Consider the following 109,186-nt stretch of genomic DNA (forward strand, 5'->3'; position numbering starts at 1 on the left):
AATCTTTTCAACCCGACGACGCCGGCCCAGGTCTTCGACCAGATCCGGATTTCGATCGCGTCGCCGGAGAAGATTCTGTCGTGGTCCTACGGCGAAATCAAAAAGCCGGAAACCATCAACTACCGCACGTTCAAGCCTGAGCGTGATGGCCTGTTCTGCGCCCGCATCTTCGGGCCGATCAAGGACTATGAGTGCTTGTGCGGCAAGTACAAGCGGATGAAGTACAAGGGCATCATCTGCGAAAAGTGCTCCGTCGAAGTCACGCTGTCGCGCGTCCGTCGCGAGCGCATGGGCCACATCGAGCTCGCCGCTCCGGTCGCGCACATCTGGTTCCTGAAGTCGCTGCCGAGCCGCATCGGCCTTCTGCTCGATATGACGCTGAAGGATCTCGAGCGGATTCTGTACTTCGAATACTACGTCGTGCTTGAGCCGGGCCTCACCGCGCTCAAGGACCGTCAGCTGCTGTCCGAAGAAGAGTATCTGAAGGCGCAGGACGAGTACGGTCAGGATTCGTTCACCGCTATGATCGGTGCGGAAGCGATCCGAGAGCTGCTGCGGGGTCTCGACCTCGAGAAGCTCGAGGCGCAGCTGCGCGCCGACATGGCGGAGACCGACTCCGACATCAAGCACAAGAAGTTCGCCAAGCGTCTGAAGATCGTCGAGGCCTTCCGCAATTCCGGCAACAAGCCGGAGTGGATGATCATGACGGTTGTGCCGGTGATTCCGCCGGATCTGCGCCCGCTGGTGCCGCTCGACGGCGGCCGCTTCGCGACCTCCGATCTCAACGATCTGTACCGCCGCGTCATCAACCGCAACAACCGTTTGAAGCGGCTGATGGAGCTGCGTGCGCCGGACATCATCATCCGCAACGAAAAGCGCATGCTGCAGGAAGCTGTGGACGCGCTATTCGACAACGGCCGTCGCGGTCGCGTCATCACCGGTGCCAACAAGCGTCCGTTGAAGTCGCTCGCCGACATGCTGAAGGGTAAGCAGGGCCGCTTCCGTCAGAACCTGCTCGGCAAGCGCGTCGACTACTCGGGCCGTTCGGTCATCGTGGTCGGTCCCGAGCTGAAGCTGCATCAGTGCGGTCTGCCGAAGAAGATGGCGCTCGAACTGTTCAAGCCGTTCATCTACTCGCGGCTCGACGCCAAGGGTCTGTCCACCACCGTGAAGCAGGCGAAGAAGCTCGTCGAGAAGGAGCGTCCCGAGGTTTGGGATATCCTCGACGAGGTGATCCGCGAGCATCCGGTGCTGCTCAACCGCGCGCCGACGCTGCATCGTCTCGGCATTCAGGCGTTCGAGCCGACGCTGATCGAGGGTAAGGCGATCCAGCTTCACCCGCTTGTCTGCGCCGCGTTCAACGCCGACTTCGACGGCGACCAGATGGCCGTGCACGTTCCGCTGTCGCTTGAAGCGCAGTTGGAAGCGCGCGTTCTGATGATGTCGACCAACAACATCCTGCATCCGGCGAACGGTCAGCCGATCATCGTGCCGTCGCAGGACATCGTGCTTGGTCTTTATTACCTTTCGATCCTGCGCGAAGGCCTCGCGGGTGAAGGCAAGGTCTACCGCGATATGGCGGAGATCGAGCACGCGCTGTTCTCGAAGGTCATCCACCTGCATACCAAGATCAAGTATCGGTGGACTGGCGTCGGCGAGGGCAACAAGCCGATCTCGAAGATCTACGAGACCACTGCCGGCCGCGTCATGCTCGGCCAGGTTCTGCCGAAGCATCCGAAGGTTCCGTTCGACGCCGTCAACAAGCTGATGACGAAGCGCGAAATCTCGGGCGTGATCGACACGGTGTATCGCCACTGCGGTCAGAAGGAGACGGTGATCTTCTGCGACCGCATCATGGCGCTCGGCTTCCACAACGCCTTCAAGGCGGGCATTTCGTTCGGCAAGGACGACATGGTCGTGCCGCACGGCAAGTGGAAGGTCGTGGACGACACCCGCTCGATGGCGAAGGAATTCGAGCAGCAATACAATGACGGCCTGATCACTCAGGGCGAAAAGTACAACAAGGTTGTCGACGCCTGGTCTAAGGCCACGGAGAAGATCGCTGACGAGATGATGAAGGAAATCTCGTCGGTGAAGAAGAATCCGAAGGGCGGCGAGGCTCAGATCAACTCGATCTACATGATGGCTCACTCCGGTGCGCGTGGTTCGCCGGCGCAGATGCGCCAGCTTGCCGGCATGCGCGGCCTGATGGCCAAGCCGTCGGGCGAGATCATCGAGACGCCGATCATCTCGAACTTCAAGGAAGGCCTGTCGGTTCTCGAATACTTCAACTCGACCCACGGTGCCCGTAAGGGCCTCGCGGACACCGCGTTGAAGACCGCGAACTCCGGTTACCTCACCCGTCGTCTGGTCGACGTGGCGCAGGACTGCATCATCAATGCATCCGACTGCGGCACCACGCTCGGCATCAAGATGCGGGCGATCGTGGACGCCGGCACCGTGGTGGCTTCGCTCGGTTCGCGCATCCTCGGCCGTACGGCATGTGAGGACATCCGCGATCCGGCGACCAACACCGTTGTCGTCAAGCGCGATACGTTGATGGAAGAAAGCCACGTGGATGCGATCCAGAAGGCTGGCATCCAGGAGGTGAAGATCCGTTCGGCGCTCACTTGCGAGCTCGTCAATGGCATCTGCGCCATGTGCTACGGCCGCGACCTCGCGCGCGGTACGCCGGTCAACCACGGTGAAGCTGTCGGCGTCATTGCCGCGCAGTCGATCGGTGAGCCGGGCACGCAGCTCACGATGCGTACGTTCCACATCGGCGGCGCTGCGCAGATCAACCAGCAGTCGTTCGTCGAGTCGAACTTCGATGGCAAGGTCGTCATCAGGAACCGTGCGATCGCTCACAACTCGGAAGGCGCCAACGTCGCGATGGTCCGCAACATGGTCGTTGCGATCGTCGATGCCGACGGCACCGAGCGTGCGACCCACCGCATCCAGTACGGCTCGCGCATGTGGGTCGACGAAGGCGATATGGTGAAGCGCGGCCAGCGCATCGCGGAGTGGGATCCGTACACCCGGCCCATTCTCACCGAAGTCGAAGGCACCATCGGGTTCGAGGATCTGGTCGAAGGCCAGTCGATCTCCGAGACGCTCGACGAGTCGACCGGTATTGCCAAGCGTATCGTCATCGACTGGCGCTCGACCGGCCGTGGTGCCGATCTGCGCCCAGCGATCGTGGTCAAGGGCAAGGACGGCAAGGTGCTGAAGCTCGCGCGTGGCGGCGATGCCCGCTACATGCTGTCCGTTGACGCCATCCTGTCGGTGGACGTCGGCGCGACGGTGAAGCCGGGCGACATTCTTGCGCGTATCTCGACCGAGAGCGCCAAGACCCGCGACATCACGGGCGGTCTGCCGCGCGTGGCCGAACTGTTCGAAGCCCGTAAGCCGAAGGATGCCGCGATCATCGCGGAGATCGCCGGCACGATCCGCTTCGGACGGGATTACAAGAACAAGCGCCGTATCTCGATCGAGCCGACCGACACGACCGAGGAGCCGCGTGAGTATCTGATCCCGAAGGGCAAGCACATCCACCTGCAGGACGGCGACATCGTCGAAAAGGGCGATTTCATCGTCGAAGGCAATCCGGCGCCGCACGACATTCTGGCGATCAAGGGCATCGAAGAACTCGCTGCCTATCTGGTCAACGAAATCCAGGAAGTTTATCGGCTCCAGGGCGTGCTCATCAACGACAAGCACATCGAAGTGATTGTCCGTCAGATGCTGCAGAAGGTGGAGGTCACCGACCAGGGCGATACCGACCTGATCTCGGGCGAACAGGTCGACAAGATCGAGTTCGACCAGACCAACGACAAGGCGAAGGAAGAGGGCAAGAAGCCCGCGACCGGAACCCCTGTGCTGCTCGGCATCACTAAGGCCTCGCTGCAGACCCGGTCGTTCTTCTCGGCCGCATCGTTCCAGGAGACCACGCGCGTGCTCACCGAAGCTGCCGTCAACGGCAAGGTGGACCCGCTCGAGGGACTCAAGGAGAACGTCATCGTTGGCCGCCTGATCCCGGCGGGCACCGGCGCCTCGATGGCCAAGATCCGCGAAGTCGCGACCAAGCGCGACAAGCTGATTCTGGACGAGCGCGAGAAGCAGGCCGCGATCGCCACGCCTCCGGCTGCGCCGGAAAGCGAGCCGCTGGCCTTGCCGCCGGTGGAGTAAGGTTCGCTCCCAACTGCATCTTGAAAAGGCCGCCTTCGGGCGGCCTTTTTGCTGCGGCCGGATGTCTCAGGTTCCCACTGGCGCGGGCGGAAGCGGGCCCATCCATTGTCCATGCGCAAGGACGGCTTTGAAAAAGGGCCTATTCTTTCGACGAAACGGGACGGGTTTTGATTGCCGAGCCGGGTTTTGTTCATCTACCTTTCAGGGGAAAAAGGCTTTGTACTTTTTGATGTTAGGCTGGCATACGACCAGCCGGTGACGGGGCGAACAGCGCGGAAATGATTAATCTTGCGATTATCGGGGGCGGGCCCGGCGGCTTGATGTCGGCCTGGTACCTCAAGAAGAAGCTTGGCCCGTTGTGCCGGGTTTCGATCTTCGAGGCCTCTGACCGCCTCGGCGGAAAGATCATGACGCGCCAGTTCGATTCCGCGCCCGCGATGTACGAGGCGGGGGTCGCGGAAATCTACGACTACTCGATGACGGGTCCAGATCCGCTGCGCGAACTGATTCAGCATTTCGGACTGCAGACCGTGCCGATGGACGCCGAGCAGGTTCAGCTCGACGGTGAACTGCTCGACGACGTTCCCGGCATGCGCCGCAAATACGGTCCCGAAACCGCGAACGCGATCGCGGACTTCCGCAAGCGCTGCACCAGCCTGGTCTCGCCGATCGAATATTATGAGGGTGTGGGCGCACACGACAACGAACATCCCTGGGCGCTCAAGAGCGCCGAGGATGTGCTTGACGAGGAGATCGCTGACCCTATCGCCAAGCGCTTCATCAAGGTGATGGCGCGCTCCGACATTGCGACCGAGAGCCACAACACCAACGGCCTCAATGCGCTGAAGAACTACGTGATGGATGTCGAAGGCTATATCAGCCTGTACTCGATCCAGAACGGCAACGAGCAGTTGATCCATAGCCTGCGCAGCGAGATCGACGCCGAGATCAATCTCAATCACCGCGTGCTGAAGGTCGGCAGGAACGATTCCGGCAAATACGCCGTCGAGATGATGAACGGCAAGGCGCCGGTGACCAAGGAATTCGATCTGGTGCTGATGTGCCTGCCGCATTCGTGGCTGGCGACGATGCGCTGGGAAGGTGAGTTGCTGCGCCACTCGATGGTGCGGCATATCGCCTATTTCGATCGTCCGGCGCACTACCTGCGCGTGTCGATCCTGTTCGACGAACCGTTCTGGGGCGACAAGGTACCGGGCGCGTGGTGGATGTCGGAAGCCTTCGGCGGCTGCTGCGTCTATGTCGAGGGTGCGCGCCACGACGTCGGCCGCAATGGCGTTCTGAACTGGCTGATCGCGGGCTCGGATGCGCTCGCTTATGCCAATCTGTCCGACGAGGAATTGATCGACGCCGCGTTGAAGTCGCTGCCGGCCTCGTTCGGCAAGGTTCGCCCGCATTTCATCGAAGGCAAGATCCATCGCTGGCTGTCGTCAGTGAACTGCATTCCGGGTGGCCTGCCGGTGCGCGACGTGATGACCAATCATCGCCCCGAGCCTTACGAGCATCCGGGTTTTGTCGTGGTCGGTGACTATCTGTTCGACTCGACGCTCAACGGTCTGCTCGACTCCTCCGATGCCGCGACTGACATCATCACCACCGAGATGATGAAGCTGCGCTACGAGCGCGGCGAGACTGGCAATGTGCCGTCCGACAAGATCGACCGCGCCTATTTCGAGAACTACCGCAATGCCGGGCCTTATTCGGATGTCTGGCAGAACTTCACCAATCCTGATTACCTGATGGAGATGATCCGGATCGTTTGGCGGCCGAAGAAGGGCTACCGGCTTCTGGTTGCGGGTTCGGCGAGCGGCGAACTGGTCGGTGCGCTGCGCGAGCGTGGCGTCGATGCCTGGGGCGTGGAGAACAACCGTTCCATCCATGCCAGGACGCCGAAGGCGCTGCGGAAATACAATAAGCTCGGCTCCGTCACAAAACTGCCGTTCAAGGACGACTCGTTCGACTTCGTGTTCGAGACAAGCCTGTGCCATCTCTCGCCCAAGCAGGTCGTGAAGGGCATCCGCGAAATCAACCGCGTGGTGAAGACCGGATTCGTGTTCGGTTCGGTGACGAGCGACATGGCGCCCGCGCTGATCGACCGCTACGACCTGTTGCGTGGGGTGAAGAAGCTCGGCACCTGGTGGGAATGGTCGGAGCTGTTTTTCGGCAACGGCTTCGATCTGTCCGCGCACCGCGACGACCGGACTGATCAGGTCTGGGAGGCCACCCTCAAAGCGGGCAAGGGACCGGGCGAATGGTACGCGGACGCCGACAGCCTGCGTTATTCCTTCTTCGACAAGATTGCGGACGACGACTGATCGCGTAGCATGGTCTTTGATGGCGGGCGGCTGAGGCGGCCGGCCGTCGCTTTATCGTCCGTTTCGAAACCGCGCACAAAAACCGCGCACCTGGGCAAGCCCTCCTGATGTCGTCACCGCCGGATAGTACAGACCCGGACGTCACCGTCGACAAGCGCGTTGCCGACGAGGCAGGGCGCCCCGAACCCATTCCGGAGCCGGTTGCGGTCGAACTCGACGACGATGACGACGACGAGGACCTCGTCGCCTTTACCGCGAGCGAAGCTGCGGGCGCATTCGTCACGATCTATCGTTTCACATGGCCATTGATGCGCAACTACAAGCGCTGGCTTGTGTTCGTCGGCATCGGGCTGTTCGTCGAGACGTTGTTCAACGTCATCATGCCTCTCAGCCTGAAATACCTGATCGACGATGCGCTCGGGGAGGAAGACTTCCACGCGCTCTATGTGATCCTCATTGTGCTGGCGACCGCAGGCATTCTCACCTCGATCGTGGCGGTCTGGTACGAGCTATGGGACGCGCGGCTGTCCGCGGCGGTGATCTCCGACGTCCGCACCCGGCTGTTCAATCATCTGCAGAGTCTTCCGGCCTCGTTTTTTGGCCGTACCAAGCGCGGCGAAATCCTGTCGCGTTTCTCGGTGGACATGGCCGGCTATGAAAGCTCGGTCAAATCGCTCGCCAACAGCGCGCTGCTGCCGCTGCTCGAACTGATCGCGGGCATCGGCCTGATGATCTGGCTGAACTGGCAGCTTGCCGTCGTGGCGCTTCTGATTTTCCCGGTGACGCTGGTCGGCCCGCGAATCCTGACGCCGAAGGCGGTGCAGGCCAATTATGATCAGAAGGTCAATGAGGCCGCGATCCTCGGCGTGGTGCAGGAAAACATCGGCACCCAACTCGTGGTGAAGGCATTCGGCCTGCAGCGCAAGGCGTTCGGCTGGTTCACGTTCCGCAATCTCAATGCGCGCCGTTCGATTGCCGACGCCACCTTCCTGTCCTCGATGGTGGAACGCACTGTCACCGTGTCCGTGTTGCTGCTGCATCTCGTCGTGCTCGGCATCGGCGCGTATCTCGCCACCAAGGGTCAGATCACGGTCGGCACCTTCGTCACCTTCGAGAGCGCGTTCTGGGAAATTTCCTACAACATCGCGCATCTGATGCATTTCATTCCGCTCGCGATCTCCTCGGCGGCTTCCGTGCAGCACATGCAGGAACTGCTCGACGAGCCGGTGCGGGGCGCGGACCGTCCGGATGCTCCGGACATGCCGCCGGTGCGGCATGACATTTCTTTCGAACGCGTCAGCTTCAGCTATGAGGGCACCGACACCAATGTGCTCGACGGCCTGTCCTTGAAACTCGACGCTGGCAAGAACATTGCCATCGTCGGTCCGAGCGGCTCGGGCAAGAGCACGCTGCTCAATTTGATCTTGCGACTTTACGAGCCGACGGAAGGACGTGTCGCCATCGACGGCGTCGACATCCGCAAGGTGACGCGGGATTCGCTGCGCTCCCACATGGCCGTGGTCTTTCAGGAAAATATGCTGTTCAACATGTCGATCCGCGAGAACATCCGGCTCGGCAAGCAGAATGCGACCGACGCCGAGGTGGAAGCTGCGGCGAAGACGGCGGAAATCCATCGTCATATCGTCTCGTTGCCGGATGGCTACGACACGCTTGTCGGCGAGCGCGGTGACACCCTGTCCGGCGGGCAGCGCCAGCGCATCGCGATCGCGCGCGCCATGGTGAGAAACCCCTCGGTGCTGTTGCTGGACGAGGCGACCTCGGCGCTGGACCAGACCACGGAAGCCGCGATCAATCGCACGCTGCTCAAGGCGGCGGAGGGCCGCACCATGATCTGGTCGACCCATCGCCTGACCTCGGTGGTCGAGATGGACGAGATCATCGTGGTGAGCGGCGGCCGGGTGGTCGAGCGTGGCTCGCATGAGGAATTGATCGAGAAGGACGGCCTCTATCGTCAGCTCTGGGACGACCAGATGCACCATCCGCATCGTGATGCGGATGACGATGATGAAGATGACGAGGACGATGAGGAGGACGACGAGTGATCGGGTTTCTCATCGACAGGGACGTGTGGAGTCCGTCATGACCCGTCGCCCCAGGGTCGCTGCTCTTGTGGCGGCCTATAATGCAGAACGGACGATCCGCGACGCGATCGCGCCCTTGCTGGCCGCAACGGACTGCCAAGTTTATGTCGTCGACGATTGCAGCCGCATCCCGGTCAGCGAGTATCTTCAAAACACGGATGGCCGCATCACGGTGATCCGTCTTGAGAAGAATGCCGGACCGGCTGCGGCGCGCAACGTCGCGTTGGCGGAAATTCTCGCCGCCGGTTTCGACTATGTCGCAATTGCCGACGCGGACGATATTTCCGCACCAGATCGCATTGCAAAGCAGGTGGCCTTCATGGAGGCCAACCCCATGGTGGGGGCGTGCGGGACATGGGTGCGTAATTTCCAGGACGGCATCCCGGACGCTACCTACATCAAGCGCCGGCCGGGCGATCCGCGCGCGGTCCGCGATCTCATGTTTTTCAACATCGGCGTGTCGCATGCGAGCGCGATGATCCGGTGTGACGCGTTTCGGCGCGTCGGGCTTTATTCGCAGGATTATCCGGCTGCCGAGGATTACGATCTGTTGTGCCGGATCGGCAAAGCCTACGACGTTGCGAACATTGAGGAGTGCCTGCTGGATTATCGCCTTTCGCCGGGCGGACAGTCGATGTCGCGCCGGCGGCGGCAATTATACGATCGGCTGCGGATTCAGCTCAAATATTTCGAGGCAGGAGCCTGGCGGGCGTGGGCGGGTGTGGCGCGCACGCTGGCGATATTGCTGATGCCGGCCGGTCTGTTTGACATGCTCAGGTCGAATTTGCGCGCGAGGAGCAGCGGCAATTCAATCGACTGATGGATGGGATGTGCGCCGGGCGTTCAGTCTGTAGCCCGCTATCAAGGTGCCCCAGATCGTGCCCACCAGCAGGAAGTAATGCCGCCAGTGATCGGTGTCGATGATGAAGCTCTCGCACATGGTCACAAAGAAAGTCGCGAACACGATGATATACAGCGATCGCCACGGCGTGCGCAGAAACAGCCCGCGCACAGCGTAAATCACGGTGGAGAAAATCAGCGCGGGGTAAACGACGCCGCTGAGCCAGCCTCCCGACATGAACGCGTTCAGGAACGAATTGTGCGTGTCTTCGGGGAAGAACGTGCGAAACTGAAGCGGCCCGATCCCGAACGGGTAATCCAGCGCCATGATCGCGCCGAGAATATGCCGTCCGAACCGTCCGAACCGGCCGCTGTCATAGGGCTGATGCAGGCTCGCGCGTTCACTGAACAGTTCGGCTGTCGAACTGAACGACAGCATGAAGACGACCGCCAGCGCGGCCAATATTGCAGCGGCCAGCACCAGCGCGACAATCTTCATGCGTCGCTGACGCGTTGTCGCCGTCAGGTACAGAAGCACGCATGTGATGATGCTCGCACCCACGAAAGTCGCCCAGGCGGCGCGCGAGAACGCGAGGAAAATCGCGAGGCTGATGATGCAGAGGGGAATGGCGTTGCGGACGGCTTTCCAGAACGGGCTTTCGATGATCTGGAGCATGCAATAGACGGCGGGATACACCAGAAACGCGCCGAGAACGTTCGGATCCTTGAACGTGCCGCGCGCGCGATGGCCGAAGGTGAGAAGGTCGGTGGCGCCAGGAATGAGATTGAAATAACCGGCAATGCCTGCAAGAGAGGCGATCACGGCGCCGATGACATAGCCGCGGCTCAGGGCGTCGAGACGTTCTTTCGTATCCTCGAGCATCACGAGGGCAAAGAAGACCGCCGTGACCGCCATATAACAGGACGTGAAAATCCAGAAGACAACGTCTTGTTCGTTCATCAACGGGACGGCGCCGATCGCGTAACCCGCGTTCAGAACGATCAGAAGTGCGCACGGCACCAGCAGCGGCGGCGAAAACTTCAGGCCGGTGACGACGAAGAAGATCATCGTCAGAAAGATTGCAGCCTCATAGGGGCTTGGCTCGATGAAGACGATCGAGCCGCTGATGCCTACCAGCCAGAGCGCGCGCCGTTGCCATGCCCGGATGATGGGGCGCTCGATGTCTGCGGTGAGATGGGAGGAGGCCGCGGTGGTCAGGCTTGTCATCGCATCAGCCGCCGTCGCCCGTTTTTCGGAATGACTTTCAGCGTCGGCGCCGATCGCGCGACACGTTGCGGGCCATACCGCCTAAGGGCAGGTACGCGCTGCAATCTTATTCAGCGAATTTAGGCAGGCGGCATTAATGGCCGGTTAAACCTGCGGTAACGCCGCTGCCGGCGGATCTCCTGCTTACATTGCCGTTAGTTCATTTTAAGGAACGCCGTTTAGGGTTGCCGCGATTGACTGCGCGTCTGGAGACGTGCGTCGAGGGCTATAATGGTTGTCCAGGTTGTATCGTAAGGCGTCGTTTTGCTCGGGGGAGCCCACGGCGCTCTATCCGCCGCGCGCAGCTTTGGCCGGAAAGGCATTCCCGTCTTTCTTGTGACCGACGACCATCCGCTTCCAAAACTGTCCCGTTACATCACGCGCCGGTTCGACTGGCCGGGCACCAGGTCGCCGGAGATCGTCGACTGGCTGCTGCGGTTCGCAGATGAACAGGGCGCCCGGAAATGGTTGCTGCTGCCATGTGGCGATCCGGAAGTTCGGCTGGTAGCGGAAAACGTGTCACGTCTGCGGGCGGTTTTCGATGTCGCGAGCCTCGATTGGGCGACATTGCAAAAGGTATGCGACAAGCAGCAGCTTGCAGAAACGGCGACCGCAGCCGGGGTGGCTGTTCCCAAAAACTATCGTGTGCGTTCCGCCGAAGACGCAGCGTCGACCGAGATTCGTTTTCCGGTGGTGCTGAAGCCGGCGATGCGGCTCGAGCGAAACCCGTTCACCGCAGCCAAGGCCTGGCGCGCCGATTCCCGAGACGAATTCGTTCGTCTGTACCGCGACGCCGCCAGCTATGTCGGGGCTGCGAATGTGGTGGTGCAGGAACTGATCCCCGGGGGCGGGGAGGCGCAACTGTCCTATGTCGGGGCGTGGCTCGAAGGCCGTCCGCTTGCGGAAATGACCGCGCGCCGCAGTCGTCAGTACCCGGTCGATTTCAGCTTCAGTTCCACCTTTGTCGAAGCGGTCGATAACGAACGGGTCAAAGCTGCCGCAAAGCAGCTTCTTGCGGCGACCGGCTTTGAAGGACTGGTCGAGGTCGAATTCAAATACGACGCCCGTGACGACGCCTATAAGGTTCTGGACGTCAATCCGCGCACCTGGTCCTGGCTCGAGCTTGCTCCGTTCTGTGGCTTCGATTTTGCCGTGCTGCTGAAGGAGGCCATGAACGGTACGGTGGCCGGGCGGTCGCAGAATCAGCCGGTGCCGAAGCCGGGTTCCCGCGCCTGGCTCCATCTGTCGCGTGATCTGGTGGTTGCGATGCAGCTCATTCGCCGTGGCGAACTCACCCCGGCAGGTTATCTGCGTTCACTCGGCCAACGGCTGACCTTTGCGGCTTTCGCATGGGACGATCCGCTGCCAGGGCTGCTGGAATTGCCGCTGACGGGGACCCGCGTGATGACGCGGAAGCTTCGGCGTTGAAGAAACCTCAACTGCCGCTCCCGAACAGATTCCCATAAGTATCTGTTTTTCATAGATAAAATAAGAAGTTGCAGCAAGGGCCGCTCCGGAGGAGTGTGGGCGGATCGTCTCCATGAGCGACCGGGAGGGAAGACGTTTGGCCGAGTGAGCGATTCTCGCAGGATCGGACTCCGTCGTTCGTTTGTGACGTGCGTGGATGACAGAAGTGCCGGAATGGCGCGGACTTTTTGCATTACCTTTCGTCTTGACTTGAGGCTGCATGGCTTATACAAACCGGCCACTTCACGACAGGCGGTGAGCTTCCCTGTGTCGGAACGGACCACCTTTCATCTCGCGGCTTCGGCCTCGGCATGAAACGGCACCAACCTCGACCCATGACGCTCAGACGCTGTCGGTACTAACCAGGCAATGCCAAGACGAAAATCAGTCTCTCGGGCCTTTTGCTTCTGAGATTGGCTTTGGATGCATGACCTAGGTGGACTTCAGGCGAACGCCTGAAGCGAGCTTTGGTCCTCTGTGGCGTTTCAGCGCTTTCCGGTCAGTGATGATCGGTTGGCGCGATTTCGTTTTGTGCGAATGGCTGGTGCCGTGGTGAAGCGAGTGGGGCGGTTGCCCCGAACGAATTTGCGGGGCCGCAAGCTCCGCGCGAACAAGGGTGAAGGCGAATATGCCGACGATCAACCAGCTGATCGCAAATCCGCGCGAAGCGCAGAAGTCGCGCAAGAAGGTGCCAGCACTGCAGCAGTCGCCGCAGAAGCGTGGCGTTTGCACGCGCGTCTACACGACCACGCCGAAGAAGCCGAACTCGGCGCTTCGTAAGGTTGCCAAGGTGCGCCTGACCAACGGCTTCGAGGTCATCGGCTACATCCCGGGTGAAGGCCATAACCTTCAGGAGCACTCGGTGGTCATGATCCGCGGCGGCCGCGTCAAGGATTTGCCCGGCGTTCGCTACCACATCCTCCGCGGCGTCCTCGATACGCAGGGCGTCAAGAACCGTAAGCAGCGCCGTTCGAAGTACGGCGCGAAGCGTCCGAAGTAAGCAGGAGCGGAAACCATGTCTCGTCGCCACTCCGCCGAAAAGCGCGAAGTCAATCCGGATCCGAAGTTCGGGAACGTTATCGTTTCGAAGTTCATGAACTCGATCATGTACGACGGCAAGAAGTCGGCCGCCGAAAGCATCGTCTACGGTGCGTTCGACATCATTGAGAGCAAGACCAAGCAGGCTCCGCTGACCGTGTTCGAGCAGGCGCTCGACAACGTGATGCCGACCATCGAAGTGCGTTCGCGCCGCGTTGGTGGTGCGACGTATCAGGTGCCGGTCGAAGTCCGCTCGACCCGTCGTCAGGCTCTCGGCCTGCGCTGGATCATTACGGCCGCTCGCGGCCGCAACGAGAAGACCATGACCGAGCGTCTTTCGGCAGAGTTGCTCGATGCAGCCAACAACCGCGGCAACGCCGTGAAGAAGCGTGAAGACGTGCACAAGATGGCGGAAGCCAACCGCGCCTTCTCGCACTATCGCTGGTAACGGCGACTCGAACGGAAATTTAAGGACAGGCCCATGCCCCGCCAACATGCCATCGAGGACTACCGTAACTTCGGTATCATGGCGCACATCGACGCTGGCAAGACCACGACGACTGAGCGTATCCTCTATTATACTGGCAAGAGCCACAAGATCGGCGAAGTGCACGAAGGTGCCGCGACGATGGACTGGATGACGCAGGAGCAGGAGCGGGGCATCACGATCACCTCGGCTGCGACCACCGCGTTCTGGGACGGCAAGCGCCTGAACATCATCGACACCCCCGGCCACGTCGACTTCACCATTGAAGTCGAGCGTTCGCTGCGCGTGCTCGACGGTGCCGTGTGCGTTCTCGATTCCAACCAGGGCGTCGAGCCGCAGACCGAGACCGTCTGGCGCCAGGGCGACAAGTACAAGGTTCCGCGCATCGTCTTCTGCAACAAGATGGATAAGACGGGCGCCGACTTCTACAAGTGCCTGCAGGACATCGTTGATCGTCTCGGCGCGAAGCCGGTTGCGATCCAGCTGCCGATCGGCTCCGAGAATAACTTCAAGGGCATGATCGATCTCGTCCGCATGCAGGCGCTCGTCTACAACCAGGACGCGCTTGGTTCCATGTACGACGTAGAGCCGATTCCTGCTGACCTTGCCGACAAGGCGAAGGAATATCGCGAGAAGCTGATTGAAGCCGCCGTCGAGCTCGATGACGACGCGCTGACGAAGTTCCTCGACGGCGTGGAGCCGGACGAAGCGACCCTCAAGCGCCTGATCCGCAAGGCCGTTCTCACTGGTGCCTTCTATCCGGTTCTCTGCGGCACTGCGTTCAAGAACAAGGGCGTGCAGCCGTTGCTCGATGCCGTGGTTGCCTATCTGCCGTCGCCGCTCGACGTGCCTGCGATCAAGGGCACCGACGAGGATGGAAACGAAATTCTGCGCCATGCGGACGACAAGGAGCCGATGTCGCTCCTCGCGTTCAAGATCATGGACGATCCGTTCGTCGGCACCATCACTTTCTGCCGCATCTATTCGGGCGTCCTGACCAGCGGCACCGGCGTCATCAACTCGACCCGCGAGAAGAAAGAGCGCATCGGCCGCATGCTGCTGATGCATGCGAACAACCGCGAAGACATCAAGGAAGCCTATGCCGGCGACATCGTCGCGCTGGCTGGCCTCAAGGAAGCCCGTACCGGCGACACGCTGTGCGACCCGGATCATCCGGTCATCCTTGAAAAGATGGAATTCCCCGAGCCGGTCATCGAAATCGCGATCGAGCCGAAGTCGAAGGCCGATCAGGAAAAGCTCGGCGTCGCTCTGGCGAAGCTCGCTGCGGAGGATCCGTCCTTCCGCGTGTCGACCGACCACGAGTCCGGCCAGACCATTCTCAAGGGCATGGGCGAACTTCATCTCGACATCAAGGTCGACATTCTCAAGCGTACCTACAAGGTCGACGCCAACATCGGCGCGCCGCAGGTGGCGTTCCGCGAGAAGATCACCAAGTCGGCGGAAGTCGATTACACCCACAAGAAGCAGACCGGCGGCACGGGCCAGTTCGCCCGCGTCAAGTTCGTCGTCGAGCCGACGGAGCCGGGCGCCGGCTTCCAGTTCGAATCGAAGATCGTCGGTGGCGCGGTGCCGAAGGAATACATCCCCGGCGTCGAAAAGGGCCTCAACAGCGTGATGACCTCGGGCGTGGTCGCCGGCTTCCCGGTTGTCGACGTCAAGGTGACGTTGATCGACGGTGCCTACCACGACGTCGACTCGTCGGCGCTGGCCTTCGAAATCGCATCGCGCGCGGCCTTCCGCGACGCGCTGCAGAAGGGCAAGTCCGTCCTCCTCGAGCCGATCATGAAGGTCGAGGTGGTGACGCCTGAAGATTACACCGGATCGGTGATCGGCGACCTCAACTCCCGCCGTGGCCAGATCCAGGGTCAGGACATGCGCGGCAACGCCAACGTCATCAACGCGATGGTGCCGCTCATGAACATGTTTGGTTACGTGAACAACCTGCGCTCGATGAGCCAGGGTCGCGCGACCTTCACAATGCAATTCGATCACTACGCTGAAGCGCCGGCCAACGTGTCGGCTGAAGTCCAGAAGAAGTTTGCCTGATTGTCTTTGGTGAAAGCCAAAGTCTGAACGGAGAGTGTCATGGCTAAAGAGAAATTCGAACGTAAGAAACCCCACTGCAACATCGGCACCATCGGTCACGTCGACCATGGCAAGACGTCGCTGACTGCGGCGATTACGAAGGTTCTGGCCGAGGCTGGTGGCGCTACGTTCACGGCCTACGATCAGATCGACAAGGCGCCGGAAGAGAAGGCCCGCGGCATCACCATCTCGACCGCTCACGTCGAGTACGAGACGCCGAACCGCCACTACGCGCACGTCGACTGCCCCGGCCACGCCGACTACGTGAAGAACATGATCACCGGCGCAGCCCAGATGGACGGCGCGATCCTCGTCGTGTCGGCTGCTGACGGCCCGATGCCGCAGACCCGTGAGCACATCCTGCTCGCCCGCCAGGTCGGCGTTCCGGCGCTCGTCGTATTCCTCAACAAGTGCGACATGGTTGACGATCCGGAGCTTCTTGAGCTCGTCGAGCTCGAAGTTCGCGAACTGCTCTCGAAGTACAACTTCCCGGGCGACAAGATTCCGATCGTCAAGGGCTCGGCTCTCGCCGCTCTCGAGAACTCGGATCCGAAGCTCGGCCACGACGCTATCCTTGAGCTGATGAAGAATGTCGACGAGTACATTCCGCAGCCGGAGCGTCCGATCGACCAGCCGTTCCTGATGCCGGTTGAAGACGTGTTCTCGATCTCGGGTCGCGGCACCGTCGTGACCGGCCGTGTCGAGCGCGGCGTCGTCAAGGTCGGCGAGGAAATCGAAATCGTCGGTCTGAAGGCGACCCAGAAGACCACCGTCACCGGTGTCGAAATGTTCCGCAAGCTGCTCGACCAGGGCCAGGCAGGCGACAACATCGGCGCGCTGCTGCGCGGCACCAAGCGCGAGGACGTCGAGCGCGGTCAGGTTCTGTGCAAGCCGGGTTCGGTCAAGCCGCACACCAAGTTCAAGGCTGAGGCCTACATCCTCACCAAGGAAGAGGGCGGCCGTCACACCCCGTTCTTCACCAACTACCGTCCGCAGTTCTACTTCCGTACGACCGACGTGACGGGCGTGGTTCATCTGCCGGAAGGCACCGAGATGGTGATGCCGGGCGACAACATCGCGATGGAAGTGCACCTGATCGTGCCGATCGCGATGGAAGAGAAGCTTCGCTTCGCGATCCGCGAAGGCGGCCGCACCGTCGGTGCAGGCGTCGTCGCGAGCATCATCGAGTAAGAAACGATCCGTCGTCATGCCCGGCCTCGCGGCCGGGCATTCACGACCCCTTTGAATACCGACGTGGATGACCGGACTGACCGGTCGTGACGGACAAGAAAGAAACGGCAATGAACGGCCAGAATATTCGCATTCGTCTCAAGGCGTTCGACCATCGGATTCTCGATACGTCGACCCGGGAGATCGTGAACACGGCAAAACGCACCGGTGCTCAGGTTCGCGGACCCATTCCGCTGCCGACCCGCATCGAGAAGTTCACCGTGAACCGTTCGCCTCACGTGGATAAGAAAAGCCGCGAGCAGTTCGAGATGCGCACTCACAAGCGCCTTCTCGATATCGTCGATCCGACGCCGCAGACGGTCGATGCTTTGATGAAGCTCGACCTCGCCGCTGGCGTTGACGTCGAGATCAAGCTCTAAAACTTTTACGTTAGTCCGCTCGCCGGACAGAAAGAATAGGAAGCACGCCGATGCGCTCCGGAGTGATCGCACAGAAGGTCGGGATGACGCGGGTCTTTACAGAGGCCGGCGAACATATTCCTGTGACCGTGCTGAAGCTGGGCAACTGTCAGGTTGTCGGCCACCGCACCAAGGACAAGAACGGCTACACCGCGCTGCAGCTCGGTTCGGGCGCTCGCAAGTCCGTTTACATGCCAAAGGCAGAGCGCGGGCAATTCGCGGTCGCCAAGGTCGAGCCCAAGCGCAAGGTCGTGGAATTCCGCGTCAGCGACGATGCGATGATCCCGGTTGGTGCCGAGATCACCGCCGATCATTTCGTCGCGGGCCAGTTCGTCGACGTTACCGGCACCTCGGTCGGTAAGGGTTTCGCGGGCGGCATGAAGCGCTGGAACTTCGGCGGTCTGCGCGCCACGCACGGCGTGTCGGTCTCGCACCGTTCGATCGGTTCGACCGGTGGTCGTCAGGATCCCGGCAAGACCTTCAAGAACAAGAAGATGCCTGGTCACATGGGTGTCGATCGTATCACCACGCTGAACCTGCGCGTGGTCCAGACCGACGTCGAGCGCGGCCTGCTGCTCGTCGAGGGCGCCGTTCCCGGCTCCAAGGGTGGCTGGATCACCGTGCGCGATGCCGTGAAGAAGCCGCTTCCGAAGGAAGCTGCGAAGCCGGGCAAGTTCAAGCTCGCCGACGGTGGCGAGAAGGCTGCTCCTGCTGCAGAAGCGACTGCCGGGGAGGGCGCGTGATGGAACTGAACGTCACAACTCTTGAGGGCAAGGCTGCTGGCTCGGTGAGCCTGTCGGACGAGATCTTCGGTCTCGAGCCGCGCAAGGACATCATTCAGCGCGTCGTCAACTGGCAGCTCGCCAAGCGCCAGGCCGGTACGCACAAGACCAAGGGTCGTGCGGAAGTCTGGCGCACCGGCAAGAAGATGTACAAGCAGAAGGGCACCGGCGGTGCTCGTCACGGCTCGGCCCGCGTGCCGCAGTTCCGTGGCGGCGGTCGCGCGTTCGGTCCCGTCGTGCGCAGCCACGCGCATGACCTGCCGAAGAAGGTTCGTGCTCTCGGCCTGCGTCACGCCCTGTCGGCGAAGGCGAAGGACGGCAGCCTTGTCGTGCTCGACAACGCCGAGCTGAAGGACGCCAAGACCAAGGCGCTGATCGGTCACTTCTCGGGTCTCGGCCTGACCAGTGCACTGATCGTCGACGGCGCCGAGGTGAGCAACGGCTTTGCACAGGCCGCCCGCAACATTCCGCACATCGACGTGCTGCCGATCCAGGGCATCAACGTCTATGACATCCTGCGCCGTCAGAAGCTGGTGCTGACGAAGGCCGCGGTGGACGCGTTGGAGGCGCGCTTCAAATGAGCACTCAGGACTCGCGCCATTACGACATCATCGTCTCTCCGGTGATCACCGAGAAGGCGACGACGGCGTCCGAGCACAACAAGGTTGTGTTCAAGGTTGCCGCGAAGGCGACCAAGCCGCAGATCAAGGAAGCGATTGAGAAGCTGTTCGACGTCAAGGTGAAGGGCGTCAACACGCTGGTCCGCAAAGGCAAGACCAAGGTCTTCCGCGGTCAGTTCGGCTCTCAGTCGGATACCAAGCGCGCTGTCGTGACCCTCGAAGAGGGCCACCGCATCGACGTGACCACCGGACTGTAAGGTTTTACGACGATGGCATTGAAAACATTCAACCCCACGACGCCCGGCCAGCGCCAATTGGTGATGGTCGACCGCTCGGCGCTCTACAAGGGCAAGCCGGTCAAGGTGCTCACCGAGGGTAAGCATTCGAACGGTGGCCGCGGCAACACCGGCCGCATCACCGTGCGCTTCCGTGGCGGCGGTCACAAGAAGACCTATCGTCTGGTCGACTTCAAGCGCACCAAGGTTGATGTCGCCGCGACCGTGGAACGGCTCGAGTATGATCCGAACCGCACCGCGTTCATCGCGCTGATCAAGTACGCCGACGGCGAGCAGTCCTACATCCTGGCGCCGCAGCGTCTGGCTGTTGGCGACACGGTGATTGCCGGCGCTTACGTCGACGTGAAGCCCGGCAACGTCATGCCAATGGGCAACATGCCGGTCGGCACGATCGTCCACAACGTCGAGATGAAGATCGGCAAGGGCGGTCAGATGGCGCGTTCGGCGGGCACCTATGCCCAGATCGTCGGCCGCGACCACGACTACGTCATTCTGCGCCTGAACTCGGGCGAGCAGCGTATGGTCCATGGCCGCTGCACCGCGACCATCGGTGCGGTGTCGAACCCGGACCACATGAACACCTCGATCGGCAAGGCGGGTCGCAAGCGTTGGATGGGCCGTCGCCCGCACAACCGCGGCGTTGTCATGAACCCGATCGATCACCCGCACGGCGGCGGCGAAGGCCGCACCTCGGGCGGCCGTCACCCGGTCACTCCGTGGGGCAAGCCGACCAAGGGCAAGAAGACCCGTTCGAACAAGTCGACCAACAAGTTCATTCTCATCAGCCGCCACAAGCGGAAGAAGAAGTAAGGATCGCCGGACATGGTACGTTCAGTCTGGAAAGGCCCGTTCGTTGAAGGCTCTCTGCTCAAGAAGGCAGATGTAGCGCGCGCGTCCGGCCGTCACGACGTCATCAAGATCTGGAGCCGTCGCTCGACGATCCTGCCGCAGTTCGTGGGTCTGACCTTCGGCGTTTACAACGGCCAGAAGCACGTTCCGGTCGCCGTGAACGAGGAAATGGTGGGCCACAAGTTCGGCGAGTTTTCGCCGACCCGCACCTTCCACGGCCATGCTGGCGATAAGAAAGCCAAGAAGGCTTGAGGACTAAGTCATGAGCAAACCAAAGCGCGAACGCGCCCTTTCAGAGAATGAAGCCAAGGCGGTCGCCCGCATGCTTCGCGTGAGCCCGCAGAAGCTCAATCTCGTCGCGCAGTTGATCCGCGGCAAGAAGGCGGCTTCGGCGCTCGCGGATCTTCAGTTCTCGCGCAAGCGGATCGCGGTCGACGTCAAGAAGTGCCTTGAGTCCGCGATCGCCAACGCCGAAAACAACCATGACCTCGATGTCGACGCGCTTGTCGTCTCCGAGGCGCATGTCGGCAACGGCATGGTCATGAAGCGTTTCGCACCGCGCGGCCGTGGCCGTTCGGGCCGTATCTACAAACCGTTCTCGCAGCTGACGATCGTTGTTCGTCAGGTCGAGGCCGAGGCGAGCGCTTAAAGAAGGCGCAGGAGAAAACGATGGGTCAGAAGATCAATCCAATCGGGCTGCGTCTCGGCATCAACCGGACCTGGGATTCCCGTTGGTTCGCCGGCAAGGGCGAATACGCGAAGCTCCTCCATGAGGACGTGCGCATTCGCGAAGTGCTGATGAAGGAACTGAAGCAGGCGGCTGTGGCGCGCATCGTGATCGAGCGCCCGCACAAGAAGTGCCGCGTTTCGGTTTACTCGGCGCGCCCTGGCGTGGTGATCGGCAAGAAGGGCGCCGACATCGACAAGCTGAAGAAGAAGGTCGCGGAGATCACCGAGTCCGACGTCGTCATCAACATCGTCGAAATCCGCAAGCCGGAACTCGACGCGACGCTGGTGGCGGAATCGATCGCCCAGCAGCTCGAGCGCCGCGTGGCTTTCCGCCGTGCGATGAAGCGCGCGGTTCAGTCGGCGATGCGTCTCGGAGCCCAGGGCATTCGTATCAACTGCTCGGGCCGTCTCGGCGGCGCGGAAATCGCGCGCATGGAATGGTATCGTGAAGGCCGCGTGCCGCTGCACACGCTGCGCGCGGACGTCGATTACGGCGTGGCGACCGCGTTCACCACGTTCGGCACCTGCGGCGTCAAGGTCTGGCTCTTCAAGGGCGAGATCCTCGAGCACGATCCGATGGCGCAGGACAAGCGCCTGAACGACACCAGCGGCGGTGACAGCCGTCCGCGTCGCGATGCTGCTTGATCGCATTAAGAAGAAGGTTTGAGGGCGTAAAGCCATGATGCAACCCAAGAAGACGAAGTTCCGCAAGGCGCATAAGGGCCGTATCCACGGCGTCGCCTCGTCGGGCGCGACGTTGTCCTTCGGCCAGTTCGGCCTGAAGGCGATGGCGCCGGAGCGCATCACTGCGCGCCAGATCGAAGCCGCGCGTCGCGCGCTGACCCGTCACATGAAGCGTGTCGGTCGCGTGTGGATCCGCGTGTTCCCCGATCTTCCGGTGTCGAAGAAGCCTGCCGAAGTCCGCATGGGCTCGGGCAAGGGGTCGCCGGAATTGTGGGTGGCGCGGGTGAAGCCGGGCCGCATCCTGTTCGAAATCGACGGTGTCAACGATCAGGTCGCCCGTGAGGCGCTGACGCTGGCTGCCGCCAAGCTTCCGATCAAGACGCGCTTCGTTGCGCGCATCGCGGAGTAACGAGATGGCACACAAAGCTGAAGACGTCCGTGCGATGAGCGCCGACCAGATGGAGGATGCGATCCTCAATCTGAAGAAGGAGCGCTTCAATCTGCGCTTCCAGCGGGCCACCGGCCAGCTCGAGAACACCTCGCGCCTGCGCGAAGCCCGTCGCGAGATCGCACGCATCAAGACCATCGCTGCGCAGAAACGCGCCGCGGACAGCAAGAAGAAGTAAGGGGCGAGCCAGATGCCGAAGCGTACTCTCCAGGGCGTCGTCGTCAGCGACAAGCAGGACAAGACCATTGTCGTGCGCGTCGATCGCCGCTTCACCCATCCGATCTACAAGAAGACCATTCGTCGGTCCAAGAACTACCACGCGCACGACGAGAACAACGAGTTCAAGGCGGGCGACACGGTCTGGATCGAGGAGAGCAAGCCGCTCTCGAAGTTGAAGCGCTGGACGGTTGTCCGGGGCGACGAGAAGAAAACCGCTTGAGGGAAGTCCGGCAGCTGCCGGGTGACTTTCGGGCAAACCGTTTGAAATAGGTACGATCCTTCGAAACCCGATTTCGGGATCGTGCTGTTAAGCGCTCTAGCGCATAGAAAGAGGACGAGGTGCATCAATGATTCAGATGCAGACCAACCTCGACGTGGCCGATAATTCCGGCGCGCGCCGTGTCATGTGCATCAAGGTGCTTGGAGGCTCCAAGCGCCGTTACGCCACCGTTGGCGACATCATCGTCGTGTCCATCAAGGAAGCCATTCCGCGCGGAAAGGTGAAGAAGGGCGACGTGATGAAGGCCGTGGTCGTGCGCGTTGCGAAGGACATTCGCCGCGCCGACGGTTCGGTGATCCGTTTCGACCGCAACGCTGCCGTGCTGGTGAACAACCAGTCCGAGCCGGTCGGCACCCGTATTTTCGGGCCCGTGCCGCGCGAGCTGCGCGCCAAGAACCACATGAAGATCATCTCGCTTGCGCCGGAGGTGCTGTGATGGCTGCCAAGATCCGCAAGGGTGACAAGGTCATCGTGCTGACCGGCCGTGACAAGGGCCGCACCGGCGAAGTGTTCGAAGTGCGTCCGTCGGAAAGCCGTGCGCTCGTTCGCGGCGTCAACATGGTGAAGCGTCACCAGAAGCAGACGCAGCAGCAGGAAGGCGGCATCATCTCCAAGGAGAGCCCGATCCACCTGTCGAACATCGCGCTCGTCGGCAAGGACGGCAAGCCGACCCGCGTCGGTTTCAAGATTCAGAAGGATGGCACCAAGGTGCGCATCGCCAAGAGCTCGGGAGCTGAGATCGATGGCTGAGAATGCTTACATTCCGCGCCTGCGCACGGAGTATGACCGCGACATCCGCGGCAAGCTGACCGAGCAGTTCGGCCTCACCAACGCGATGCAGGTTCCGCGTCTGGACAAGGTCGTGCTCAACATGGGCATCGGCGAGGCCGTGAACGACCGCAAGAAGGTCGAGCTGGCTGCGGCTGATCTCGCGCTGATCGCCGGTCAGAAGCCGATCGTCACCCATTCGCGTAAGGCGATCGCGACCTTCAAGCTGCGCGAAGGCCAGGCCATCGGCGCCAAGGTCACGCTGCGCAAGGCGAAGATGTACGAATTCATCGACCGCCTCATCAACGTGGCGCTGCCGCGCGTGCGCGACTTCCGCGGCCTCAACCCCAAGAGCTTCGACGGCCGTGGTAACTATTCGCTCGGCCTGAAAGAGCACATCGTGTTCCCGGAAATCGACTACGACAAGTCGGGCGAGACCTGGGGCATGGACATCACGGTTTGCACCACCGCCGCCAACGACGAGCAGGCGAAGGCGCTGTTGACCGCATTCAATTTCCCGTTCCGGCAGTGAGACGCTGAGCCAGGCGTTTCAAACGCGGAAAGGTATGGAGACTATCGAATGGCTAAGAAAAGTTCGATCGAGAAGAATAACCGGCGTCAGAAGATGACGAAGAATGCCGCCGCCAAGCGCGCGCGGTTGAAGGCGGTCATCTCCGACAAGACGAAGCCGATGGAAGAGCGTTTCGCTGCGACCATCAAGCTTGCCGAGATGCCGCGCAATTCGTCGGCGACCCGCATCAAAAACCGTTGCGAGATCAGCGGTCGTCCTCACGCGGTCTATCGCAAGACCAAGATGAGCCGCATCGCGATCCGTGACTTCGGTTCCCGGGGATTGATCCCGGGTCTCGTGAAGTCGAGCTGGTAAGGAGGGGCGCATGTCAACGCACGATCCGATCAGCGATCTCATCACTCGCATCCGCAACGCGCAGATGCGCTCCAAGTCCAAGGTTTCGACCCCGGGCTCGAAGATGCGCGCCAACGTTCTCGAAGTGCTGAAGTCCGAGGGTTACATCCGCGGCTACGCCAGCGTCGAGCACGCCAGCGGTCATAACGAGCTCGAAATCGAGCTGAAATATTTCGACGGCGAGCCGGTCATCAAGGAGATCGAGCGCGTGTCGAAGCCGGGCCGCCGGGTTTACGCGTCGGTGAAGAACCTGCCGCGTGTCCGCAACGGTCTTGGCATTTCGGTGCTGTCGACCCCGAAGGGAATCATGGCTGACCACGCCGCGCGTGACGCGAACGTGGGTGGCGAAATTCTCTTCACGGTATTCTGAGGAAGGACGAACCATGTCACGCGTAGGCAAACGGCCCGTCGCGATCGCCTCGGGCGTTACCGCGAATGTCGAGGGTCAGACTGTCAAGGTGAAGGGCCCGAAGGGCACCCTTCAGTTCATCGTGCACGACGACGTGTCGGTGGAGTTGAAGGACAATGTGATCCGCGTCGCGCCGCGCTTCGAAACCAAGCGTGCGCAGTCGCTGTACGGCACCGCGCGTGCCCAGATCGCGAACCTTGTCGAGGGCGTCACCAAGGGCTTCGAGAAGAAGCTGGAAATCACCGGCGTCGGCTACCGCGCGGCCTTGCAGGGCAAGAACCTGCAGCTCTCGCTCGGCTACAGCCACGATGTGGTTTATCCGATCCCGGAAGGCATCACCATCACGGTGCCGAAGCCGACGGAAATCACCATCGCCGGCAATGACAGCCAGCGCGTCGGTCAGGTCGCGGCAGAGATCCGCGGCTATCGTCCGCCCGAGCCGTACAAGGGCAAGGGCGTGAAGTACGCCAATGAATTCATCTTCCGCAAGGAAGGCAAGAAGAAGTAACGGAGCCGGTCATGTCGAAACTCAAGGTCACGAATGCCCGGCGCAAGCAGCGCGTGCGCAATTCCCTGCGCCGCTCGGCTGGCGGCCGTCCGCGCCTGTCGGTGTTCCGTTCCTCGAAGCACATCTACGCCCAGGTCATCGACGATCAGAAGGGCGAGACGCTCGCTTCGGCTTCGTCGCTGGAAAAGACGATGCGCGACGCCGGCAAGACCGGCGCCGATATCGATGCGGCGAAGGCTGTCGGCAAGCTCCTCGCGGAGCGCGCGGTGAAGAACGGCGTCAAGGAAGTCATTTTCGATCGTGGTGGCTATCTCTACCACGGTCGCGTCAAGGCTCTGGCGGATGCGGCGCGCGAAAGCGGGCTGAGCTTCTAATTTTGGATTTAAGGAACAGAGGCTCAAGCCTCTCAAGGATTGGACAGAACAATGGCAGCTGAACGCGAACGCGGTAACCGCGAACGGGGCGGTCGGGATCGGGAAGAGCGCGACAGCGAGTTCGTGGACAAGCTCGTCCACATCAATCGCGTCGCCAAGGTGGTGAAGGGCGGCAAGCGCTTCGGTTTCGCTGCGCTCGTCGTCATCGGTGACCAGAAGGGCCGCGTCGGCTTCGGCCACGGCAAGGCTCGCGAAGTCCCGGAAGCGATCCGCAAGGCGACCGACTCGGCCAAGCGCAACCTGACCCGCGTCGCTCTGCGCGAGGGTCGCACGCTGCATCACGACATCGCCGGCCGTCACGGCGCGGGTCGCGTCTATCTGCGTGCTGCTCCGGCTGGTACCGGCATCATCGCCGGCGGCCCGATGCGCGCGGTGTTCGAGACGCTCGGCATCCAGGACGTCGTCGCGAAGTCGGTTGGCTCGTCGAACCCGTACAACATGGTTCGCGCCACCTTCGACGCGCTGAAGCACCAGGATTCGCCGCGCTCGGTGGCTAACCGCCGCAACATCAAGGTTTCCGCGCTTCAGGCGCGTCGCGTTGGCGGCGATGCCGAGGCGGCTGCGGACTAACCGGACGCTGATTGGAGTTCAGGACAATGGCCAAGGCCGCTAAAACCATCAAGGTCGAACAGACCGCCAGCGCGATCCGCCGTCAAAAGGCACAGCGCGAGACCCTGATCGGTCTGCGCCTCAACAAGATCGGTCGTGTCTCCGAGTTGCAGGACACGCCGTCGGTGCGTGGCATGATCGCGAAGGTTCAGCACCTCGTTCGCATCGTCGACGAGAAGTAAGGAACAAGACAATGAAGCTCAATGAGATCGCCGACAACGAAGGCTCGCGCAAGAAGCGCATGCGCGTCGGCCGTGGCATTGGCTCCGGCAAGGGCAAGCAATCCGGCCGCGGCGGCAAGGGCCAGACCGCGCGTTCGGGCGTGCGCATCAAGGGTTTCGAAGGCGGCCAGATGCCGCTGCATCGTCGCCTGCCGAAGCGCGGATTCAACAACATCTTCCGTATCGAACTGTCGGAAGTGAATCTGGACCGTCTGCAGGAAGCCATCGACAACAAGAAGATCGATGCCAAGGGGACCATCAACGCCGAGTCGCTGGTGAAGTCCGGCGTGCTGCGCCGTTCCAAGGGCGGCGTCCGCCTGCTGGGTCGCGGCGAGTTGAAGTCCAAGATCACCGTCGAGGTTCACGGCGCCACCAAGTCGGCGATCGAGGCGGTCGAGAAGGCTGGCGGTTCGGTGAAGATCCTCGCTCCGGCGAAGGACGAAGCTGCCCAGAAGGCTGCTGCCAAGAAGGGTAAGAAGGCGTCTTAAAGAATCATGCCCGGCATTGCGCCGGGCATTTGCGTTGCTACCTCTTGACTGACCTCAAGATGGCGATGGCGGGCGGAAGCCCGCCATGAAGTGAAAGGACCGGCACTCAATGGTCTCCGCAGCGGAACAGCTCGCAGCCAATCTCAATTTCTCCTCGTTTGCAAAAGCCGACGAACTCAAGAAGCGCATCTGGTTCACGCTGGGTGCGCTCGTTGTTTATCGGCTGGGCACTTACATTCCGCTGCCGGGCATCGATCCGAACGTCTGGGAGCAGGTGTTCAAGTCGCAGGCAGGCGGCATCCTCGGCGTGTTCAACATGTTCTCCGGCGGCGGCATTAACCGCATGGCGGTGTTCGCGCTGAACATCATGCCCTACATCTCGGCCTCAATTATCATTCAGCTCCTGCAGACGGTTTCGCCGCAGCTCGAGGCGCTGAAGAAGGAAGGCGAGGCCGGCCGCAAGATTATCAACCAGTACACACGCTATCTCACGGTGGTGCTGGCTGCGTTCCAGGCCTACGGCATCGCGGTCGGCCTGCAGGGCGCGGGCAATGTCGTCTCCCATCCCGGATATTTCTTCCTCATTTCGACCGCAGTGACGCTGACGGGCGGCACCATGTTCCTGATGTGGCTCGGCGAGCAGGTGACCTCGCGCGGCATCGGCAACGGCATCTCGCTCATCATTATGGCGGGCATCGTCGCGGAATTGCCGTCGGCGATCGCCAACACCCTTGAACTCGGCCGCCAGGGCGCCCTGTCGACGGTGCTGATTCTCGCGATCCTGATTATGGCTGTGGTCGTCATCGCCGTGATCGTGTTCGTCGAGCGCGCACAGCGCCGTCTGCTGATCCAGTATCCGAAGCGTCAGGTCGGCAACCGCATGTTCGAGGGCCAGTCCTCGCACCTGCCGCTCAAGCTCAACACCTCGGGCGTGATTCCGCCGATCTTCGCGTCGTCGCTGCTGCTGCTGCCGACCACGATCGCGAGCTTCAACGCGGGTAAGGGGCCGGAGTGGTTTCAGTGGCTCAACACACAGCTCGGCCATGGCCGGCCGCTGTTCCTGATCCTGTATCTGGCGCTGATCGTCTTCTTCACGTTCTTCTACACGGCCATCGTGTTCAACCCGACCGAGACGGCCGATAATCTGAAGAAGCACGGCGGCTTCATTCCGGGTATCCGCCCGGGTGAGCGCACGGCAGAATATATCGATTACGTTCTGTCCCGCATCACGGTGATCGGCGCGATCTATCTCGCCGCCGTCTGTCTCGTGCCCGAAATTCTGATCTCGTATGCGTCGGTGCCGTTCTATCTTGGCGGCACCTCGCTCCTGATCGTTGTCAGCGTGACGATGGATACGGTCGCGCAGGTGCAAGGCTACATGCTGGCTCACCAGTATGAAGGTCTGATCCGCAAATCGAAGCTGAGGGGCCGCCGTAAATGAGACTTATCCTTCTCGGGCCGCCGGGGGCGGGCAAGGGAACACAGGCACAACGACTGGTTCAAAACCACGGTATCGTTCAACTCTCCACCGGAGACATGCTGCGCGCTGCTGTCGCCGCCCAGACCCCGACGGGCCTGATCGCGAAAGACATCATGGCAAGCGGCGGGCTGGTCCCCGACGAGGTGGTGGTGAGCATCATTGCCGACCGGATTGAGCAGGGCGACGCCAGGAACGGATTTATTCTCGACGGCTTCCCGCGCACCGTGCCGCAGGCGGAAGCGCTCGACGCTCTCCTGAAGAAGAAGAAGCTCAAGCTCGACGCTGTGATTGAACTGCGTGTCAACGAGAGCGCGTTGCTCGCGCGCGTCGAAAAGCGCGTCGCTGAGATGCTGGAGCGTGGCGAAAGCGTTCGTGCCGACGATACGCCGGAGGTGTTGTCGAAACGGCTTTCGAACTACCGCGCGCAGACCGAACCGCTGGTTCATCACTATTCCGATAAGCGCAAGCTCATCACCATCGATGGCATGATGCCGATCGAGGGTGTGACAGCCGAGATCGAGCGCGTGCTCGCGGCGGTCACCAAGGCCGACGAGACCACCCAGGCAGCGAAGCACAAGGTTGCGACCAAGCGCGCCGCAGGCCCCTCCAAACGCGCCGCGAGTCCTTCCAAGGCCCGGAAGGCCGCGAAAGGTGCCAAGAAGGCAGCTAAGGGAACCGCCAAGAAGGCCAAATCCAAGCGGGTGGTGAAGAAGGCGGCCAAAAAAGCGACCAAGAAGGTCGCCAAAAAGGCAGTCAAGAAGGGCACCAAAAAGGTATCCAAATCCTCCTCCGTGACTCGCGGAGCCAGCCGGAAGAAGGCGGTCAAGGCTGCCGGGAACCGGACCGGGCGGGCCGTCAAGGCGGCCGCGGGACGGGGCCGGAAGGCGGCGAAAAAGGTCGCCAAACGCCCATCCAAGGCCGCCAAACGGTTGACGAAACGGCGGTGAATCCTTTAATACCCGTGCATCCAGTCGGATAGGTTTCAGACGATGCCGGGCCCCAAAATCGAAAAGGGCAGGGCGTCGTGTTTGCTTTTGGGAATTCGTTTGCACGAATGCAAACGGCAAACAGGCGCCCCGACTAAATAAGAAAGCAGCCGCCCCGTCGGGTGGCGACAGGAGTGAAGACCGTGGCCCGTATTGCAGGCGTCAATATCCCGACCAACAAGCGCGTTATCATTGCGCTTCAGTATATCCATGGCATCGGCCAGAAGAACGCCGCCGACATCATGGAGAAGGTCAAGATTCCGCTCGACCGTCGTGTGTCGCAGCTGACCGACCAGGAAGTTCTGCAGATTCGCGAAATGATCGACCGCGACTATCTCGTTGAGGGCGACCTTCGCCGCGAAGTCGGCATGAACATCAAGCGCTTGATGGACCTCGGCTGCTATCGCGGCCTGCGTCATCGCCGCGGCCTGCCGGTGCGTGGCCAGCGCACCCACACCAACGCCCGCACCCGCAAGGGTCCGGCGAAGGCGATCGCTGGCAAGAAGAAGTAAGCAAACGAATCTGCGGCGTGAGGGTTTCTCGCCTCGCGCCGTTCGGTGTAGCCGCTGGCATTACGGCGGCGTTGAGATCATGAAAAGGAACTGCAATGGCTAAAGAAGCTACGCGCGTCCGCCGTCGTGAGCGCAAGAACATCGCCTCCGGCATCGCGCACGTGAACTCCTCGTTCAATAACACCACGATCACCATCACCGACGCGCAGGGCAACACGATTGCCTGGTCGTCGGCCGGAACGATGGGTTTCAAGGGCTCGCGCAAGTCGACCCCGTATGCGGCGCAGGTGGCCGCGGAGGACGTCTCGAAGAAGGCGCAGGAACACGGTATGCGCACGCTCGAAGTCGAGGTCGCTGGTCCGGGTTCGGGTCGTGAGTCGGCGCTGCGCGCGCTGCAGGCGGCGGGCTTCACCGTCACCTCGATTCGGGACGTGACGACGATCCCGCACAATGGTTGCCGGCCGCGCAAGCGCCGCCGCGTCTGATTTTATTTTCCGGTCGCGGGCTTTCAGTCCGCGACCGTCTTGAATTGATGCCGCGCGGAATAAGCCGCGCTCTCCAACGCCGAGGCTAGAGCCTCGGAATGTCAGGGGTGAAAACGTGACGATCCAGAAAAATTGGCAAGAACTTATCCGTCCGAACAAGCTCCAGGTCATGCCGGGCGCCGACGCGACCCGTTTCGCCACGGTGGTGGCTGAACCGCTGGAGCGTGGCTTCGGCCAGACGCTCGGCAACGCGCTGCGCCGCGTGCTGCTGTCCTCGCTGCAGGGTGCGGCGGTGCAGTCGGTGCACATCGACGGCGTGCTGCACGAGTTCTCCTCGATCGCCGGCGTGCGTGAGGATGTCACCGACATCGTGCTGAACATCAAGGACATCTCGGTCAAGATGCAGGGCGAAGGCCCGAAGCGCATGGTGATCAAGAAGCAGGGTCCGGGCGTTGTCACCGCTGGCGACATCCAGACCGTGGGCGACGTCGTCGTCCTCAATCCCGAGCTTCAGCTTTGCACGCTGGACGATGGCGCTGAAATCCGCATGGAATTCACCATCAACACCGGCAAGGGCTATGTCGCCGCCGACCGCAACCGTCCGGAAGACGCGCCGATCGGTCTGATCCCGGTCGACAGCCTGTTCTCGCCGGTCCGCAAGGTGTCCTACAAGGTCGAGAACACCCGCGAAGGGCAGATCCTCGACTACGACAAGCTGACGCTGACCATCGAGACCAACGGCGCGATTTCGCCGGAGGACGCGCTCGCTTATTCCGCGCGCATCCTGCAGGACCAGCTCAACGTGTTCGTCAACTTCGAAGAGCCGCGCAAGGAAGTTGTGCAGGAGATCATTCCGGATCTCGCCTTCAACCCGGCCTTCCTCAAGAAGGTGGACGAGCTCGAGCTTTCGGTTCGCTCGGCGAACTGCCTGAAGAACGACAACATCGTCTACATCGGCGACCTCGTGCAGAAGTCGGAAGCGGAAATGCTTCGCACCCCGAACTTCGGCCGCAAGTCGCTGAATGAGATCAAGGAAGTGCTGGCCCAGATGGGTCTGCACCTCGGCATGGAAGTGCCCGGTTGGCCGCCGGAGAATATCGACGAGCTGGCCAAGCGCTTCGAAGACCATTACTGAGCATCTGCCTCATGGCCGGCTCAACCCGGCCATGATTTTCACGGGCGAACGCAGGAAGCCCACCTGAGCAACACGTCCGACTGCGGTCGGTATAGAGATTGAGGATCGAGAAATGCGTCACGGAAAAGTTCACCGCAAGCTCAACCGCACCGCCGAGCATCGCAAGGCGATGTTCGCCAATATGTCGGCTGCGCTCATCAAGCACGAGCAGATCGTCACCACGCTGCCGAAGGCGAAGGAGCTTCGCCCGATCGTCGAGAAGCTCGTGACGCTGGGCAAGAAGGGCGGCCTCGCGCTGCGCCGCCAGGCCATCAGCGAACTGCGCGACCATGATCAGGTCAAGAAGCTGTTCGACGTGCTGGCGGCCCGCTACAAGGACCGTCAGGGTGGCTACACCCGCATCATCAAGGCGGGCTTCCGCTACGGCGACAACGCCCCGATGGCGGTGATCGAATTCGTTGATCGCGACGTCGATGCCAAGGGTCAGGATTCCGGCCCGGTGCAGAACAAGGACGAGTCCGAGGCGGCGTGATCCATCAAATCGCTGCGAATTTTTCACGAGCGGCGCATTGCGCCGCTCGTTTTATTTTGGCCGGTTGTTTCGTGCTCGGCTTGAGTGGAGGGTGCATGGCGGCTGCAGGTGCAACGGTCAACTCGCAGCTCCTCGAGGCCGCCGCGCGGGGTGATGCGCTACGGGTCGGTGCGTTGTTGTCCGAGGGGGCCGATCTCGAGGCGCGCGATCGCTCCGGCCGAACAGCGCTGTTGCTCGCCACTCATGGCGATCATGCAGAGGTCGCGCGGCTGCTGATCGCCGCGGGTGCCGACGTCAACGCGAAGGATTCGATCTCCGATACGCCTTATCTCTATGCCGGTGCGGAGGGACGCAACGAAATCCTGAAGATGACGCTGGCGGCGGGCGCCGATCTCACCAGCACCAACCGCTATGGCGGCGTCGCGCTGATTCCCGCCGCGCATCATGGCCATCCGGAGACGGTGAAGATCCTGCTCGGCACCGCCATCAATATCAATCATATCAATCGGCTTGGCTGGACGGCGCTGATCGAGGCGGTGATTCTCAGCGACGGCGGCCCGGTCCATACCGAGATCGTGCGCCTGTTGGTCGATGCCGGGGCGGACGTCAATATTCCGGACCGCGAGGGCGTCACGCCGCTCGCGCACGCCCGCAGCCGCGGCTACACGCAGATGGTCGCGATTCTGGATAAAGCCGGCGCGAAATAAGCGTCTTTTCTCGTGATGAAATCCGAAGATGCTGACAGCGTTTGCGACATCGTGAACGCTTCTTTTCTGCTGCCTTATGGCAAGCGCGCCTGCGCACGCCATATGAGAAAGCGCAGCAAAGGAGACAGCGATGAAGATCGATCTTTCAGGCACCACAGCTCTCGTGACCGGCTCGACCGGCGGAATCGGCTACGCGATCGCGAAAGGCCTCGCAGGGGCGGGCGCAGATGTCATCGTCAACGGCCGCGGCCAGGCGAAGGTCGATCAGGCCATCGCTTCCATCGGAAAAGCAGTGCCGTCGACGAAGGTGCGCGGCGTGGCCGCCGATGTGTCGACGGCGGAGGGCTGCGCCGCGCTGGTGAAGGCCGTGCCGCAGGTTGATATTCTCATCAACAATACCGGCATCTTCGAGCCCAAGCCGTTCTTCGATATTCCCGACGCCGACTGGCACCGCTTCTTCGACGTCAACGTGATGTCAGGCATCCGGCTGTCGCGGGCCTACATGCCGGGGATGCTGAAGAAAAACTGGGGGCGCATCGTGTTCATCGCGTCCGAGTCAGCGATCATGATTCCGAAAGAGATGATCCACTACGGGATGACCAAGACCGCGCAACTATCTGTCTCGCGCGGATTGGCCGAGTTGACCAAGGGCACTGCCGTGACGGTGAATTCCGTAATGCCCGGTCCCACCATGTCCGAAGGCGTCGAGACCTTCGTAAGCGATCTTGCTAAACAGAATGGTCAGTCAGTCGAGACGGCGGCGGCAAACTTCATCAAGGAACACCGGCCGTCCTCGCTGATCCAGCGCTTTGCGACTGTAGATGAGATCGCCAACATGGTGGTCTATGTTTCATCGCGCGAAGCCGCCGTGACCAACGGCGCAGCGCTGCGCGCCGAAGGCGGGCTGGTGCCGACGATCGCATGATCGGCGGGATTCGCTGGATCTCAGCGGCCCGAAAGTTGTTTCATGAATATTCCGGTTGCGGGCGCGCCGGCGAAGGGCGCGCCAGCTCATGGCCAAGCCTGTTGAAGCGGCGCTCGATCAGCGGTTCTGTAATGAAATAGCTGACGCCCAGCGACAGGCCCATCACGAGCGCAAACATCAGGGTGAGGTCCAGCGATGTCGTTCTCAGCATCCAGACGAAGGTGAAGTGAATGAGGTAGATGGCGTAGGAGTGGCGCCCGAAAAAGCCGGCGAGAGGGTTCTCGATATTCAGAGCCAGAACGGCAAAGGCGAGGAGGGCGAGAATGGCGACCTCGCATGTCCAGAGCGAGACGAGGCAGGCGCCGAGCAACAGAAGCGTACCCTTGGTTGGGTGCCTCTTAAGCTCGACGTAGTCGTAGAGCAGGATACCGAATCCAAAACAGATCAGCTGGTGTGGTAGCCATGCGTAATAGAAGGCATGAGCCAGATAGTTTTGGTTCGCTGGAAGCGAGGCAGCCAGATGTGGCTCAAGCACGTGATCGGCAACCAGCCTGGCGATAACGGTGAAGACGGCAATGAATGCGTAACAAATTAGCGGCCCGTGCCGCTTTCTGAAAACGCAGAGAAGAAGCGGAAACAGCAGATAGAACTGCATTTCGACGGCAATGCTCCACCCGCCGGGTACGACGGAGTTGAACGCTGTGATGCTTATCCAATGCAGAAACAGGAACGTCAGAATAATTTCGTGCGTGCCAATGCCATCGGGAGCCCACATTTTTTGATCCGGGTTGGTCGGCATCATCAGATAAAAAGCGATGGCGGCCCAGAACAGCGGGGCGATCCTGAATATGCGTCGGATATAGAACGAGCGCGTTGACGCCGAATCGACCTTATCCCCGAACGTCAGCATCATCGTGTAGCCGCTGACGATGAAGAATAGCTGGACGCCCAGTTCGCCATAATGCGAGGAGAAGAACCGGAGGCCGGGAATGACGCTGGCTGCTGTCTGACTACAGTGAGTCAGAACGACCATCGCGATAGCCAATCCGCGTAACAGATCGAGTGACGGATTGCGCCGGATCATTTGCGATGCGTGCCTGATAATGTTGGCCAGACGGGGAGAGTATCGGTCCGGTCATAATTTCAGGTAAATTGCATAGCGCGTGTTTGATCGATCCAACGCCTAACGGGTTGTCAGCATGACGAAATTCGTGTCGTGGGACGATCTGTGCGGACAGGGTCGCTCTCCCGATTGATGGACGACCCGGTTTAAGGGGCCGCCTTCAGGAAACGGTCGTCGAACGTGTTCTCGAGCTTGATCGCGGAGGCCTTGAACCCGGGCTCGGTCTTGGCGATCAGGTCAAGCGATGTCGCCATGTCTTTCGGCGACATCGAACCGTCGAGCGAATAGCTCTCGCGCGAGTTCTCAAGAGCCTTGATGTAGAGCGCCTTGTCGCCAAGCCAGTATTCGTGCGGCACGACTTCGGCGATCTGCTCGGGCGTCGCCTTGGACAGCCACGTCAGCGTCTTCTTGAAGACGTTGACCAGCGCCTGAACCGTCTTCGGATTTTTGTCGATGAAGTCTTTCTTCATGTAGAGAACGGCCGCGGGGTTGGTGGCGCCGAACACGTCCATGGTGCCCTTGGTCGTCCGCGTGTCGACGATCACCTTGATGTCGCCGGTCTGCTCCAGCTTGGTGATGACCGGATCGAGATGCGAAATGGCATCGACCTGCTTGTTCTGAACGGCCGCGACAGCCTGCGCGCCGCTGCCCACTCCGATGAAGGATGCATCATGCGGGCCGAGGCCGTTCTTGATCATCAGATACTGGACGAGGCTGTGCGTCGATGAACCCGGCGCGGTGATGCCGATATTCATGCCCTTCAAATCGGCGATCGACTTGAAATTCGCGGCCTTGTCCTTGCGGACGGCGAGCACGATGCCCGGATAGCGGCCGAGGACGATGACGGCGCGGACATCCTGTCCCTTCGCCTGCATGCGGATGGTGTGTTCGTAGGCGCCGGTGACCACGTCGAGCGAGCCGCCGATCAGCGCCTGCAGCGATTTGGCGCCGCCGCCGAAATCGTTGATCTGGACGTCGAGGCCCGCTTCCTTGAAGTAGCCTAGCCGCTCGGCCAGCGTCAGCGGCAGATAGTAGAGCAGGGGCTTGCCGCCGACGCCCAGCGCGATGCTTTTCTTTTCCAGCGCCTGCGCGAACGAAGCGGATGCGGAGAGTGCGAGAAGTGCCGCGGCTGCGACCAGCTTTGCGATTTTCATGAAGCCCCCGTTGTGGCGTCTACCAGCCCTCCAGCACGATCTTACCGATAGACTTGCCGCTTTCAATGGTGGCGTGGGCGGTCCGCAGGTTGGCGGCGTTGATTTTGCCGAACACCTTGTCGAGCGTGGTTCTGATCTCGCCCGCATCGATCATGTCGGCGACGCGGTTGAGCAGGCGGTGCTGCGCGATCATGTCGGGCGTCTGGTAGGTCGAGCGCGTGAACATCGATTCCCAGCGCAGCGAACCGGCCTTGAATTTGATGAGGGTGATGTCGAGCGGCGGCGGATCGTCGATCAGGCCGATCGCGCCCTGCGGCGCGAGGATATCGGCCATGGCCTTGAAGTGCTGGTCGGTCGCGGTCAGCGACGCGATCCACGCGACCGGCGGGAGGTTCAGCTTGTCGATCTGCTCCTTCATCGGCCTGGAATGATCGACGACATGGTGCGCACCGAGATCGAGGCACCACTCAATCGTCTCCGGGCGAGAGGCGGTGGCAATCACGGTGAGGCCCGTCAGCTTGCGCGCGAGCTGAATCATGATCGAACCGACACCACCGGCGCCGCCGACGATCAGCAGCGTGCGGGTGTCGTCCTTGCCCTGCGTGATGCTCATCCGGTCGAACATCAATTCCCATGCGGTGATCGAGGTCAGCGGCAGGGCAGCCGCTTCCGCGAAGGACAGCGTGCGCGGTTTGCGCCCGACAATGCGCTCGTCGACCAGATGAAATTCGGCATCGGTACCCTGACGGACCAGCGAACCGGCATAGAACACCTCGTCGCCCGGCTGAAACAGCGTCACCTCGGAGCCAACCGCATCGACTACGCCGGCAGCGTCATAACCCAGAACCTTGTATTCACCTGCCGGTGGTGTGGCGCGCATGCGCACCTTGGTGTCTATCGGATTGACCGACACGGCCTTCACCGCGACGCGGATATCACGCGGCCCGGGCTCGGGTTTCGGCAAATCGAAGTCGAGCAGGGCACGCTCGTCCTCGATCGGCAAGGATTGCTGGTATCCGACGGCCTTCATGCGCGCTCCCCTTGATGCTGGATGGCCCATAGAGCGGCGTGGTGACAATATTTGCAAGTACTGTCGAAAATGTGAGATAGTACCATAATTGATACCATGGAGTTCGCGCCAATGCAGACGGTTAGGCGCGGAAAGGATCGTGATGAAGCGCAAGAACGGTCATGGCGAAGCGGGATGCGCGGTTGAGATCACGCTCGGCCTCATCGATGGCAAGTGGAAAGGCGTCATTCTGTTCCACCTTCAGGAGGGCCTGCTGCGGTTCGGCGAGCTGCGCCGCAAGATGCCGGGCATCACCCAGCGGATGCTGACCAAGCAATTGCGGGCGCTGGAAGAGGACGGCCTGATTACCCGCACCGTCTATCCGGAAGTCCCGCCGCGGGTGGAATATGCGCTGTCGCAGACCGGCCAGCGGCTCCGTCCGGTGATCGACGCGCTGCGGGCTTGGGGCATCGAACACAGGGCGCGGCTGGAGGCGGCGGACACAGCCTCGCAAAAACCCAAAATCGCCCGCAAACGGGCGGCGTGACGGCTTCTCCGGCACGCGCAGCTTCATTATATCGGACTCATTCACAGCGGAATTCATGCATGACCTTTTCTCGTTGTCTCGGTTTGGCTGCCCTGTCGTTCGCAATTGTCAGCGCCGCGCCTGCTGTCGCGCAGGATCGGACGGTGCCATCCTCCCTCAACCAGTTGCGGCTGTCCTATGCGCCGATCGTGCAGCATGTGCAGCCCGCGGTGGTGAACGTCTATGCCGCCAAGATCGTGCAGAACCGCAATCCGCTGCTGGACGATCCGATCTTCCGCCGCTTCTTTGGCGTGCCCGGCGGCCAGCAGGAGCAGATGCAGCGTTCGCTCGGCTCGGGCGTGCTGGTGGATTCATCCGGCCTCGTGGTGACGAACAATCACGTCATCGAGGGGGCGGATCAGGTGAAGGTCTCGCTTGCTGACAAGCGCGAGTTTGAGGCCGAGATCGTGCTGAAGGATAGCCGCACCGATCTCGCGGTGCTGCGGCTCAAGGATGCGCACGAGAAATTCCCGACCCTCGATCTCGCTAACTCGGATGAACTGCAGGTCGGCGACGTGGTGCTCGCGATCGGCAATCCGTTCGGCGTCGGCCAGACGGTGACGCACGGCATCGTGTCGGCGCTGGCGCGCACGCAGGTCGGCATCACCGATTATCAGTTCTTCATCCAGACCGATGCCGCGATCAATCCAGGCAATTCCGGCGGCGCGCTGGTCGACATGAACGGCAAGCTCGTCGGCCTCAACACCGCGATCTTCTCGCGCTCGGGCGGCTCGCAGGGCATCGGCTTCGCCATTCCGGCCAACATGGTGCGGGTGGTGGTGGCCTCCGCCAAGAGCGGCGGCAAGGCCGTGCGGCGTCCGTGGCTCGGCGCCCGGTTGCAAGCCGTGACGCCCGAGATCGCCGAGACGCTCGGCCTGCCGCGCCCGGCAGGCGCGTTGGTGACCAGCGTCGCGCCGAACAGCCCGGCCGCGAAGGCGGGCATGAAGGTCTCCGATCTGATCGTGTCGATCGACGGTCAGGACGTCGATGATCCGAACGGCTTCGATTATCGCTTCGCCACGCGGCCGCTGGGCGGCGCGGCGGAGGTCAGCGTGCGGCGGCAGAACGTCGTCATCAAGCTCAAGGTTCCGCTCGAGGTTGCTCCCGATACGGGCCGCGACGAGATCGAATTGAAGTCGCGTTCGCCGTTCCAGGGCGCGCGGGTGGCCAATATCTCTCCGGCGCTGGCCGATGAACTGCGGCTCGATTCCAATGTCGAAGGCGTCGTCGTCGTTTCAGTGGGCGAGAATGGGCTGGCGTCCAATGTGGGCTTCCAGAAGGGCGACGTCATCGTTGCGGTGAATGGCAAAACCATCTCGAAAACAAGCGACCTTGAGCGTGCGACCAGCGAACCGGCTCGGCTCTGGCGCATTACCATCATTCGGGGCGGCCAGCGCATCAACGTTACGCTGGGCGGCTGACGGCGGAATGCCGGGAGAGCAGGCACATTCATGAGCGCCAAGCAGGCCGCCCCATCTGCGAATCTGTTCGCCGCCGCAGGGCTGGAGCAGGACGCGCCGCGTCCACTGCCGGAGAAGCTGCGTCCGCGCACGCTCGCCGATGTCGTGGGTCAGGATCACGTTCTCGGTCCTGACGGCGCGCTGACGCGCATGCTGGAGACGCGCACGCTTGGCTCGCTGGTGTTCTGGGGTCCGCCGGGCACCGGCAAGACCACGGTGGCGCGGCTGCTGGCGGATGCGACCGAACTGCATTTCGAGCAGATCTCGGCGGTGTTTTCCGGTGTTGCTGATCTGAAAAAAGTATTCGATGCCGCCCGCGATCGCCGCGAGATGGGCAAGGGCACGCTGCTGTTCGTCGACGAGGTCCATCGCTTCAACCGCGCGCAGCAGGATTCGTTTCTGCCGGTGATGGAAGACGGCACGGTGGTACTCGTCGGTGCGACCACGGAAAATCCGTCGTTCGAACTCAACGCGGCGCTTCTGTCGCGGGCGCGCGTGCTGGTGTTCCATTCGCTCGATGGAGCGGCAGTCGAGAAGCTTTACGCGCGGGCGGAGGAAGTCGAGGGCAGGCCATTGCCGCTCGATGCGGAAGCGCGCGCCGTGCTGGTGCGGATGGCGGATGGCGATGGCCGTGCGGCGCTGACGCTTGCCGAGGAGGTCTGGCGCGCTGCCCGCGCCAATGAAGTCTTCGATGCCGCGCAGTTGCAGGACATCCTGCAGCGGCGCGCGCCGATCTACGACAAGTCGGCGGATGGGCACTACAATCTGATCTCGGCGCTGCATAAGTCGGTACGCGGCTCCGACCCGGACGCGGCGCTGTATTATCTCGCGCGCATGCTTGATGCGGGCGAGGACCCGCTCTTTCTGGCGCGGCGCGTGGTGCGGATGGCGGTGGAAGACATCGGTATGGCGGATCCGCAGGCGCTGGTCGTCGCCAATGCGGCGAAGGATGCCTATGATTTTCTGGGTTCGCCCGAGGGTGAACTCGCTATCGCGCAGGCCGTCGTCTATGTCGCGACCGCGCCGAAATCTAATGCCGCCTACAGGGCTTTCAGCGCAGCTATGCGTACGGCAAAGCAGGCAGGCTCGCTGCTGCCGCCCAAGCACATCCTCAACGCGCCGACCAAACTGATGAAGGCCGAGAATTACGGCGACGGCTACGAATACGATCACGACACGCCGGAAGGCTTTTCGGGGCAGGACTATTTCCCCGAAGCGCTGGGCCGCCAGACCTTCTACAATCCACCCGAGCGCGGTTTTGAGCGCGAGATTCGCAAGCGCCTCGATTACTGGGCGAAACTGAGAAAAGACAAATCGTCATGAGCCGCCGTTTCCGCAAACCCCTCGAAAAGAAATCGGTGCGCGAGGCCAAGAAAGGCGAGAAGCGCGGCGACAAGCGTAGCAAGCCGTCCTTCGCCAAAAAGTCCTCCGACAAGCGCGGGCCGACCCAGCGTTCGTTCGACAAGCCGGATGCACGGTTTGGCGACGAGAGGCCGCGCCGCCCGGCGAAGCCTGCGCGTGAGGCATTTCCGGAGGTGCGGGAGGAGAAGAAGCCTGCGCCGCCTCTGCCGACCAAGGTGCAGACCGTTGTCGTCACCGCGGACGAGAACAACATGCGCGTCGATCGTTTTCTCGAAGCGCGGTTTCCGGGCCTGTCGTTCTCCCACATCCAGCGGATCGTCCGGAAAGGCGAGCTGCGCGTCAACGGCAAGCGCGCCGACAGCAAGGATCGCCTGAACGAGGGCGACAGCGTGCGCATTCCGCCGCTCAAGCTCGACGCGCCGAAGGCCACCGCGCATCTCACCGAGACCGAAGCGAAGATCCGGGACGAACTGCGCAAGATGGTGCTGTTCGAGGACGACGACGTGATGGTGCTGAACAAGCCAGCGGGGCTTGCGGTGCAGGGCGGCTCCGGCCTTACGCGCCACGTCGACGGCATGCTCGAGGTGATGCGCGATGCCAAGGGCCAGCGCCCGCGCCTCGTCCACCGGCTCGACCGCGAAACCTCTGGCTGTCTGCTGATCGCCAAGACCCGTTTTGCCGCCTCGACGCTGACCGGATCGTTCCGCCATCGTTCGGCACGCAAGATCTACTGGGCGCTGGTGGCAGGCGTGCCGAAGCCGAAGCAGGGGCGCATCTCGACCTATCTCGCCAAGGAAGAGAATGAGGAAGACTCGATCATGCGCGTTGCGGCACATGGCGACGAGGGCGCGGCGCATGCCGTGACCTATTACGCGGTGGTCGAGGCTTCGGCCCAGAAGCTCGCCTGGGTGTCGCTCAAGCCCGTCACCGGCCGCACCCATCAGTTGCGTGCGCACATGGCACATATCGATCACGCCATCGTGGGCGATCCGAAATATTTCAACAAGGAGAACTGGCAGCTTCCCGGCGGGTTACAGAACAGGCTGCATCTTCTGGCGCGCCGCATCGTCATCCCGCATCCGCGCGGCGGCGTGATCGATGTCACCGCGCCGCTGCCGCCGCATATGCTGCAATCGTGGAATCTGCTCGGGCTCGAGGCCGACAGGTTCGATCCGATCGAGGAAGCGCCGGAAGAATAGGGTCGTCCCATGCGCAAGCTGGCCGCCATCTGTCTGTTGTGCATCCTGCCGCTCAGTGCCGCGTTTGCGCAAATTTATACGACGCCATCCGGGAGAGCGGTGCTTCCGCCACCGCCGGCCCCGCCGCCGCCTCCGGCCATCACGGTGCCGCAGGTGCCAAAGATGGATTCGCCGCCGCCTTTCGAACTGCAGAACACGACGCCGGGTTACGTGCAGCCCGGTAAGCCGCCGAAGCAGGTTCTCAAGCCGCAGAGGCGGGAATCCTTCGATCGGCGGATTTCGCGCTGTCTCGATGAGGCGGCTGCGATGGGGCTTGGCCCCGGCGAGCGCTCGTCCTATTCCCGCAACTGCGCCCACCAGCGATAAAAGAGAAGATTGCGATATGCGTGAACTGTTCGACGAGGCCCTTGGCCATTCGCCGCTCGATCCGCGGGAAGCCTCGCGCAAATCCTCGACAACGCCGTTGCGCAAGCGCTTCTATGAGAGCGCGGGGGTTGCCGAGACGCCGGAAGGGTTCGCTGTCACGCTCGACGGCAAGCCCGTGCGCACGCCCGGCAAGCGGTTTCTCGGCGCGCCGGTGCGCGAGCTTGCCGAGGCCATGGCGACGGAGTGGGGCGCGCAGGCGGAGATGATCGATCCGCTGTCGATGCCGATGACACGGCTCGCCAACAGCACGGTCGATGGCGTCGCGGACGACGTCGTGGCGGTACGCGACGACATCGCAAAATATTTCGACACCGATCTGCTGTTCTATCGCGCGAGCTTTCCCGAAGAACTCATTGCCCTGCAAGCCGAACATTGGGATCCGGTGTTGCGCTGGCTGGCGGACGAACTGGGCGCACACTTCATCCTCGCCGAGGGCGTGATGCACGTGAAGCAGCCCGAGCCCGCCGTTCATGCAGTACGTCAGGCTTTGCCGGAAACGCCCTGGGCGGTCGCGGCTTTGCACGTGGTGACGACGATCACCGGCTCGGCATTGCTGGCGCTGGCGCTGCATCGCAAGGCACTGACGGCGGATCAGGTCTGGGCCGCGGCGCATGTCGATGAAGACTGGAACAGCCAGCAGTGGGGCGCGGACGAGGAAGTGATGCGGCGCCGTGCCCAGCGGCGGCGGGATTTCGATGCCGCCGTGCGGGTGCTGGCGGCGGTTCCGCGCTAGGCCCATCGCGTGGGTTAAGAAGAGATTAACGACGCGGGGATACCGTGGGCGCGAATTCGCGGAGCGCCCATGGCCATCAGCATCAACCCAATCACGCCGGTCATTGCCGCCGATGCAGCCTCGCCTTCGGTGACGCTGCAGCCTGGCAGCGTGATCGACGCCAAGGTGCTGCAGGTGCTGGCGAACGACTTCGTGCGCATCGCGGTCGCCTCGCTGTCGATCGAGGTGGCCTCGGAAGTGCCGTTGCAGGTCGGGCAGGCGCTGCAGCTCGCGGTGTCGCAAACGCCGGACGGCGTGCGGCTGCAGATCGTGCCGCAGACGACTGACACATCATCTCAGGCACAACCTGCGACACTTGTCAGTCCGTCCATCGCGCCAAATGCGTCTTCCGCCACGAGCGATGCACAGGGTGCCTCCGTGACCCGGCCGTTGACACCGCTCGAGGTCGTCGCGGTGGCGAAAGCGTTGCAGACCGCCGCGGGGCAACAGGGCAGTCTGTCGCCGTTGTTTGCCAATCTCACGGTGGCCGCGACGTCTGGTCATGTGCCCGACGTGTTGCAGCAGGCGGCGCATTCGCTGCTTGCGGGGCGTCCGGCGCTGACCGAGAAACTGAGTGGCGAAGACATTGCGACCGCATTCCGGCAGTCCGGCCTGTTTTACGAACAATCGCAGAAGCAGGCGGCGGCAACGCCTGCACCGGCTTTATCGAATGCAGCGGCGGCGCCAGATCTCAAGGCCGCGCTGATCGTGTTCAGGCAAATTCTTGGCTCGTGGCTCGGTGGAGCAACACAGCCGCCGCCCGACGATGCCGCCGTGCCCGGACAATTCGCGCAGCAGGGTCAGGCGCGTGCGCAGGCCGAAATCGCTGCGCCATCGATTGCGCCCGCAGCGATGCCGGCGGCGGAGGTCGAGGAAATCATGCTGCCGGGCGCGGTGGTGGAGATGACGAGCGAAGTTGAGGTTGAGGATCTGGGCGATCCCGTTTTTGCCACGCGCGATACACCGTCATCTCTGCTTCTCGGCAAGAGCGGCACGGCATCGTCCGCCGAGACCCTGCAGATGATATTGCGGGCGTTTCCGAAAGGCGTGCAAGATGCGGTGATCTCGCAGCTCGCGGAAGAGGGCGTGACGCTCGCACAGTCCGCAGCGGCAAGCCATGGTGTTGCGGCGGACACCGATGGCGTGCCGCCGCCATTTCGTGGTGCCGCGACCTCGGCGCAACCTGCCGTGCCGCCGACGATCGATCATCGCACGCCGCCCGATGCGGTGGCGCATCGTCTGCTCGACGACACCGACGCCGCGCTTGCGCGCCAGACCTTGTTGCAGATTGCGTCGCTGCCGGAGCAGGCCACGCACGCCAAATTCGATCCGACGGCGCGCTGGAATTTCGAAATTCCGTTCGCGACGCCGCAAGGCACGGCTGTCGCACAATTTGAAATCTCGCGCGATGGCGGTGGTGAGGCGGCCTCGGCTGAGGCGGCGAGCCGTGTCTGGCGTGCGCGCTTCTCCATCAATCTTGAACCGGCCGGGCCGGTGCATGCGCAGGTCTCGCTCGCGGGAGAGCGTACGTCGGTGCGGATGTGGGCGGAGCGCAGCGCGACTGTCGCACGGCTGCAGGCCGAAGCGCCGCAACTCTCGCAGGCTTTGCGTGAAGCGGAACTCACGCCGGGCGATATCGTGATCGGAAGCGGTGCGCCATCCGCGCAGCCCGCGCCAAGCGGACATTTTCTGGATCGCGCGCTATGACGACGACAACGACTCCGATCCAGAACACGCTTGCCGTTGCGCTGCATTATGATCGCAAGGGTGCACCGCGGGTCGTCGCCAAGGGCAAGGGCGAGATCGCGAAGAAAATCATCGAAGTCGCGAACGAGCATAATGTCGCAGTTCAGGAGAACGAGGTGCTCGCGGGCGCGCTCTCCAATGTCGAGATCGGCGATGAAATTCCGGCCGAATTGTACAAAGCCGTGGCGGAAGTGTTGATTTTTGTCATGAGACTCTCGGGCAAGATCCGCTAGCCCTGGAACTTATTCAATTCAGGCGACGTTCATCCCGCAGCGGCGAGGCTTGGCTGCTGGAGGTAACGAAAGGGATTGAATATGGAAAGACGAGACTTCCTGAAAATCGCTTTTGGTATGGCCGCCGGTGCGGTCGTCACCGTGCGCGCGGCGCAAGCGATGACGCCGACGCCATCTCCGCTCGCGAGAGAGCCGTCAGTCCCCGATACAGAGGCCAAGCCTGCGCTTGCAACATCGGAGGATGTCGAGAAGGCGAAGGTCGAGAAAGTGCGGTGGCGTCATCATCGCGGGTACCACGGTCATTGGCACCGCCATCACTGGCGCCGTCATCACTGGCATCGCCGCCACTGGGGCTGGCGGAGGCGGCATTGGCGCCATCGTCACTGGCGCCGCCGCTACTATTATTGAGGTGAAAGGGGCGGGATATCCCGCCCCGATCATTTCGTCGCCAGGAAATCCAGCATCAATTTATCGAACTGGTCCGGCTTTTCGAGAAAAGCCAGATGCCCGGCGTTGGGGATAATCTCCGCGCGGCCGTGCGGCATCTTCGCTGCGAGGTCGCGGGCGAGATCGGCGTTGTGGCCCATCTTCGGCTTCAGTGCCTCCGGCGCATTCGGCTTGCCCGGCGCGTTGTGGTCATCCTCGCCCATGATGAACAGCGTCGGCTCGGTAATGAGCGGAATCTCGTGCGCCACCGGCTCGCGATAGATCATCTGCGCCGAACTGGCGAAGGCGCGCAGCCAGCGCGGATATTCTGGGCTTCCTTTGATGCCGTAACGCGCATCGATGAACGGGGTGATCTGCTCGGGCGGCAGCTTCAACGAGTAGTTGTTGACGAGCTGCTTGCGGTACGCTTCGGCCGTCAGTTTGTCCTCCTGCGCGAGAATTTTCTCGGTTGGAGTTGGCGGCACATAGAGCCGGTAATCCTCAAGTCCGATCGGGTTTGTGAGAATGAGGTGGTCGACGCGGTCGGGATAGGCGCGTGAGATACGCACCGCCAGCATGCCGCCGAGCGAATGGGCGACGATATCAGCTTTCGGGATTTGCAGATGATCGAGCAGCGCGATGGTATTGCGCGCGAGCGTATCGAAATGCAGATCGAAAGTGGGTTTGGAGGATTTTCCGAAGCCGATCTGATCCGGCACGATGACGCGGTAGCCGTTGCTGCTCAGTGTTTTGATGACCGGCGCCCAGTAGCTCGATGGAAAGTTGCGGCCGTGCAGAAGGACGACGGTGCGGCCATTCGGGCTGGCTGCCGCGACATCCATATAGGCCATCCGCACCTGCTCGCCTTCATTGACCAGCGGGAGTTGGTGGACGGGGTAGGGATATGGATAACCCTCGAGTCCGATGCCGTAAGGCTCCTTCTGTGGCGTGTCATTCGTGGCGGCAGTCTGCGCGTGGGCGGCGCTCAGCGAGGCGAGCAGCAGGACGACAGCAGAGGTGTGCTTCATGATAATCTCCCGGATGAGATGCCATCATAGAAAATCGCGCGGTCGTCGCGAAGGCGGCGGCCGCGTATCGTGCATCACATCCTGCTGATGATTGTCGCGCTCAGAGCCTCGGCGACGTACCGGAGGAGGTCTTCTGCGGGGTGTTTCCGGAGGCGAGCGCTTCGTTGTCGATCTTTGCCGCGCTCGCGATGCGCTTCAAGTCGATCAGGGTGAAGACGGCCTTGCCGATGCGATCCTTCGCGCTGCCGGGAGATAATGCGATATCGACAAGCCCGTCGCAGTTGGCGCCCTTCGCATCCTGCGCGAGACGGGTGAGCGATTTTTCCGTTTCGGCCTGAACGTGCTTCAGCACCGCGACGCAACTGCCGCGGCCGTTGGCGTCGTTCAGAGCGACGGCTGCCTTCGGGCTGATCGGCTCGTTGAGAGCGGTCACGGCGCTCTCGGGCGTGTACTTCTGCTTCACCGAAACGATTTTCCCGCCCTTGTAGAAATAATACAGCCGGCCGTCGCCGATCGCGGTGGGTTTGCCGTACTTTTCGGTGACGCGCTGGATCATATCCTGCTGCGTCGGCTGCTTGTCCTTGGCGAAGCCGAGGTCGCGGGTGATGTAATAGGCGAAGTTGCCACTTGCGGGCGAGGTGAAATGCACCTCCATCGACTCCGCGCCGTGGTCCTTGGCAGCGGGCGTGTCGAATTTCATCAAGGTGGCGTAGGTCACATCGGTCTTGCCGAACTTCTGCTGGGTTGCCTGTGGCTTGGCGTTCGGAAACTCTTTCAGGTAGGCTTCAAACGTGCCGCCGACCTTTGCGGCGTCGTCGTCGCTGGAAATACCGATGATGTCGGGGCGCAGTTTTCCGGAGAAGGCGGTGTCCGGCGTTTTCGGCTTGAGTTCATTACCCGTCGCCAGGGAAGCCGCCGAGATCAGCGTCACACCAGCCAGCATCATCGATCGCAACATGAACCGCGCCCCAAATCCTGAATCTTTGCCGAAAGTGCTGCGATTACGCCGAATATTGCCAGCGGATGTCAACTGCACATTCGCCGTGATATAGGCTGGAGGGTCAGGGAGAGAACCAAAAATGCCGATTTCGCTGGACCGCAAACGCACCATTTTCCGCCGCCTGCATGACAGCGGCTGTTTCGTCTTGCCCAATCCGTGGGATGTCGGCAGCGCGCGGCTGTTCGCCGCAATGGGCTTCAAGGCGCTGGCCTCGACCAGCTCTGGCTATGCGTGGTCGCAGGGGCGGCCAGATAATAAGGTCACCTGCGAGGATGTCCTGTCGCATCTCGCGGAATTATGCGCGGCGACCGATTTGCCCGTGAACGCCGATTTCGAAAGCGGGTTTGCCGAGACCGCGCAGGGCGTCGCAACCAATGTGCGCCGTTGCATCGAAACAGGCGTTGCCGGTCTGTCGATCGAGGATGCGACCGGGGACGCCCGCATGCCGCTCTATGATTTTCATGAGGCGGTCGAGCGCATCGCGGCTGCGCGCAGCGCGATCGATGCCAGCGGAGCCGACGTCATGCTGATCGGCCGCTGCGAGGGCTTTCTTACGGGCGAGACTGATCTTGCCAAGGTGATCCGCCGGCTCGTGGCTTATTCCGAAGCCGGCGCGGAATGCCTTTACGCGCCCGGCGTGACCAAGCGCGAACAGGTGGCCGAAGTGGTGAAAGCGGTTGCGCCCAAGCCGGTGAATATCCTGATGGGCGCGCCCGGCCTGAGCGTGATGGAATTGGCGGAGCTTGGTGTGCGGCGCATCAGCGTCGGCGGAGCAATGGCACGCGCAGCCTGGGGCGCGGTGCAACGCGCCGCGCACGAAATTCTGGAGAAGGGCGAGTTCAACGAGTTCGCGCATGCGGCGAAGTACGCCGAGCTCAACCGTATCTTCGACGAAAACTAGACCCTCGCCCAAGAGGGCGAGGGTCATGGTCGTTACTGGTTGCCCGATGCACCGGCAGGCGCAGTGCTGCCGGATGCAGCGCTGCCCGGCGACGGGTTAGCCGCAGGCGGCGGCGGTGACATCTGCGGAGACGGAGCAGGCGCCGAGCCGGTGGTCTGTCCCGGATTGGTGTTCGGAGACATCTTGCCCGGTGCCGTCGTGCCGCTGGCCGTCGTTTGTGCCGGCGGATTGCTCGCCGTATCGGTCGGCGAGGTGCTGTTCAGCCCGTAAAGCACGACGCCCAGAATCGCGATCACGGCAATCGCAAACAGGGCCATCCGGCCACCACCCGCAGGGCCTTCCGCCAACTCCGGGTCAGCCTGCAGCTCGTTCTCCAGTGCCTGCCGACGGCGCCATTCCTCTTGATTCCGCGCCAGATCTTTCGGATCCCGGTCAACAATCATGTCTAATCCTCCTCATTTATGTCTTGAGAAGGCAACCGCTCGGGAGGACGCCAGTTCCTGATGTTTCGAGCTTTCCACCGCCCGGATATGCGCTCGTGCGGGGTTCCCGCCGAGGCCAAATATGCTAACGCTTGGGAACACTTCCTCCCTTTCGAGCTCTACCGAGATCATCATGAAACTGACCCCTGCCGCGAGCGGCACGTTCACCATTGCACCGACGCCCTTCCACGACGACGGCCGGATCGACGAAGGCTCGATCGACCGCCTCAGTGATTTCTATGGTGAAGTCGGCTGCTCAGGCGTCACCGTTCTTGGCATTCTCGGCGAAGCGCCGAAACTCGATGGTGAAGAGTCGCTTGCGGTGGCGTCGCGCTTCATCAAGCGCGCGGGAAACAGGCAGGTGATCGTCGGCGTTTCCGCGCCGGGATTTGCCGCGATGCGCTCGCTCGCGCGCGGTGCGATGGATGCCGGTGCGGCGGCGGTGATGATCGCGCCCGTGCCGTCGCTGCGCACCGACGATCAGATCACCAACTACTTCCGTCAGGCGGTCGAGGCGATCGGCGCGGATGTGCCGTGGGTGTTGCAGGATTATCCGTTGACGCTGTCGGTGGTGATGACGCCTTCCGTCATCAAGCGCATCGTGTCGGAGAATCCGTCCTGCGTCATGCTCAAGCATGAGGACTGGCCGGGACTGGAGAAAATCACGGCGCTGCGCAATTTCCAGAAGGACGGATCGCTGGCACCGCTGTCGATCCTGACCGGAAACGGCGGGCTGTTCCTCGATTTCGAAATGGAGCGAGGCGCGGATGGCGCGATGACGGGCTATGCGTTCCCCGACATGCTGGTCGATGTCGTCCGGTTGTCGAAGGAAGGCAAGCGCGATGCCGCGCATGATCTGTTCGACGCGCATCTGCCGCTGATGCGCTACGAGCAGCAGCAGGGCGTCGGCCTCGCGGTACGCAAATATGTTCTGAAGAAGCGTGGTCTTTTGTCCTCCGACGCGCAGCGCAAGCCGTCGGCTGGAATGACAGCCACGGCACGGGCCGAAGTCGATTATCTGCTGTCGCGTGTGGCGAAGTTCGACAAGCGCGCGGCGCTGTAAGCAGGCCGCGGTGGCGTTTAGGTGCTGAGGTGCCGCCGGATGGCGGCGACCGAGGGGCCGACCTTCTCGATCGCGGCGGCGAGATTCTGCGGCGACACATTGAGCCGGTAGGCCCAATAGTTCGCGGACTCCTTGTCGTTCATGTCGATCGTTGCGGGCGCACGCACGCCGATATTGGCGGCGAGCACGTCGGCGACCTTGACGAGATGGATCATGAACAACCTCCGCCGGCAGATTATGCCGACGAACCGCGCTTCTGAACCGTGAATTGCCAGTGGCGTTAAGGAACCGTTGCGTCTTTACCCGTGGTTTACGGTCAGTTCACTCCTGAGGTGCAATCAAGGCGCTGCCGGGCTGAGGACCTCCACTTTTCGCCCGTAGATCAGCAGGGTGGCCGCAAGACCGCACACGGCGGCCGCCGTCATCCACATCGCGGGCGCAGCCTTGTCTCCGGTGTATTCGATCAGTGCGGTGGACACGGCAGGTGTGAAGCCGCCGAACAGCGCCGTCGCAAGGCTGTAGCACAGCGAGAAGCTGACCGTGCGCACGCTCGCCGGCACCACTTCCGTCAACGCCACCACCATCGCTCCATTGTAGCAGCCGTAAAGGAACGACAGCCACAGTTCCACTTCCAGCATGCGGACGAAGGATGGATTCGCGACAAGCCACGACATTGCCGGGTAGGCGGTCAGGATTGTCAGGATGGTGATGCCGGCGAGGATGGGCTTTCGCCCGATCCGATCCGACAGCGCGCCTGACACCGGCAACCAGAACAGGTTCGAAAGCGCGATCGCGAAAGTGACGATCAGCGAGTCCGTGATCGAGAGTTTCAGCACGCTCTTGCCGAAGGTCGGCGTGTAAACGGTGATGAGATAGAACGACACCGTCGTCATCACCGCGAGCATCATGCCGAGAATGACGATGCGCCAGTTCGATACTAGCGAGGCGAGAATTTCCCCCATGGTCGGGTGATGCTTGCGGGCGAGGAATTCTCCGGTTTCCTCCAGCTTGCGCCGGATCACGAAGATGAACGGCACGATCAGCGAGCCGATCAGGAAGGGAATGCGCCAGCCCCAGTCATGGATCGCCTGCGTCGCCAGCGTGCGGTTTAGCGTGTAGCCGATCAGTGCCGCGACGATGATGGCGACCTGCTGGCTGCCGGACTGCCAAGCGACATAGAATCCCTTCTGGTTGGGTGGCGCGATCTCGGCCAGATAGACCGAGACGCCGCCGAGTTCGACGCCGGCGGAGAAGCCCTGCAGCAACCGGCCGATCAGAACGAGAATGGGTGCAAGGATGCCGATGGTGGCGTAGCTCGGCGTGAAGGCAAGCAGCACGGTGCCGACCGCCATGATCGACAGCGTCACGATCAGGCCGATGCGGCGGCCGACCTTGTCGATATAGGCGCCGAGCACGACGGCGCCGAGCGGACGCATCAGGAAGCCCGCGCCGAAGGTCATGAAGGTCGCGAGCAGGGAGGTGAATTCGTTATGGGAGGGAAAGAAGGCAGCCGCGATGTAGGTGGCGTAAAATCCGAACAGGAAGAAATCGAACATCTCAAGGAAGTTGCCGCTGGTCACGCGAAGGACGGCGACGGCCTTGGATGATGTGGGGTGATCCGCGTGGGACATGGGAGGAATCCTGAACGTGAAGCGGGCGTAAAGTCTGCGCCGGTTCATGACGTCCCACAAGCGGGATGGTGTTCACGCCTGGCTGAACGGCGGGGACAATTCTATCGTTTCGGGGTGGGGAAATAGCGGTACCGCTCGCCCGTTATCGCTCGTGCCTCCCGCGATTGCATACGGGTCATCCAGGGCGATCCAAGGGGCTCCTCACGGGTTCCCGGTTCGGTGCAGGGGTGCTGGCCGAAGGATTGGCGCCTGTTCGGACCAAGAGTCCAGGCCCGCATGAAGAAGTGGCTTTTTGTTTTGGCGCAAAGAATTTCCCATCGATGATGTGTATCTTTTCATCAGAAAGGTTTGTCTGGCTTCTAGCCAGTCGGCTTTTCTCCCTTCGCTGATGAGTAGCCATCAGCGCACCTCTAAGCCGCCCTGGATATTCCGAGGGCGGTTTTTTTTAATCCTTGCGTTCTCAGCGTGAGAATCTTGCCCCCAAGTGGACCCCGGCATCTCAGGTCTTGTGGCGGGAACGTAATGCAGCAGCCAAACGCTCATCGAATTCTTTTCGCTGCTCGGCAAGCGGTCGGTCGAAGATGTTGTCCTTCGATAGGATACCGCGCTCTTCATCCGAGCCGATCTGATCGATGTTGCAATCTTTGAAGGTGCACCCGGTAAAGGAGACTTGCTCGGTCTCGGGGTCGATCAAGAGCGTGCACCGGATAAAGGTGCACTCATCGAAGCGGCAGAAATTGACCCGGCCCCTGAAGTCCAGCGTCTCCGCGTGGAACGTTTTGGCCCAAAAGACGCGTTCCTCATAGCCGGAGGTCATGCTGCTTTGCTTGTTTGACTCAATCGCTCTCATGGCCGGCTGAGCCTGCGCTGCCAGCAATCCGAGGAATAACCAGCAGGGTGGACCTCAGTTCCTGACTAATCCACCATAATTGCGACGAGCGATATATCCTGTGAGTTTAGCAGCATCGATTGTGCGGATCAGAATCCCGTCGGGGCGGGGGTTTTACGTGCTCGGCAAGCTTCCCGACTTGATCAGATGATCAAGGTCGGTTGCCATTCCGCGGTAGGTGACCGCCAGTCTCTGGAAGGCGTCGCGCTTGGCCCGGAGAGTGGTGAGATTAGCGGTCATTTCGCATTCCGCTGCGTCGGTGCGAAGCTTTTCAAGGCGGGCTCGAGCGTCTTTCATTTTGAGCGGATTTCCTCTTTTTGCCGGGCTTTAGTTACCCTTATTATCACTGATACTTCGTTTGGGACTTTCTTTGGGCGCTGAATGAGTAAAGAAGCTTATCGCGATGGCGGACAGATAGCCGAATACGATGAAACCAACGGAGATGAGGAACACCTTCATAAATTTGGCACCGCGTTTTCGATTGAGGGACGGGTTAGGAGTGCTGTAATCTAGGCTTGTGCTGCGGGAAGCTTATTATCGGGCTCGGCCATTCGCCAGTGCGTCAGTGACGCGGTGTCGGGTCTAATTTACTAACGGGCGCAGACGCGCTCCAAGCTCAACTGGATATCCGCGGCACCCGCGTGATCCTTTCTCCGCACACCAACAGCGGCCCACGCCACTTTTGTTTTCCCTGCTCATCGATGTAGCCGAGATGCTTTTCGCCGATGATCTTGGAGAATGGACCTCATGTGATCATGAGGGAGACCTTATGTCCCATCCAATTTGCAGGATGAATGGCCACATTCACCGCAGAAACGGAAAGAGGTGGGTATGTCCAGACGAGAAAATCGCACGTCTTACTATGTTGGCTGGGGAATCATCTTGGCGCTTCTTTGTGGTGTCCTCGTTTGGAAGGTGGCTCTTTAGCCGCCGTACCTTTTCACCAGTGGTTTTGGAGAGAGGGCCATGGACGTAGCCCTGTTATATGACGAGAACGGGCCGTGAGCAGGAGTCTGGGATTTTTCATGGGACTTCGTGCCCTCCGGCAGGGTTTTAAAGGTTTTTTCCTTTGCGTTCTAAGCGGACGACGGGCCGTTTTGTTTGAAAAATCCAATAAATCCAGTATTAAGGCCGTGACGCGCTCCTAGCTCAGCTGGATAGAGCATCGGATTTCGATTCCGAGGGTCGGGAGTTCGAATCTCTCGGAGCGCGCCACTAGCGTACCAAACTGCGGACGCAGGGACGTTTTTTCCCGGCCAACCTGTTCCAGTGTCGCGGTATCCCCGATGACGCGTACGACATGGTCGCCGACCTCGATCCGGTCGATGGCTCTGTGCGGAGACAGGTCTCCCGGAATGGAATCTCGCCGTTGGCGACGTTCTCGCGCATTGCCTGCCCAAACCGCTCGATCATTTCCGGGAGAATTTCCGTTGTAGGAATGACCTGGGCTCGGATGTGATCGAGTGCAGCTGCGCCCGCTCACTGTCGTCTGAGGCTGGCGATCCGCTCCCGCAAGATATGTTCAGTTCGGCGACGACGTCCTCAATCATGCGATAGAGCCGCTTCAACGGGCGGGCGGTGGGACCTTGAAAAGGGTCCCTCTGGTTTGGCAGTCTGTATCTGTGGGGCGTTCAATTTAGTGGTTCATACGATTCAGAGAACCTGTGCTCAGGGGGGCCAGGTGAGGAGCAAAGGCATGAATCGCTTTCCAGCAATTCGTTTCGACCCCGCGTCCGGTTCGGTGGATTTCAGAACTTGATACAGGGTGTGATGCGTTATGGATGATGATATCCGGTTTGGCGATCTCGTATTCGACAAGTCGTTTCTGTTTGCGCGTCGTGATTCAGGCGAAGAATTGAAATTTACCCGCGCGGAGCGCGCGATGTTGCAGCTGTTGACGGCCAATCCCCGCAAGATCGTCACGCGCAATCGGCTGCTGGATGCCATCGCGGGCGCGGGTTCGGATTCCGCCGATCGTAATGTCGACTTTGTCATCAACCGGCTGCGAGCCAAACTCGGCGATTCCGCACGCAATCCGTCCTTTATCGCAACCCAGTACGGCGAGGGTTATGTCTGGATTGCCGAGCCGTCAAAAGGCGCGGCGTTCGCCGAGGCGTTGTTGCTCATCGGCCCCGTCTTCGGCCTTGAGCAGGCGGCATCAACGGAGCGCGCGCTTGCGTTTCTGTCGCGTCTTAGGGACGCGATCGATGCCCAAACCGCCGATGACCAGATTGTCGCTCTGGAACAGAGCGGGCAAGCCGTATCGACCAAGGCTTTGTTCTCGCTTGAGGTGAGTTTTTATGACGATGGAAAATGTCTGCATTGCGCAACCGTCCTTCGGAAAGTGACGACCGGGCAGATCCTGCAGACATTGCGCCTGACGTTCGGTCAGGTTGGTCGTCCTGACGGTGAACCGGATATCGAAACCGTCGTTTCCACATTGAAGAGCGCCATGTGGCGACAGGCCACGACAGGGCAGGGCATCCTCGCCGGGCCGACGGATCAGCCGCTCGAATTGCAGATGCACGATGCGGCGCGGTTGTTCGACCGCTCAGACGAAAGCTGGGCGATGATGAGCGAGCAGCTTTCCGAGGCGCGCAGGAATCAACCCGGCGATCCACAGACCGAGCTGATGTGGGCGATGCATCTCTATGCGCGTATCCTGCAAAATCCAGCCGATCTCGACCTGCGGGCCGCGCACGAGGAGGATATCGAAAGGTGCGTGTTCGATCATCTCGCGGCGTTCCAGGGCAATCCGATCTTCCTTCTGGGTGCGGCGAAGTTGCTGCTGTTCACAGGCCGTGGGCATCTTGCTCTCGCCGAACAATTGGCGGAGCAGGCTTTTCTGTCGAGCACGGCCTTTGCTTCAGCCTTTTCCAGTCTCGGGCAGATCAGGATGTGCAGGGGCGATATTCGCTCCGCCATCGAGTTGTATGACCGTGGCATTGAACTGTCCGGCCTGGACTCAGAGTTCAGAGTTTATCTGATGGTGTTGAAATGCGCAGCGCTGATGGCGGATGGTGACCGTTCACGGCTGGATCAGGCCGCAGCGGCACTTTACGCCCTGAAGCCTGTCACTCGCCTGCAGATCGGCCTGTTCGTGGCGCCGCCGGGACCACTGGCGCCGGACCTCACTCTGGTGCTGGGTCAGTTCGATGCAGCGCGTGCGCGGCACGCCATTCTCCATTTGCACTATGTCTTTGCGCGCCTGTTCGTGCGGGAAGAGCATCGGGAGAACATCATGCGCGGAGTGACCGGCCACCTCACCGAGCGCTTCGGCGCCGATGTTGTGCCGGATGAGGTGCGGCGATCTGTCCCACGGCTTGTCTGACGCAAAAGCGCGGCAAAAACGACAGAATGTCGCGTCTCTGGCGCGGCGCGTCGGCAATTCAAATAATTCTACAACAATCGTCCTTTTTAAGTTTCGCGGGGGGCGGTTCACGCGGCGAGTCACGGGACGCGTATGCGGTTCTGCAGCACCCTTTAAGAGGTGCCACGAGCAGGCAGCGGGGGATGGAATGGGGGCAGTGAAGGGGCGTTCGCGGTCCGGCGTTGCGGGGGCGCGAACTGTGCTGAACGGCACGGCGATGGCGCTGCTTGCGGTGGTGATGGCGGTTCATCCTGCTTCTGCGGAGCCGGACAAATGGGGCGCGCATCTGGACTTCGAGGCGCGCTGGGGCACGCGCTCGCTTGGCGATGCTGGGCTGTTTGCGCCCCTATGGCAGAACCAGACCTCGCTGCTGTTCACGGACATTCGGGGAAGGTTCGATTCGCAGGATGGGCGCGAGGGCAATTTCGGCCTCGGCTACCGCCATATGCTGAACAACGGCTGGAATCTGGGCGTCTACGGCTATTACGACGTGCGCCGTTCCTCGCTCGGCAACATGTTCAATCAGGCGACGGTCGGCGTCGAGGCGCTGTCGGCGGACTGGGACTTGCGCGCCAATGTCTATGCGCCGTTCGGCAATCGCAGCAGACAGGTCGGCGTGCTTGGCGGCAATCCGTTCGCGGACTTCGCCAATGGCACCATCCAGATCGTCACCCCGGAGCGCCACCAGTTGCTGGAGCGGGCGCTGACCGGCTTCGACGGCGAGATCGGCTGGCGCGCGCCGGTGTTCGATGTCGATGCGCTGACGCAGGTGCGGCTGTACGGCGGCGGATTCTATTTCGGCGGCGGCGGGGTGACGCGCGACATCGCAGGGCCGCGGGGACGCATCGAGTTCTCCATTGACAACGTGGCGAACTTCTCCGGAGCGCGGCTGACGCTGGGTGCGGAAGTGCAGCACGACGACGTGCGCGGCACGCAGGGCTTTGCCATCGCGCGGCTGCGGGTGCCGCTGCATGCCGAAACATCCGCGCCGCGTCGTCTGTCGGCGCAGGAGCGGCGGATGACCGAGCGCGTGGTCCGCGACGTCGACATCGTCAGCGGCACGGGCCGGGGCGCTGCATTGAAGGCCGAAATCCGCGAGGCCGCGATCAACACCTGGAACAACCAGACCGTCACCGACGTGGTGCAGGTCAGCGCAACCACGCAAGCGGCGTTGCAGGGCCAACTCGACGCGCATGGCGCGGGCAGCGTGGTCATTCTCAACGGCGCGCCGACGGCGATCACCGCGACCACGACGGTGCAAGCCGGCCAGACCCTGCTCGGCGGCGGCACGACGCTGGCATTGCGCGGCGCGACCACCGGCGCGGTGGTCAATTTCCTGGCCCCCGGCGCGGCCGGCAACCTGACCGGGGCGGTGAGCGGCAACGCCGTCGTCACGCTCGGCGCCGGCAGCGTCGTCGGCGGGTTGACCGTCGGCAATACGAGCACAAGTGACGCCAGCCACGCGATCTGGGCCATCAGCGCCCCCGGCGCCGTCGCCTTCGGCAACACCATCGCGACGAAGGGAAGCAGCGCATTCGGCGTTTGGTTCTCTAACTCCGCTAACAGTACCGTCAGCGGCAACAAAATCGCGACGGAGGGAAGCAGCGCATTCGGCGTTTATTATTTCTCTGACTCCGCCAACGGCACCGCCAGCGGCAACACCATCGTGACGGAGGGAAGCAACGCACACGGCCTGTATGCATTTTTCAGCAATTCCCTGACGGTCAGCGGCAACACCTTCGACGTCACCCTCGGGAAGACAATCTATGGGTGGGATTCGTCTTTCGTCAGCGCCGCGTCCACCGGCAATATCGATCCACGCCCCGACGCGGTGGCGAACCGTTGCGGCGGTCATGGTAGTGTAACCGGCACGGTGTCCTTCACCGACGGCATCAACTGCGTTTATCCGTGACCATGGCGGCACTACGTTGGAAAGGGCAGCTCGAATTATCAATCGTTAAAACCGAAAACGAAGCCAACGCCGTGACGGGAGACGGTGATTGAGCAAGACATCTTTCAGTCTGCTTGCCGTCCTGCGTGAGGCGGTGGCAGGAGCAACCACGGCCAGCGTCGCGCTTCCGCTGTGCGTGGCCGCAGGCGTTCTGGCCTATTCGCCCTTGGGCGGCGACCGAGCGGCGGAAGGCGCGGTGGTCGGGCTCATATCGGCTATCGTCGGTGGGAGCATCGCGTCTCTTTTCCGGTGCTCGTCTTTCGTCACGACGATTCCGACAAATCCAAACGCTCTTATCCAGGCGACGTTGCTGGGCGGCCTTCTGACGGCGTTTGACGGCAACACGGCGATAGCCCTGCTGGTCTTCCCGATTTGCGCGATGCTGGCCGGACTTTGGCAAATCGTGATCGGTAGCACCGGTCTGGCGAGGATACTCAAACTCGCACCTTATCCGGTGATCGCGGGGTTCGTGTCGGGTGTCGGCTTTCTGATCATCCTGAGTCAGCTTCCGCTTTTCATTCCGCACGTCGCACTGACCGATCTCGCGAATGTGGAGATCAATGCGTCGCTGTTGAGCCGCCTGTCATTCGGTGTGTTCCTTGTCGCTGGAATCCTGTTCATCGTGCGCTTGTGGCCACGCATTCCAGCGTTGCTGGCCGGACTTCTTGTTGGCTCCGCCATCTATCACGCGATGGCAAGTCTCGCACCCGGCGTCGATCTTGGTCCCACGATCGGCGCGGTCGATATTGCGGGCTGGACACCGGTCAACATATTCGAAATTGGCGGTATCGCCGCGCAGATGGGCAATTACGATGCGTGGCGTATTCTGATCCTTGGCTCTTTCACACTGGCTCTGGTTGGCACGCTCGATACGGTGTTTTCGCTTCATGCCGCGCGCAAGATGGCGGACATCGATATCGACCAGAATCGCGATCTGATCGGGCAGGGAGTTGCCAACGCTGTGACTGCGGCGATTGGAGGACTGTTTGTCTCGACGTCCTTGTCTCTGAGCAGCACGAACTTTCAGGCGGGCGGCCGAAGCCGCATCTCCACGCTGGCGATCGCTGCAGTGCTGCTGCTCGGAATCGTAATGGTGCCTCATTTGATTTTCGCACTGCCGCGCCTTGTGTTGGCAGCGATCCTCGTGGTGGTCGGCATCAACGTCATCGACAAATGGGCAATCCGGATGAGCGTTCTTTCGCTGTTCGGACCCGCATCGCGGGAGCGTGCGCATGCACGCAGAAGCAGTCTCGTGGTGTTGGCTGTCGCCCTCTCAACCATATTGGGGCAACCGATCGTCGGCGGCGCGGTCGGTGTCGCATTATCATGCGTCGTGTTCATGATCGAAATGAACCGGCCGATCATACGGCGGCAGGATACTGTTGCATCGTTGAGATCGAAACGTATCCGTTCCGCCGCGCAGCGCCGGCTGCTGACGGACAGGGGCATTGAAGCCGCCGTGTTCGAGCTGCAGGGGGCGCTGTTCTTCGGCAATGCCGATGAGCTGGAAATGCGGATTGCGCGTCTGCCGGCTCATGTGAAACTGGTTGTCGTCGATTTCCGCACCGTCAAGAATATCGACGCATCGGGTGCGGTGGTGCTGCAGCAGATCGGAAACCGGCTGACCCGGCAGGACAAACGGCTTCTCCTGAGCGGGCTGTCGGATTTGCAGGCACTGCACGCATGTGCGCCGGATCTTGCTCTGAACACCTTCGCCGATCTGGACGAAGCGCTCGAACAGGCGGAAGGAGATATTATCGATCGCCTATCCGGCGAGGTGGGCTCAGGGGCGGACATCCAGCTTGAGACATCGGATTTCGGCCTGACGATGAAACCCGAATATCTCACGATCCTGGCGAGCCGCATGCGGAGCGTCACCTTCACGAAGGGGGCCGTGTTTTGCCGGGCAGGCGATCCGTCCGATCGCCTCTGGTTGCTGACGAAGGGCAGCGTCAGCGTATGGGATACGGCGGCCGAAAGACGACGTCGTGTCGCAAGCATCGGTCCGGGCTGCACGGTTGGGGAAATGGGTCTTCTGAATGACCGTCCCCGTTCCGCGGAGGTCTGCGCTGATGACGATGTTCATGCCTATGAACTGACCTCGGTATCGCTCGATTGGATACTGGAAAACTGTCCCGACGTCGGCCGTGCCGTTCTAACGAGTATCGCACGTCAGTTGGCAGAGCGGTTGCGCGACGCAACGGAGGAGTTGCGCCTCAAAGTGAGCGAATGAGAGACCAACGCAGGAGAGAGAACGAAGGGCGCCTTGGCGGCTCGAATTGCAGTGCAAGGATATGTCTGCCGAGGTTGAGCTACGCAAACTCGCTGGCTTCCACGACGATCGGGATTGCCATGAAGTCCGTCTCAGCCGCCATTGCTATTGTGGCAGTGACAGCGCCCGGAATGGCCGGATGTGAACGCTGATCAGGCAGGCTTGGCGGTCGATTGCCATGCGTAGCTCATCCATCCAACGCCGTGGATGATCAGATCGATGCCGAGCAGCATTCCCAATACCCACAGGCCGCTTGCAGGAAACCTGGTCAGGATAATCAGGCCTGCAGCAGCACCGAAGAGGCCGGACACCACCATGATCCAGCCTGACTGCCGCCAGAAGCTGATGCCCAGCATGATGCGCGTGATGCCGGAAATCAGCAGCGCGATGCCAAGGATGTAGGTCAGGATCAACGCGCTGAAGAGCGGCTGGGTGACGAGGGCGATACCGAACGCGACATAGAGGATGCCGAGCAGCATCTGCCAGAGCATGCCGCCCCATCCCTTCGTCCAGAACGAGTGAACGATTTCAAATCCGCCCGCGACAATAGCCATCCAGCCGATGAAGATGGTGCTCACCACGGTGAACAGCATCACGTCGCTCAGAACGAGAAAGCCAACGATGACCATGACAAGGCCAAGAAGGACACAGATCCATCGGGGAGGGGCGCTTAAACCGGATGGTCCGAGGGATGAGACGGTGGTCATGATAATCTCCTCAGAATATGATGTTAAACAGCAGCTCGTGTTGCCTCGCTAGCGTCTGGCGCGTGCGCCGGGTGCCGGTGGTTCGTCGCTCGGGATTTCCCCCGGCAGATAATTGGGGAGACGTCCTGCCGGAATGATGGCCAGCATCGCCACCGCGGCCATGATGAGCAATCCGATCTTCAGTGCGCGCAGGCGTGCCTCGGTATTGACCGCAACGGCTGCCTCTACTTGCTGAGGGGTAGCGGTCGTCCGCTCCATCGCGCTGCGCAACCGGTCATTGGTGACAAAGGTGATGCTATCCAGATCTACCTGGCTTTGGACTTCCTTCGGCAGCATCGGATTGGATGCGATTCGTGCAAGCACGATGGTGCTCAAAAGGCCAACGAGCAACGCGCCGGCCAATGCCGTTCCGACGGCAGCAGCGAGATTCTGCGTGGTGCCACGCAACGAGCCGACGTCCCCGGCAAGTTCTTTTGGAGATGCGGTAACAAGCACGTTGAAAAGGAGCGTGACGAGAGAGCCCTGACCGATGCCGAACAGGACCAGGCCAAATAGCACCGGAACCTCCGTCCAGTCATTGCGGACCACGAACGCGAGCCACACCAGCGCGAGCGTGCACAGTATGAATCCATAGCGGCCGATCTGGCGCGGTGTCAGTCTGGTATAAACCCGGACAATCAGCATCGCCGAGAAGAAGACCGTGAGGTTGAATGGCATCATCGCGACCGCAGTTGCGATCGGCGAGCGCCCCTGAATAATCTGGATGTACAGTGGAACGGAAAAATTGAGCGCCGCTTCGAGCGCGACGACGGCGAAGAGTGCATAGACAGCGCAGCGCTCCTGCGGCGATTCGATTACCGAGAGTGCAAGAAGCGGTGTCTTGCCTGCCTCCTGCCGGCGGCGGGTCCACATCAGGAAAACCTGCCCGAGCACGGCACCGAGCACGATCAGGATCGGGGCAGGAGACAGGCCGAGCAGGTTTACCGGCGCGTTGGACGTCGCCAAAAGCACGCCCCAGCCGTTCAGGTTATTGAAGCCGAAGCTGATGAACACGATCGAGCTTGCGGCAAGCGCGACGCCCAGGAGGTCGATCTGAACGTCCGGCCGACCATGGTCGGCGCGCAGGCGGAAGCTCAGAAGAAAAACGATTGCGGAGGCGACAATGAGGACGCCGAACGCGGGACGCCAGCCGATATATGTGCCGAGCACGCCGCCGACGACGAAGGCAAGCACGCCTGCGCCAGCGCGGGCCGAGCCCAGCGCCCCCAGCGCAGTCGCCTGTTGCGAGCCCGTATAGTTTTCGGCGATCAACGCCACCAGCGACGGCACGATGATGGCGCCGGCGGCGCCGCACAAGGCTTGGGCGGAAATCATGATGGCTGCGGTGGGGCTGAAGGTCATCATGATCTGCGAGATGAAGAACATGATGACAGCAATGCGGAAGACCTGCACCGCACCGAACCGTTGCGCAAGCTTCGCGCCGAGCATCACAAAGCCTGCGACGAGCATGGAATACGCCACAATGCCGGTCGCAACCGTTGTTGGCGGGACGCCGAAACTTTTCACCATGCCGCCCATGGCGACCGGCAGGGATGCGACATTGTAGGACATGATCATCTGTCCCATCGCGATGGCGATCATCGGAACCCATGACGCGCGAGCTTCGCTCAATCCGCCAGACGTAATGCTCTGTGTCGTCATGTTATGCTCCGTTTCGTTCCTGATGAATTCGTATGAACAGGTATGGTCGTGACGGAGTGCTTCACTTCTCCGGCTGTGAAACGAGCAGATCGAGCCCCAATCGTTGAGAGAGGTATCGCGCGGCCAACTGGCCTTTGACGCTGTTGCCGGCTGAATCCAGAGGCGGCGCGAAGGTGCCGAATCCGCCCTTGCCGGGAGACACGGCGACAATCCCGCCTCCAATGCCGCTCTTGCCCGGCAGGCCGATGTCGTAAAGCCAGTCGCCCGAGGTCTCATACAAGCCTGCCGTCACCATGACGGCGAGCGCGTAGTGACACACCGCGGCATCGACCACGCGCTCCTTGGTGATTGGATTGACGCCGCCGTCCGCGAGCGTCGCGCCCATGACCGCAAGATCTTTGGCGCTGACGTTCAGAGAGCACTGACGGGTATAGAGGTCCGTGGCGAGCTTGGCGTCGCAGTAGATGCGGTCGTAGCTTTCCAGCAATCTTGCAATGCTGCGATTGCGGAAATTGGTTTTTGATGCCGAATCGTAAACTTCCTCGTTGAGAGGAAGAGCGCGACCCGCGAAGCGCGACAGTCCATCGTGAATGAAACGCCACTTTGCATCGGATGTATCGCCGGGCGCGAGGCTGGTGGTTGCGATGGCTCCTGCATTCACCATCGGATTGGTGCGGCCTCCGCCGTTTTCGATTGCCGCGAGCGAATTGAAGGGAAGGCCGGTTGCGTTGGCGCCGAGTTTTTTACGCGCCTCTTCAGGGCCGAGCGTCTCGCACACCAGGGCGAACAAAAACGGCTTCGATACGCTCATGATCGAAAATTCGTGCTCGATGTCTCCGGAGCCATAAACGTGACCATCCGTCGAAACCACGCAGACGCCGAATAGTTTGGTCGGAACACGGGCCAGTGCCGGATACACTTGCGAATTTTCGCCATCGCTATTCGCAGCAAAGCGCCGATGCGCTTCATCGACAAGCGATTGCACAACGTCCGGAGCGGGAAGATGTCCTGTCGAAACGTAGGATCGTTCGGGTTCATTCGTAATCGAACGTGAGCTCATGGCATCATCCCTATTTGAACCTGGGATGTGCCGAACAGAAAGGCACCGCCCGAAGCAAATTAAAGAATGAGAAGCATTGAGACGCCGAGAAGAAGACCGTTATCGTTCGTTGCTAAATCAAGTAAAACTTGCTGGCACGACAGCGATGTGGACGCTTCGAGACTAGTGCGGCTTTCTTGGAACGGCAAGCAGTGCGCGCTGCCGTTCGCTTTGAGAAGGGATTGCCACGATACAATGACGCCGGGTCCAAGATGGGGCGATCGATTGCTCTGAAGTTGCTCCAACAATTGCTATTTTCGATTCTTTGTTCCGGTGGAGGGGTCGGGTACACTCACCTGTTGAGGCTGCATCAGCCGAATTCGTCCTCGTCCCGTGACAAGTTTGTGAATGTAAAAGCATGTTGGGTTGCCCGTAGTTGCATTCATAACGGGCGAGGGGCCGGATACCACTCTCAGGGTACCGAACGTTCCGACCCAATCCAGATGACGGTGACCATGCATCAGCACAACGCGCGATGCATGAGGCCTCAATTTGCGAATGAACCAGCTGCCGTTGAGAAGTGCCGTACCAATCCTTATCGAAAACGGGACCTGCTTTGGATATTCCTGCACGTGATGGTGGAGCACGACGATCCAGCCGGCTGCGGGATATTGCTTGAGCGCCGACAGCAGCCGCTGAGTTTGTTCAACCGAGACAAAGCCCAGGGCATTGGTGAAGGAAAAATGGCTTTCGGCGTTGGAGTTGAGGATGGCAATGCCGAGGCTGTTTGGATCGGATGGTGGCACGATCATCGGAAACATGTCGTGAAACACATCCTTGAGATGAAGCGAGGCGCGGATGCCGCCTCCCTCAGCTAGCTTCGCAATGTATTTTTCGTGCGGAGCGATGGCCTCCCGCAGGGTCTTCCCATGCTTGTTGCGGTCCGTCGTCAGGTAAACGCGCTCACCTTGAACGGCATTCATGGCCGACAGTGCCCGCGCCTGCCGCAACAGCTTTCGGCTGCTGAAGGGAAGATCGATTTGCGCGGGGTTCGAACGGCTGCTGATGTTCAGATCGTGATTTCCCGGCGCGATAACCATTCGTTTGGCGAGTTCGGGAAAGCGTTCGATGTAGTCGAAGAATTCCGCCCATTCGCTCGCGCGTCCGGCATCTGTCACGTCACCGGTAACCAGTATTAGGTCGAACGGTTCGGCCTCGTGGAGGTCCGCCAGATCTTTGAGAAGCTGCTGCAGGCGCTCATTGCCGCGAGGGCCGGCCCTGCCGCTTTCAATGCGAAATCCATAGTGTTCGCCGACAACGTGGATGTCCGTCAGATGCACCACGCGCCAGATCCGGCTTCCGGCCGGTGCGGTGTCGTAAACATCCAGCGTAAGGGGGTGCTCCGTGCGGGCGTCGGAAAACCCGCGCAGCAGGGAAACAACGGCGAAGTAGGCGGAGATCAGAATGGCGGCGTTCGCAATCGTCGGCACGATCAGATGATGAGGCAGCAACAGATCACCGGCCGTTCCGACCCAGCGAGATGCAGGCCATATTGCTTTGACGATAAGCAGGCCGAGCAAGAACATGAGGACGCCCGCTACTGCGGAACTCGCTGCACGGAGTTTTGTGGATGTAATCTGCTTTCTGTTTTTATCAAAAAGGCGCTCGTTGAGATGCCGCAGCGTCTCGGTGCCCAGCATGTAGCAAGGCTGCACGAGCAGGGCGTTAAGCGACCAAAAACTTTCTTCCGCGGTCCTTAAAAGTGGGCGCCACGCCAGCCACCCAACGCAGAGTGTGACAACAAGAATAATGACGGCGCTTACTTCTGTCAGGGCCAGTACCTTGGCCGATACGCTTGTCACCCATGCGCTGACAGCCAGAGGTGCAAACCCCAGAAAGATGGCGGGTAAACCAAGAGAGATTGTGCATGCAAAAAACAGCTTCGCAAAACTGATTTCGGTCAGAAGAGCTCCGGCGATGGCAAATAATGAGCGCTTCTTTGGACTTGCAAAGTCATCTTCGGCATCTCCCAATCGAGGATCGATGAGATGTTGCATTGAAGAACCGTCGATTTCAGCGGGCGGTTCGGTCATGGTACAATCCAGCGATTAAGGCCTCAGTGTATTTGAAAATTTGAAGCTTCCAAGAGCTTCAAGACATTCGCAGGCCTGTCGCCGCTCCATTCGATAGAATTTGATGTATCTGGAGTGGGCGTTGCTCTGATTTCCCCCTTTACCTGGCGCCGCGGACTGTAGAGAGTGTTTGAAGGCGCGGCTGTTCGGTGAGCGTACATGAGGGGCACGCGAGCTTATCAGGTGGCGATCGTCTTGATCGCTGTGGTTGTTGTGATTGCTGCGCTATCGACCGCCAGCTCGGTCTTTACGCCGGTTGCGTTTGCACTCCTCATCATTGCGCTGATCTGGCCTCTGCAGCTGCTGCTCCAGTCCGTCATGCCCCGGCTTGTCGCGCTGGCGATCAGCGTTCTGGCCATGGTGTTTGTATTTCTCGCGTTCGGATCTCTGATCGGATGGGCCTTTACCCGTGTCGGGCGCTGGATTGTCAGCGATGCCGGGCGATTCCAGATATTTTACGATCAAGCCGTTATCTGGCTTGAAGGCCATGGGGTGGCGCTTGCCGGTGTTTGGTCGGAAACGTTCAATGTCAGCTGGGTGTTGCGCTTCGCTCAGACGATTACGACCCGCCTCAACACCACAGTGAGCTTCTGGCTCGTCGTCCTGATCTATGTGGTCCTTGGATTGCTTGAAGTCGAGGATTTCAAACGCAAGCTGCGCAGCATGGGTGGCGGCGATACAGGTCGGGTTCTTTTACAGGCAAGCGCCGCGACCGCGATCAAGATTCGCCGCTATATGATCGTCAGAACCTTGATGAGCGTGGTTACCGGCCTGCTGGTTTGGTGCTTCGCCAAGGTTGTCGGCTTGCAGCTTGCGGAAGAGTGGGGACTCATTGCGTTCTCGCTAAACTACATTCCCTTTCTGGGGCCCTTGGTTGCGACCCTGTTTCCGACCCTGTTTGCGATGACGCAGTTCTCATCGTGGTACACGGTGATACTGCTTTTTGGCTGTCTCAACCTCATCCAGTTCGTCGTCGGCAGCTATATCGAGCCGCGTATTGCCGGTAGCGCGCTTGCGATCTCGCCTGTGGTCGTTCTCTTCTCGGTGTTCTTCTGGAGCTATCTCTGGGGAATTTTCGGGGCCTTTATTGGTGTTCCGATCACCATCGCGCTTTTGACATTCTGCGAAATGTACCCATCCGGCAGATGGATTTTTGAGCTGTTTGGCGAGCCGGAGCCGGCGGGGTGAGGTGTCGGCAATCTCGAGCCGGGCTGAGGATGGAAACAATGTCCAATAATTGGGTTATCGCAGGAGTAAACGGGTTCAGTCAGGTAACGGGATCTCGATAATGCAATAAAGGGAGCGATCGCTATGGCTGTTCAAACGGACGAAGGCTCGATTCTTCTCGTTAAAAAACTCGGTGGTCTTTTACTCGTCGTCCTGGGTTTTATCGTGATGGCCGCAGGCATAAGCACGGATTCGACAGGCTTTGTGGTTCTCGGCACTCTGGTTCTCGTCGCCGGTGCGATTTTGCTAGCGCTGAAAATCATTCGCCGAAATGAGGCCGGGCCCACGCGATAACTGATCGCCCGCAAGCGAGCATTGCGATAGAACGTCCGCAAGGTTGCTGCGCGAATGACGCGGAGCCGAATATCACTTCGGCACCGTGTTCTTGTAGATTTTGCCGTCCTTCATGATGATCAGGAAATCCTTGTCCGGATTGGCGATGAGATTGATGTTCTCCAGCGGGTTTCCGTCGACGAGCAACAGATCGGCGAGTGCGCCTTGCTCGACCACTCCGAGCTTGCCGGGGTAAGGGTTGCGCCTGCCGGACATGGAGAGCAGTTCGGCATTGGTCCCGGTCGCCATCGCCAATGTTTCGGCAGGCGTGTACCAGCGGACAAGCGAAGCGAGTATCGCTCCCTGGCGTTGGGCCAGTTCGCGCGAGAAAAGCACATCGGTGCCCCACGCTGTCTTGAGCTTGTATTTTTTTGCCAACTGGTAGGTTTCATCAATTCCGGGCCAGACCTCGTCTGCCTTTTCCCGCTGCACTGATCCTTCCGGAAAGCCTTCCCGCATTTCTTCCGGCAACGGTTGCAGGCTGAGCCAGATTCCTTTCTCCGCCAGCAGGCGTGCTGTCGCATCGTCCATCAGGAAGCCGTGCTCGATGCATTTTGCGCCAGCGGCGACGGCAATCTGGATAGCTCTGGGTGTGAAGGCGTGGACGGTGACATAGGTACCCCAATTCTCCGCGGCTTCGACAGCGGCGCGAAGTTCCGGCTCCGTAAAAGTTACCACGTCGATCGGGCTGAAAGGCGACGACACGCCGCCGCCACCTGTCAGCTTGATCTGCGAAGCACCTTGCATCAGCTGTTCGCGGACACGAAGGCGCACTTCATCGGGGCTGTCGGCAACCATGGCGCCGCCGATCAGTTCCATGCGCGTCAGCGTGCCCATGCTGCGGGGCAGGTCGGACTGTTGCCGAAAATCTCCATGCCCGCTGGTAACGGTAATCATCGCGCCGGATGGGTAGATGCGAGGGCCTCTGACCACACCTTCGTCAATGGCTCTTTTGAGTCCGAATGACGGGCCGCCGACGTCGCGCACAGTGGTGAACCCGCGCATGAGGGTGTCGGTCGCCTCATCGGCAGCAATGATGTTGTTGTATCCGACGTCTCCCCCGATTGATTGTGCCGGGGTCAAGCGTATCAGCATGGCATGCCAGTGAGCATCGATCAGGCCGGGCATCAGAGTTCGCCCGCCGCCAGCGATCACTGTCGTGCCGGGCTCGGCATCGATTGGCGCAGTCGAGATGCGCTCGATGATATTCCCTTTGACGAGGACGTTGGAGGGAGGCGAGAGGGAGGAGCCCTTGCCATCGAAGATGCGAACGTTCTGGAATAATGTCGTGCTCGGCTGCGAAGCGGTTTGCGAATAAGCATCGGGCGAGAGGATTGTTGCTGAACCCAAAAACACGGCGGCGGCGATGGACCCGAATTTAAAAGCCATGGCTGTAACTCCGTGTGTTCGTTTGCAACTATCTCATCGAGAACTTAATCCTGTCGTTCGGCATTCCGGAGATCGAAAAATGAGCTGATCGTCCAGCAGATTGATCTGCAGAATTCGATCGGGAAAGACTAGTGCAATGGGCGAACATCCGCAATCACGAGCATATGAAGGACATGTTCCTGGCGTTTCCGCGTCAAGTCGACGGCGGACGCGAATTTGCCCAAGCAGGAAAAGTCCGTACCTACATCCGCAGTTTGCCTCAAATGATGCGGATGATGTGCAATGCGGTGATCTGTTTCAATGCAGTACGATGTCGAATGTCGGGATGAACTCCATCCTGGGGCAACGATAAAGTGCCTCGGTCGAACGCAGGAGGTGATCGCAATGAAGGATATACCGATAGGCGCTAAAGGGCGCTTCGGGCTGGAGGTGACGTCCCAGCACTTGGCAAGCCAGTTCAAGGATCCGATGTTGCCGCCGGTGTTCGCGACGCCGATGATGATCCTGGCGATGGAGAATGCTGCGCTCAATGCGATCCGTGCCTATCTGGAGCCGGGCGAGAGTGCCGTCGGAACCGTCGTTGATGTCCGGCATCTCGCGGCAACGCCAGCTGGGCAGCGCGTGACGGCGTATGCGGAGGTCACGCATGTCGAGGGGCGCCGGATCGTGTTTGCCGTTTCGGCACGTGACGAAACCGAAGAAATAGGAAAGGGCATGCACGAACGGATGGTGGTCGATCTTGCCCGCATCGAAAAGCGTCTGGAGGCAAAGCGCGCACAATCGCGGGCCAATCGAAAGAGCGAAAGTTAAGGGCGGCTGGATTCCGGCTGTCGTTCAATGCCTGAATTGGTATGCTGCTCATTCGATACGTCAATGATCGCCGAACCGGGCAAGCCAAGTACTGCCCGGCAGCGGTTTGGTTCTGCAACCAGAAAGATTGACGCGATGGAAGAATACGATCTGTACATCAATGCCAAGAAGCCAGCCATCGGGCTCTACGTACGCAAAGGTGCCGGGCTGCCCGATCTCGCCGATAAACAGGACTGGGTATTCGACGGCACTGCGGCACGGGATTTACTGCCTCCGAGCGTTCTGGAAGGCGTCGCCGCCAGCGGCCATGCGTTTCGGGATATGGATTAGGACATAGGCTGTGGCGCGGTGACTTCACGGCCTGTCTCTGCAATCCCATTACCCGGATAAGGTATGAAGGTTGCCCAGTCGCTGTGAATGAAGGTTAGGGCTGGTATCCGGCCTTGTCGCGCAATTACAATGGTGCTGGCCCGTATCGTTCGTCGATCCGGTCGTGAGTGGGATAAGGATACCGATCGGATCGAATATGGTTTCAAGCCTGCCGCCCCCCGTATCGCAGTCGGTTGCCTCAAGGCTCACGCGCGCGGCGATATTCATGGTTGTGACGATCAATCCGGGAGCGGAGGCCGATGGGACGATCCGTGGCCTGTGCGCCGATCTCTCCAGCCTGCTGCGCGGCGTCGGGTTCCGCAATCTCAACGGACAATTATCCTGCATCATGGGGTTCGGCTCCGAGGCGTGGGACCGGCTGTTCGGTGCGCCGAGGCCGAAGGACCTGCATCCGTTTCGCGAAATTCGCGGGGTGCATACGGCGGTCTCAACGCCCGGCGACATCCTCTTTCATATCCGTGCGGCGAACATGGACCTTTGCTTCGAGCTTGCCACGCACATCATGTCCCGGCTCGCCGGCGCGGTTTCGGTGGCGGACGAGGTGCATGGCTTTAAATTTTTCGACGACCGCGATCTGATCGGCTTTGTCGACGGTACCGAAAATCCGGCGGGGCAGGCCGCCGAAGCCGCCACGCTCGTGGGCGATGAAGATTCCGATTTTACCGGCGGTAGTTATGTGATCGTGCAAAAATATCTGCATGACCTGGAGCGGTGGAACAAGGTGCCTGTCGAGGAGCAGGAGAACATCATCGGCCGGCACAAGCTCTCCGATATCGAGCAGCCCGATTCAGTGAAGAAGCCGTATGCGCATAATGTTCTCACCTCGATCGAAGAGAATGGTGAGCAGCTTCAGATCGTGCGCGATAACATGCCGTTCGGCGAGGTGGGCAAAGGCGAGTTCGGCACCTATTTCATTGGCTATGCCCGGTCGCCGCAGCGCATCGAGAAGATGCTGGAGAATATGTTCATCGGCAATCCGCCAGGCACCTACGATCATCTGCTGGATTTCAGCCGGGCGGTGACGGGTAGTTTGTTCTTCGTGCCGACAGCGACCTTCCTGGATGATGTCGACCCCGCGACGCAGCCAGTTGCCAATATCGACGAGAAACAGCCCGAGGAGGCTGCGCCGCTTGCGCGCTCGAGCGACGGTTCACTCGGCATCGGATCCCTGAAGAAAGAGGCAGGACATGAATAATCTCCACCGGCAGCTCGCGCCCATTTCCGATGAAGCATGGGAGCAGATCGAACAGGAAGCCTCGCGTACGCTCAAACGCCATCTGGCGGCGCGCCGCGTGGTGGATGTCGTCGGCCCCAAGGGCTTCGATGTCTCGGCCGTTGGCACTGGCCATCTCAAGCAGATCAAAAGCCCGGGAGATGGCGTGGAGACGCGACAGCGCGAGGTCAAGGCGTTCGTCGAACTGCGCGTTCCTTTCCAGCTTACGCGGCAGGCGGTCGATGACGTGGATCGGGGTGCGGAGGATTCAGACTGGTCGCCTGTAAAAGAGGCGGCGCGCAAGATCGCCTTTGCGGAAGATCGCGCGGTCTTCGACGGTTTTACTGCTGCCGGGATTCAGGGAATTCGCGAGGGTGCCAGCAATGCGCCGGTCGCGCTCCCGGCCAATGCCAAAGGTTATCCCGGTGCCGTTGCGCAGGCAGTGAGCCGGTTGCGTCTGGCCGGGGTCAACGGGCCGTATGCCCTTGTGCTCGGCGCGGACGCCTACACGGCGGCCACTGGCGGAAGTGATGATGGGTATCCGATCCTCCATCATATCGAGCGCGAGGTGGATGGCGGAATCATCTGGGCGCCCGCTATCAAGGGCGGGTTCGTGCTCACGACCCGCGGCGGAGATTTTCAACTGGATATCGGGCAGGACATCTCGATCGGTTACCTCAGCCATTCCGGCACGGTGATCGACCTCTATCTGCAGGGGACTTTCACGTTCCAGATGCTGACGTCCGAGGCCGTCGTGGTTCTCGGTCCTGCAGGGAAATAAGGGCTCGGGTCGCTCAGATCGCCTGAACGAACTCGACGCCGATCTCGTCGCCGCGCTGCCAGACGAGACGGCAGGGTGTGAGCTTGCGCACATCCTTGGTCAAAGCGAGGGCGATCTTGCTGCCGAGCTTGCCGCCGTTCTGAACGGACAGGCGGGCGCCGGTGGCGGAAAGGTCGATCACTGTGCACGGTCGCTTGGCAAAGCCACCGTCAAGCGTCAGCCAGACACCGAGCTGCGTTTTGTGACGCGTCTTGCGCGATTCTCGTTTGAAAACGCCCATCGATCCCTCTCTTGTCCTTCGAGCAGGCGGAGATATAGCACCTGGAACTTTCGGAAAATTTGATCGAAAAGCCGGGTTCATCGGTGCCTCGGATACCTTTTGTTAAGCATGACCCGGTGCGCCTTGGCCAAAAGCAGGGATTTCTCCTGCGTTTTCATTGCCCTGTTGCCTGTGCGACCGTTCTGCATGATTAACGGAATACAAACACACTCCCGCCAGAGTCCTGTCGTCATTTGCCGTGGCGTTTGCACGGCGGGGTGGATTCGTTTTCTCGATGCGTGGTCTGTCGTTTCTCGTTTTGGCGGTCGTTGCCGCAGGCGTTGCGCCTGCGCATGCGACGTTGCGTATCACGCGTGACCACGGCGGTTATGTCGAGGAATACAAGGCGAAGTACGAGCGCATCCGCGCGAACGGCGAACGCGTCGTCATCGACGGCGTCTGCAATTCCGCCTGCACGCTGGTGTTCGGGATTGTGCCAAACAGCAAGATTTGCGTGACGCCGCGCGCCAGCATCGGCCTGCATCAGGCCTATTACGACAAGTCCTTCACCTTCGGCATCAAGGTCACGAGCACGGAGGGGACGTCGGAGTTGATGTCTTATTATCCGCAACCGGTGAAGGACTGGCTCCGCCGCAACGGTGGCCTCACCACCACCATGAAGAAAATCAAGAACGGACCAGATCTATGGAAGATCGCCGATCCGTGCCCGGAAGATTTCTGATCTAATCCGCTACAGGCGTCAGCTTGCAGGTCATGTCCTTGCCGCCGGGCAGGGCGATCTGAGCGGTATCGCCTTTATTCCACAGCCGCGCCTGACCTTTCGGATATTGCGCTTCGTAGCGCGCGCCGGATCCCGACAAGGCCTGTTTCAGCACGACGTTGTCTTTCCGGCCGGCGACATAGGCGAAGCTGGGGCTGCTGTTCACGAACACCACGGTGAGCGAAACGTTGTCGCCTTGGCATGCGGCGTTGAACGGACCGAGGCTCATTCCACCTTTCGCCGCTCGTGCAGCCCGCGAATCCGAACGCAAGGCGCTGATCCGCCCGACATAGGAGTCCGCAAGGCATCGTTCCTTGTCGGTGGAGGACAGGCATTCGTTGCGCTGCTTGATCCAGATGTCTTGATCTTTGAGGATGTTCGGCTGCGAGACGCCGGCGTCTTCGCGCGCCAGCGTGAGCAGGCGCGTGGCTTCGCGATCGAGCATCGCAAGAGTTTTATCGCCGCAGATCGTTTTCTCGATCGGCGCATTTGCCTTGGCGCAATCGAAGCCAGCCTGAAGAGGCGCAGGCTGCGCAGAAACGGGGGAGATATAGAGGGACCAGGAGAGGGCCGTGACAACCGAGAGGGCAAGGGCAGGCTTCATGCTTTTGTCCTGTGGCGATCCTAGCATTTAATTCGCGCATCCTGTTTTTATCGTGACAGCCTGCGTCTTGACGGCAGGCAATCAGAACGTCACCACGCCGCGGATCGACTTGCCTGTCTTCATCAACTCGAATCCCTTGTTAATGTCGGCAAGCGGCATCACGTGGGTAATCATCGGGTCAATCTGGATCTTGCCCTGCATGTACCAGTCGACGATCTTCGGCACGTCGGTGCGGCCGCGCGCGCCGCCGAACGCCGTGCCTTTCCAGACGCGGCCCGTGACAAGCTGGAACGGGCGCGTTGCAATCTCCGCGCCCGCGGGCGCGACGCCGATCACGATCGACTGGCCCCAGCCGCGGTGGCAGGCTTCCAGTGCCTGCCGCATCACCGTGACGTTGCCGGTGCAGTCGAACGTGTAGTCCGCGCCGCCGATCTGGTCCGCGCCATGCTTGGTCATGTCGACGAGGTAGGGAACGAGGTCCTTGCCGATTTCCTTGGGGTTGACGAAATGCGTCATGCCGAAGCGTTCGCCCCAGGCCTTGCGGTCGTTGTTGATGTCGACGCCGATGATCATATCGGCGCCCGCGAGCCTCAGGCCCTGCAGCACGTTCAGGCCGATGCCGCCGAGGCCGAAGACGATGGCCTTCGCGCCCGGTTCGACCTTGGCCGTGTTGATGACCGCGCCGATGCCGGTGGTGACGCCGCAGCCGATGTAGCAGACCTTGTCGAAGGGGGCGTCCTCGCGGATTTTAGCTACTGCGATCTCGGGGAGCACAGTGTAGTTCGCGAACGTCGAGGTGCCCATGTAGTGATGCACCGGCTTGCCTTGATAAGAGAAGCGCGAGGTGCCGTCCGGCATCAGGCCCTGACCTTGCGTCGAGCGGATCGCGGTGCAGAGGTTGGTCTTGCGCGAGAGGCAGGAGGGACACTGGCGGCATTCCGGCGTGTAGAGCGGAATGACGTGGTCGCCCTTCTTCACGCTGGTGACGCCGGGGCCGACATCGACGACGATGCCCGCGCCTTCGTGACCGAGGATCGCGGGAAACAGCCCCTCGGGGTCGGCGCCTGAGAGCGTGAATTCATCGGTATGGCAGATGCCGGTCGCCTTGATTTCCACCATGACTTCGCCTTCGCGCGGGCCTTCGAGTTGCACGGTGGTGATTTCAAGCGGCTTGCCGGCGGCAATGGCGAGGGCGGCGCGAACGTCCATATCGAATGATCCTTGAAGTGGTAGGTGACGTTTTTGTTACGCGAGCGCAGCACGCCCCCGCAATTTGGCTGATTGCCTCCCAGCATAGGTTCGGGCAATCAGAACGGCAAATGAATCAGAGATCGGATGATCTGGCCGCGCGCGTCGCGCCAGCGGTATTTGTGGTGCTGTGGAGCTCCGGCTTCATCGGCACGAAATATGCCGTCTCGGGCGCGGAGCCGCTGACTTTTCTCACCATCCGCATGTTCTATGTTTCGGCGCTGCTTGCGATCATCATCGCGATCTGGCGTCCGAAATGGCCGAACCTGCGCGAGGCGGCGCACAGCGCAGTCGCAGGCCTTCTGGTCCACGGCTTCTATCTCGGCGGCGTCACCATTGCGATCTATCTTAGCGTGCCGGCCGGACTGTCGGCATTGATCCCCGGTCTGCAGCCAATCCTGACATCGACGCTTGCCAACCGCTTCCTCGGCGAGCGCGTCACGTTGCTGCAATGGGGCGGACTTTTGCTCGGTCTCGCTGGCGTGTTGCTCGTGCTGCGCTCGCGTCCGATGTCGGGAGACATTGGCTGGGGATGGTTCGCGACCTGCGTGGCGCTCGTCAGCATCACCATAGGCACGCTTTATCAGAAGCGTTTCTGCGGACGGATCGACTGGCGCACCGGCAATACGATCCAGTATCTGACCTGCGGCACTGTCTACGCCATCGGCGCGTGTCTGTTCGAGACGCGGGTGGTGCACTGGACCGCCGAATTCATCCTTGGTGTGAGTTGGCTCGTGGTCGCGTTGTCGATTGGTTCGATCAGCGTGCTGTACTGGCTGATCCGCCGCTCGGCGGCGACGCAGGTTGCGAGCCTGTTCTATCTGGTGCCTGCGACCACGGCGCTGATGGCTTACGTGCTGTTCGATGAGCGGCTGGACAAACTTGGCGTCGTCGGCATGGCGATCTGCGCGGCCGGCGTGTTTCTGGTGAACAAGCCGACGCCGAAGCCCGAGGTTTCGCCGGGGAGTTAGACCACAACGGCATCCTGTTTCATTTTATCATCGTCTCGGCCTCGGTGCGGAGCGCCTGTCGCGAGGGATCGCGTGAGTAGAACATGTGTCCGCCCGGATAGACCACGAGCCTAACGCGATTGGGCGTGGCGTAGGCGGGCAGCTGATCGAGGACCATCTTGGAGCCGTAATACGGCGTCGCGAGATCGAACAGCCCGTGCGCGACAAGCAACTGCAGTTTCGGATCGAGCGCGAGAATCTGCCGCAGTTGCTCGATTGAATTCGCCGGGCTGGGGCCTTGGCCGAAATTCCAGGCTTTCGCGACTGCATTGTTGAGCAGGTGGTAGGAGCCCGTCGGCCGCCAGTTGAGCTTGCGCGTATAGAGATCGACCGCAGCGCTGGTGAGCGGTGCAATCAATGGCTCTAGTGACGGATCGCCGAAACGGTAGAAGCTGGAATCCGGGTTGGGATCATTGCCAAGGATCGATGCGTCGTAGCGTCCTGTCACCTTGCCGTTCTTGCGATCGAATTCCCGGCGGAATTCGAGGACGTCGAAGCGGCCAGCCAACCGGCGGCTGACCTCCCGATCGATTCCGGTAAGGGCTGCGACCTTGTCGGCGATGCGGTTCGTCGCAGCGGTATCGGTTTCGCCTTTGACCAGATCGAGCAGAAAATCGCTTGATGCATATTTTTCGACATCGGTCATGTCAGCGCGGCTGACAGGCCCCTTCGCCTGCCGCGCAACTGCGGCCATGGTCGGAAGGCTCGCCACATATTGCAGAAGGCTGGAGCCTGAGAATTCGCGGAAATCGAATACCGGCGAAATCAGGATGAGACCTTTCACGCCGACACCTTGGTCAATCTCCAGGTTGCGTACGATGCGTGGCCCGCGAAAGCCGCCATAGCTTTCGCCGACGACGAATTTTGGCGAGACGAGGCGGTTCGATTTTTCCAGCCAGCGGCGGATGACCACCGAAAGCGCCGAGATATCGCCATCCACCGAATAGAGCCGTTTGCGCACGTCATCGCTTGTGGACACGAAACGGCTGTAGCCCGTGCCAACTGGATCGATGAAAACCAGATCGGTGAAGTCAAGCCAGGTGTCGGCATTGGGTTGAGGATCGGGCGAGGCGGACGGACTCAGAGCGTCGCCGCTCATCCCCACACGCCAGGGGCCCAGATTGCCGAATTGCAGCCAGGCGGATGACGCACCCGGCCCGCCGTTGAAGATGAAGGTGACCGGGCGCGTGATGGGATCGGCGCCATCGAGTTGATACGAGGTGAAGGCGATATCGGCTTCTGGCTCGCTCTTGGCGTCGAAAATGCGGATCGAACCTGCGGTGGCTTTGAAGGCGAGGGTGCGGCCGGGGAGAGTGAGTGTCTGCTTCGTCGTGGAATTGGGCGGCAGGCGATTTTGCCCGGCAATGGCCGGTGAGGCTGGCTGGGGGCTGCCCGCATGGTCAGCACCTCCCTTCACCGCCTTTTGGCTCGATGGAGGCGCCGCTGCAGGAGGTGGCGGAGCGGAAGACGCTGCGAGTGGTGGCTGAGACGCTTCCTGCGCGTCAGCAGATGTTGCCACCAGCAGCGTCAGAAATGCGGCAGCGATTGTTGCCGAGCGCGACGTCGAGAACGCGAGAGCCATTGCTGCCTCCTTGCTTTCCCTTCGATACGACGGTCGCGATACCGGCCCGATCCGCAATACCGCGATTGCACATGAAGCTGTGTCAGGGTGGGTGCCTTGGCAACAGGAATTCGCGGACCGGCCATCACTAGTCGGTTATGAAGTCAGTCCCGTGCGCAGAAGGCTAGGTTTTGGTTTTCCTGTAGGCTGCCAGCGCACGTTCGCGTGCAGCTTTGTGATCGACGATCGGCTCCGGGTAGGTTTTCCCGAGCGTAACGCCCGCTGCCGCAAGCTCCAGCGGCGTGGCATCCCAGGGCTTGTGGATGAGCGCGGGCGGCAGCTTCGCAAGCTCGGGTACCCATTTCGCGACATACGCGCCGTCAGGATCGAACTTCTCGCCCTGCAGGATGGGATTGAAGATACGGAAGTAGGGTGCTGCATCCGCGCCGCAGCCCGCGACCCATTGCCAGTTGCCGGGGTTGCTGCCGGGATCGGCATCGACCAGCGTATCCCAGAACCATGCTTCGCCCTCGCGCCAGTCGAGCAGCAGATGTTTCACCAGAAACGAGGCCGTCACCATCCGGACGCGGTTCTGCATCGTGCCGGTGTGCCAGAGTTCGCGCATCCCGGCATCGACGATGGGATAGCCGGTGCGTCCTTGCTGCCACGCTCGTAGCGCTTTGGCATCCCTCCGCCACGGAAAATCGTCGAAGGACGATTGCAGATTGCGCCGGTGCAGATCGGGATGGTCGAACAAAAGATGGCGGCAGAATTCCCGCCAGCCGAGTTCGGAGAGAAATTTTTCAACGTCGCGGGACAGCGCCGGATGCTGCTCGGCGGCGAAGCGTGCGGCGTGAAACACCTGCCGGGGAGAAATCTCGCCGAAACGCAGATGCGGCGACAGATGCGAGGCGTGATCGCGGCCGGGAAAATCGCGACCGATGGCGTAGCCCTTGATCGCTTCATCGAGAAAATCATTCAGCCGTCGATGCGCGCCGGATTCGCCGGGCGTCCATGTCTCGCGCAGGCCGCCCGCCCAGTCGGGGTGCGTAGGTTCGAGCTTCCAGTCTTTAAGGTTTTCGCTTTTGACGGATGCGACCGGCGGCGGCAGCTTTCGAACGGCAGGGAGCGGGCGGGGCGGATCGCCCTGCGACCGCACACGCTTCCAGAACGGGGTGAACACACGAAGGCCATTGCCTTCCTTGTTGCGGATGCTGGGCGGTGACGCGAGCAGATCGCTTGGGCTGATATGCGTTTCCACGCCGATCTCGTGCAGCGCTTCCGCTGTGTCCTGTGCTCTCGCAGCTTCGGCCGGTATCTCGCTATCGATCCAGAAAACGGCCAGAGCACCAGTATCCTTGGCAAGGCGCGGCAGAATGGCGCGCGCATCGCCTTTGCGCAGGACAAGATGCTGGCCGCGCTTTTTCAGATCGGTGTCGAGAGCGCGCAACGAGCTCGCCAGCCACCATTGCGTGGCCGCACCGAGTGATCGATTGCCGCCTTTGCCGGTATGCGTGTCGTCGAGAATGTAAAGGCAGACCAGAGCCGCTCCGGCCTCCCTCGCTGCGACAAGGGCGGGATGATCGGACAGGCGCAGGTTGTCGCGAAACCAGACGATGACAGGTTGGGTGGAGGCGTTCATGAATAAGGAGATTGTGGGGGAATGAGGAGATCACCTTTATTAACGCGCCAGAAATGAAAAAGGAGCGCCAGAGCGCTCCTTTTTTTGAGTCCGTGAGAGGCCGCTTACTTCGGCTGCGGCACGATGCGGATATACGGCTTCGGCGACTTCCAGCCGTTGGGATAAATTTTCTTCGCATCGTCGTCGGACACCGATCCGCTGATGATGACATCCTCGCCTTGCTTCCAGTCGGCAGGCGTCGAGATGTTGTGCTTGGAGGTGAGCTGGAGGGAGTCGATCGCGCGCAGGATTTCCTGGAAGTTGCGACCGGTGCTCATCGGATAGACCAGAACCAGTTTGATCTTCTTGTCCGGACCGATCACGAACACGTTACGCACAGTGGCGTTGTTCGCTGCGGTGCGGCCGTCCGAGGTGCCCTGCGTGTCGGCGGGGAGCATGTTGTAGAGCTTGGACACTTTGAGATCGGTATCGCCGATCATCGGATAGTTCGGAGCCACGCCGACCACGTCCTTGATGTCATCGCCCCAGAGCTTGTGGTTGGACACCGGGTCGACCGACAGTCCGATCAGCTTGACGTCGCGCTTGTCGAATTCCGGCTTGAGGCGGGCGAGCGCGCCGAGTTCGGTGGTGCAGACCGGCGTGAAATCTTTCGGGTGTGAGAACAGGAGCGCCCAGTGATTGCCGATCCAGTCGTGGAAATGAATGTGACCTTCCGTCGTGTCGGCTTCGAAGTCGGGAGCGGTCGCGCCTATTTGAAGTGCCATGATTTTAGCCTTGCCTTTCTGTGGTTTGTCGTGGGTTTCGTCGGCGAATATAGGCCCACGCACGCAACGCGAAAATACTGTGGCGAAAAGGATGATAACGTTCTCCGCGCGCCACCTGCGGCGACATGAACGTTCTGTTCATTTACGCGATAGGAGAAGGCACGTTCCCGTGAATTAACTAAAATGCCGCGAAACCGCCCCGGCGGTGCCCCACGCGCGCCTATTCGATCGGGAGAATGAACCTTGCCGCCGGTGAGTGTGACCAAAACGCAAGCCCGGCGCACTATGAATGGTCGCCCGACCGTTCATTAAGACAACGTTAAACTCCGTGAGCAAATGCTACGGACGTATTCAGTGAGTTAGTAACATGTCTATCCAGGACAGCCCCGCCGATCTCTCCGAACTCATCCGTCAGGTTGAGACCCTGCAAGACGAAGCCGCCCGTGCATCCGCCATCAGTGCGCTGCACATGGTGAGAGATGGGGTCATCACCGGCGAAGGGCCGACCACGCTGGGTCGCATTCACTTCTCCCGCTCGCTCGATGCCGACGACACCGCCTGGTGCGCCCGCATTCTGACCGCCGCCGGCGTGCGCGACCTTCCGGTCAGCCGCGCCGAGGTAGAGACGCTTTTCCAGATCGGCGAAGCTGCCGCTGACCGTTCCGATGACGGTCTGTTCGACGATCTCCTCGCCAAGGCCGTGGTTCATCATGCCGCAGCTGCTTCGGGCTTGCCGGTGCCGCCGCGCTCGGTCGCGCTGCAGCCGGGTACCGCGATCGAGAGCTGGGCGCCGACCACTGCGGTGGGCGTCAATGTCGAAGTGCTGGAATGGATCGCGACGCAGATGCGCGGCAAGCGCCGCAGCAACCGCGTGTTGAAGACCCTGGTTGCGGCCTGCCTGATCGGAGCCGCGACGCTGCCGCTGGTGGCTGCGCTCCCGAGCGTGATCGATCTCGCGACCTGAGCCTCGCATCCGAATTTCGGAGACAAAAAATCGCCGGACCGCTGCAGCGGTCCGGCGATTTGCTTGAGAGGGCAGGGCGATCAGCGCGTTGCGTTGGCGTGCTTCCGGTCCGACTTGTCTGCGGTGTCGATCGGGTCGAGCCCGAGCGTGCGGCCGGGGAAGCCCGCGACATCGAAATAGCGCTGGCCGAGAACGCGCTGATACTGCACCACGGTCCGCAACCCGTTATCGCTGGGCTTTGAGATCAGCCGGCTGGTGACGGCAGCCTTGGGCGTGATGCCGTTCGGGATCGCTTCCGAAAGCACGCGCCCCATCAGTCCGCCGTTGGCGGTCGAGCGCAGGCCGAGGATCTGCGCGATGGTCATGCCGACGTCTGCATTGCTGGCGGGCAGCGTGTCGACATAGCCGGTTTTGAAGTCGGGACCGATCGCAGCCATGAAGTTCATGGTATCGGCGCGGCTGAAATTGCCGTGCATGCCCTGACCTTGCTGCAGGCGGGTGTCTGAGACAGTGACGCCACACAGCAGTGGATCGCCGCAATCGGTAGCGTAGGAACGGAAGTTGATGACGATCGCCGGATGCGGCGTCGCGCCTGCGCCCTTCAGATTGATCGCGGAGAGAGGCAACGTGCCGGGAATGCGGCCAAGCTCGTCATGCACGAACAGACCGCTGACATAGTCCTGTTTCAGCAATGCGGCGACGATCTTGCGCGCCAATGCCTTGTTCGGCTTTTTGCCCTTCTTGCCGGTGCCGGGAATGTAGATCAGGTCCGAGCCGCCATTGGCCGCCACGATCACGTCGGGCTTGGCGGGGTTCTTGCCGATCAGGCCGTTGCCGAGGTGGGGGTAGGTGTTTGCCGCGACCGGCTGGTTCTTGTTGTCGGGGTCGTTGAGCGGAAGATCGAGTGCCTTGGCGAGGTCGAGCGCGACGAAGCCAGGCGGCAACTGGCCTTTGGGAACGTCTTTATATTCGCCGTTGGCGGCGCCGCTGGTCGTGCTTTCCTTCGAGATCGTCGAGAACCCATGGTCGGCCGAGACGACGATGTTGGTCGAGTCCTCGAGGCCGAGGTCCTTCAGCGCCTGCCGTAGCTGGGCGAGGTTGTTGTCGGCGTTCTTGATGGCGGCGAGCGAGGTCGGGCCGTTGATGCCCGGCGTCAGCTTGCCGAGGCTGTCGCCCTGGTTGTGCTGCGTGCCGTCCGGGTCGCGCGACCATAGCACCAGCACGAAGGGCTTGTTGCGCGCCTTGAACATCGGCAGCACGGCCTTGGTCACCACGTCGGTGAAGTATTGCTGCTGATCGACGTTGGCGACGGTGGTGCCGGGCTTATCGGAATTGCCGGCCTTGCCGTTCTCGCCGCGCGTGGGTGCTTTCACCGGCAGGTTGGCGGCTTCGAGGGCTTTCTTGATCTCGTCGGAAAGCGGAATGCCGAGATCCTTGCCGTCCTTAGACGCGCCGGTCTGGTCGTCGATGACGATCGTCTTCGCGCCGCTGCGTTCGGTATGATCGAACATCAGGGTCGGGCCGAGCTTGCCGACTGCGGCGGTGGAGAAACCGGAGCGCCGGGCGGCCGCGAGGATCGTTTCCTCGTTGAGATAGTTGCCACCGAAATGGTCGTCGACATCGCCGAGCACCGGATCGTTCTCCAGGAACGGCGTCATCGATCCATGCGCGGCGCCGACTGGATAGCCGGAATAGATGGTGTTGCTGTAGACGCCGGTGTCGCCGAGATAATGGCCGGTCGCCATCCCCGAGGAGTTCGGCATGGTGAAGGTCGGGAACAGGGAATGGGGGTTCTTGAAGTTCACGCCCGCGTCCCGCAGCGCCGCCATTGCCGGTGCGGTTTCCGGGGTAACCTTCAGCGCCCGCAGGCCGTCCGGCACGAACAGGATCAAATTGTGCGGCGTGGCGTTGGCGGCATGGCTTGCGGACGGCAGGGCGGAGAGCAGGCCGGCAACGGCAAGGCCGAGCGGCAGCGAAACGCGGGCGCGCATGAATATCTCCTGAGGGGATGAAAACAGGCGGGTCCGGTGTAGTTTCTCCTCATGACAGTCTTGTTACATTTTGTGAGGTTCACACAGGGACGACGGGATCGCTGATGGCGCGGACAATCAGACATCTTCTCGTTCATGGCCGGGTGCAGGGGGTCGGTTTCCGCGCCTGGGCGCAGGACACCGCCGACCGGCTTGGCGTGGAGGGCTGGGTCCGCAACAGGCGGGGCGGCGAGGTCGAGATGGTGGTGGCCGGCTCAGTGCAGGCCGTTGCCGCGATGGCCGAGGCCTGCCGCCAGGGGCCGTCCTTTGCCCGGGTCGCCCGTGTCGAGGAACGGGACGCGCAGGAGGGCGAACTGATGGCTCGCGGTGAGGAAAGGGGCTTCGCCGGCCTGCCGACGATTTAGGAACAGCTTACCGAAAACCGACAGGCCGCTTGTCAAGTTACCGCGAAACATCTAGCACTGGCGCGGTATTCCCTTATTTATTGGGCCATCGTGGGCACCCTTCCGCTGATTACGCCTGGCTTCCGTCGCATCCGGGCAAGCATTGCCTGCTGGCTCGATGACATCGAGACCGGCTGGTCCATTCCGGCGTTCATCCTGGGCTTCGTCGCGCTCTCGACGCTGATTTTAAGCATCGCCTACATCAGCAGCAATTTGCACATGGACGTCCTCGAGACGTGGTCCGTGGGGCGAACCTGGGCCTGGGGGTTTTGGAAACACCCGCCGCTGATGGGGTGGATGGCTCATAGCTGGATGGATGTGTTTCCGCTGACGGACTGGTCGTTCTGTCTGCTGGCGATGGCCAATGCAGGACTGGCGCTGTTTGCCGTGGATCTGATCGCGCGCCGTTTCGTGCGTGGCGACAAGCGGGCCGTCATCCTGCTGCTGCTGCTTTTGATGCCGGTCTATCAATTCCATGCCGAGAAGTTCAACGCCAACACCGTACTGCTCGCGGTCTGGCCGCTGGCGACCTACTGCTTCCTGCGCTCGTTCGAGGAACGCACGGCGGGCTGGGCTGCCGCGACCGGCTTTTTGTGCGCGGTTGCGATGCTCGGCAAATATTATTCGATCTTTCTCCTGCTCGGATTTGTGATCGCCGCCATTCTTCATCCCGACCGCATGCGGTATCTGCGCTCCAAGGCACCGTGGATTTCGCTGGTGTGCGGGCTGATCGGGATCGCGCCGCACGTCTATTGGCTGTGGCAGAACAATTTCGGGCCGTTTCATTATGCGATGCATATGCACGTCAAGCACGACGTTCATTCGTTCAAGGGCGTCGTGCTTTTCGCATTGACCAATATTGCCTACCTGCTGCTGCCCGTGGTCAGCCTTGCCGTCATGTTGCGTTCGCAATTGCGCGAATGGGGAAGGAATCTCAAGACACTTCCCTCCGGGCTGCTGCTGTTGTTTCTGGTGTTCGCGGCGAGTTTCCTGTCGCCGATGCTGACGGTCCTTGTTCTCGCCAGCGATTTGCCGACGACATGGCATTTCCAGGGACTGTTCTTCGTCATCCTGATAGCTGTCTGTGCCTTGCGTTTTGAGATTCCCCGCATCGAGACGGTTAATCTTGCGACCCTGGTCGGATCCCTGTTTCTGTGCGCACTGCTCGCGTCGCCGGTGTACGCGCTTTACCGGAACGTCAGGCCCAATGAGAGCGGTCGCGACTTTTACCGGGGCGCTTCCGACGTGCTGACGGCTGCATGGCATGAGGCCTACGGGACGCGGCTCGAACGCGTCAGCGGCGAAGATGGGCTTGCCTTCGCCACGGCGTTCTACAGCCCGGATCATCCCGTCTACAGCCGTCCTTTTGCTTACCAGCACGAATGGGGCATGCCGAGAAACAGTACTTTCGCAAAGGGCTGGAGCGCTCTTTGCTTTGAAGGCGAGGCCGGCTGCGTGGAGTGGATGGCGAGGGTCGTGCAGGCCGCTCCCCGCGCGCGTCAGTGGACCTTCCCGGTGCACCTCTCTTTGTGGGGAATTCGCGGGGCGACGCGTAACGTGACGGCCATCATGGTTGCACCTCTTGCGAAGCCGGAAGAAGAGAGCGCACCGGCGGAACGGCTTGACGAGGTCGGTGCGCGCAAGCGGACCGACTGATCACGCAGCGAGAACGATCTTGCGGAACGCGGCCGAAATGGCGCGCAGCGCCGCGAGCTGCGTGGCGTCGCTCACACGCGAATAGAGCATGACTTTCGACTTGCCGAGCTTTGGCAGCTTATAGGTCGTACCGATATCGATCAGTCCGGGCGGGGCGATGCGACGGGCAAGCGGCGCCGCGCCGAGGCCTGCTTCGGCCGCCGCAACGACGGCGGTGACGCCGCCGCCGATGAACGTTTCCGTCCACGGCAGTTTCGCCTTGTCGAGCGCGCGCACCGCAAGGGCGCGAACGCCGCAGGACGGCGCGAGTGTTGCGATGGGGAGTCGTTCCCCGACAGCCCATTTGAACGCCGGCGCGGCGAACCAGCCGAATTCATCCTCGGTCAGCTTTTCGCCGCCGCGATGGCTTCCTTCCGGCCGCACGATCACCGCGTCGAGCGTCCCGGCATCGAAGGCATCGAGCAGGTCGTGCGAAAAACCGATCTGCACGGTGATGGTGAGTGACGACGAGAGCGACCGTAGCCGCTCCATGATGGGCACGAGTTCGGGACCGGCGGCGTGATCGCTGAAGCCGAGTGCTAGCTGCTTGCGCGCAGCCTGCGCGCCGTTCAACGCGCGGTCATGAGCATCGATCAGAGCCTGCGCGTCCTTCCTGAACGTGATGCCGTCCGCTGTCAGCCGGACGGCACGGGGCGAGCGTTCGACGAGGCGCCTGCCGAGCGTCGCCTCCAGCCGCTGCAGTTTCATGGAGACCGCGGCCTGCGTGGTGCCGAGCACTTCGGCTGCGCGGGTGAAATTCTGCAGGTCCGCCACCAGCAGGAAGGCCTGAACGGTTTCGATGTCGAGCGTGCTCATGGCATAATCAATTTATGTTATCATTGATATCAAGAATGATAAGATACCAAAATCATGGTCGCGGGTCTAGCTTGCTTCTGTCAGCAAGGCAGTATTTCAAGGAGACAGACCATGCCCCTCATCACCGTTCAGTATTCATCCACCAAGGAGGTTCCTCCGGCAAAGGCGGAGATCGCCGCAGCCGTGAGCGAGTTGTCGTCGAACATCCTGCACAAGGATCCGAAGGTTACCGCGATCATCGTGCAGGCGGTCGAGGCGTCTGACTGGTTCGCCGGCGGCCGTTCGCTCGCCGAACAGAAACTCTCGAGCGTCTGGCTCGATATCCACATCACCGACGGCACCAACAGCAAGGACGAGAAGGCCGAGTTCATCGCGGCGACGTTCAAGAGGTTCGGCGAACTGCTGGGGTCGCTGCACACCGAAAGCTATGTGCACGTGCACGAAGTGCGCGCGGACGCTTATGGTTTCGGCGGACTGACGCAGGAGCGGCGCTACATCGCGAAGAAACTATGGATTCCGCCGTATCAGCTCGCGGTGTGACTACGTCATTACTGACATGTCCAATATTCGGGAAAGCCGATGGCTTTCCCGAATATTTTGCGATTCTGGATTGCTCTTGCACCGGTATGCGTTTGGAGTAGATCATCTCATCCACCGTCAATTGGAGTCTTGTTATGTTCAGCCACATCATGGTCGGTTCGAATAACATCGAAGCGGCGAAGAAATTCTATGACGCGATCTTCACCGCAGCCGGTGGAACGGCCGGGACCGTCGATGCAAAGGGCCGCGTCGCCTATACCGACGGCAACGTCCGATTCCTGATCACCAAGCCGATCAACGGCCAGCCGGCGACCTTTGCCAATGGCGGCACCATCGGCCTGAGCATCAAGAGCCCGGCTCTGGTCGATGCATGGCACGCGGCCGGCGTTGCGAACGGTGGCACCACCGCTGAAAATCCTCCGGGCGTTCGCGAGTCGGGCGGCAAGAAGGTGTACCTCGCCTATATGCGCGATCCCGACGGCAACAAGCTCTGTGCCCGGTCGTCTTACCCCGGCTAAAGACCGCGACGATCAATCCGCCGCTTCGGGCAGGGCCGGTTCGAGGGCGCCGAACACGTCCTCGAACGCCTGCCGGAGCGCGATATCGACATCATGCATGGTCACCGGCAGGCCGAGATCGGCAAGGCTGGTGACGCCGTAGCGCGGGTCTTCGATCCCGCACGGCACGATGCCGGTGAAATGCGACAGCTCCGGTTCGACGTTGATGGCGATGCCGTGCAGCGACACCCAGCGTTTCAGCCGGACGCCGATCGCGGCGATCTTGTCCTCATAGCCTTCGCCCTTCTCGGGCCGCTTCACCCAGACGCCAACGCGGTCTTCCCGCCGTTCGCCGTGCACATTGAAGGCGGCGAGCGTCGCGATGATGAGCTGTTCAAGATTGGCGACGTAGGCACGTACGTCCGGCCGCCGCCGCTTCAGATCCAGCATCAGGTAGACCACGCGCTGGCCGGGACCGTGATAGGTGAACTGGCCGCCGCGGCCGGTGGCGAACACTGGGAAACGGGCGTCGACGAGATCGCCCGGCCGGGCGCTGGTGCCGGACGTATAAAGAGGGGGATGCTCCAGGAGCCAGACGAGCTCCGGTGCGGTACCCTCGGCGATCGCCGCCGCTCGCGCCTCCATGATCGCGAGCGCCTCCTCGTAATCGACCAGCGAATCCGTCACCCGCCATTCGACGGCGGCGCCGGCCGCGGCAGAAAACGGTGATGAGGCAAGGGTATCGCGAAAATTAACCATCTGTTCACCATAGCGTGGTGATCTGGAAAAAGCAGTCTTTCCGGGTCAGGTACAGTGGCGACAATCGATAACGTTTCCGTCGATCTCATGGTGGTTCTTGGGACCACCAGGATGCCTATTCATCAGGTCATGCGGTTGAGCCGCGGGGCCATCATCGAACTTGATGCCACCGAGCAGGACGAGGTCAAGGTTCTGGCCAACAACCTGCCGATCGCGTCTGGGGCGGTGATCGTCAACCGCAACCGGATCGCCGTCGAGGTGAAGCGGATGTTGCCGAAAACGGCCGACCAGCGTTAGGGCGGGAGGGCTTCGGGCCTCGCCCAGCGGGTCGTTTTCGCAAGAAAGCCCCGGTTTTAAAGGCATAACAAGAAAGATGCGGGGCTGTGGGCCGAAGCTCTGTAAGCCCTTGTTTCTGAATGATCCATTTGTTACATCGGCGCCGTGACAGGGTCGATCCGGCCCGCCGGGGCCATGTTCCGGAATAGTCGCAAAGCGCTCGTGGCGGAATTGGTAGACGCGCTGCCTTGAGGTGGCAGTGAGTAAAATCGTGGGGGTTCGAGTCCCTCCGAGCGCACCAGCCCGAAATTCCCATTGATTTAACTGGTATTTTCCTGCTTTCGCCCTCACTTGGTGATGGGCGGGGAATTGTTCCGATTCGGCCTGCGGAAGCTGGCCGGATTGCCGTTAGCAGCAGGCACAGCATGACCGGTTTTAAGATTCTCGAATTGCGTATCGGCCGTGCCGCACCACTCGGTGCGTCAGGCGCACTCAGCGCCATCGAGAAGCACAAGGTCGAGGGTGCGCTCGCGGCGGGTCCTCTCGGTCTCGATGGAGACGAGCAGGCAGACAGAAAGCATCATGGCGGGCCGGACAAGGCGATCCACGCCTACGCGGTGTCGCATTTGCCGGGCTGGGCGAATGAATTGCCTGCGCAGGCAGAACGTTTCCGCCCCGGTGCGTTTGGAGAAAATCTCGTCATCGGTGGTGCGAGTGAAGCCGACATCTGTCTCGGCGATCGCTGGCGCATCGGCTCAACGCTGGTCGAAGTCAGTCAAGGCCGCCAGCCGTGCTGGAAACTGAACTGGCGTTTCGAGGTGCCCGACATGGCGCGCCGCGTGCAGGAGAGTGGACGCACCGGCTGGTACTTTCGGGTGATCGAGCCGGGAGTCATTGCGGCGGGAGATCGGGGCACACTGGTGACGCGGCCGCATGCTGCGTGGACGCTCACCCGCACATCGCATCTGCTTTATCACGACCGGATGAATCGTCCGGCGCTGGCCGAACTCGCGAAGTTACCGGGCCTGCCGGAGAACTTGGCGACGTCTGGCGGAAGCGCGGCTGTCTTCAGGCCAGACGGAGGACTGGTCGCGCCGCCTCGGTACGTCAGTGTAGTGCGCCGATTTCTGCGTTTAGACTTTGTTAACCAACACGGCGCAGCCTGCTCTCAGATGGCGGTGGAATCGGAACTTGAGCCGACAGCCGCATGAGAGAGCCGCACGGCGTAGTGCCCGGGCGGCTCTGTCATTTTCAAAAATCCGAGGATGAGGCACGGCTCACGCAGGCGATAGCAAGGTGGCCGCGCGGGCACGAGGTGTTTCCTCATGCCCGCGCGAAGTGCTTGTCAGAGCGCCAGTGCCCGTCCGTCGCTGCGCGGATCGTGCGCACCGGTGATCGTGCCGTCCGCGTCGATCTTGATCGCGCCGGGATGGCCCGCGAGCTGGCTTTGCGCCGGAATCGCGCTGATCTCGTGTCCGCGCGCGGCAAGCTCCTTGAACACGGCATCTCCGGCATCCTGCTCAAGCTTCAGGCTGTCGCGTGTGTCGGAGAAGGTCTTGCCGAGCAGGAAGCGCGGCCTCGCGAGCGCAGTCAGCGGGTCCATGTTGTAGTCGATGAGGCGAGTCAGGATGGCGGTGAGTGTCTGCGGCTGACCGTCGGCGCCTTGCGTGCCGTAGAGAATCCGCGGCTTACCGTCCTTGAGATAGATGCCCGGATTGAGCGTGTGGAACGGCCGCTTGCCGGGCTCCAGCCGGTTCGGACTCTTGGGGTCGATCCGGAACGAGGCGCCGCGATTGTGCCAGAGAATGCCGGTGTCGCCGGCGACAAAACCGCTGCCCCAATCATAATAGACTGTCTGCAGCATGCTGACGCAGTTGCCTTGAGGATCGGTCGCGCCGATGTAGACGGTATCGGCCTTCTTGAAGACATGCGGCCAGGGTGCCGCTTTGGCCATGTCGATCGCCTTGGCGTGGGCGTCGAGGTTCTCCTTCGAGAGCAGGAAGTTCACCGGCACGTCGACGAATTCCGGATCGCCGATGAGGTTACGGTCGATGAAGGCCGGTTTCACGGCCTCGACCATCAGATGGTAGTGGTCCGCGCTGCCCTCGGGATATTTTGAGAGATCGAAACGGTCGAGAATGCCCATGATCTCGAGCGTGGTGATGCCTTGCGTGGGCGGCCGGATGCCCAATAGCTCGCCGCCACGATATTTGACGCGAAGCGGGGCTTCGTCCCGCGCTCTGGTGCGCGCGAGGTCAGTCGCCGTGAGGGGAGAGCCCATGGCCTTGAGACCCGCGGCGACACGTTCGGCAAGCTTGCCTTCGTAGAAATCACGGCCGCCGTTCTTCGCGAGCATCTCCAGCGAATCTGCAAGTTGCGGCTGGACGAGCTTCTCGCCGACTTCGGGGATTTTCCCGTTCGGCATGAAGATGCGCTGGATGTCCGGCCAGTCCTTGAGGTTCTTTTCCTCGAAGCTCTGCCAGAATTTCTGCGACGGGGTGACAGGAAAACCATTGCGCGCGTATTCGATCGGACGCTTGAACAAAGACTCCCAGCTTTGTTTGCCGCCCCATGCCTTGCGGCTGAAATCGAAAGCCTGATCCCAGGTGTCGACGGCGGCCGCCGTGGTGAGCGCGGATTGCGGACCGCGGATCGGAATCGATCCCTTGTAGTCGGGAGGATTGGCCGCGGCCTGTCCGATACCGGAGAGTGTGCGCACGTTGCCGTTGCGGTCGCTGAGAACCATGAAGGAGTCGCCGCCGAGACCGCAGAAATGCGGGTAGGTGACGGACAGCGTCGCGGCGATGGCGATCGCGGCTTCGATGGCGTTGCCGCCGTTCTGCAAAACTTCGAGGCCCGCGCGCGTCGCGAGTTCGTGCGGACTCGTCACCATGCCTTTCGTTGAGCGTGCAAGGGCGGAGGGATCGGCTGCGGCCCAGGCCATTGTCGGCATGGCAGACGCGGCAGCGAGTGCGGCGGAGCCGAGCAATGCATCTCTGCGGGTGAGTGAAAAAGGCTTGTCGGCGAAAGGATGATGACTGGACATAGTTGTTTCCTCGACGTTCCTTGTGCGCTCGCTGTCAGCGTGTTGCTGAAACGGCATCTCGCTCAGGAGACATGCGAACTGTAGGTTCGGCGAGTCATTGCGTAAAGCGGTGCACGCTTTGCTGCGTTGTCGCAGACAGCTAGGAATTTTCTGATTCACCTGCGCTTGCAGCTAGGAATTTTCTGAGCTGCTTGCGCGTGCCGCTGCCGAAGAGGATCGCAACATTCAGTGCAGCGGGCCTTGCGACGCAATCTCGGCGCGTTGTGGCGCGGCCGGTCAATCATTCAGCCGCGAATGCGGGCTTCTGACGCGTTCTCTTGAGAGTGTGGGCTGAATCGACCGTGCCATGGTTTTGGTCGGCTATGCGAAGCATGATGCTGAGCGCGTCATTGATGACTTGCTCGTCACGCTCGACTGCAAACACGACGTAGGCCGGCATGAAGAACTCCGGCGCATCTTCGACTATATGAAGCTTGCCGTCCTTCACAAATGGCCAGACCATCCGGGCCGGAAAATAGCCCGCACCTCCGGTCTTCAAAATATGCTGCAACCCCAGCCAGCCTATGTTTGCAACGAGCGATGATCCGGTGAAATCCGGAAAGCACGTGTTGTGGCGGGTATAGAACTCAGGACCCCAGTCGACATACACGTAATCGGATTGCGGGTGTGGCGGTCTGTCCGGTGAACTTGCAACCATCACCAGACGTTCTTCGAACAATTGCTGAATTTTAAGTCCGGGTCGGCTTTGCGGCGTATACATCACTCCGATGTCGAGGCGTCCCTCGATCAGACCCTGCATGATCTCGGGCTCGATTCCGCTTTCTGCCCGAATGGAAATCGCCGGATTGCAGCGCTGCATCTCAGGCAGCCATTCCAGCAGAAACTCCTCCCACAACCCGATGCGGCCACCGATCGCGAGCGACCCGCTAAATCCCGGCGGCAGCCCGACATCATGCCGTGCAAGTTCGAGTGTCCGGACAAGAGTTGAGGCGTGGCGCTGGAATTGGCGGCCAGCTGCCGTGAGGGTCGTGCCTGCTTTATTGCGTACAAAAAGAGCGCATCCGAGGTGCTCTTCGAGTGCATGAATGCGGGTGCTCACCGTGGACTGGCTCACGTGGAGATGTTCTGCCGCGTTGACGAAGCTTCCGGACGTGACGACGGTGAGAAAGGTTCGTGCGAGTTCGGTATCCATTGTCGGCTCGTTTGATTGGTGCTCCGCTCATTCACGGACAATAGGAATAATTTGTCAAAGCGATTTGCTGATCAAATGATAGTTCGGCGTTATTTCGCCGCACGATGTAATCGGGCGGGCGAATTCGCCTTATTGATGAGAGAGGCCAGAACGCCTTCAGCTCCTCCCGGGTTTTCAATAAATCCCCTGTTTACAAGGCAGTTTCGTCCCTCGGAATTTCATATCGGAAATCCTGATGGCTGCCGTCGACATTATTCGTTTGTCAAAGATGTTTCCGAAAACGGAAATATTCGCTGACTCGAAGCTAAGCAATGAATGCGATCGAGTGACGTCCCATGGGAGGGGATAATGGCTGTTGCAACGAATACACCGGAGACTTACTCGAAGGCGTGGCTACCTTTTCTGGATCGAACGAGAACTATCGCAAGGCCGGGTTATAGCCGCTGGATGATTCCGCCGGCAGCGCTTTGCGTTCATCTATGTATCGGTCAGGCCTATGCGTTCAGCGTGTTCAACCTGCCGATGACCAAGCTGCTTGGCGTCACCCAGTCCGCTCCGGGTGACTGGAAATTGACTGAACTCGGTTGGATCTTTTCCATCGCCATGCTGTTCCTCGGCATTTCCTCGGCGGTGTTCGGCCGATGGGTCGAGGAGGGTGGCCCACGTAAGGCCATGTTCACGGCAGCGATTTGCTGGGCGAGCGGCTTCCTGATCTCCGCGCTTGGCGTCCATCTGCATACGCTCTGGCTGATCTATCTAGGCTATGGCGTGATCGGAGGCTGTGCGCTCGGCATCGGCTACATTTCTCCGGTTTCGACGCTGATGAAATGGTTTCCGGATCGTCCCGGCATGGCGACGGGTATGGCAATCATGGGCTTCGGTGGCGGCGCGATGATCGCTTCGCCACTATCGGTCTGGCTGATGGGCAAGTTTCATACAGCGACCGATGTTGGTGTGTTCAATACCTTCATCGTCCTTGGCTGCGTCTACTTCTTCTTCATGATGATGGGCGCGCTGATCGTGCGCGTGCCGGCCGAGGGCTGGAAGCCGGAGGGGTTCGTTCCCGAGGCGGTCGCCAGCAAAAAGCTCGTCACGACGAACCATGTGTTTGTGTACGACGCGATCAAGACGCCGCAGTTCTGGCTGGTGTGGACCGTGTTGTTCCTCAACACCACGGCGGGTATCGGTGTGCTCGGTCAGGCATCGGCGATGAGTCAGGAAATGTTCCCAGGCCATATCACCCCGATTGCCGCAGCCGGTCTCGTCGGCCTGATGAGCCTGTTCAACATGGGCGGCCGTTTTTCGTGGGCGTCGCTGTCGGACTATATCGGACGCAGGAATACTTACTTCGTGTTCATGTGCCTCGGCTTTGTGCTGTACATTACCGTGCCTTATGCGGGCGGCAGCGGCAACGTCGTCCTGTTCGTCTGCTGCTTCCTCGTCATCGTGTCGATGTACGGGGGCGGGTTCTCGACCGTTCCTGCCTATCTGCGTGACCTGTTCGGTACGCGGTATGTCGGCGCCATCCACGGCATCCTGCTCACCGCCTGGTCGGCGGCGGGTGTCGCGGGTCCGGTGCTGGTCAATTACATCCGCGAGTACAACGTCACTCATGGCGTGCCGAAGGCGCAGGCCTACAACACCACCATGTACATCATGGCCGGATTGCTGGTGATCGGCTTCATCGCCAATGCTTGCGTCAAGGCCGTGGATAAAAAATATCACATGAAGAACGCCACGAGCGCCGATCAGACGGCTCCCGAAGGCGTGCCTGCAAGCGTTTAAACGTCCACCAGCAGATGCGAGCGACCCGGATCAGTTCGCTCGCATCTGTGCCAATCATCGTTACGCACTCAATCAATCATCAATGCCGATAAAGGGATTTGACATGCAGCAGACCGAAACCAAAACCAGTCCCATTTCGCTGATATTGGCGTGGGGTTTCGTGGGAATTCCTCTCCTTGCCGGCGTCAGCCAGACGCTGGTCAATGCAATGAAGCTCTTTTACTGAAGGAGGTGTCGAAGCCGCGCGAACTCGCGTCTTCAAGTACCTGATGCAGTGTTTCTACCCCAGGACTGACCAACCCCACCGTGGGTTGGTCTTTTTGTATGTACGGGACGGAATGCACGGGCCGTGGTGCGCCGTCATTCCTCTCATCGGTCGGGTGGTCCTTGCAGCGCGATCTCGGCGCCTTGCGCGCGGGCGATCGTGGCGAGCATGCAGCCTTCGCAATAACGGCGATCCTTATAGTCGATCCAGTTGTGCGCGAAGATGCGATCACTCGGAATGCCGTAGCGTGCCTGCAGCACGCGGACGAGAATCCGCCACGCCTCGATCTGCGCCTCTGTCACCGGCTTGCGGACGTTGGGATAGTTGCCCGTGAATTCGACGCCGATCGAATTGTTATTCGGCGTGAGGCGGAAGGTCTCGCGGTTGTCGATGAACTTGTCGTCGTTGCGATTGCCGCCGAGCCGCACATGCTTGGGCGTCGCCCATTCGCCGACGGCCCAGTAGACGGTGCCGTCCGTTTCCACCCAGATTGTCGCGCCGCGCCCTTCTGGGTTTTTCGTTTGACGTAAAGCGTTGCGAAGGGCCGAGCCGGGCGGACCTTCGCTCTGGTGCACGACGACGTTGTGCCAGAGGTTTGCGTCCGCGCGATCGCCCCACGGCACCAGCCAGACGATGTTGAGGCCGGGGATGTCCGGCGTGCCGCTTTGACGCGCGAGGGTTTCCAGAGACGGAGCGGGTTCAGACAACGAAGCAGACTGTGCCGCGAGTGGCGAACTCCCGGCGATGAGACATGCAATTATCAGAACGAAGCGAACCACCAGGCTCCATCCGGCAAGAGTGACCTTATGGAAAGCCTAATGACAGCAAGGGGTCGGCGATAGATGCATGCAGGACACAGCCGGTGGAAAAATCCGGCTTGAACAACATAGCTCCGGCTGCGCTTTACTCTCGCGGCAGGGCCGAGGCTGCCTTGAGATAGGGCGATTTCGGTTCGTCCTCGCTGAACTGAAATGAAGCGGCGGACAACGACAGAAGGGCTGCGGCCGCGTCCTGCGCACGGGCGTCGGCATGCATGTTCCACCACAGCGCGCTGATGTCGCCCTTGCGCGATGTCTGGATCATCGCAGGAACGGTAGCCATTGCAGCGGTCTTGTTCGCGGCACGGACCGGCTGGGGCGCGAAGCGAAAGCGCATGCCGTCGGCAGTTGCCTGCACCGGCTCGACCGGATGCAGGTGCCATTGCCACGGTGCGGTCGGCGTCTTCGGCATGTCCTTCGTTGCTGGTACGACATGGACGATGCGATAGCCGCGTGCTTTCAACTCGCGCAGAATGTTCGGCAATGCCTTTTCGGTGCGTGCCTGAATGTCGTGCAGCAGCAGTACGCCGCGACCCTTCGCCTCGAGGCGGCTGATCGCGAGTTGCGTGACGCGCGCGGGCGAGATGCGGTGCCAGTCGTCGGCGGGGAAGTCCGCGCTCCAGGTCTGGATGCCTTTGGAGGTCAGATAATCTTCCACTTCGCTTGAGCGGAGCAGGCCGGGTATGCGCAGGAACGGTGCGACCTGCGCGGGATCTCCGAGCGCTGCGGCGGTCGAGGCGATGCCTTCGTTGATCTCGGCCTCGTTCTCTTCGATCGACATCCGGTTCATGCGCAGCGGATGATGCTGGGTGTGGGTGCCGATGGTGTGACCGGCGTCACGCACTTCGCGCACCATCTGCGGGTAGGCGTTCGCCATCTGGCCGACGATAAAGAAGGTCGCCTTGACGCATTGCGCGGCGAGGATGTCGAGGATCGGCTTGGTGTGTTTCGGCAGCGGACCGTCGTCGAAGGTCAGCACCACCTCATGGTCATTGAGTGGCAGCGTCTCCGGATATTGCATGGTGCCGATGCGCGGATGCTCAGTGGGGTCGACCACCAGCGTGCGCGAGGTGCCGAGCGCATCGGGATGGCCAGGGCATTCGGCGGCATGCGCGAACGGCGTGGCAGATAATACGAGCAGGGTGGCGGAGCAGAGGACAAGAGAGCGCATGGAATTGCCGTAGCGGATTTGCGAGAGTCGGAACAGGGTGGATGGCCTCTATGAAGGGCAGGTTAATTGGTGGCGTTGCCTGTGGACGTCATGGAACCTGTGTCGCCCGCGGGTACCACATGCACCACCTTGTAGCCGTTCTGTTTCAGATAGCGCAGGAAGCCAGGCAGCATCGCGGCGGTTTGCGATTTGATGTCGTGCAGCAGGATTATGCCCTTGCGGGCATGCGCAAGGCGCGTCGTCAATAAGTCGAGTTCCTGCTCGGGCGTCATCTTCAGCCAGTCGCTCGCCCACAAGTCTGCGCCGAATACGACGGCCCCGCGTTTCTCCATCTCGTCCAGCAGCGCGGGCGTCGAGGCGAAGTACGGAAACCTGAACAGCCGAACGGCACCGGGCTTTGCCGGGCCGAGAGCTGCGGCCTCGGCAGCGAACCCCTTGTCGATGTCGGCGAGCGCCTTCGCCTTGTCGAGGTGGTTCAGCATCGGGTGCGACCATGTGTGGTTGCCGATGCTGTGGCCCTGCCGGACCATGGCTTTCAGCATCTGGGGAGAGGCCTCGGCGTTGCGGCCGATCACGAAGAAAGTCGCCTGCACGCATTCGGCCGAAAGGGCGGCGAGCACCTTGCCGGTGGTGGCGGGCAACGGGCCGTCGTCGAACGTCAGCACCACTTCCTTGTCGTTGAGCGGCAGGGTCTGCGGAAAGCTCTTCAAGCCGACACGCGGTGTGGTTTTGACGTCGACCGTAATGGTGCGCGCAGTGCCGAGCGCGTCGGGCCGGGGGCAGGTTGCTGCATGCACATCGCCGCAGACCGTCATCAGTCCGACGATCAAACAGGCGCTGAGGGCGGTTTTCATGTGAAAGCACCGGAAAGGCGGATCGGCCCCCGACATGCGCGGATGCGCTGTTCCCGGGCCGCGGCCATGGCGTATTGCGGCGGAGGCTCAGGCGCAATGGACGATTTGGCTATGCATGGCCGACCTGCCGGCGCCGGGGCGTAAGCCTCACTTCGGCGGTAATTTAACCTCGCCTTAACCATAAATGGCCGACCATGGGCGACCCTGAATTCCTCATGGGATGGCAGATGAAGCGCTTGCGACTGAAAGCGGACGGACGGATCGTCGAGGTGGTCGACGGTCAGGAGGCGCCGTTTGTCGCGGGACCTGCTTCCACTATCGATTCCGAGACGGGTGTCACGCCGCATGTTCGCGAGTTGCGGCTGCGGGCCAAGCTGACGCAGGCCGAATTCGCCACCAAACTGTGCGTACCGATCGAGACCATTCGCAACTGGGAGCAGGGCAAGCGTTCGCCGCGCGGCCCCGCGCGTGCGCTTCTGGCCGTGATCGCCCATGCGCCGGACATGGTGTTCGCCGCGCTTGCAGCCAACGGTCCGCGCAACTGATCGCGAATTGCGTTCCTGCGGGAGCGCCCCCACATTTCTGTCGTGTGCGCGAAGTTGCAGGAGCCGTCATGCAATTCGTCGAAGCAGGTGGAGTGCGGATACCGATCCTGGGGCTCGGCACCTGGGAAATGGAAGGGCGCGATTGTTCGCGCGCGGTGGAGCAGGCGCTACGGCTCGGCTATCGCCTGATCGATACGGCGCAGATTTATGAGAACGAGCGCGAGGTCGGCGAGGGTGTGCGTCTCTCCGGCGTGCCGCGCAACGAAGTCTTCCTGATTACGAAAGTATGGACTACGCATTTCGCGCCGAACGAACTGGTGCGCTCGGTCAAGGACAGTGTGTCGCGGTTGAGGTCGGAAATCGACCTGCTGCTGCTGCACTGGCCGAACCCGCAGGTGCCGCTCGCGGAGACTCTCGGCGCGATGGCGCGGGTCAAGGAGCTTGGCCTCACGCGCCATATTGGTCTGTCGAATTTCACCGTGGCGTTGATGGAGCAGGCGATTGCGCTGAGCCCGGAGCCGCTGGTGTGCGATCAGGTCGAGTACCATCCCTATCTCGACCAGACCAAGGTGATCGAGGCGTGCCGCACGCATGATCTTGCGATGATCGCCTATAGTCCGATTGCGAAGGGACGCATCAAGGGAGACGCGACGCTTATCGAGATCGGCCGACGTTACGGCAAAACCCCCGCGCAAGTCTGCCTGCGCTGGCTGATCCAGCAGGACATCGTCGCTATTCCGCGCACGTCAAAGGTCGAGCGTTTGTCGGAAAATATTGACGTGTTCGATTTTACCCTCAGCGATCACGACATGGCGGCGCTGTTCGCGATGGGCTCAAAGGAAGGGCGCATCACCGATTTCGGCTTCGCGCCTCAATGGGATTAGAAAAAGCCATCACCGTAAAAAGAATTTAGACAGCCGCGCCCAAATGGCTATAAGCGGGCGATGGTCCATATCGCCTCGAAGATCTTCGGACTTCTCATCACGCCGTCCAACTTTGTCGCGTTGATCTGTCTGATCGGCGTGGCGCTGTCGCTCACGCGATGGAGGACGGCGGGAGTCCGTATCGGCACTTTAGGAATTTTGTTGTTGCTGGTGTGCGGCTACTCGCCGCTCGGGAATGTATTGCTGCTGCCATTATCGGAACGCTTTCCTGCATGGGCCGAAGAAGGGCGTGCGCCTGACGGCATCATCGTGCTCGGCGGCGCGATCAGTCCGGACCTCACTGCGATCCGTGGCGCGCCGGAAATCAATTCGTCTGCCGAGCGGATGACCGCCGCCGCCACGCTCGCGCGGCGTTTTCCGAATGCAAAGATCGTGTTGAGCGGCGGCAATGCCAACCCGTTTCATCCGCTTTCGACGGAAGCGGAGGTTGAACGGCAGTTTCTCGAAAAGCTCGGCGTTGCGGATGAGCGGATTGTGACGGAAGGACGCTCGCGTACCACTTACGAGAACGCAGCATTCACGCGTCCGCTCATTCATCCCGCGCCTGGCGAGCGGTGGCTGCTGGTGACATCGGCCTATCACATGCCACGCGCAATGGGTGTTTTCCGCGCGCAAGGTCTCAACCTGGAAGCCTATCCGGTCGATTGGCGCACGCGCGGCTGGGCCGATGCAAAACGCCCGTTTCTCACATTGAGCGGCGGATTGGGACGACTCGACACTGCGGTTCACGAATGGGTCGGCCTGATCGGCTACAGGCTCACCGGGCGAACCCAAGAATTGTTTCCCGCACCGTAACGATATCCGCGCCGCCCTAGGCTACAAAACTCAATCCTGTCGCGGCAACCCGAGACGGTAGACACCGCGAAAATCATTGGGATCGACAGGCTTGCCGTGACGATAGATCACGAGCCGTCCGGATTGCGCGAGTGCGATCGCGGTGCGGCGGATCGGTGTAAGCAATGCGTGCCAGTCGCCTCCCTCGGCAATGGCGTGGGCGATCTCGGGTGCGCCGAGCGTTTTGCGCCCGGCGTGAGCGAGCGTTGCGAGGATGGCGTCTTCGAGCGGAAGGGCAGATGCGGACGCAGCGGAGGCAGGCGAATCGGATGTGAACATGACCTTGCCTTGCCGTATCGCGTCGTCGTGAGCAAGGGCCAGGCGTGTCGATGGATTGGATGTTGGAGTGTGCGAGGGCGCGTGGCACACTCGCGGCACAGCAGCACACGGGTTTCACATGGGTCTGACGCTTTACATCGGCAACAAGAACTATTCGTCGTGGTCGTTTCGTCCGTGGCTCGCGATGAAGGCCGCGAACATCGCCTTTGAGGAGGTGGTGATCCCGCTTTATACGGGAACGACTGACAAGCAGCGCATTCTCGATGTTTCGCCCGCCGGAAAGGTGCCGGTGCTGACCGATGGTGACGTCACGGTTTGGGATTCGATCGCAATCATCGAATACCTCGCCGAGAAATTTCCCGGCGCGCAGCTCTGGCCGCAGGATCCGGCCTCGCGCGCGCATGCCCGCGCCATCAGCGCGGAGATGCACGGCGGCTTCGGTGCGTTGCGCCGGGAATGCGGCATGAATATCCATCGTCCGCGCCGCGCCAAGGAATTGTCGGAGGAGGCGAGGGAGAACATCGCTCGCGTTCAGGAGATCTGGACGGACTGCCGCAAGCATTACGGACGGACGGGGCCGTTTTTGTTTGGAGCCTTCACCGCCGCGGACGCGATGTATGCCCCGGTGGTGCACCGATTTCGGACCTACGCTATCGACGCTTCCCCGCCGGTACAGGAGTACATGGAGGCGATGCTGGCCTATCCTCCCTTTGCGGAGTGGACCGCGCAGGCGCTGGCAGAAACCCTCGTGATCGACCGTTTCGAGACTGATTAGTGGCGGGAACCGCGCAAGGGAAACACCTGCCGTTTTTCCAAGGCATTGAAATACCAGCAGAATACCGTACGACCCGCCGGATGCACCTTGCCGACCGCAGCCATTCCCAAGCCGGTTCCGTTTACTTATCTTACTGAAAAGATTGCAATATTGACGTACTTGCCATGCGTCCTCCGGCTGGCAAAAAATGCACCTGCATGCTATACAATTTCCAGTCATCAGAACCTGCCGCCGACTTTTTTAGGGCGGCAGTTTGCGTTTCGAGTGATGGAGCAGAGCGTTGAAGCACAAGTTCGGCATCGGAGAGACTGTCTATTTCACGGCCAGCAACGTATCGCGTCCCGCGGCGAGCGGCACCTATGAAGTAATCCGCTTGCTTCCGACCGACGGCGACGACTGCCAGTATCGCATCAAAAGCTCGACCGAGGCGTTCGAGCGCGTGGCGCGCGAAAGCCAGCTCGCAGGCGTTTGATTTCTGTTTCCGGGGCCGCACCTGCGGCCCCGTTTCGTGCCCGGTGCGTTTTCCCGCAAAGCGGGACAGTAGAGGTAACCGCGGATGAACCGGGCTTTCGCCGCCAACCTTTCCGATTTCTGGCATTCGTCGAACCTGCCGATGGTGATCCTCCTCGCCGCGGTGGTGCTGTTCGCGATGGCCTTCATCATTGCACTGGTCCGCACCAGGCGGCCGCTCGCGATCGGTGCCGTGGTGGTGATCGTGTTGTTGGCTGTAGGGCTGGTCGCAACGGGGCTGATGCAGGACTCCGCTGCCCGGCAAAAATCCGTCGCTGTCGCGGCTTCGACGGATTTTGCAGCGTCTCCCGCACTGGCATGTCTGGATGAACTGGCGGGAGAGGTCGTCGCGGCGGGCTGCGAACGCGCCGTGTTTGCCTCGGCCGAGGCAACCGCAGCCGCCGTTTCCTACACGGCGGCGCAGATGTCCCGTCTTGAATCCTACGGCGATGTGGCGGCAGCTGACCGGGCGATGACACCGACGTTGCGCGCCTTGCGCCGCGCCGTGGAGCGCGATCGTTTCGGCATGGTCGCCCATGTGCTTGCGACGCGGGACGAGTGCACGCTGTCGAAATGCACGTTCTTCGCGTCTCTCACCAACACCGCGCAGATCGCCAACAATATGAACGAGCGCGTCTATGATGCCCTCGTAGCCAAGCATGCGGCTGCATGGGGCCAGATCGTGCCTCCGTCTTCATCTTCCGCTGTGCCGTCTGCAGCAGCCTTGGTGCCGGGCGAACCGGAACGGCCGACAGGAAAACCTGTCTCAGGTGACTTCCCGAGTTCGGCGTCGATCCCGCCGATCAGCATCATGGCTCCGGAGCCTGCGACAGCCTCGGTTCCGGCGAAACCTGCCGAACCTGCGCACGCGGCGCCCAGAGCGGCTGCACCGAAGGCGGCCGCCAAGAAACCGGCTCCCTCGCACCCGCGTTCGCTGACGCCACCTGCAGCCGCTGCGCCATCGGCTCCGGCCGCACCACAGGCTCCTGCCGCCGAGAATAACAGGTAAAACTCGCAGCCAGACGTTGCGAGGGTGGGGCCATCGGACCTATTTCCAAAAGCCATGCCGTTACATCTGGTTAAACTCTCCGTCGGTGCGACGTCGTTTCGCGATTTAAAGGATTGGATCGACGAGCGCGCCAAAGCCAATCGCGCCAAAGGCAAGCAGGTTCGCCATGTCCATGTGACGCGGATGACGCCGAAGCGTGACACCGAGTTGCTCGACGGCGGTTCGATCTACTGGGTCATCAAGGGTGAGATCGCTGCGCGGCAGAAGCTGGTTGCGATCGAGCCGTTTCGCGACAAGGACGGCATCGGGCGCTGCCGGCTGGTGATGGAAACCAAGCTCATCCCGGTGTCGCCGCGACCGATGCGTGCGTTCCAGGGCTGGCGTTATCTCGATGCGAAAAGCGCGCCGCCGGATCTGCGCGGCTCGCCGCAGGATCTGGCTGACATGCCGGAGCCGATGCGCAAGGAATTGCGCGAACTGGGATTGCTCTGAGCAGCCCGCGTCTCAGATTTTCATATTGTCGATCAGTCGCGTGGTGCCGATGGTCGCCGCCGCGAGCAGGCGCGCGGGTGCGTCTCCGATCTGGGTGAGTGGCGCGAGTGTCTCGGCGTGTCGCGCTTCAAGATAGTCGAGCTTGAATCCGGCGTCGGCAATCAGCTTCGAGCCGGCGTCGAGTGTCGTCGCAAAGTCCTCGCCCTGCCGCAACCGCCGCACCACATCCTTCATCGCGCGGTGCAATGCAGGCGCGGCTTTACGCTGGTCTGGCGACAGATAGAGGTTGCGTGAGGACATCGCGAGGCCGTCGCGCTCGCGCATGATCGGTGCGCCGACGATGCGCGCCCCGAGATTGAGATCGCGCGCCATCTGCGTCACCACCTTCAACTGCTGGTAGTCCTTCTCGCCGAAGATCGCGACGTCCGGTCGGACCTGCGCGAGCAGCTTGGCCACCACGGTGGCGACACCGCCGAAGAAATGTGGGCGAAAGCGGTCTTCCAGTCCGGACGTTGCCGGGCCGTCGACCTGGACACGAGTGACGAAACCGTCCGGATACATCAGCTTGCCGTCCGGATTCCAGATCAGGTCGACGCCCTCAGTGGCGAGTTTCGCCGCGTCGGCCTTCCAGGTGCGCGGGTAGGAGCCGAAGTCCTCGTGCGGTGCAAATTGCGTCGGGTTCACGAAGATTGAGACGACGACCTTGTCGGCGCGACGCTTAGCCAGCCGGACCAGTGAAATATGACCGTCATGTAGCGCGCCCATGGTGGGCACAAGCGCGACAGTGGCCCGGCGCTTGCGCAGGTTTTCAAGCGTTCGCTGCAAGGCGGGCAGGGTGCGGGTAACGGCAGGAGACTGAGGCATTTTCACCGACACAGGAATAGGAACGGGTCACGTGGCCGGTATCCGGCGCTGCTTTGGTTGCGATTTACGCGTTTTGCTCAATCGTAGCCCATCGCGATTTGAAGATATCCACAAAGGGAACGCAATGCTTTTGCTGGAGAATTTCGTTCTCCAGACGAGCCGAAACGCAGTTCTGGAACCGCGTTCCACGGCGGAGAAGCGGCTTTGCTGCTCGCCTGAACGTGATTAGCTTATCGGTATGACATCCGAGGTCATGACACCCGGGGCGAAGGAGGGCCTTCGGTTTCATCCGAAGCATCCTGTCGCGCGGCGTATTCTCGCTGCGACGGCCATCCTGGCCGTGGTGGCGGCGGCTGCCTATTTCGCGGCGGTGACGTGGGGCATCAGCCATCAGACGTTCTTGTTATACGACAGCGCCCGTCAACGCCCGGTGGAGGTGGACATCGCGATGCGCCGTGATGTCAAGATGAGGGCCGATGCCGGGATGACGACAATGCCGGTCGTCATCATCAATCACGGCAACACCGTGCGCTTCAACGAATATTCCTTCCTGTCAAATTTCTTCGCTGGGAAGGGGTATCTCGCGATCTGCATTCAGCATGATCTTGCGAGCGATGCGCCGCTTGTGACCAAAAAGGGCGAGCCGTATGTCGGCCGTGAGCCGATCTACAAGCGCGGTATGGCCAATATCCTGTTTGCGATCCATGAAGTCGCCAAGCGCGAGCCGCATGCCGATTACAAACATCTGATCTTGGTGGGCCATTCGAACGGCGGCGACATCGCGATGTATTTCGCCGAGAAGCACCCCGACATGGTCGCGGACGTCATCACGCTCGATAATCTGCGCGTGCCGCTGCAGGGCGCGTTCAGGATTTTGACGTTTCGTTCGAAGGACCCGGAATTTCAGCCGGATGCCGGCGTGGTGCCTCAGGGCGACAGCAAGGATGTCACCGTTGTCAACACCAAGTACCGTCACACCGACATGTCGGACCGCGGCCCCAATGGCTTGAAGCTCAGCATCGAAGAGACGTTGTCGAAATTCCTCAACAAGGGGAAGGGTAGTGAGCTCGCGCCGGTCAACACCGACAAGATCGACGTGCCGCCGCCCCCCGGCGCGCAGGCGAGGAAATCAGCGCAATAATGGTATAAAACGCTCGCGCCTCCTCGCGGCGCTAGCGCGCCTGAAATTCAGCCGGATATTTGATGGTCAGCCTTATCGCCGGAATTGTTGTGCTCGCCCTGATCTATATGGGGCTCAATGTCATCCGTTCCGCCGATCCGAAACTGCTGGCGCGGCTGGTGCGGCGCATCGGCGGCGTGCTTGCGCTGGCGTTCGCTGCCTGGATCGGAGCGCGCGGCGAGTTTGTGGTCGCGATCCCGCTCGGTCTGTTCGGACTGGGGCTGCTCGGCTACGCGCCGCTCGGCGCGGAGCTTGCTTCGAAGTTCGGCTGGGGCGGTGCTGCCGTGCGTTCAGACGGGCAGCAATCCCAGATACGATCCCAGTTTATAGAGCTGACGCTCGACCGCCGTACCGGCGCGCTTGACGGGCGTGTGATTGCCGGACCCGAAGCGGGCCGTGTACTCGGTGAGTTCGCGCTCGCAGATTTGCTGCGGCTCGCGCACGGGTTCGACGAACAGAGCCGGGCCCTTCTGGAAAGTTATCTTGACCGCCGGTTTCCCGGATGGCGTGAAAACGCGCAGGACGCTGCGGCAGGAGGGGGTGCTCGCCAGCATCGCGGCATGGCGGCGGGCGGCAAAATGACGGCGGAGGAGGCTTATCAGATCCTTGGCCTGCAGCGAGGCGCGGGGCGCGATGAAATCAGCCGCGCTCATCGAGGGCTGATGAAGAAACTGCATCCCGATCAGGGGGGGACGACGTACCTCGCGGCCCGTGTCAACGAGGCCAAGGACACTCTTCTTCGCACGCATAAACGCTAACTCCACGCAACAAGACGCAAATCCTGTCGAGCGGCGCTCGTCGCTTCTCTGATGATGCCCCCAAATGCCCACCGTTGTCCGGCGTGGTCGTTTGTGCGGTTAAGGTTTTAGAGACCAAACCTTGAAAAAGGGTTGTCAGTCCGGAAATTACGCGCGGCGTTTGGGCGCATGAAAACGCCCGCGGAAGACGCGGGCGTTTTCTAGATATCTATTTGAGAGAGCGTCAGTTGCGGATGGTCATGCAGCTGATCTCGGAGCGCTTCAGCACCTTGCAGGCGGCCTCGGCGGAATTCTGATCGAGACCTGCGAAGCGGGCGCGGTAAAAGGTCTTGCGGCCCTTCGAGAATACCTCGGTGAATGGATCGGCGCGGCCGAGATAGCGCCCTGCGTTTTCACGCGCTGCGTTGAGGCGCCGACGGGCTTCTGATTCCGACTCCAGTGCGCCGACCTGAATAATCCATCCGCTATGCGCAGCGGGCTTCGTACCGGTGGAGGGGGCGATTTCCTGCGACGGCGCGGCCGATGCGACGGTCTGCGGCGGTGCGCTTGCTCCCATCGCGCGGGCCTGAGCGCCAAGTGTCGTCGGTGGCGGGCCGCGATTGGGATCGGCATAAGCCATGGTGGACGAGGGCGAAGGCATCGGCGTGCCGACGGTGGCCTCGCCAAGGCCGGGCGTGTTGCGGGTAATCACGATCGGCAACGGAGCCGGGAAAGCGGGATTCGATGAGGACGCCGCAACGGATGCGGTGGGCGCGGTTTCCGGTGTCGCGTCGGCAACGCGCACGGGCGCGGCGTTCGCAGGCGTCGGCATCGCCGCCTTGATGGTGTTCTTGGCGATCGTTTTGGCCTGCGCCATGCGGACCTGAACCGTCTTCACGCTAACGGGTTTCATCGGTTCCGACGAACCCGGGATGGCGGCGAGCGGCGAGGAAATGACGCCACTGGTGAGAGGTGCAGGCTCCGGCTTTGCTGCCGGCTCCGGCGCGCGCGGCGTCGGCGTGGGAATGGGTTCAGGTGCAGCCGAGGCGACTTCGACCGGTGCGGGGGCCGGGCGGGCCGGCGCCCTCGCGACGGCAGGCTCGTCGTCGCTGGCCACGCGCACCGGATTGCGTTCCGTGATGGCGGCGACAGTGCGGCGCGTTGCGCCCTCGTCGAGATGTTCCGCGAGCAGTTTGCGCATGGTCGCATCGCGCGCACCGCCGCTGCGGCCGCCCAGCACGACGCCGACGAGATGGCGATTGCCGCGTCGAATGTTGGTGACAAGGTTGAAACCGGAGGCGCGGACATAGCCCGTCTTGATGCCGTCGACGCCGTCGACCTTGCCGATCAGATGGTTATGGTTGCGGATCGGATGGCCGCGCCAGTTGAAGACGGACGTGGAGAAGTAGCGATAGTAGGTCGGGAAGCGATCCTGGATCGCGCGGCCGAGCGTGGCCTGATCGCGCGCGGTCGTCACCTGATCATCGTCGGGCAGGCCCGAGGCGTTGACGTAAGTGGTCTTGTTCATGCCGAGCGCGCGGGCCTTGCGCGTCATCTGCTTGCAGAAATTCTCCTCGCTGCCGCCGATCGCCTCGGCGACCACAACGGCGGCATCATTGGCCGAACGGGTGACGATGCCCTTGATGGCGTCTTCGACGCGAATGGTCTGGCCAGGGCGAAGGCCGAGTTTGGTCGGGGATTGAACGGAGGCGTGGCGCGAGACTTCGAGTTGTGAGTCCAGCCGCAGCTTGCCGCTCTCGAGCTGCTCGAACAGCATGTAGAGCGTCATGATCTTGGTCAGCGACGCAGGGTGACGGATGGCGTCGGGATTGGTGGCCTGCAGCGTCGTGCCGGAATTAGCATCGACGATGATGGAGGCGAAAGGCGGGTTGTAACCGGAGTACTGCACGTGGGCGCGGTGATGCCGGTGATGGCGTCGGCGCGCGTCGGCGTGATCCGTAAACAGAAGCGTGATTGAGACGGTGGCAAGAGCAAGCGTGAGGTAGCGTGCTGCCCTGCCGGACGCGAACGTGACACCGAGCATGAACTTCCCCGTCCCGATTCCAGACTCTCTTGGCCGCGTTCTGAGGCCAAATTGCGCCGGCCCTGCGGCTGAGCCGCGTCCGACCGGCAGTTGCGACATCCTTTTTCGGCCTGTGGCCGGCCGCGTCTGGCGACCTGTCATAAGCCGTTGAAGGGATGCTATTTTTCGGTTCCCCAGTTCCCCGAAGAACGTCGATAAATCAAAATAAGGGGCGGCAGTTGCCAAAGGCTTAACGAAGCGTTTCCGAGAAGCTCAGGATTTGTGACGTTTTTGTTGTGCGATGCACAAAATTATTGACCGGCTTTGTGCGGCGCGGTATGTTGGTCCGGTGATCGGGACACCCGGCACCCATTCTCATCCGTTCCGTCTTCTGAAAGGGCGAACCATGTTCAAGGTGGAAGATTTTCAGCAGCAAAGCAAAGAGCAGCTTGACGCCGCAGTGGCCTCTGCTCGCACCGTTGCCAACGGTTTTCAGGCGATCGCCGCAGCGTTCGGCGATTACTCGAAGAAGTCGTACGAAGACACCAAGGGTTACGTTGAAAAGCTTTCCGGCGTGAAGTCGCTGGATAAGGCGCTCGAAGTTCAGAGCGAATACGCCAAGACCGCCTACGATACGTTCGTCGTCGAGGCGCAGAAGATCGGTCAGCTTTATTCGGACCTTGCCAAGGAATCCTACAAGCCGTTCGAAGGTCTGGTTTCGAAGTACACGCAGCACTAAGCGCGACAGACAACTGAATTAGAAAAGCCCGGCTGAGAAGCCGGGCTTTTTATTTGTGTTGCGGTGGGTGACTGCGCCTATTGCGAGATGCGCAGCTTGGCAATCGTCGCGAGCACGTTCTGGAACGCGGTCGCAGTCTGGCTCGACTGGGTAATCATCTGGAAGTATGTGCCGGAGGTGGCGCAGTCCTGCAGCACCTGCGAGGTCGGATCCGCATTGTTGATGTTCACCTGAATGGTGAAGATGGTGATCTGGTTGCCGCCGTTCTGAGCTGGGTCCTTGATGTTCTTGCACAGAAGTTCCTGCCGGGCATCGATCGTCGAGCAAGCACCGGTGCCGGGACAGGTGTACCAGCGATCCTGTGTGTTCAAGCCGTCAGTCAACAGGACGATATAATCCTTGTAGACCCAGTTGGGATCTTTTGGCGGTGCCATGAATGGATTGTTCGTGGTGTTCAGCGTCTGCCAGCCCCAGAACAGCCCGACGGCCTGGTTGGTGTTGCCGTTCGGACTCATGGCATTGATTTGAGATTTCAGCGTGCTCCACTGATTGGTCATCGCGGTAAGGGGGGCCAGTGCGCAGCCGCTCCATTGTTCGGGGTAGGTTAGCTTCGAGGGTGCCGTCAGCGAACCTGTCATCGCATCATTGGTGGTGTCGTAGCTCTGATCACGGTCGTTGACGCAACCGGTCCACCCGCCGCTCGTTGTAGGATCGGAGGGGTTTGTCGCTGCATATTTCGTCAGAGTTGAAACCGCGGCGGGAGTGGCGCTCGGGTCGGCTGGCACGTTGCGCCAGTCATGCCGGTATGCAGACAGGCTGCAAACCTTGTTCGAGTTTGAGCCCGTACAACTGCAGCCGCTTGGCTTCCCAGTGCAGCTCGCAGATGACCCCGTCCACTTGAGGGTGACCGGCACACTCGTGTAGCAGCCGTTGTAGTAGATGCTGGTTTTACCCGGCAGTTTCTTGCCGCTGTCGATGCTCGGGCAGATCATGCCCGAATAGTTTCCGCTTGATGGGATACTGCTCGCGCTTTTTGCGCCGGAAATCGTGGCCGGCATATTGGTGCATGAAAAACCATGGGAATTGTTGCTAAACGGGCAACTCGAACCGGGGCCAGTCATGTCGATCCAGACGCCGGGCGTCGTGATGCCTGCCGAACTGGCGAGATTGTTGGGATAGCCGTTCTGACTGAGATAGGGTGGATCAGCCTTCCATTCCGTCCAGTTCAGCCAGGCCGCATTGACGTTCGAGGTGCTGACGCTCACGTCCTTGGTGAAAGGAACAATGGAAATATAAACGTCACCGTTATTCGTATTGAAGTTGGACAACTGCGTGATCATGTCGGTCGCTGCGCTTTGCAGTGCCGCCATCTTGCCGTTCTGAGCCATCGAACCGGTGTTATCGAGCACCAGTGCGACCCGCATCCGGGTGCTGCCCCATTTCGTGGTCGAGGACGAGTTGATCGGCAGTGTGCTGAAATTGTTGCCGAGCACCTTCATGAAATAGGTCGGGATGTTGCCGCCCGCCGTCAGCAGAATCGACGCGCCGCTGCCGCTGTTCGGCGTGTAAGTGGCGCTGAACGTCTGGATCGGGGCATCGGTGGCGACGTACAGCGAGTCGACATACTGCCGCGCGCGGGTCGTGATCTGGCTTGCCGTCAGGGATGCCGCGTCCTTGGAAATCATCAGCGCCGCGCTGTCGAGCGCGGTCTGGAGAGCGGTTCGGGCGGAGCTCGCGCGGGTGTAATCGACCGCGGCACCGACGAGCGCAACCAGCGGGATCGACACGAGAGCGAAGATGATTGCGACGTTGCCGCGGGCATCTGTTCGGAATTGCCGCACGAGGCGGGCAAGATGCTTGATCGACGGGAAGCTCATGGCTGCTACCAGACTGGTTATATCTGGAACTTTGCTTAGGGCTGCCGGGTGAAGAGGTAGTAAAATGATGCGAGTAAACCCGAG

General features: G+C 61.1%; 112 protein-coding genes, 2 tRNA genes and 1 pseudogene (1 of these 115 running past the window's edge). 81 read left to right on the forward strand and 34 right to left on the reverse strand.

What is annotated here, in order from left to right:
• The 4 genes from rpoC to HMPREF9697_RS01435 form a co-directional block, all read left to right on the forward strand.
• On the forward strand, window positions 1–4,188 hold the 3' portion of the coding sequence (gene rpoC / locus HMPREF9697_RS01420; RefSeq protein WP_002715359.1) for a DNA-directed RNA polymerase subunit beta'. It extends 18 nt beyond the left edge of the window; 4,188 of the gene's 4,206 nt are visible here — the last part of the coding sequence; its start codon lies off the left edge, out of view; it ends in the stop codon at window positions 4,186–4,188.
• Between the two features lie 278 nt (window positions 4,189–4,466).
• Window positions 4,467–6,521 (forward strand): FAD-dependent oxidoreductase, encoded by a 2,055-nt coding sequence (locus HMPREF9697_RS01425; protein WP_002715360.1) that lies wholly within the window; start codon window positions 4,467–4,469, stop codon window positions 6,519–6,521.
• Window positions 6,522–6,628: 107 nt separating this feature from the next.
• On the forward strand, window positions 6,629–8,584 hold the full coding sequence (locus HMPREF9697_RS01430) for an ABC transporter ATP-binding protein (RefSeq protein ID WP_002715361.1): 1,956 nt from the start codon (window positions 6,629–6,631) through the stop codon (window positions 8,582–8,584).
• A gap of 37 nt (window positions 8,585–8,621) precedes the next feature.
• Window positions 8,622–9,443, forward strand: a complete 822-nt coding sequence (locus tag HMPREF9697_RS01435) for a glycosyltransferase family 2 protein (protein ID WP_002715362.1) — start codon at window positions 8,622–8,624, stop codon at window positions 9,441–9,443.
• Here the strand turns inward: HMPREF9697_RS01435 and HMPREF9697_RS01440 are convergent.
• Window positions 9,432–10,691 (reverse strand): O-antigen ligase family protein, encoded by a 1,260-nt coding sequence (locus tag HMPREF9697_RS01440; protein WP_002715363.1) that lies wholly within the window; start codon window positions 10,689–10,691, stop codon window positions 9,432–9,434. The genes HMPREF9697_RS01435 and HMPREF9697_RS01440 overlap by 12 nt on opposite strands.
• Before the next feature lie 303 nt (window positions 10,692–10,994).
• Here HMPREF9697_RS01440 and HMPREF9697_RS01445 point away from each other — a divergent pair, with 303 nt between their 5' ends.
• From HMPREF9697_RS01445 to HMPREF9697_RS01610, 34 genes are all read left to right on the forward strand, one after another.
• Window positions 10,995–12,158: a carboxylate--amine ligase gene (locus tag HMPREF9697_RS01445; RefSeq protein ID WP_002715364.1), complete on the forward strand. Its 1,164-nt coding sequence runs from the start codon at window positions 10,995–10,997 to the stop codon at window positions 12,156–12,158.
• Between the two features lie 667 nt (window positions 12,159–12,825).
• The gene (gene rpsL, locus HMPREF9697_RS01450) at window positions 12,826–13,197 is read left to right on the forward strand and encodes a 30S ribosomal protein S12 (protein ID WP_002712306.1); all 372 of its coding nucleotides are present in this window, start codon (window positions 12,826–12,828) and stop codon (window positions 13,195–13,197) included.
• 15 nt (window positions 13,198–13,212) lie between these two features.
• The gene (rpsG, locus tag HMPREF9697_RS01455; RefSeq protein WP_002715365.1) at window positions 13,213–13,683 is read left to right on the forward strand and encodes a 30S ribosomal protein S7; all 471 of its coding nucleotides are present in this window, start codon (window positions 13,213–13,215) and stop codon (window positions 13,681–13,683) included.
• Window positions 13,684–13,716: 33 nt separating this feature from the next.
• Complete coding sequence (gene fusA, locus HMPREF9697_RS01460) at window positions 13,717–15,789, forward strand: elongation factor G (protein ID WP_002715366.1); 2,073 nt, start codon at window positions 13,717–13,719, stop codon at window positions 15,787–15,789.
• 39 nt (window positions 15,790–15,828) lie between these two features.
• The gene (tuf, locus tag HMPREF9697_RS01465) at window positions 15,829–17,019 is read left to right on the forward strand and encodes an elongation factor Tu (protein WP_002715367.1); all 1,191 of its coding nucleotides are present in this window, start codon (window positions 15,829–15,831) and stop codon (window positions 17,017–17,019) included.
• 110 nt (window positions 17,020–17,129) lie between these two features.
• Entirely contained in the window at window positions 17,130–17,438 is a 309-nt protein-coding gene (gene rpsJ, locus HMPREF9697_RS01470; protein ID WP_002712302.1) for a 30S ribosomal protein S10, read from the forward strand.
• A 50-nt stretch (window positions 17,439–17,488) separates the two neighbouring features.
• Window positions 17,489–18,220 carry a 50S ribosomal protein L3 gene (rplC, locus tag HMPREF9697_RS01475; RefSeq protein ID WP_002715369.1) on the forward strand — a complete coding sequence of 244 codons (732 nt, stop codon included), beginning with the start codon at window positions 17,489–17,491 and terminating at the stop codon, window positions 18,218–18,220.
• A complete protein-coding gene (rplD, locus tag HMPREF9697_RS01480) occupies window positions 18,220–18,840 on the forward strand; it encodes a 50S ribosomal protein L4 (RefSeq protein WP_002715370.1) in 621 nt (206 codons plus the stop codon). The genes rplC and rplD overlap by 1 nt, the downstream gene beginning before the upstream one ends.
• Window positions 18,837–19,136, forward strand: a complete 300-nt coding sequence (locus tag HMPREF9697_RS01485) for a 50S ribosomal protein L23 (protein WP_002715371.1) — start codon at window positions 18,837–18,839, stop codon at window positions 19,134–19,136. Before rplD ends, HMPREF9697_RS01485 begins: the two co-directional genes overlap by 4 nt.
• Before the next feature lie 12 nt (window positions 19,137–19,148).
• The gene (gene rplB / locus HMPREF9697_RS01490) at window positions 19,149–19,985 is read left to right on the forward strand and encodes a 50S ribosomal protein L2 (RefSeq protein ID WP_002715372.1); all 837 of its coding nucleotides are present in this window, start codon (window positions 19,149–19,151) and stop codon (window positions 19,983–19,985) included.
• A 12-nt stretch (window positions 19,986–19,997) separates the two neighbouring features.
• A complete protein-coding gene (gene rpsS / locus HMPREF9697_RS01495; protein WP_002715373.1) occupies window positions 19,998–20,276 on the forward strand; it encodes a 30S ribosomal protein S19 in 279 nt (92 codons plus the stop codon).
• A gap of 10 nt (window positions 20,277–20,286) precedes the next feature.
• Window positions 20,287–20,673 (forward strand): 50S ribosomal protein L22, encoded by a 387-nt coding sequence (rplV, locus tag HMPREF9697_RS01500; RefSeq protein WP_002715374.1) that lies wholly within the window; start codon window positions 20,287–20,289, stop codon window positions 20,671–20,673.
• A gap of 20 nt (window positions 20,674–20,693) precedes the next feature.
• Complete coding sequence (rpsC, locus tag HMPREF9697_RS01505) at window positions 20,694–21,398, forward strand: 30S ribosomal protein S3 (protein ID WP_002715375.1); 705 nt, start codon at window positions 20,694–20,696, stop codon at window positions 21,396–21,398.
• Window positions 21,399–21,432: 34 nt separating this feature from the next.
• Window positions 21,433–21,846, forward strand: a complete 414-nt coding sequence (rplP, locus tag HMPREF9697_RS01510) for a 50S ribosomal protein L16 (protein ID WP_002715376.1) — start codon at window positions 21,433–21,435, stop codon at window positions 21,844–21,846.
• A 4-nt stretch (window positions 21,847–21,850) separates the two neighbouring features.
• The gene (rpmC, locus tag HMPREF9697_RS01515) at window positions 21,851–22,063 is read left to right on the forward strand and encodes a 50S ribosomal protein L29 (RefSeq protein ID WP_002715377.1); all 213 of its coding nucleotides are present in this window, start codon (window positions 21,851–21,853) and stop codon (window positions 22,061–22,063) included.
• 12 nt (window positions 22,064–22,075) lie between these two features.
• Window positions 22,076–22,324, forward strand: a complete 249-nt coding sequence (gene rpsQ / locus HMPREF9697_RS01520; RefSeq protein WP_002715378.1) for a 30S ribosomal protein S17 — start codon at window positions 22,076–22,078, stop codon at window positions 22,322–22,324.
• A 127-nt stretch (window positions 22,325–22,451) separates the two neighbouring features.
• Entirely contained in the window at window positions 22,452–22,820 is a 369-nt protein-coding gene (gene rplN / locus HMPREF9697_RS01525; RefSeq protein WP_002715379.1) for a 50S ribosomal protein L14, read from the forward strand.
• Window positions 22,820–23,134, forward strand: a complete 315-nt coding sequence (gene rplX / locus HMPREF9697_RS01530) for a 50S ribosomal protein L24 (protein WP_002715380.1) — start codon at window positions 22,820–22,822, stop codon at window positions 23,132–23,134. Before rplN ends, rplX begins: the two co-directional genes overlap by 1 nt.
• Complete coding sequence (rplE, locus tag HMPREF9697_RS01535) at window positions 23,127–23,684, forward strand: 50S ribosomal protein L5 (protein ID WP_002715381.1); 558 nt, start codon at window positions 23,127–23,129, stop codon at window positions 23,682–23,684. Before rplX ends, rplE begins: the two co-directional genes overlap by 8 nt.
• Before the next feature lie 48 nt (window positions 23,685–23,732).
• Window positions 23,733–24,038 (forward strand): 30S ribosomal protein S14, encoded by a 306-nt coding sequence (rpsN, locus tag HMPREF9697_RS01540; RefSeq protein WP_002715382.1) that lies wholly within the window; start codon window positions 23,733–23,735, stop codon window positions 24,036–24,038.
• A 10-nt stretch (window positions 24,039–24,048) separates the two neighbouring features.
• Window positions 24,049–24,447 (forward strand): 30S ribosomal protein S8, encoded by a 399-nt coding sequence (gene rpsH, locus HMPREF9697_RS01545; protein WP_002715383.1) that lies wholly within the window; start codon window positions 24,049–24,051, stop codon window positions 24,445–24,447.
• 13 nt (window positions 24,448–24,460) lie between these two features.
• A complete protein-coding gene (gene rplF / locus HMPREF9697_RS01550) occupies window positions 24,461–24,994 on the forward strand; it encodes a 50S ribosomal protein L6 (protein WP_002715384.1) in 534 nt (177 codons plus the stop codon).
• An 11-nt stretch (window positions 24,995–25,005) separates the two neighbouring features.
• Entirely contained in the window at window positions 25,006–25,368 is a 363-nt protein-coding gene (gene rplR, locus HMPREF9697_RS01555) for a 50S ribosomal protein L18 (protein WP_002715385.1), read from the forward strand.
• 51 nt (window positions 25,369–25,419) lie between these two features.
• Window positions 25,420–25,998 carry a 30S ribosomal protein S5 gene (gene rpsE, locus HMPREF9697_RS01560; protein ID WP_002715386.1) on the forward strand — a complete coding sequence of 193 codons (579 nt, stop codon included), beginning with the start codon at window positions 25,420–25,422 and terminating at the stop codon, window positions 25,996–25,998.
• Window positions 25,999–26,024: 26 nt separating this feature from the next.
• The gene (rpmD, locus tag HMPREF9697_RS01565; protein ID WP_002715387.1) at window positions 26,025–26,219 is read left to right on the forward strand and encodes a 50S ribosomal protein L30; all 195 of its coding nucleotides are present in this window, start codon (window positions 26,025–26,027) and stop codon (window positions 26,217–26,219) included.
• A gap of 11 nt (window positions 26,220–26,230) precedes the next feature.
• Window positions 26,231–26,746: a 50S ribosomal protein L15 gene (gene rplO / locus HMPREF9697_RS01570; RefSeq protein WP_002715388.1), complete on the forward strand. Its 516-nt coding sequence runs from the start codon at window positions 26,231–26,233 to the stop codon at window positions 26,744–26,746.
• A 109-nt stretch (window positions 26,747–26,855) separates the two neighbouring features.
• On the forward strand, window positions 26,856–28,187 hold the full coding sequence (gene secY, locus HMPREF9697_RS01575; protein ID WP_002715389.1) for a preprotein translocase subunit SecY: 1,332 nt from the start codon (window positions 26,856–26,858) through the stop codon (window positions 28,185–28,187).
• Window positions 28,184–29,173, forward strand: a complete 990-nt coding sequence (locus HMPREF9697_RS01580; protein WP_002715390.1) for an adenylate kinase — start codon at window positions 28,184–28,186, stop codon at window positions 29,171–29,173. Before secY ends, HMPREF9697_RS01580 begins: the two co-directional genes overlap by 4 nt.
• A 182-nt stretch (window positions 29,174–29,355) precedes the next feature.
• Entirely contained in the window at window positions 29,356–29,724 is a 369-nt protein-coding gene (gene rpsM / locus HMPREF9697_RS01585) for a 30S ribosomal protein S13 (RefSeq protein ID WP_002715391.1), read from the forward strand.
• A 95-nt stretch (window positions 29,725–29,819) separates the two neighbouring features.
• Complete coding sequence (gene rpsK, locus HMPREF9697_RS01590) at window positions 29,820–30,209, forward strand: 30S ribosomal protein S11 (RefSeq protein WP_002715392.1); 390 nt, start codon at window positions 29,820–29,822, stop codon at window positions 30,207–30,209.
• Window positions 30,210–30,324: 115 nt separating this feature from the next.
• The gene (locus HMPREF9697_RS01595; protein WP_002715393.1) at window positions 30,325–31,344 is read left to right on the forward strand and encodes a DNA-directed RNA polymerase subunit alpha; all 1,020 of its coding nucleotides are present in this window, start codon (window positions 30,325–30,327) and stop codon (window positions 31,342–31,344) included.
• A gap of 112 nt (window positions 31,345–31,456) precedes the next feature.
• Entirely contained in the window at window positions 31,457–31,876 is a 420-nt protein-coding gene (gene rplQ, locus HMPREF9697_RS01600) for a 50S ribosomal protein L17 (protein WP_002715394.1), read from the forward strand.
• Window positions 31,877–31,971: 95 nt separating this feature from the next.
• On the forward strand, window positions 31,972–32,583 hold the full coding sequence (locus HMPREF9697_RS01605; protein ID WP_002715395.1) for an ankyrin repeat domain-containing protein: 612 nt from the start codon (window positions 31,972–31,974) through the stop codon (window positions 32,581–32,583).
• A gap of 130 nt (window positions 32,584–32,713) precedes the next feature.
• A complete protein-coding gene (locus HMPREF9697_RS01610; RefSeq protein ID WP_002715396.1) occupies window positions 32,714–33,508 on the forward strand; it encodes an SDR family NAD(P)-dependent oxidoreductase in 795 nt (264 codons plus the stop codon).
• A gap of 40 nt (window positions 33,509–33,548) precedes the next feature.
• Here the strand turns inward: HMPREF9697_RS01610 and HMPREF9697_RS01615 are convergent, their stop codons facing one another.
• The 3 genes from HMPREF9697_RS01615 to HMPREF9697_RS01625 form a co-directional block, all read right to left on the reverse strand.
• Complete coding sequence (locus tag HMPREF9697_RS01615; RefSeq protein ID WP_002715397.1) at window positions 33,549–34,592, reverse strand: acyltransferase family protein; 1,044 nt, start codon at window positions 34,590–34,592, stop codon at window positions 33,549–33,551.
• Between the two features lie 185 nt (window positions 34,593–34,777).
• Window positions 34,778–35,785 carry an ABC transporter substrate-binding protein gene (locus tag HMPREF9697_RS01620; RefSeq protein WP_002715398.1) on the reverse strand — a complete coding sequence of 336 codons (1,008 nt, stop codon included), beginning with the start codon at window positions 35,783–35,785 and terminating at the stop codon, window positions 34,778–34,780.
• A 19-nt stretch (window positions 35,786–35,804) separates the two neighbouring features.
• Window positions 35,805–36,815, reverse strand: a complete 1,011-nt coding sequence (locus HMPREF9697_RS01625) for a zinc-binding alcohol dehydrogenase family protein (protein ID WP_002715399.1) — start codon at window positions 36,813–36,815, stop codon at window positions 35,805–35,807.
• Window positions 36,816–36,957: 142 nt separating this feature from the next.
• Here HMPREF9697_RS01625 and HMPREF9697_RS01630 point away from each other — a divergent pair, with 142 nt between their 5' ends.
• The 9 genes from HMPREF9697_RS01630 to HMPREF9697_RS20780 all read left to right on the forward strand — a co-directional run bounded on the left by HMPREF9697_RS01630 (window position 36,958) and on the right by HMPREF9697_RS20780 (window position 44,986).
• Window positions 36,958–37,341 (forward strand): winged helix-turn-helix transcriptional regulator, encoded by a 384-nt coding sequence (locus tag HMPREF9697_RS01630; RefSeq protein ID WP_002715400.1) that lies wholly within the window; start codon window positions 36,958–36,960, stop codon window positions 37,339–37,341.
• A 59-nt stretch (window positions 37,342–37,400) separates the two neighbouring features.
• Complete coding sequence (locus tag HMPREF9697_RS01635; protein WP_002715401.1) at window positions 37,401–38,801, forward strand: DegQ family serine endoprotease; 1,401 nt, start codon at window positions 37,401–37,403, stop codon at window positions 38,799–38,801.
• 30 nt (window positions 38,802–38,831) lie between these two features.
• Entirely contained in the window at window positions 38,832–40,163 is a 1,332-nt protein-coding gene (locus HMPREF9697_RS01640; RefSeq protein WP_002715402.1) for a replication-associated recombination protein A, read from the forward strand.
• On the forward strand, window positions 40,160–41,401 hold the full coding sequence (locus HMPREF9697_RS01645; protein WP_002715403.1) for an RluA family pseudouridine synthase: 1,242 nt from the start codon (window positions 40,160–40,162) through the stop codon (window positions 41,399–41,401). Before HMPREF9697_RS01640 ends, HMPREF9697_RS01645 begins: the two co-directional genes overlap by 4 nt.
• Before the next feature lie 9 nt (window positions 41,402–41,410).
• The gene (locus tag HMPREF9697_RS01650) at window positions 41,411–41,767 is read left to right on the forward strand and encodes a hypothetical protein (protein WP_002715404.1); all 357 of its coding nucleotides are present in this window, start codon (window positions 41,411–41,413) and stop codon (window positions 41,765–41,767) included.
• 16 nt (window positions 41,768–41,783) lie between these two features.
• Entirely contained in the window at window positions 41,784–42,560 is a 777-nt protein-coding gene (locus tag HMPREF9697_RS01655; RefSeq protein ID WP_002715405.1) for an ATP12 family chaperone protein, read from the forward strand.
• Between the two features lie 69 nt (window positions 42,561–42,629).
• Window positions 42,630–44,306 (forward strand): flagellar hook-length control protein FliK, encoded by a 1,677-nt coding sequence (gene fliK / locus HMPREF9697_RS01660; protein ID WP_002715406.1) that lies wholly within the window; start codon window positions 42,630–42,632, stop codon window positions 44,304–44,306.
• Entirely contained in the window at window positions 44,303–44,578 is a 276-nt protein-coding gene (locus tag HMPREF9697_RS01665; protein ID WP_002715407.1) for an EscU/YscU/HrcU family type III secretion system export apparatus switch protein, read from the forward strand. The genes fliK and HMPREF9697_RS01665 overlap by 4 nt, the downstream gene beginning before the upstream one ends.
• Before the next feature lie 81 nt (window positions 44,579–44,659).
• A complete protein-coding gene (locus HMPREF9697_RS20780; RefSeq protein ID WP_081602509.1) occupies window positions 44,660–44,986 on the forward strand; it encodes a twin-arginine translocation (Tat) in 327 nt (108 codons plus the stop codon).
• A gap of 29 nt (window positions 44,987–45,015) precedes the next feature.
• On the opposite strand, the gene HMPREF9697_RS01675 is transcribed toward HMPREF9697_RS20780, so the two are convergent.
• Together HMPREF9697_RS01675 and HMPREF9697_RS01680 are read right to left on the reverse strand one after the other, a co-directional pair.
• Complete coding sequence (locus tag HMPREF9697_RS01675) at window positions 45,016–46,032, reverse strand: alpha/beta fold hydrolase (protein ID WP_002715408.1); 1,017 nt, start codon at window positions 46,030–46,032, stop codon at window positions 45,016–45,018.
• 100 nt (window positions 46,033–46,132) lie between these two features.
• Window positions 46,133–46,990 (reverse strand): hypothetical protein, encoded by an 858-nt coding sequence (locus HMPREF9697_RS01680; RefSeq protein ID WP_002715409.1) that lies wholly within the window; start codon window positions 46,988–46,990, stop codon window positions 46,133–46,135.
• Between the two features lie 121 nt (window positions 46,991–47,111).
• Here HMPREF9697_RS01680 and HMPREF9697_RS01685 point away from each other — a divergent pair, with 121 nt between their 5' ends.
• The gene (locus HMPREF9697_RS01685) at window positions 47,112–47,933 is read left to right on the forward strand and encodes an isocitrate lyase/PEP mutase family protein (protein WP_002715410.1); all 822 of its coding nucleotides are present in this window, start codon (window positions 47,112–47,114) and stop codon (window positions 47,931–47,933) included.
• Between the two features lie 32 nt (window positions 47,934–47,965).
• Here the strand turns inward: HMPREF9697_RS01685 and HMPREF9697_RS01690 are convergent, their stop codons facing one another.
• A complete protein-coding gene (locus HMPREF9697_RS01690) occupies window positions 47,966–48,376 on the reverse strand; it encodes a hypothetical protein (RefSeq protein WP_002715411.1) in 411 nt (136 codons plus the stop codon).
• 172 nt (window positions 48,377–48,548) lie between these two features.
• Between HMPREF9697_RS01690 and HMPREF9697_RS01695 the strand changes: the two genes are divergently transcribed.
• On the forward strand, window positions 48,549–49,478 hold the full coding sequence (locus HMPREF9697_RS01695; protein WP_040307767.1) for a dihydrodipicolinate synthase family protein: 930 nt from the start codon (window positions 48,549–48,551) through the stop codon (window positions 49,476–49,478).
• 17 nt (window positions 49,479–49,495) lie between these two features.
• Here the strand turns inward: HMPREF9697_RS01695 and HMPREF9697_RS01700 are convergent, their stop codons facing one another.
• The 4 genes from HMPREF9697_RS01700 to HMPREF9697_RS21620 all read right to left on the reverse strand — a co-directional run bounded on the left by HMPREF9697_RS01700 (window position 49,496) and on the right by HMPREF9697_RS21620 (window position 52,238).
• Entirely contained in the window at window positions 49,496–49,693 is a 198-nt protein-coding gene (locus HMPREF9697_RS01700; protein ID WP_002715413.1) for a DUF3606 domain-containing protein, read from the reverse strand.
• 123 nt (window positions 49,694–49,816) lie between these two features.
• The gene (gene tcuC, locus HMPREF9697_RS01705; protein ID WP_002715414.1) at window positions 49,817–51,109 is read right to left on the reverse strand and encodes an MFS transporter; all 1,293 of its coding nucleotides are present in this window, start codon (window positions 51,107–51,109) and stop codon (window positions 49,817–49,819) included.
• Window positions 51,110–51,608: 499 nt separating this feature from the next.
• Complete coding sequence (locus HMPREF9697_RS01710) at window positions 51,609–51,926, reverse strand: hypothetical protein (protein WP_115622258.1); 318 nt, start codon at window positions 51,924–51,926, stop codon at window positions 51,609–51,611.
• Between the two features lie 186 nt (window positions 51,927–52,112).
• On the reverse strand, window positions 52,113–52,238 hold the full coding sequence (locus HMPREF9697_RS21620) for a hypothetical protein (protein WP_283804938.1): 126 nt from the start codon (window positions 52,236–52,238) through the stop codon (window positions 52,113–52,115).
• Between the two features lie 898 nt (window positions 52,239–53,136).
• Between HMPREF9697_RS21620 and HMPREF9697_RS01720 the strand changes: the two genes are divergently transcribed.
• The 4 genes from HMPREF9697_RS01720 (at window position 53,137) to HMPREF9697_RS01735 (ending at window position 59,552) form a co-directional block, all read left to right on the forward strand.
• Window positions 53,137–53,213, forward strand: a tRNA-Arg gene (locus HMPREF9697_RS01720).
• Window positions 53,214–53,775: 562 nt separating this feature from the next.
• Entirely contained in the window at window positions 53,776–55,329 is a 1,554-nt protein-coding gene (locus HMPREF9697_RS01725) for a winged helix-turn-helix domain-containing protein (protein ID WP_002715417.1), read from the forward strand.
• Between the two features lie 187 nt (window positions 55,330–55,516).
• Window positions 55,517–57,280: an inverse autotransporter beta domain-containing protein gene (locus HMPREF9697_RS20090; RefSeq protein WP_002715418.1), complete on the forward strand. Its 1,764-nt coding sequence runs from the start codon at window positions 55,517–55,519 to the stop codon at window positions 57,278–57,280.
• Between the two features lie 88 nt (window positions 57,281–57,368).
• Entirely contained in the window at window positions 57,369–59,552 is a 2,184-nt protein-coding gene (locus tag HMPREF9697_RS01735) for a SulP family inorganic anion transporter (protein ID WP_002715419.1), read from the forward strand.
• A gap of 191 nt (window positions 59,553–59,743) precedes the next feature.
• On the opposite strand, the gene HMPREF9697_RS01740 is transcribed toward HMPREF9697_RS01735, so the two are convergent.
• From HMPREF9697_RS01740 to HMPREF9697_RS01755, 4 genes are all read right to left on the reverse strand, one after another.
• Complete coding sequence (locus tag HMPREF9697_RS01740; RefSeq protein ID WP_002715420.1) at window positions 59,744–60,298, reverse strand: HdeD family acid-resistance protein; 555 nt, start codon at window positions 60,296–60,298, stop codon at window positions 59,744–59,746.
• A gap of 48 nt (window positions 60,299–60,346) precedes the next feature.
• Window positions 60,347–61,999, reverse strand: coding sequence for an MFS transporter (locus tag HMPREF9697_RS01745; protein WP_002715421.1), 1,653 nt, complete (start codon window positions 61,997–61,999; stop codon window positions 60,347–60,349).
• 61 nt (window positions 62,000–62,060) lie between these two features.
• Window positions 62,061–63,059 carry a glutaminase A gene (glsA, locus tag HMPREF9697_RS01750; protein ID WP_002715422.1) on the reverse strand — a complete coding sequence of 333 codons (999 nt, stop codon included), beginning with the start codon at window positions 63,057–63,059 and terminating at the stop codon, window positions 62,061–62,063.
• Window positions 63,060–63,349: 290 nt separating this feature from the next.
• Window positions 63,350–65,131: a metallophosphoesterase family protein gene (locus HMPREF9697_RS01755; RefSeq protein ID WP_002715423.1), complete on the reverse strand. Its 1,782-nt coding sequence runs from the start codon at window positions 65,129–65,131 to the stop codon at window positions 63,350–63,352.
• Window positions 65,132–65,329: 198 nt separating this feature from the next.
• Here HMPREF9697_RS01755 and HMPREF9697_RS01760 point away from each other — a divergent pair, with 198 nt between their 5' ends.
• Complete coding sequence (locus HMPREF9697_RS01760; RefSeq protein ID WP_002715424.1) at window positions 65,330–66,358, forward strand: AI-2E family transporter; 1,029 nt, start codon at window positions 65,330–65,332, stop codon at window positions 66,356–66,358.
• 123 nt (window positions 66,359–66,481) lie between these two features.
• Window positions 66,482–66,691, forward strand: a complete 210-nt coding sequence (locus HMPREF9697_RS01765; protein ID WP_002715425.1) for a hypothetical protein — start codon at window positions 66,482–66,484, stop codon at window positions 66,689–66,691.
• Window positions 66,692–66,763: 72 nt separating this feature from the next.
• On the opposite strand, the gene HMPREF9697_RS01770 is transcribed toward HMPREF9697_RS01765, so the two are convergent.
• Window positions 66,764–68,119: a metal-dependent hydrolase family protein gene (locus tag HMPREF9697_RS01770; RefSeq protein WP_002715426.1), complete on the reverse strand. Its 1,356-nt coding sequence runs from the start codon at window positions 68,117–68,119 to the stop codon at window positions 66,764–66,766.
• Window positions 68,120–68,419: 300 nt separating this feature from the next.
• On the opposite strand from HMPREF9697_RS01770, the gene HMPREF9697_RS01775 reads away from it, so the two are divergent.
• The 4 genes from HMPREF9697_RS01775 (at window position 68,420) to HMPREF9697_RS01790 (ending at window position 71,313) form a co-directional block, all read left to right on the forward strand.
• Window positions 68,420–68,929 (forward strand): thioesterase family protein, encoded by a 510-nt coding sequence (locus HMPREF9697_RS01775; protein ID WP_244597850.1) that lies wholly within the window; start codon window positions 68,420–68,422, stop codon window positions 68,927–68,929.
• A gap of 63 nt (window positions 68,930–68,992) precedes the next feature.
• The gene (locus tag HMPREF9697_RS01780) at window positions 68,993–69,259 is read left to right on the forward strand and encodes a hypothetical protein (protein WP_002715428.1); all 267 of its coding nucleotides are present in this window, start codon (window positions 68,993–68,995) and stop codon (window positions 69,257–69,259) included.
• A 196-nt stretch (window positions 69,260–69,455) separates the two neighbouring features.
• The gene (locus HMPREF9697_RS01785; RefSeq protein WP_002715429.1) at window positions 69,456–70,514 is read left to right on the forward strand and encodes a Dyp-type peroxidase; all 1,059 of its coding nucleotides are present in this window, start codon (window positions 69,456–69,458) and stop codon (window positions 70,512–70,514) included.
• Entirely contained in the window at window positions 70,507–71,313 is an 807-nt protein-coding gene (locus tag HMPREF9697_RS01790; RefSeq protein WP_002715430.1) for a family 1 encapsulin nanocompartment shell protein, read from the forward strand. The genes HMPREF9697_RS01785 and HMPREF9697_RS01790 overlap by 8 nt, the downstream gene beginning before the upstream one ends.
• 13 nt (window positions 71,314–71,326) lie before the next feature.
• Here the strand turns inward: HMPREF9697_RS01790 and HMPREF9697_RS01795 are convergent, their stop codons facing one another.
• Window positions 71,327–71,593: a PilZ domain-containing protein gene (locus HMPREF9697_RS01795; RefSeq protein WP_002715431.1), complete on the reverse strand. Its 267-nt coding sequence runs from the start codon at window positions 71,591–71,593 to the stop codon at window positions 71,327–71,329.
• Between the two features lie 274 nt (window positions 71,594–71,867).
• Between HMPREF9697_RS01795 and HMPREF9697_RS01800 the strand changes: the two genes are divergently transcribed.
• Window positions 71,868–72,314 carry a hypothetical protein gene (locus HMPREF9697_RS01800; RefSeq protein WP_002715432.1) on the forward strand — a complete coding sequence of 149 codons (447 nt, stop codon included), beginning with the start codon at window positions 71,868–71,870 and terminating at the stop codon, window positions 72,312–72,314.
• A gap of 1 nt (window position 72,315) precedes the next feature.
• On the opposite strand, the gene HMPREF9697_RS01805 is transcribed toward HMPREF9697_RS01800, so the two are convergent.
• Together HMPREF9697_RS01805 and HMPREF9697_RS01810 are read right to left on the reverse strand one after the other, a co-directional pair.
• Window positions 72,316–72,957, reverse strand: coding sequence for an MliC family protein (locus tag HMPREF9697_RS01805; RefSeq protein ID WP_002715433.1), 642 nt, complete (start codon window positions 72,955–72,957; stop codon window positions 72,316–72,318).
• 81 nt (window positions 72,958–73,038) lie between these two features.
• The gene (locus tag HMPREF9697_RS01810) at window positions 73,039–74,166 is read right to left on the reverse strand and encodes an S-(hydroxymethyl)glutathione dehydrogenase/class III alcohol dehydrogenase (protein ID WP_002715434.1); all 1,128 of its coding nucleotides are present in this window, start codon (window positions 74,164–74,166) and stop codon (window positions 73,039–73,041) included.
• Between the two features lie 110 nt (window positions 74,167–74,276).
• On the opposite strand from HMPREF9697_RS01810, the gene HMPREF9697_RS01815 reads away from it, so the two are divergent.
• The gene (locus tag HMPREF9697_RS01815) at window positions 74,277–75,176 is read left to right on the forward strand and encodes a DMT family transporter (protein WP_002715435.1); all 900 of its coding nucleotides are present in this window, start codon (window positions 74,277–74,279) and stop codon (window positions 75,174–75,176) included.
• A gap of 19 nt (window positions 75,177–75,195) precedes the next feature.
• Here the strand turns inward: HMPREF9697_RS01815 and HMPREF9697_RS01820 are convergent, their stop codons facing one another.
• The 3 genes from HMPREF9697_RS01820 to HMPREF9697_RS01830 all read right to left on the reverse strand — a co-directional run bounded on the left by HMPREF9697_RS01820 (window position 75,196) and on the right by HMPREF9697_RS01830 (window position 79,182).
• The gene (locus HMPREF9697_RS01820) at window positions 75,196–76,797 is read right to left on the reverse strand and encodes a S10 family peptidase (protein WP_002715436.1); all 1,602 of its coding nucleotides are present in this window, start codon (window positions 76,795–76,797) and stop codon (window positions 75,196–75,198) included.
• A gap of 163 nt (window positions 76,798–76,960) precedes the next feature.
• Window positions 76,961–78,418: a cryptochrome/photolyase family protein gene (locus HMPREF9697_RS01825; RefSeq protein ID WP_002715437.1), complete on the reverse strand. Its 1,458-nt coding sequence runs from the start codon at window positions 78,416–78,418 to the stop codon at window positions 76,961–76,963.
• 104 nt (window positions 78,419–78,522) lie between these two features.
• Window positions 78,523–79,182, reverse strand: a complete 660-nt coding sequence (locus tag HMPREF9697_RS01830) for a peroxiredoxin (RefSeq protein ID WP_002715438.1) — start codon at window positions 79,180–79,182, stop codon at window positions 78,523–78,525.
• 367 nt (window positions 79,183–79,549) lie between these two features.
• On the opposite strand from HMPREF9697_RS01830, the gene HMPREF9697_RS01835 reads away from it, so the two are divergent.
• Window positions 79,550–80,146: a hypothetical protein gene (locus HMPREF9697_RS01835; RefSeq protein ID WP_002715439.1), complete on the forward strand. Its 597-nt coding sequence runs from the start codon at window positions 79,550–79,552 to the stop codon at window positions 80,144–80,146.
• An 80-nt stretch (window positions 80,147–80,226) separates the two neighbouring features.
• Here the strand turns inward: HMPREF9697_RS01835 and HMPREF9697_RS01840 are convergent, their stop codons facing one another.
• Entirely contained in the window at window positions 80,227–82,137 is a 1,911-nt protein-coding gene (locus tag HMPREF9697_RS01840; RefSeq protein WP_002715440.1) for an alkaline phosphatase family protein, read from the reverse strand.
• A gap of 104 nt (window positions 82,138–82,241) precedes the next feature.
• On the opposite strand from HMPREF9697_RS01840, the gene HMPREF9697_RS01845 reads away from it, so the two are divergent.
• Complete coding sequence (locus HMPREF9697_RS01845) at window positions 82,242–82,541, forward strand: acylphosphatase (RefSeq protein ID WP_002715441.1); 300 nt, start codon at window positions 82,242–82,244, stop codon at window positions 82,539–82,541.
• A gap of 90 nt (window positions 82,542–82,631) precedes the next feature.
• On the forward strand, window positions 82,632–84,236 hold the full coding sequence (locus HMPREF9697_RS01850) for a glycosyltransferase family 39 protein (RefSeq protein ID WP_002715442.1): 1,605 nt from the start codon (window positions 82,632–82,634) through the stop codon (window positions 84,234–84,236).
• Here the strand turns inward: HMPREF9697_RS01850 and HMPREF9697_RS01855 are convergent, their stop codons facing one another.
• Window positions 84,237–85,091: a LysR family transcriptional regulator gene (locus HMPREF9697_RS01855; RefSeq protein ID WP_002715443.1), complete on the reverse strand. Its 855-nt coding sequence runs from the start codon at window positions 85,089–85,091 to the stop codon at window positions 84,237–84,239.
• Window positions 85,092–85,202: 111 nt separating this feature from the next.
• Here HMPREF9697_RS01855 and HMPREF9697_RS01860 point away from each other — a divergent pair, with 111 nt between their 5' ends.
• Both HMPREF9697_RS01860 and HMPREF9697_RS01865 read left to right on the forward strand, forming a co-directional pair.
• The gene (locus tag HMPREF9697_RS01860; RefSeq protein ID WP_002715444.1) at window positions 85,203–85,631 is read left to right on the forward strand and encodes a tautomerase family protein; all 429 of its coding nucleotides are present in this window, start codon (window positions 85,203–85,205) and stop codon (window positions 85,629–85,631) included.
• A 134-nt stretch (window positions 85,632–85,765) separates the two neighbouring features.
• Window positions 85,766–86,149: a VOC family protein gene (locus HMPREF9697_RS01865; protein WP_002715445.1), complete on the forward strand. Its 384-nt coding sequence runs from the start codon at window positions 85,766–85,768 to the stop codon at window positions 86,147–86,149.
• A 12-nt stretch (window positions 86,150–86,161) separates the two neighbouring features.
• Here the strand turns inward: HMPREF9697_RS01865 and lipB are convergent, their stop codons facing one another.
• A complete protein-coding gene (gene lipB, locus HMPREF9697_RS01870) occupies window positions 86,162–86,887 on the reverse strand; it encodes a lipoyl(octanoyl) transferase LipB (protein WP_002715446.1) in 726 nt (241 codons plus the stop codon).
• A 54-nt stretch (window positions 86,888–86,941) separates the two neighbouring features.
• On the opposite strand from lipB, the gene HMPREF9697_RS01875 reads away from it, so the two are divergent.
• The 3 genes and pseudogenes from HMPREF9697_RS01875 (at window position 86,942) to HMPREF9697_RS01885 (ending at window position 88,279) form a co-directional block, all read left to right on the forward strand.
• On the forward strand, window positions 86,942–87,184 hold the full coding sequence (locus HMPREF9697_RS01875; RefSeq protein ID WP_040307770.1) for a FliM/FliN family flagellar motor switch protein: 243 nt from the start codon (window positions 86,942–86,944) through the stop codon (window positions 87,182–87,184).
• 195 nt (window positions 87,185–87,379) lie between these two features.
• A tRNA-Leu gene (locus HMPREF9697_RS01880) sits at window positions 87,380–87,464 on the forward strand.
• A 124-nt stretch (window positions 87,465–87,588) separates the two neighbouring features.
• Window positions 87,589–88,279, forward strand: a pseudogene (locus tag HMPREF9697_RS01885) (MOSC domain-containing protein).
• Window positions 88,280–88,508: 229 nt separating this feature from the next.
• Here the strand turns inward: HMPREF9697_RS01885 and ggt are convergent.
• Both ggt and HMPREF9697_RS01895 read right to left on the reverse strand, forming a co-directional pair.
• Window positions 88,509–90,116, reverse strand: coding sequence for a gamma-glutamyltransferase (ggt, locus tag HMPREF9697_RS01890; RefSeq protein ID WP_210161933.1), 1,608 nt, complete (start codon window positions 90,114–90,116; stop codon window positions 88,509–88,511).
• 373 nt (window positions 90,117–90,489) lie between these two features.
• Window positions 90,490–91,401: a LysR family transcriptional regulator gene (locus HMPREF9697_RS01895; RefSeq protein WP_002715450.1), complete on the reverse strand. Its 912-nt coding sequence runs from the start codon at window positions 91,399–91,401 to the stop codon at window positions 90,490–90,492.
• Window positions 91,402–91,749: 348 nt separating this feature from the next.
• Between HMPREF9697_RS01895 and HMPREF9697_RS01900 the strand changes: the two genes are divergently transcribed.
• Window positions 91,750–93,186: an L-lactate MFS transporter gene (locus tag HMPREF9697_RS01900; RefSeq protein WP_002715451.1), complete on the forward strand. Its 1,437-nt coding sequence runs from the start codon at window positions 91,750–91,752 to the stop codon at window positions 93,184–93,186.
• Between the two features lie 103 nt (window positions 93,187–93,289).
• The gene (locus HMPREF9697_RS21625; protein ID WP_002715452.1) at window positions 93,290–93,412 is read left to right on the forward strand and encodes an MFS transporter small subunit; all 123 of its coding nucleotides are present in this window, start codon (window positions 93,290–93,292) and stop codon (window positions 93,410–93,412) included.
• 143 nt (window positions 93,413–93,555) lie between these two features.
• Here HMPREF9697_RS21625 and HMPREF9697_RS01905 read toward each other — a convergent pair whose 3' ends face one another.
• The 3 genes from HMPREF9697_RS01905 to HMPREF9697_RS01915 form a co-directional block, all read right to left on the reverse strand.
• The gene (locus HMPREF9697_RS01905; protein WP_002715453.1) at window positions 93,556–94,230 is read right to left on the reverse strand and encodes a peptidoglycan recognition protein family protein; all 675 of its coding nucleotides are present in this window, start codon (window positions 94,228–94,230) and stop codon (window positions 93,556–93,558) included.
• A gap of 124 nt (window positions 94,231–94,354) precedes the next feature.
• Window positions 94,355–95,440 (reverse strand): polysaccharide deacetylase family protein, encoded by a 1,086-nt coding sequence (locus HMPREF9697_RS01910; RefSeq protein WP_002715454.1) that lies wholly within the window; start codon window positions 95,438–95,440, stop codon window positions 94,355–94,357.
• Window positions 95,441–95,502: 62 nt separating this feature from the next.
• Window positions 95,503–96,294 carry a polysaccharide deacetylase family protein gene (locus HMPREF9697_RS01915; protein ID WP_040307772.1) on the reverse strand — a complete coding sequence of 264 codons (792 nt, stop codon included), beginning with the start codon at window positions 96,292–96,294 and terminating at the stop codon, window positions 95,503–95,505.
• A gap of 227 nt (window positions 96,295–96,521) precedes the next feature.
• Between HMPREF9697_RS01915 and HMPREF9697_RS01920 the strand changes: the two genes are divergently transcribed.
• The 3 genes from HMPREF9697_RS01920 (at window position 96,522) to HMPREF9697_RS01930 (ending at window position 98,578) form a co-directional block, all read left to right on the forward strand.
• Window positions 96,522–96,839 carry a helix-turn-helix domain-containing protein gene (locus tag HMPREF9697_RS01920; protein WP_040308080.1) on the forward strand — a complete coding sequence of 106 codons (318 nt, stop codon included), beginning with the start codon at window positions 96,522–96,524 and terminating at the stop codon, window positions 96,837–96,839.
• 68 nt (window positions 96,840–96,907) lie between these two features.
• A complete protein-coding gene (locus tag HMPREF9697_RS01925) occupies window positions 96,908–97,723 on the forward strand; it encodes an aldo/keto reductase (protein ID WP_002715457.1) in 816 nt (271 codons plus the stop codon).
• 60 nt (window positions 97,724–97,783) lie between these two features.
• Window positions 97,784–98,578, forward strand: coding sequence for a YdcF family protein (locus HMPREF9697_RS01930; RefSeq protein ID WP_002715458.1), 795 nt, complete (start codon window positions 97,784–97,786; stop codon window positions 98,576–98,578).
• A 30-nt stretch (window positions 98,579–98,608) separates the two neighbouring features.
• Here the strand turns inward: HMPREF9697_RS01930 and HMPREF9697_RS01935 are convergent, their stop codons facing one another.
• The gene (locus tag HMPREF9697_RS01935) at window positions 98,609–98,896 is read right to left on the reverse strand and encodes a DUF3253 domain-containing protein (protein ID WP_002715459.1); all 288 of its coding nucleotides are present in this window, start codon (window positions 98,894–98,896) and stop codon (window positions 98,609–98,611) included.
• A 118-nt stretch (window positions 98,897–99,014) separates the two neighbouring features.
• Between HMPREF9697_RS01935 and HMPREF9697_RS01940 the strand changes: the two genes are divergently transcribed.
• The 4 genes from HMPREF9697_RS01940 (at window position 99,015) to HMPREF9697_RS01955 (ending at window position 101,682) form a co-directional block, all read left to right on the forward strand.
• Complete coding sequence (locus tag HMPREF9697_RS01940; RefSeq protein WP_002715460.1) at window positions 99,015–99,671, forward strand: glutathione S-transferase family protein; 657 nt, start codon at window positions 99,015–99,017, stop codon at window positions 99,669–99,671.
• Between the two features lie 280 nt (window positions 99,672–99,951).
• Complete coding sequence (locus tag HMPREF9697_RS01945; protein ID WP_002715461.1) at window positions 99,952–100,143, forward strand: hypothetical protein; 192 nt, start codon at window positions 99,952–99,954, stop codon at window positions 100,141–100,143.
• A gap of 84 nt (window positions 100,144–100,227) precedes the next feature.
• Window positions 100,228–101,190, forward strand: coding sequence for a hypothetical protein (locus HMPREF9697_RS01950; protein WP_002715462.1), 963 nt, complete (start codon window positions 100,228–100,230; stop codon window positions 101,188–101,190).
• A 54-nt stretch (window positions 101,191–101,244) separates the two neighbouring features.
• Entirely contained in the window at window positions 101,245–101,682 is a 438-nt protein-coding gene (locus tag HMPREF9697_RS01955; protein ID WP_002715463.1) for a DUF1489 family protein, read from the forward strand.
• Between the two features lie 12 nt (window positions 101,683–101,694).
• Here HMPREF9697_RS01955 and panC read toward each other — a convergent pair whose 3' ends face one another.
• Window positions 101,695–102,546, reverse strand: a complete 852-nt coding sequence (panC, locus tag HMPREF9697_RS01960; protein WP_002715464.1) for a pantoate--beta-alanine ligase — start codon at window positions 102,544–102,546, stop codon at window positions 101,695–101,697.
• Between the two features lie 238 nt (window positions 102,547–102,784).
• On the opposite strand from panC, the gene HMPREF9697_RS01965 reads away from it, so the two are divergent.
• Both HMPREF9697_RS01965 and HMPREF9697_RS01970 read left to right on the forward strand, forming a co-directional pair.
• Window positions 102,785–103,687, forward strand: coding sequence for an alpha/beta hydrolase (locus HMPREF9697_RS01965; protein WP_002715465.1), 903 nt, complete (start codon window positions 102,785–102,787; stop codon window positions 103,685–103,687).
• A gap of 62 nt (window positions 103,688–103,749) precedes the next feature.
• The gene (locus HMPREF9697_RS01970) at window positions 103,750–104,484 is read left to right on the forward strand and encodes a DnaJ domain-containing protein (protein ID WP_002715466.1); all 735 of its coding nucleotides are present in this window, start codon (window positions 103,750–103,752) and stop codon (window positions 104,482–104,484) included.
• A 223-nt stretch (window positions 104,485–104,707) separates the two neighbouring features.
• On the opposite strand, the gene HMPREF9697_RS01975 is transcribed toward HMPREF9697_RS01970, so the two are convergent.
• The gene (locus HMPREF9697_RS01975; protein ID WP_002715467.1) at window positions 104,708–106,507 is read right to left on the reverse strand and encodes a D-alanyl-D-alanine carboxypeptidase; all 1,800 of its coding nucleotides are present in this window, start codon (window positions 106,505–106,507) and stop codon (window positions 104,708–104,710) included.
• A 385-nt stretch (window positions 106,508–106,892) separates the two neighbouring features.
• Between HMPREF9697_RS01975 and HMPREF9697_RS01980 the strand changes: the two genes are divergently transcribed.
• Window positions 106,893–107,225 (forward strand): phasin family protein, encoded by a 333-nt coding sequence (locus tag HMPREF9697_RS01980; RefSeq protein ID WP_002715468.1) that lies wholly within the window; start codon window positions 106,893–106,895, stop codon window positions 107,223–107,225.
• 77 nt (window positions 107,226–107,302) lie between these two features.
• Here HMPREF9697_RS01980 and HMPREF9697_RS01985 read toward each other — a convergent pair whose 3' ends face one another.
• On the reverse strand, window positions 107,303–109,102 hold the full coding sequence (locus HMPREF9697_RS01985; RefSeq protein ID WP_002715469.1) for a TadE/TadG family type IV pilus assembly protein: 1,800 nt from the start codon (window positions 109,100–109,102) through the stop codon (window positions 107,303–107,305).
• Window positions 109,103–109,186: the final 84 nt, after the last annotated feature.

This window comes from Afipia felis ATCC 53690 (assembly GCF_000314735.2).
Taxonomy (GTDB): Bacteria; Pseudomonadota; Alphaproteobacteria; order Rhizobiales; family Xanthobacteraceae; genus Afipia; species Afipia felis.

What these genes read in the sequence shown, in the direction of transcription:
- HMPREF9697_RS01610 (WP_002715396.1), top strand. Translation starts at nt 32,714, where the DNA reads ATGAAGATCGATCTTTCAGGCACCACAGCTCTCGTGACCGGCTCGACC.
- HMPREF9697_RS01760 (WP_002715424.1), top strand. Translation starts at nt 65,330, where the DNA reads ATGAGGGGCACGCGAGCTTATCAGGTGGCGATCGTCTTGATCGCTGTG.
- rpmD (WP_002715387.1), top strand. Translation starts at nt 26,025, where the DNA reads ATGGCCAAGGCCGCTAAAACCATCAAGGTCGAACAGACCGCCAGCGCG.
- HMPREF9697_RS01810 (WP_002715434.1), bottom strand. Translation starts at nt 74,166, where the DNA reads ATGGACGTTCGCGCCGCCCTCGCCATTGCCGCCGGCAAGCCGCTTGAA.
- HMPREF9697_RS21625 (WP_002715452.1), top strand. Translation starts at nt 93,290, where the DNA reads ATGCAGCAGACCGAAACCAAAACCAGTCCCATTTCGCTGATATTGGCG.
- HMPREF9697_RS01630 (WP_002715400.1), top strand. Translation starts at nt 36,958, where the DNA reads ATGAAGCGCAAGAACGGTCATGGCGAAGCGGGATGCGCGGTTGAGATC.
- HMPREF9697_RS01635 (WP_002715401.1), top strand. Translation starts at nt 37,401, where the DNA reads ATGACCTTTTCTCGTTGTCTCGGTTTGGCTGCCCTGTCGTTCGCAATT.
- HMPREF9697_RS01855 (WP_002715443.1), bottom strand. Translation starts at nt 85,091, where the DNA reads ATGAGCACGCTCGACATCGAAACCGTTCAGGCCTTCCTGCTGGTGGCG.
- HMPREF9697_RS01700 (WP_002715413.1), bottom strand. Translation starts at nt 49,693, where the DNA reads ATGATCCATCTCGTCAAGGTCGCCGACGTGCTCGCCGCCAATATCGGC.
- HMPREF9697_RS20090 (WP_002715418.1), top strand. Translation starts at nt 55,517, where the DNA reads ATGGGGGCAGTGAAGGGGCGTTCGCGGTCCGGCGTTGCGGGGGCGCGA.
- rpsN (WP_002715382.1), top strand. Translation starts at nt 23,733, where the DNA reads ATGGCTAAGAAAAGTTCGATCGAGAAGAATAACCGGCGTCAGAAGATG.
- HMPREF9697_RS01740 (WP_002715420.1), bottom strand. Translation starts at nt 60,298, where the DNA reads ATGACCACCGTCTCATCCCTCGGACCATCCGGTTTAAGCGCCCCTCCC.
- HMPREF9697_RS01935 (WP_002715459.1), bottom strand. Translation starts at nt 98,896, where the DNA reads ATGTTCACATCCGATTCGCCTGCCTCCGCTGCGTCCGCATCTGCCCTT.
- HMPREF9697_RS01825 (WP_002715437.1), bottom strand. Translation starts at nt 78,418, where the DNA reads ATGAACGCCTCCACCCAACCTGTCATCGTCTGGTTTCGCGACAACCTG.
- HMPREF9697_RS01980 (WP_002715468.1), top strand. Translation starts at nt 106,893, where the DNA reads ATGTTCAAGGTGGAAGATTTTCAGCAGCAAAGCAAAGAGCAGCTTGAC.
- ggt (WP_210161933.1), bottom strand. Translation starts at nt 90,116, where the DNA reads ATGCCGACAATGGCCTGGGCCGCAGCCGATCCCTCCGCCCTTGCACGC.
- fliK (WP_002715406.1), top strand. Translation starts at nt 42,630, where the DNA reads ATGGCCATCAGCATCAACCCAATCACGCCGGTCATTGCCGCCGATGCA.
- HMPREF9697_RS01435 (WP_002715362.1), top strand. Translation starts at nt 8,622, where the DNA reads ATGACCCGTCGCCCCAGGGTCGCTGCTCTTGTGGCGGCCTATAATGCA.
- glsA (WP_002715422.1), bottom strand. Translation starts at nt 63,059, where the DNA reads ATGAGCTCACGTTCGATTACGAATGAACCCGAACGATCCTACGTTTCG.
- HMPREF9697_RS01650 (WP_002715404.1), top strand. Translation starts at nt 41,411, where the DNA reads ATGCGCAAGCTGGCCGCCATCTGTCTGTTGTGCATCCTGCCGCTCAGT.
- HMPREF9697_RS01910 (WP_002715454.1), bottom strand. Translation starts at nt 95,440, where the DNA reads ATGCGCTCTCTTGTCCTCTGCTCCGCCACCCTGCTCGTATTATCTGCC.
- HMPREF9697_RS01815 (WP_002715435.1), top strand. Translation starts at nt 74,277, where the DNA reads ATGAATCAGAGATCGGATGATCTGGCCGCGCGCGTCGCGCCAGCGGTA.
- HMPREF9697_RS01795 (WP_002715431.1), bottom strand. Translation starts at nt 71,593, where the DNA reads ATGGGCGTTTTCAAACGAGAATCGCGCAAGACGCGTCACAAAACGCAG.
- lipB (WP_002715446.1), bottom strand. Translation starts at nt 86,887, where the DNA reads ATGGTTAATTTTCGCGATACCCTTGCCTCATCACCGTTTTCTGCCGCG.
- rplF (WP_002715384.1), top strand. Translation starts at nt 24,461, where the DNA reads ATGTCACGCGTAGGCAAACGGCCCGTCGCGATCGCCTCGGGCGTTACC.
- HMPREF9697_RS01680 (WP_002715409.1), bottom strand. Translation starts at nt 46,990, where the DNA reads ATGTTGCGATCGATGATGCTGGCTGGTGTGACGCTGATCTCGGCGGCT.
- HMPREF9697_RS01955 (WP_002715463.1), top strand. Translation starts at nt 101,245, where the DNA reads ATGCCGTTACATCTGGTTAAACTCTCCGTCGGTGCGACGTCGTTTCGC.
- HMPREF9697_RS01965 (WP_002715465.1), top strand. Translation starts at nt 102,785, where the DNA reads ATGACATCCGAGGTCATGACACCCGGGGCGAAGGAGGGCCTTCGGTTT.
- rplO (WP_002715388.1), top strand. Translation starts at nt 26,231, where the DNA reads ATGAAGCTCAATGAGATCGCCGACAACGAAGGCTCGCGCAAGAAGCGC.
- rpsJ (WP_002712302.1), top strand. Translation starts at nt 17,130, where the DNA reads ATGAACGGCCAGAATATTCGCATTCGTCTCAAGGCGTTCGACCATCGG.
- HMPREF9697_RS01655 (WP_002715405.1), top strand. Translation starts at nt 41,784, where the DNA reads ATGCGTGAACTGTTCGACGAGGCCCTTGGCCATTCGCCGCTCGATCCG.
- HMPREF9697_RS01580 (WP_002715390.1), top strand. Translation starts at nt 28,184, where the DNA reads ATGAGACTTATCCTTCTCGGGCCGCCGGGGGCGGGCAAGGGAACACAG.
- rplX (WP_002715380.1), top strand. Translation starts at nt 22,820, where the DNA reads ATGGCTGCCAAGATCCGCAAGGGTGACAAGGTCATCGTGCTGACCGGC.
- rpsH (WP_002715383.1), top strand. Translation starts at nt 24,049, where the DNA reads ATGTCAACGCACGATCCGATCAGCGATCTCATCACTCGCATCCGCAAC.
- rplR (WP_002715385.1), top strand. Translation starts at nt 25,006, where the DNA reads ATGTCGAAACTCAAGGTCACGAATGCCCGGCGCAAGCAGCGCGTGCGC.
- rpsL (WP_002712306.1), top strand. Translation starts at nt 12,826, where the DNA reads ATGCCGACGATCAACCAGCTGATCGCAAATCCGCGCGAAGCGCAGAAG.
- rpsE (WP_002715386.1), top strand. Translation starts at nt 25,420, where the DNA reads ATGGCAGCTGAACGCGAACGCGGTAACCGCGAACGGGGCGGTCGGGAT.
- HMPREF9697_RS01440 (WP_002715363.1), bottom strand. Translation starts at nt 10,691, where the DNA reads ATGACAAGCCTGACCACCGCGGCCTCCTCCCATCTCACCGCAGACATC.
- HMPREF9697_RS01930 (WP_002715458.1), top strand. Translation starts at nt 97,784, where the DNA reads ATGGTCCATATCGCCTCGAAGATCTTCGGACTTCTCATCACGCCGTCC.
- HMPREF9697_RS01765 (WP_002715425.1), top strand. Translation starts at nt 66,482, where the DNA reads ATGGCTGTTCAAACGGACGAAGGCTCGATTCTTCTCGTTAAAAAACTC.
- HMPREF9697_RS01860 (WP_002715444.1), top strand. Translation starts at nt 85,203, where the DNA reads ATGCCCCTCATCACCGTTCAGTATTCATCCACCAAGGAGGTTCCTCCG.
- rpmC (WP_002715377.1), top strand. Translation starts at nt 21,851, where the DNA reads ATGGCACACAAAGCTGAAGACGTCCGTGCGATGAGCGCCGACCAGATG.
- rpsS (WP_002715373.1), top strand. Translation starts at nt 19,998, where the DNA reads ATGGTACGTTCAGTCTGGAAAGGCCCGTTCGTTGAAGGCTCTCTGCTC.
- HMPREF9697_RS01845 (WP_002715441.1), top strand. Translation starts at nt 82,242, where the DNA reads ATGGCGCGGACAATCAGACATCTTCTCGTTCATGGCCGGGTGCAGGGG.
- HMPREF9697_RS01840 (WP_002715440.1), bottom strand. Translation starts at nt 82,137, where the DNA reads ATGCGCGCCCGCGTTTCGCTGCCGCTCGGCCTTGCCGTTGCCGGCCTG.
- HMPREF9697_RS01665 (WP_002715407.1), top strand. Translation starts at nt 44,303, where the DNA reads ATGACGACGACAACGACTCCGATCCAGAACACGCTTGCCGTTGCGCTG.
- HMPREF9697_RS01755 (WP_002715423.1), bottom strand. Translation starts at nt 65,131, where the DNA reads ATGACCGAACCGCCCGCTGAAATCGACGGTTCTTCAATGCAACATCTC.
- HMPREF9697_RS01975 (WP_002715467.1), bottom strand. Translation starts at nt 106,507, where the DNA reads ATGCTCGGTGTCACGTTCGCGTCCGGCAGGGCAGCACGCTACCTCACG.
- HMPREF9697_RS01940 (WP_002715460.1), top strand. Translation starts at nt 99,015, where the DNA reads ATGGGTCTGACGCTTTACATCGGCAACAAGAACTATTCGTCGTGGTCG.
- HMPREF9697_RS01970 (WP_002715466.1), top strand. Translation starts at nt 103,750, where the DNA reads ATGGTCAGCCTTATCGCCGGAATTGTTGTGCTCGCCCTGATCTATATG.
- HMPREF9697_RS01725 (WP_002715417.1), top strand. Translation starts at nt 53,776, where the DNA reads ATGGATGATGATATCCGGTTTGGCGATCTCGTATTCGACAAGTCGTTT.
- HMPREF9697_RS01985 (WP_002715469.1), bottom strand. Translation starts at nt 109,102, where the DNA reads ATGAGCTTCCCGTCGATCAAGCATCTTGCCCGCCTCGTGCGGCAATTC.
- HMPREF9697_RS01805 (WP_002715433.1), bottom strand. Translation starts at nt 72,957, where the DNA reads ATGAAGCCTGCCCTTGCCCTCTCGGTTGTCACGGCCCTCTCCTGGTCC.
- HMPREF9697_RS01900 (WP_002715451.1), top strand. Translation starts at nt 91,750, where the DNA reads ATGGCTGTTGCAACGAATACACCGGAGACTTACTCGAAGGCGTGGCTA.
- HMPREF9697_RS01785 (WP_002715429.1), top strand. Translation starts at nt 69,456, where the DNA reads ATGGTTTCAAGCCTGCCGCCCCCCGTATCGCAGTCGGTTGCCTCAAGG.
- HMPREF9697_RS01695 (WP_040307767.1), top strand. Translation starts at nt 48,549, where the DNA reads ATGAAACTGACCCCTGCCGCGAGCGGCACGTTCACCATTGCACCGACG.
- HMPREF9697_RS01915 (WP_040307772.1), bottom strand. Translation starts at nt 96,294, where the DNA reads ATGAAAACCGCCCTCAGCGCCTGTTTGATCGTCGGACTGATGACGGTC.
- rplN (WP_002715379.1), top strand. Translation starts at nt 22,452, where the DNA reads ATGATTCAGATGCAGACCAACCTCGACGTGGCCGATAATTCCGGCGCG.
- HMPREF9697_RS01820 (WP_002715436.1), bottom strand. Translation starts at nt 76,797, where the DNA reads ATGGCTCTCGCGTTCTCGACGTCGCGCTCGGCAACAATCGCTGCCGCA.
- HMPREF9697_RS01640 (WP_002715402.1), top strand. Translation starts at nt 38,832, where the DNA reads ATGAGCGCCAAGCAGGCCGCCCCATCTGCGAATCTGTTCGCCGCCGCA.
- HMPREF9697_RS01430 (WP_002715361.1), top strand. Translation starts at nt 6,629, where the DNA reads ATGTCGTCACCGCCGGATAGTACAGACCCGGACGTCACCGTCGACAAG.
- rpsC (WP_002715375.1), top strand. Translation starts at nt 20,694, where the DNA reads ATGGGTCAGAAGATCAATCCAATCGGGCTGCGTCTCGGCATCAACCGG.
- HMPREF9697_RS01485 (WP_002715371.1), top strand. Translation starts at nt 18,837, where the DNA reads ATGAGCACTCAGGACTCGCGCCATTACGACATCATCGTCTCTCCGGTG.
- HMPREF9697_RS01675 (WP_002715408.1), bottom strand. Translation starts at nt 46,032, where the DNA reads ATGAAGCACACCTCTGCTGTCGTCCTGCTGCTCGCCTCGCTGAGCGCC.
- HMPREF9697_RS01830 (WP_002715438.1), bottom strand. Translation starts at nt 79,182, where the DNA reads ATGGCACTTCAAATAGGCGCGACCGCTCCCGACTTCGAAGCCGACACG.
- rplQ (WP_002715394.1), top strand. Translation starts at nt 31,457, where the DNA reads ATGCGTCACGGAAAAGTTCACCGCAAGCTCAACCGCACCGCCGAGCAT.
- HMPREF9697_RS21620 (WP_283804938.1), bottom strand. Translation starts at nt 52,238, where the DNA reads ATGACCGCTAATCTCACCACTCTCCGGGCCAAGCGCGACGCCTTCCAG.
- HMPREF9697_RS01625 (WP_002715399.1), bottom strand. Translation starts at nt 36,815, where the DNA reads ATGAAGGCCGTCGGATACCAGCAATCCTTGCCGATCGAGGACGAGCGT.
- HMPREF9697_RS20780 (WP_081602509.1), top strand. Translation starts at nt 44,660, where the DNA reads ATGGAAAGACGAGACTTCCTGAAAATCGCTTTTGGTATGGCCGCCGGT.
- HMPREF9697_RS01925 (WP_002715457.1), top strand. Translation starts at nt 96,908, where the DNA reads ATGCAATTCGTCGAAGCAGGTGGAGTGCGGATACCGATCCTGGGGCTC.
- secY (WP_002715389.1), top strand. Translation starts at nt 26,856, where the DNA reads ATGGTCTCCGCAGCGGAACAGCTCGCAGCCAATCTCAATTTCTCCTCG.
- rpsG (WP_002715365.1), top strand. Translation starts at nt 13,213, where the DNA reads ATGTCTCGTCGCCACTCCGCCGAAAAGCGCGAAGTCAATCCGGATCCG.
- HMPREF9697_RS01620 (WP_002715398.1), bottom strand. Translation starts at nt 35,785, where the DNA reads ATGAAAATCGCAAAGCTGGTCGCAGCCGCGGCACTTCTCGCACTCTCC.
- tuf (WP_002715367.1), top strand. Translation starts at nt 15,829, where the DNA reads ATGGCTAAAGAGAAATTCGAACGTAAGAAACCCCACTGCAACATCGGC.
- HMPREF9697_RS01745 (WP_002715421.1), bottom strand. Translation starts at nt 61,999, where the DNA reads ATGACGACACAGAGCATTACGTCTGGCGGATTGAGCGAAGCTCGCGCG.
- HMPREF9697_RS01645 (WP_002715403.1), top strand. Translation starts at nt 40,160, where the DNA reads ATGAGCCGCCGTTTCCGCAAACCCCTCGAAAAGAAATCGGTGCGCGAG.
- rpsQ (WP_002715378.1), top strand. Translation starts at nt 22,076, where the DNA reads ATGCCGAAGCGTACTCTCCAGGGCGTCGTCGTCAGCGACAAGCAGGAC.
- panC (WP_002715464.1), bottom strand. Translation starts at nt 102,546, where the DNA reads ATGCCTCAGTCTCCTGCCGTTACCCGCACCCTGCCCGCCTTGCAGCGA.
- tcuC (WP_002715414.1), bottom strand. Translation starts at nt 51,109, where the DNA reads ATGTCCCACGCGGATCACCCCACATCATCCAAGGCCGTCGCCGTCCTT.
- HMPREF9697_RS01800 (WP_002715432.1), top strand. Translation starts at nt 71,868, where the DNA reads ATGCGTGGTCTGTCGTTTCTCGTTTTGGCGGTCGTTGCCGCAGGCGTT.
- rplP (WP_002715376.1), top strand. Translation starts at nt 21,433, where the DNA reads ATGATGCAACCCAAGAAGACGAAGTTCCGCAAGGCGCATAAGGGCCGT.
- HMPREF9697_RS01950 (WP_002715462.1), top strand. Translation starts at nt 100,228, where the DNA reads ATGAACCGGGCTTTCGCCGCCAACCTTTCCGATTTCTGGCATTCGTCG.
- HMPREF9697_RS01605 (WP_002715395.1), top strand. Translation starts at nt 31,972, where the DNA reads ATGGCGGCTGCAGGTGCAACGGTCAACTCGCAGCTCCTCGAGGCCGCC.
- rpsK (WP_002715392.1), top strand. Translation starts at nt 29,820, where the DNA reads ATGGCTAAAGAAGCTACGCGCGTCCGCCGTCGTGAGCGCAAGAACATC.
- HMPREF9697_RS01685 (WP_002715410.1), top strand. Translation starts at nt 47,112, where the DNA reads ATGCCGATTTCGCTGGACCGCAAACGCACCATTTTCCGCCGCCTGCAT.
- rplE (WP_002715381.1), top strand. Translation starts at nt 23,127, where the DNA reads ATGGCTGAGAATGCTTACATTCCGCGCCTGCGCACGGAGTATGACCGC.
- HMPREF9697_RS01920 (WP_040308080.1), top strand. Translation starts at nt 96,522, where the DNA reads ATGAAGCGCTTGCGACTGAAAGCGGACGGACGGATCGTCGAGGTGGTC.
- HMPREF9697_RS01770 (WP_002715426.1), bottom strand. Translation starts at nt 68,119, where the DNA reads ATGGCTTTTAAATTCGGGTCCATCGCCGCCGCCGTGTTTTTGGGTTCA.
- rplD (WP_002715370.1), top strand. Translation starts at nt 18,220, where the DNA reads ATGGAACTGAACGTCACAACTCTTGAGGGCAAGGCTGCTGGCTCGGTG.
- fusA (WP_002715366.1), top strand. Translation starts at nt 13,717, where the DNA reads ATGCCCCGCCAACATGCCATCGAGGACTACCGTAACTTCGGTATCATG.
- HMPREF9697_RS01895 (WP_002715450.1), bottom strand. Translation starts at nt 91,401, where the DNA reads ATGGATACCGAACTCGCACGAACCTTTCTCACCGTCGTCACGTCCGGA.
- HMPREF9697_RS01835 (WP_002715439.1), top strand. Translation starts at nt 79,550, where the DNA reads ATGTCTATCCAGGACAGCCCCGCCGATCTCTCCGAACTCATCCGTCAG.
- rplV (WP_002715374.1), top strand. Translation starts at nt 20,287, where the DNA reads ATGAGCAAACCAAAGCGCGAACGCGCCCTTTCAGAGAATGAAGCCAAG.
- HMPREF9697_RS01790 (WP_002715430.1), top strand. Translation starts at nt 70,507, where the DNA reads ATGAATAATCTCCACCGGCAGCTCGCGCCCATTTCCGATGAAGCATGG.
- HMPREF9697_RS01780 (WP_002715428.1), top strand. Translation starts at nt 68,993, where the DNA reads ATGATCGCCGAACCGGGCAAGCCAAGTACTGCCCGGCAGCGGTTTGGT.
- rplB (WP_002715372.1), top strand. Translation starts at nt 19,149, where the DNA reads ATGGCATTGAAAACATTCAACCCCACGACGCCCGGCCAGCGCCAATTG.
- HMPREF9697_RS01615 (WP_002715397.1), bottom strand. Translation starts at nt 34,592, where the DNA reads ATGATCCGGCGCAATCCGTCACTCGATCTGTTACGCGGATTGGCTATC.
- HMPREF9697_RS01865 (WP_002715445.1), top strand. Translation starts at nt 85,766, where the DNA reads ATGTTCAGCCACATCATGGTCGGTTCGAATAACATCGAAGCGGCGAAG.
- HMPREF9697_RS01690 (WP_002715411.1), bottom strand. Translation starts at nt 48,376, where the DNA reads ATGATTGTTGACCGGGATCCGAAAGATCTGGCGCGGAATCAAGAGGAA.
- rplC (WP_002715369.1), top strand. Translation starts at nt 17,489, where the DNA reads ATGCGCTCCGGAGTGATCGCACAGAAGGTCGGGATGACGCGGGTCTTT.
- HMPREF9697_RS01425 (WP_002715360.1), top strand. Translation starts at nt 4,467, where the DNA reads ATGATTAATCTTGCGATTATCGGGGGCGGGCCCGGCGGCTTGATGTCG.
- HMPREF9697_RS01775 (WP_244597850.1), top strand. Translation starts at nt 68,420, where the DNA reads ATGCAGTACGATGTCGAATGTCGGGATGAACTCCATCCTGGGGCAACG.
- HMPREF9697_RS01710 (WP_115622258.1), bottom strand. Translation starts at nt 51,926, where the DNA reads ATGACCTCCGGCTATGAGGAACGCGTCTTTTGGGCCAAAACGTTCCAC.